Raw genomic sequence first — 115,343 nt, forward strand, 5'->3', positions numbered from 1 at the left:
AAACTCATAGACCGCATGGCGCTGCAAAGCTTCCATGCGGTCATACACAGGCTGCAAAATCACCTTTGCGTTGGTTATTTCTTCAAAGCATCCCGAATCTCGGTTAGAAGGTCCACTTCACTTGGGCCTACCGGCGCTTTTTCAACAGCCACTTCCTTTTTGGCAGAGGCCTCTTTCACTTTATTCACATAGCGAACCAACATGAACACCACAAAAGCAATAATCAAAAAGTTAATGACTGCCATGATGAATGCGCCATACGCAAAGACAGCAGCACCTGCTTCTCGGGCTGCCTCCAATGAGGCGCCTACAGCGACATCCCCGGCCAGTACGGCATACATATTGGTAAAGTCCACACCGCCCATGAAGAGTCCAATAAACGGGTTGATCAGATCACCAACCATGGATTTTACAATGGCCGTGAAGGCCGCGCCAATAATGATTCCAACGGCCATGTCCATGACATTGCCCTTGGCTATAAAATCTTTAAATTCTTTAAACATGTTGTCCCTTTCAACTTTGTTTACCTACAGGTCTTCCTGTTTTTTCACCCTACTAAAAGTGTCGTAGTAATCACAGCCTAAAGCCATGATTGGGAAAAGTGTTTCAGTAAACCATCGGGACCTTATCTAAAGAAGTGAAATTGTCTGCGTAGTCACATACTTAAGTCAGAATGTCGGTCTGAAATCTGCTAAGAATCTGTGTAGTTCAATACCCAAGCAATGCTTTTTCATGATAATTTTCTAGGTATTTCATCCATCGGTAGGCTGCATTACTCTACCGATTTTTGGAGCGGGTAGCGGGAATCGAACCCGCACCTTAAGCTTGGAAGGCTCTTATGATACCATTTCACCATACCCGCTCACTGAAGTCGGGTGATAAAACAACCCCCATGGAGCGTCAAGCCAGAAGATCGCTCTTCATACGGAAATCGCACCAATCAATTTGGGCCCACTAGCGCGGTTAGAATTAACCGCAGTATCCACACGGTGAAAGCAAAGCGCGTCATCTGGCAAAGGTTGCATTAAACGGGCGGCCCCTTTGCCGGCCTCACCCAGCCACAGCGGCCAGTCCTTTTGCGGCAAAATCAACGGCAGACGATGATGCAGCGCTTGCATCTGCCGATTGGCCTTGGTTGTCACAATCGCGCAAGTTTTCTGCGCTAGCTCGCCCTGCCCCCAGCTTTGCCAAACCCCTGCAAACGCCAGCGGCTCTGCGTCTTGGCGCGCAATATACCAAGGCAACCTTGTGCCGTCTTGGGTTTTTGTCCACTCGAAAAACCCTGTGGCCGGGATCAGGCATCGCCGCATACGGCAGGCTTGTGCAAAGGCGGGCAGTTGGGCCAGAGTTTCGCTTCGGGCATTGATCAACAAGGGACCACCATTTGGTTTTTTATACCACTTGGGAATAAAACCCCAGCGCATCTGCACCAACCGCCTTTGCACATCACTGTGCTCAATCACATGTATATGATTGGTGGGGCAGACGTTATAATTGGGCACATCTGGCAGTTCATTGGACGCGGCAGCGTCAAACAGCCGCGCCATAGCATCCACTGGCAAAGTTATCGCAAAACGTCCACACATATAGGTGGGCTTATCAAGGCTAATTTCATTTGGAAAGTCTGGTCACACAGCAACAGCTGCGCTATGCACTGCCCCATGTTGAATTTTCTGGATTATCCCACCAAGGCAAGTCCGCCCCTGCCTCCGCTTTTGATCGTTCATGGGCTCTATGGGTCGGCACGCAATTGGGGGGTCGTCAGCAAACGACTTGCTAGTGACCGGCGGGTGATTGCGGTTGATCTGCGAAATCATGGTGATAGCCCGTGGTTTGACAGTCATAGCTATTTTGACATGGCGCAAGATCTGGCCGAGGTGATTACCCATTTTGATCAGCCTATGGCGGTGATTGGGCATTCTATGGGCGGAAAGGCCGCGATGATCCTTGCGCTTGAACGTCCTGAATTGGTCGACCGCTTATGCGTTGCAGATATTGCACCAGTGGGCTACAGCCACGACCAAAGCCAATATATCAGCGCGATGCGTTCTGTGGATTTGGCGAAAATAGAAAAGCGATCCGAGGCGATATCAGCGCTTGCAGACGAGATCGAAGACCCGGCTTTACACAGCTTTTTCACCCAATCCCTAGACCTAAAAAACCGCCGCTGGAAGCTTAATCTGGATGTGCTTGAGCAAGAAATGCCAAAAATCATCGGCTTTCCCAAAATCGACAAGCAGTTTGAAAAAGCAACTTTGTTTTTATCTGGCGCGGATAGCACTTATGTCACCCGTGAAATGCGGCCCCAGATCAAAGCGCTTTTTCCAATGGCACGCTTTGCCAAAATTCCAAATGCAGGCCATTGGCTGCACGCCGATCAACCCCGCGCTTTTGAAGCCACGCTGCGGGTGTTTTTGGACAGCAGCAGCGGTTAACCTGCCCACGCGGCGTTGTACCACAGCACTCAAGGCGCTCGATCTGGACAATCCTTTTAATCGCACCTTGACCCAAGGCTAAAATCAACTCATATCACAGCGCATGACAGAGCTGAGCAAAATACGTAATTTTTCTATCGTTGCCCATATTGATCACGGTAAGTCGACGCTGGCTGACCGTTTGATACAGTCAACAGGCACCGTGAAGGATCGCGATATGAAAGAGCAGCTGCTCGACGCGATGGATATCGAGCGAGAGCGCGGCATTACGATCAAAGCCAATACGGTGCGCATTGATTATCAAGCCGATGATGGTGAAAGCTATGTGCTCAACCTTATCGATACGCCTGGCCATGTGGATTTCGCCTATGAGGTCAGCCGCTCGATGCGCGCGGTTGAGGGCTCGCTTTTGGTGGTCGACAGCACCCAAGGCGTCGAAGCGCAAACTCTGGCCAATGTTTATCAGGCCATCGATGCGGATCATGAAATTGTACCTGTGCTGAATAAAATTGATCTGCCGGCCAGCGACTGCGACCGGGTTGCGGAACAGATCGAAGATGTGATCGGAATAGATGCATCCGAAGCTATTCAAGTCAGTGCAAAAACTGGCGTTGGGATCAAAGAAACCCTTGAAGCCATTGTCAAACATCTGCCTGCTCCCGGCGGGGACCGAGACGCCCCATTAAAAGCCATGTTGGTGGACAGCTGGTATGACAGCTACCTTGGCGTTGTGGTTTTGGTGCGGATCATGGATGGGGTCCTTAAAAAAGGCGAACGGGTAAAGATGATGTCAAATGGGTCCACCCACCATATTGACCGGATCGGGGTGTTTCGCCCTGAAATGCAGGATATAGAAGCCCTCGGCCCCGGCGAGATCGGCTTTATCACCGCATCCATCAAACAAGTGCGTGATACCAGTGTTGGCGATACGATCACGCATGAGAAAAAGGGCACCGATGTGCCACTTGAAGGCTTTAAACCCAGCCAGCCGGTTGTATTTTGCGGCCTCTTCCCCGTTGATAGCTCTGAATTTGAAGATCTGCGCGACGCGATTGAAAAGCTCGCGCTCAATGATGCGTCCTTTAGCTCTGAAATGGAAACCTCGGCTGCGCTTGGATTTGGCTTTCGCTGCGGCTTTCTTGGCCTGCTGCATCTTGAGGTGATACGCGACCGGATCGAGCGGGAATATAATATCGAACTGATCACCACAGCGCCTTCGGTGATTTATCATATTTATATGCGCGACGGAGAACAGATCGAACTGCATAACCCCGCAGATATGCCCGATCTGAGCAAAGTTGACCACCTAGAGGAACCACGCATCAAGGCCACGATCCTTGTACCTGATGAATTTCTCGGCGATGTGCTTAAACTCTGTCAGGACCGGCGCGGTATTCAACTTGATCTGACCTATGCCGGTAGCCGCGCGATGGTGGTGTATGATCTGCCGCTCAATGAGGTGGTGTTTGATTTTTATGACCGCCTAAAATCCGTCACCAAAGGCTATGCCAGTTTTGATTACCAGCTCACCGGATACCGTCAGGACAATCTGGTGAAGATGTCTATTTTGGTCAATGATGAACCTGTTGATGCGCTGTCGATCATGGTACACCGTGATCGCTCGGAAACTCGCGGCCGGGCGATGTGTGAAAAACTCAAAGACTTAATCCCGCGCCATATGTTCAAAATCCCGATCCAAGCGGCGATCGGCGGCAAGGTCATTGCCCGTGAAACGCTGGCCGCCCTGCGCAAAGACGTGACCGCAAAATGCTATGGCGGCGATGCCACCCGTAAGCGCAAGCTGCTGGACAAGCAAAAGGCCGGCAAAAAGAAAATGCGCCAGTTTGGCAAGGTGGATATTCCGCAAGAAGCGTTCATTTCAGCGCTTAAAATGGACGGCTAGCGACACTTTCCCAGCGCGCGTATAGATCAGACATTGCCGGATGCAGGTATTTTATGCGTGCAGGTCTTGGATGGTACCGCCTCCCCGGCTTGAACGGGGGACCTCTGGATCCACAATCCAGCGCTCTAACCTACTGAGCTAAGGCGGCACTGGCACGCGATGTAGCTTTGCACGGGCGCAATTGCAAGTGTTATTGAGGTTAAGAATGCCAGCAAAGCCCATTTTTTGCAAACCTTGACGATCTTGCAAAACCAGCCAAGGCCAAGTAAGCCCTATAACCGAACAGGGAGCCGCACATATGGGTATCAACACACCATCCGATATTGAAACCAATCTGCAAATTGGACCAACCGACACCGGCATGGTTAGGATATTTGTCACCGGTGGCAGTATCGAGCTTCCGATGGATTTCGATCCTGATGAGGCAGATGAGATTGCACAGGAAATCATGGCCGCTGCAAAAGGTGCGCGCAGTTTGGGGAAATCCTGACCTTACAGGCGGAACTCAGGGTCACGCCAGCGCTGCAGCCGCCGCGCTGCGTGAAACGCAAACTTTTGTAAAAGTGCCTTGCGCCGCGCGGCAGCTAAAGGCGCCAACGGGCCGTTTCGGATCATTTCGCCATCATAGGCATCCGCTATAATCAAACCGTGCTCATCCGGCAAAATTTCGGTTGGAAACTCGGCGTCTACCGCCCAAAAGTAACGGTCACACCATGACAGATAATTTTGCCATTTATCATCACTGGTGAAATCTTCACGCGATGATTTGCATTCAACAATCCAAAGCTCGCCTTTCGGCCCAAGCGCCATTAGATCCACCCGCAGCCCCCTGCTGGGCACAAACTCTTCAATACTGGCGTATCCCAAACTGGTTAAATGACGCGCCGCCCCACGCGCCAGTTTTTGTCCGGGTGTCAATTGCTTTTGAGAAAACATCTCCATCACCAGAAGATAAAATTTACGCCGGATTTTGCAAGTGAGTATTCGAGGTAGCCTTGCTTTTTAGCTCGCTTAAGCCTAGCTGTCAGATTGGCGGTTCTGTTCTTCTCGTGTCCGGTTACATTCCGTTGGCCTTAAGCACTTCCGAGGGAGCTGGCTCTGTTTGGATCCTGGTCCATTTACCTGGCGCCCACCTGTTCACACAGGTCCTCGGGAATAAAACACCCTACGGTTGCTACGGTCCCGCCACTTTATTCACTGCCCAGCGCGGCAGCGGCAGATGATTGCAATATGTGTAAAGGAGTTCCACAGCGATGCCACCAAAAATTATTGGCCTTTGCGGATCCTTAAGAAAAGAGTCTTACAACCGTCAATTGCTTAACCAAGCTGTTGCAGAATTCGGCCCATGCTCTTACGAGGAAATTCTCTTGAACCTGCCGCTTTATGACGGCGATCTTGAGGACCGTGAGGGCATTCCGGATGGGGTGCAACAGCTTGTGGATGCAATAAAAGGTGCCGATGGCGTTATCGTTGTTGGCCCGGAATACAATAAAGGCATTTCAGGGGTGCTGAAAAATGCACTGGATTGGATAAGCCGCGTGCCTGGCGGTGCTTGGAAGAACAAGCCCGTGGCCGTGATGAGTGCCGCAGATGGGCGCACCGGCGGCGAAACTGCCCAATATATGCTGCGCCACTGTCTAACGCCCTTTGGCCCCCGCTTGATCACATCTCCAATAATTGCTGTGGCCAATGCCTCAAAGGAATTTGACGAAAATGGACAGCTCAAAAACGAACGCTATCTCACAGCAATCAAGGGGCTGATGGTCGAACTACGCCGTTTAAGTGAAATACCTCACTAAACTTTATATTTTTACTGGGCTCAATCAGGTTCGGATTGGGGCGCACGCATGAGCGAATGCTCGGCGGAATGAAATTCAAATCCGCTCTTTAGATAAAGCCGATGCGCAGTGCTGTCCTGATCGGCAATAATCACAAACTGATCAACTTTATGCTGCTCTGCTATCGAGTGTGCTGCAAACGCGAGTAAGGCACCCGCGATGCCGCGCCCGCGATATTCTTTATGGGTGCCAACCGCCTGATACCGAGCGATCCCTTTTTCCACATACAGCCCAAGTGAGCCAATCAATTTAGAGCCTTCAAAAGCCCCGAACCAACCGCCATTACCAGCTTCGGCCCAGCGCCGCAAAACCACCATCCTGCGGCGTTCAAAATCACTGTAGCCTTCATATTCCATATCCTCTAAACCAACCGAAATCTGAAGATTAGACGCGGCTTGCCAGTCTGCATCAGAGGTCACTTGGCGCAGTGCAATCCCTGCCTCTAAAGGTCGGTGCGCTTTAGGATGCGCACTGTCCATTACTGCTGTTGCGTCAAGTTCAAAGCCAGCTTTGGTAAAAGGCAAAATATCCGTTGGGTCAAAACGGTGGCTTGGCCATAGAAATGTCTGGTGCCGAATGCCTGCCATATCTGCAAAAAGGGTTTCAAACCGCGATGTCCAACGCGGGAAATCATCCACCACTGGGGGCTTTGGAAAAACCAGACAATTGCCGAAAAAGTAATCCGGCATTGCCGGCGATACAAATTGCAAACAATCGAAGTGCGACGTTAGCCCGCCAAAGGGCTTCAGCATCATGAGCTCGGTGCGCAAACCAAGCGATAGCTTATCCAGCATTGATCTGCTGCCAGTGATGACAGGCGACCAAATGATCTCCATTTGCTGTATCTGGGATCGGTTTTTGCTCTGCGCAAATATCTGTCGCATGACGGCATCGGGTGCGGAATACGCAGCCCGAGGGCGGATTAATCGGCGATGGCAAATCCCCTGCAATCAACGCATCCTGTGGCCGTTTGGGCACTGTTGGATCCGGTACGGGCACAGAGGCAATCAATGCTTGTGCATAGGGATGCAGCGGACGGGCATAAAAATCGTCGCTGCCTGCAAATTCAACCATATTGCCCAAGTATAGCACCATCACCCGATCAGAAATATGTTTTACCACGCTTAGATCATGCGCAATAAACACCAGCGAGAGCCCCAGTTCGTTTTGTAGCTCCATCAACAGATTGATCACCTGTGCCTGAATAGATACATCAAGCGCTGAGACCGGTTCATCGCAAATGATCAGTTTTGGGTTGATGATCAACGCTCTTGCGATCCCGATCCGCTGGCATTGACCACCAGAAAATTCATGTGGATAGCGGTTAATCAAATTGGGCAAAATCCCAACCTTTTCCAATACCTGCCGAACCTTTGCTGACCGTTCAGTTTTTTGCATTTTTGGGAAATGGGTTTTAAGCGGCTCTGCAACAATTTCGCCAATTGTCATCCGTGGATCCAGCGAGGCCAGCGGGTCTTGGAAAATCATCTGTAGATCGCGGCGTTTTTCTTTCATCGCGGCATCGCTTGTGGTTAGCAAATCCTGCCCCAGCCAAAGCACTTGACCGGTCTCAGCTGGCAGCATGCGGATTATAGCGCGGGCCAAAGTGGACTTACCGCAACCACTTTCCCCGACCACTCCAAGGGTTTGACCCGGATACAGATCAAAACTGATATTATCAACCGCTCTGAGTTTATCCTTTGGCGTCCAAGGCATCGCGCCACGGCGGGCAACGTGGAACACTACGGATAGATCGCGTACAGATAGAATTGGCTCACGCGTCGTCATACCAACTCCTCCTTGGGCTTATGGCAGGCGCGCAAACCACTACCGCTGGGCACAACCATCGCGCGCTCGGTTCTGCAATGGTCCACTACATGCTCACAACGGGGCGAAAACGGGCAGCCTTTGGGCATATTCATCATATTTGGTGGATTTCCGGGAATGGCATTCAATGCTTCATTTCCTTGGTCCAAACGAGGGATCGCTGACAATAACGCCTGAGTATAGGGGTGGCTCGGACTGGCAAACAATGGCTTGATGTCATCATATTCCATCATTTGCCCCCCATAAAGTACCAAAACCTTTTCACAGCTTTGGGCCACCACGCCCAAATCATGAGTGATCAGCACTAGCGACATTTGAAACTCTTTTTGCAACTCGCCGAGCAAGGACATAATTTGATCTTGAACGGTCACATCCAAAGCTGTTGTCGGCTCATCAGCGATGAGCAACTCCGGCTCGCACAGAAGAGCCATTGCGATCATCACCCGCTGCCGCATCCCGCCAGAAAATTCATGCGGATACATATGCACACGGTTTTTGGCATCAGGTATGCGCACCGCATCCAGCATAGCGATGGCCCGCGACCTAGCCGCGCGCTTGCTCATCCCCCGATGATGCAGCAAAACCTCGACCATCTGTTCTGACACCCGCAAATACGGGTTGAGCGAGGTCATGGGATCCTGAAAAATCATAGCCATTTTTTCGGCGCGATATGTGTTGAGTTCAGAGGTTGGCAGGTTAAGGATGTCTTTTCCTTCGATCAAAACCCGGCCACTGCTGCGCCCATTTTCGGCCAGCAACCCCATGATTGAAAAAGCGGTTTGCGATTTTCCCGACCCGCTTTCCCCGACAATGGCCAAAGACCCGCCCTTTTCCAGCTCGAAACTTAGATCCTTCACTGCCTGCACCGCGCCATCATTGGTTTGAAATTCCACCGACAGATTTTCTACTTTTAATAAAGTCATGCTGATCCCCTACCGATCTTTGGGATCAAACGCATCGCGCAGACCATCGCCAATAAAGTAAAAACAAAACATCGTGACGGTGAAGAAAAACAGCGGAAAGGCAAGCTGCCAAATTGTGCCATAAGTCATGGTGCTTGCCCCCTCAAAAATCAGCGAGCCCCAGCTTGTATTGGGCTCTTGCACACCAAGACCAAGAAAGGAAATAAAACTTTCCGTCATAATGAATCCCGGGATCATCAATGAGCCGTAGACGATCACAATTCCAAGTAAGTTCGGCACAATATGGCGGATAACAATTGTAAATTGCGACACTCCAATGGCCCGCGCGGCCTCAATAAACTCTTTGTTTTTAAGCGTCATAGTCTGTCCGCGCGCCACACGCGCCATGCCAAGCCAACTAAACAGTGCAATGCCCACAAAAATCATCAAGATGGAGCGCCCAAATACCACTAAGAAAAGGATCAGCACAAACATGAAAGGAATTGAGATCAAAATATCGACAATCCGCATCATAAAGCCGTCAACGCGGCCTCCTATATACCCTGATATCGCGCCATAAATTGTTCCAACAAAGGTGCTAATAAAGGCGCCGATAAATCCAACGGCGAGCGAAATTCGGCTGCCTTGCACCACACGCGCATAAAGGTCACGGCCCATTTCATCCGTGCCGAAATAATGCCCTGTTTCTAAACTGGGGTAGCCTTTTTCGTAGGTCATCCCCAACACAGCCCAGTCAATTTCTTCAATGCTGTAAGCAGCAAAGTAATTGCCGAAGATTGAAAAGATACCAACCAGGATTAGGGTAAATAGACAGATCGTTGCCATTTTATTTCTGGCATAGCGGATGCGGGCATCAACCCAAAGCGAACGGCCTTTCATTTCATCGCCAATGGCTCGTTCAAAATCATCAAAATTTATATTTTTCTTGGCTTTCAAATTTATCATCAGCTTAATACCTTATTTGAGGATCGAGCCAGCCATAGGCCAAATCAACAATAAGGTTGAACAGAACCACCAATCCACCCGCAAGCAAGGTGATACCAAGCATCACTGAGTAATCCCGGTTTAAGGCCGAGTTGACAAAGAAATACCCCATGCCACCGGTCGAGAAAATAGAATCGATGATGAAAGAGCCCGTGATCAGACCAACAAACATTGGTCCCAGATAAGTGATGACCGGCAGCATTGCCGGCTTGAGCGCATGACGCAAAATCACCGTCCGCTCTGGCAGTCCTTTGGCCCGCGCCGTCCGGATATAATTTGACCGCAACACTTCAAGTAATGAAGCCCTCGTTAGCCGGGTAAGCTCGGCTGTGTAGGATGTAGATAGCGCGATCACCGGCAGGATCAGGTTTTCCCAACTGCCATCGTTCCAACCACCGCCCGGCAAAAGTCCAAGCCATAAAGTAAATACCAATATCAATAGCGGCGCCATGACAAAATTTGGCAACACGCTAGCAGTGATTGAAAAGCCCACCGCGAAATAATCGGTTCTGGTATTTTGCCGCAGTGCCGCGATCAAGCCAAGCGGAATACCAAAAGACACTGCCACGATAAAAGACCAAATGCCATAGGTCATGGTCACCGGAAATCCCTGCGCGATAATCTCATTTACAGTGCGATCTTTATATTTAAACGAGGGACCGAAATCGAATTCCGTCAGTATCCCGACGGTATAATTAATCATTTGTTTGTAAATCGGCTGGTCAAGACCGTATTTTGCTTCAATGTTGGCCAAAACTTGCGGTGGCAGCGGCTTTTCCGAAGTAAAAGGCCCTCCGGGCGCTGCATGCATTAGTAAAAATGAAATCACCAAAATGATCAGCAAAGTCGGAATAGCAATCGCCACACGGCGAACAATCAGGTTGAGCATAGGTACGTTCCAAATAAGTCAGAAATTGCCTTGCGGATAAAGAACGGGCACCGAAAAATATCGGTGCCCGCGAGCATTAATTAATTATTTTGCAACCTTATAAAGGTTCCTAGAATACCAATTGCCTTCAACGTTCTCAAATGGCCATCCTTTGATAGATGGTTTTAGGAACATTGCATTCGTATAGTGGTAGATTGAGATTAAAGGAACTTCATCAGCAACAATTTCCTCAATCCTCGTATAGTTTGGCTGTGGATTATCTGACGTTTTTGAATCCAACAGTAATTGATCAACCTCAGCATTTGCGAATTTGGAATCGTTATAGCCAGAAGCTGAACCGACCAGATCTAGGAAAGTTGAGGCCTCGTTATAGTCACCGCACCAACCCGCGCGACCAACCTGATAGTTGCCTTCACTTTTCGTGGTCAGGAAGGTTTTCCATTCCTGGTTTTGCATGGTTGCTTCCACACCCAGCTTTTGCTTCCACATCTGGCTGATGGCAATCGCGATCTTTTTGTGACCCTCAGAGGTATTATAGAGGATTTCGACCGACAGTGGATTGTCCGTGCCGTACCCCGCCGCAGAAAGCAATTCTGCCGCTTTGGCATCACGCTCGGCTTGGGTCATTGTGGAAGCTTCGACTTCTGGTACTGTAAACCCGGCTGTTGCAGCCGGCGTAAAGGTATAGGCGGGGAACTGACCTGCCTGTAGTATATTATTAACAATGATATCACGGTCAATGGCATAGGACAGCGCCTGTCTTACCCGCTTGTCTTTCAATGCCTCTGGACCATTTTCGCCCATATTCATGCTATAATAATAGGTGCAAAGTGCGGGGTTTGAATGCACTTCGTCTGGATACTGCTCTTGCATTTTCAAGAACTGGCCCGTTGGCACGCCTGTCTGATCAAATTCGCCGGCGAGGTAGCGTGTCAGTGCCACGTTTTCGTCATTGACGATCTTGATCACGACTTTTTCCATGATGGTTTCCGCGTCGTTCCAATACATCGGGTTGCGCTCACGCTCCAATGTTTCATTTGGCACGTGCTTGGTCAGCACATAGGCGCCGTTTGAGACAATATTTTCAGGCTTCACCCAGTCGGTACCGTGCGCTTCTATGGCCCATTGCGGGGTCGGAAATGTGGAGCTATGCGTTGTGGTAAGTGGGAAATAGGACATACTGCCGGCGAGCGTAACTTCGAGCGTAGTATCGTTTAGCGCTTTAACGCCCAATTCCGAAACCGGCATTTCGCCAGACATCACATCAACCGCATTTTTAAGGTTCATCACCCCCATAAACCATTGATATTCTGAGGCGGTTTCCGGATCCGCAAGACGTTTCCACGCATATTCAAAATCACCCGCAGTGACGGTTTTGCCGTCTGACCACTTTGCATTGTTGCGCAGGGTAAATGTGTAAACGGTTTTATCGGCATTTGTGGTATGATTTAGCGCTACGCCGGGCACCATATTGCCATCCGCATCTTGGTTATAGAGACCTTCAAAAAGGTCGCGAACAATTGCAGCGCCGCCCACATCTTCTACGAGTTGCGGATCAACCGAGGTATGCTCGTCAATGGTTTGATAGGTAAATGTTTGGTCATCCGCCAAGGCCTCGCCAGTTGTCGGATGGGTTCCAGCGGCCAAAAGCGGGCCACTTGCCCAGCTGACAGCCGATGCCAATAATATAGCTTTAATACAATGTTTCATTCATCTCTCCCTTTTGGTGAATAACTTATTGAGTTTCCTTTTTTGATACAAACAAGTGAATCGCTTAATACCAAAGTGTGTGAAAGTTAAACACGCTCGCGATGAGTTGCCTAGACTGCATTTCGCAATCTAAAGTGGGTTTCCTTCACATTGTGGTGAATTTTTTTGAATTTTCTTTTCGAATAGGAAGTAAACCTGTCCAAATGAAACCGCCGCCCGTGATCTTTGCTGTATTATTGAGCAATGCACCCCGGTTGTACTTTCCAAATCTATCCGCTTAGGCGGCTCCTAGCGGTGAAAACTGCAGGCTGCAGTGTTCTCGGGCGAATAGATGTCAGTCTTTAAACAAGACAGCTTGCAATTGTCGCGCCGCTTCAAGCAAAACGGGCTTAGAGGCCACCAACTTTTCACGGTCGAGCCGTATCGATGGCCCATGAAATGCAATTGCTGCAACAAATCGACCGCTGGCTTGGCGCACCGGCACAGCAATCGCTAGCATGTCATCCAGAAACTCTTCGTTATCTAAGGCATATCCTTGTTTAGAAATACTGTCTAACTCCTGCAAAAGCGCCGATGGCGAGGTAAATGTATTGGATGTATGAGCTTCTAGGTTTAGCGTTGGAATTAATTTAGCGCGATCATTTGCAGAAAGCGAGGCGAGATAGGTTTTGCCACTGGCAGTGCAATGAAACGGCACATTTGTCCCGATTGGTAATTGAACTCGAAAGGCCCAGTCGGTTTCAACCCGGTCAAGATAGCTCATTCCCGATACTTCCGGCACCGCAAAATTTACAGTTTCACCAACCTGACGGGCTACACTCTCTAAAATTCGTCTGCGGATCACATGCAAATGCGATGAATACATCAATCCCGCCCCAATGGTGCGACTGCGCCGTGCCGCACGCAGTCTTTTGCCACTGTCCTCATAAATTAAAAATCCTTGATCCACCAAGGTCGCACAGACCCGGTGCACGGTTTGTTTCGGCAATCCAATCGCGCGGCCGATCTCTGTCGGGGTCATCGGCGATGAAGATTCGCCCAAGGCCTCTAAGATCAGCAAAGGCCTAATGTTGGTGGGCATTCGCTGTGAAGACGACATCTTTCCAACTCCTAAAAAACCACATTTTTCAAAATATCTCTTGAAAAGAATCAAAAAACAATGCTTTATTAATAAATTGGGACGAAAAGTCTCATTTTTTGTATCTAAGGGCGGTTTTTTTGGAATTTGACTACGTGATTGTAGGTGCAGGCTCTTCTGGGTGTGTTCTTGCCAACCGGCTCAGCGCAGATCCATCTGTACGAGTGGCTGTCATCGAAGCTGGCGGCCGTGATGTTTCGCCGTGGATACACATACCTGTTGGATATTTTCGCACCATCAAAAACCCAGCTTTGAACTGGATGTACCGTACCGAGCAAGACCCCGGCCTCAACGGACGCGCCATTAACTGGCCGCGGGGTAAAACTTTGGGCGGATCAAGCTCCATCAACGGTTTGCTTTATGTGCGCGGCCAAACGCAAGATTATGATGGATGGGCACAAAGAGGAAACTCCGGCTGGTCTTGGGATGATGTTCTTCCATACTTTAAAAAATCAGAAAATTGGAATGGGGCCGATGACGGTGAACGTGGACAAAACGGACCTTTAGAAGTCAACCAATCACATAGTTCTTGGCCGATTGTTGACGCATGGATAGAAGCCGCTCAGGCTGCTGGATTCTCTTACAATAGTGATTACAACTCTGGTGACCAAGAAGGTGTAAGCTTTTTTCAACAAACGGCTCAAAACGGCCTGCGCTGTAGTGCTGCAAAAGCTTACCTTAAACCCGTCCGCCGCCGAGATAATCTGCATATTCTGACCCGAGCACTGGTCGAAAATATAACTTTCGAAGGCCGCACTGCAACTGGCATCGTAATCACGCAAGGCCATAAAAGGCAGCATATAAAAGCGCGCAAGGAAGTCATTTTAAGCGCAGGCGCAATCGGCTCTCCACAATTGCTTATGCTGTCGGGCATTGGTGTGCCGGATGAGCTGAAAGACCACGGGATTGAGGTTTTGCACGCTTTGGGCGGGGTCGGGAAAAATCTACAAGATCATTTGCAGGCGCGGCCCGTTTACAAGGTAAATCTGCCCACTATTAATACCAAAACCCGCGGGCTGCTGAACCACCTTTCTATCGGGATGCAATATACATTCAAACGCTCCGGCCCAATGACCCTCGCGGCCAGCCTCGGCACTGCTTTTTTAAAAACACGCCCCGAGCTAGAGAGCCCAGACATTCAATTTCATATCCAGCCACTAAGCGCAGATGATCCAACCATCGAAATGCATAATTTTGATGCCTTTACTGCTTCGGTTTTACAATTGCGTCCGCAAAGCACCGGTGAAATCCTGCTTAAATCAGCAAATATCAAAGACCATCCGGCCATTCATCCTAACTATCTCTCTGAACAGGTCGATCAAAATACAATAGTTGATGGCATCAGAGTGGCCAGACGCATTTGTCGCCACCAACCCGTGTCTGATATGATCGAAACAGAATATAAGCCCGGCCCAGATGTGCCCGATGAGGACTATGACGGCTTACTTGACTGGGCAAGGCAGACCTCGACAACGATTTATCATCCAACTGGCACCTGCAAAATGGGCCAAGACCCGATGGCAGTCGTGGATGAAACTTTACGGGTGCATGGGCTAGACCGTCTGCGCGTTGTTGATTGCTCAATCATGCCGCAGATCGTGTCAGGAAACACCAATGGACCAGCCATAATGATTGGGGAAAAAGCAGCTGATATGATTATACAAGACCAAAAAACAACCACCACCGGAGGCCACTACTCATGATTGCTGAAGCCGGTGATATTTTCTCAATCATTGTCGCAGACATAGTTTTGTCCGGCGACAACGCCCTGATTATTGGCATGGCAGCCGCCTCTTTACCGCCAGAAATGCGTAAAAAGGCGATATTTTATGGCATGGTGGTCGCGGCCTTGCTGCGCATTGTCTTTGCCGTTATCGCGACCAAGCTTCTTGGCATACCGGGCTTGCTCTTCGTCGGAGCCTTACTCCTGTTCTGGGTCTGTTGGCGGCTTTTTGGCGAAATTCGCGAAGCCAACCGACAATCCGATGGCGAAAGCAGTGCAGTCGAAGCAGGAGAAACCGCCGAACTGGATTCTACGGGATCGCCGCGCAAAACCATGCGGCGCGCGATGATCTATATCATGGTGGCTGATGTTTCAATGTCGATTGACAACGTGCTTGCAGTGGCCGCTATTGCTGATGGTAATACCAATATGCTGATCTTTGGCCTTGCCTTGGCCATTGCTCTTATGGCCTTTGCTGCCACTTTAATCATGAAGCTACTGGCAAGGTTCCCGATCATTTCTTGGCTCGGGCTTGCTGTTTTAGTATATGTTGCGGCGGAAATGTTCCACCGCGGCCTCACCGATCCTGAAATTGGAGTTCTCGCGTTTATACAAGCCGTAGCGCCAGGATAACCAATATCGAGATTCAAGCTTCCGCAATGCCTTCGGCAGAAGCATGAAAAGAACAAAGAAGGCATAACTTATGGGAGGAAACTATAATGTTTGACCTAAAAAAACTGAAAACCAGCGCAACTGCGCTAGGTGTCGCCGCCGCGATGATGGCGTCTACCGCAACGGCTGAAACCGTAATTCGTATTCAGTCAGTTCTGAGCAATTCATCAGATGAAGTTAAAATGCTGGGGAGCTTTGCGGACGATGTTGCGGCCTTGACAGGCGGCTCTTTGAAAATTGAAATTCTGCCCGCAGGTGCTGTTGTTGGCCCACGCGATATCATGGACGCGGTTGACGCCGGCCTTGTAGAAGGCGGTTTCGCTTGGACACACTATTGGGGTGGTAAGCACCCAGCTGCCAACCTCTTTGGCGCACCGATTGCGGGCGCTGGCGTTGGTATGGATGCTCTCGCATTCCTATCATGGTTCCAATACGGCGGTGGTAAAGAGCTTTACGACCAGCTTTGGGACGAAATGGGCGTTAATGTAAAAGGCTTTATGCTGCAGCCCGTTGGACCAGAAGCATTGGGTTGGTTCCCAGAGCCAATTAACTCTATGGATGACTTCCGGAAACTGCGCTTCCGCGCCCCTCCAGGCATGGTTGGTGCAGCGTATAACGAAATCGGTGTTGCGGCTGTTGCCATGGGCGGCGGGGATATCCTTCCTGCGCTTGAAAAAGGCACAATCGACGCGGCTGAGTGGTGCTGCCCGAAGCCAGACTCAGTTTTTGGCTTCCAAAAAGTTCTTAAGCACTACTACCTGCAAGGTTTGCACCAGGTTGTTGTAAACGCTGACCTTTACATCAACGGTGATGTATACGACGGCCTGTCAGCGATGGAACAGAAAGCCATAGAAGTTGCTGCAAACGCGTCTTTGTCTAAATCAATGTCTTACCGTATCCTGGAAAACGGTAAATCACTGAAGGATTTGACAGAAAACCACGGCGTTATTCTAGAAGATACTCCTGCAGACTACTTCACAGAATACATGGCTGCTGCGAAAAAGCTTCTTGAAGCTGCCGCCGCAGACAATGAATTCTTCGCAGAAGTATGGCAGTCACAAAAAGATTTTGCTGACATCGCCGTTCCATTCTGGGCAGGTGCACAAGCGTCTAACGCTGGTTTGGGTAAAGCCCACGCGGACACTTTGAAGTAAACTACTTTGATGATAATAGGTGGGGCCCTTCGGGGCCCTACACACCGTCTTTTTTTGGCAAGAGCATCTGGCTTTTTCCAAAAAAAGAACGCTCCCTTTAGCTAGAGAGAGCACAGAAAGGGAGAGGGTTCATGGCTGACGAGGTTATACCCGACGATTTAGAAATCGCGGATGAGTTGATCGCAGAGCGGCGGAAAGAAAAGCCAGGGGAAACTCCCGAAGATATGACGCCATGGCAACGCCCCATCACGGGATGGATTGATCTGATCAACGACTGGGCCGGAAAAATCTTGTGTCTGTTGATGGTTCCCTTAATCGGTGTTGTTGTCATCGAAGTGTTTTCTCGCAACGCCTTTGGCATTATGGCAAGCAATGGCTGGGACGACACCGCCCGCGCTCTAGGTCTTGGGCCAACCCAGTTTGCCTATGACATCAGCCGAATGATTTCGGGTGTTCTGTTCATGGGCGCTGCAGGGTATGGCCTAATGCGCGGCGTGCACATACGCGCAGATTTCTTGTATCGCAATTGGTCTAACAAAACGCAGGCAACTGTTGATGCCATGCTTTACATGGCGTTTTTCATACCCTCCATGCTCTTTTTCACCATCATCGCCGCCCAGTATTGGGAGGTTGCCTACAGAACTGGCGAGACCGCATTTGACAGCCCTTGGGAGCCACTCCTATGGCCCGCACGCCTTGCTATGCCAGTCGGTGGTTTGTTACTTTTTTTGCAAGGTTTCCCAGAACTTTTCCGGGCCCTGCATAAAATGGGCAAAGAGCGTGAACGCTATTTCGTCAGGGCAATGCCGGCGTATTTTATCGCCTTAATTTGGCTGGTCATGGCAGTGTTCTATCCAGATGCGACGCCAGGGGGTGAATGGTTTACGGATATAATGTCGGCACGCCCGGGTCTTTCCAAACCCACCATAGGGTTCATCATGTTGGCAGCGATGATCTTTGTGATCTTTGTTGGCTTTCCAATTTCGTTCACATTGATCTTCTTGGCCTTTTTCTTCGGCATCTGGGCATCGAACTTCAAACTGACAACACTTTTGATGACCTTGAATACAAACTCAACAATGCTGAACGACCAACTTATGGCGGTTCCTCTTTTCATCTTGATGGGTATTGTCATGGAGGCTGCTGGTCTAATGGAGCGATTATTTGCATCGATCCAGATGATAATGGCCCGCGTGCGCGGCTCACTTTATATCGCCGTATTGATCGTCTCGACAATCTTTGCGGCTGCGACCGGGATTGTGGGGGCATCGGTAACGCTATTGGGTATTATGGCCGGGGCGACCATGAGCCGCTCAGGGTATAATGTTAAACTCGCGGCAGGTACTATTACAGCAGGCGGCACCTTAGGTATTTTGATCCCACCCTCCATTATGTTGATTGTTATGGGTCCCGTTCTAGAGGTGTCCACACTGGATCTGTTCCGTGGGGCGTTCATCCCTGGCGCGCTGCTTGCGACATTGTACCTTGTCTACACTTTGGGACGGTGTTGGTTGAACCCAGACCTTGGACCAATCCTTTCCGAAGAAGATCAGCCGAAAACCTCTGATTTCTATGGTGCGGAAGTTGCCCTTATAGCTTTAGGGGTTCTGACCATTTGCCGTGTCTTTGGCCTTGGTCTTGGTGGGACCTTTGCCGGGGTTATTCCGTTTAGCGGCTTACTTGTTTTGGGCGCTGTTTTGTTAGTTGCATATCGCGCCTATCGCCATCTGATGGTGCTGCGCATTGCGCTTCCTTTGGCAATATTGTTCCATGGTTATATGGTCTTAGCGAATTGGACCGGGGGCTTCCCAACCGTATCAGTCCTACTGTTTGCCTTTATGCTCCTACTCGGGGCCTTATCCTTGCCTATTTATCGAAGCGATGCAGATGGCCGCTTTGAATTCTCGGATATTTGGGATGAGTTTTTTGCCGGTCTCATGCCGCCAACGATTTTGATCTCGTTTGCTCTGGGCTCGATCTTATTGGGCTTTGCAACGCCAGCAGAAGCCGCCGCAATGGGCGCCTTTGGATCTATTCTTTTATCCATCGGGTACCGTAAATTTACCTTTGCCGGTTTCTTTGACAACTTGATTAAAGCTTTGGAAATTACAGTTTTGATCATGTTCCTTGTGGCTGCTTCAAACTTCTTTGGGGCTGAGTTTTCAAACCTTGGAACGCCCAAGATGATGACACAGATGCTTTTGGGGCTGGATATGTCACCCTACCTTATTCTGTTGCTGGTAATGGCGCTGATCTTTGTGCTTGGCTGGCCGCTGGAATGGGTGCCGATCGTGTTGATCGTTTTGCCGATCCTTCTGCCCACAGTCGAGGCTTTGGATATTCACGGCTTGGATCGCTACGACCTTATGGTTTGGTTCGGCATTCTTGTTGCGGTGAACCTGCAAACGGCGTGGCTATCCCCCCCGGTGGCTTTGTCGGCCTACTTCCTCAAAGGCGTTGTGCCAGACTGGGATCTTAAAGATATCTACTTGGGTATGATGCAGTTTATGCTGATCCAACTTATTGGATTGTCATTAATCTTTATCTTCCCACAGATTGTACTTTGGCTGCCAAACCATGTCTTTGGTCCATAGGAAGGTAATATCAGCAAGTCAGCTTTCAGGCGTTGGCTTGCGGTTCCAAAATTATGTGCGCGGAGGAATAGGTTGATTTGCGGTCCAATCAAAGCTGCCCTCGTCGCGCTCTTGGACCGCTTGCTTCCACCCGACTTGATCGACCCGGGCCAAAAAATTCATTCCTTCCGGGGAATGTCGGGTGATGCCATCAAAAACCGTGGCCAAACGTTGGGTTTGGTTTAGCGTTGCTTCCATGGTTTGGTTGATCACCATTTTTTGCATCGCCAGTTGATTGACCGGCACCGTTGCCATCCTTTTGGCCAAAGCTTCGACGGTTTGATCCAGCTCTGCCTCTGGGACAGATTGCAGCACCAACCCCATATCGGCCGCCTCGCGCCCCGTGATCTTATCGCCCGTAAACATCATCCGCTTGGCTTTTTCTGGACCCAGCCGATAAACCCACATCGCAGTGGTCGGACAGCCCCAAACCCGGGTCGGCATATAGCCAATCTTCGCAGTATCGGACATGATGATTAAATCTGCACAGAGCGCGATGTCCGATCCCCCCGCCACGGCAAATCCATGGACTTTACAAATCACCGGCTTCAGCGCGCGAAACATTGACATCCAGTGCTGGGTGTTGGCCCACATGAACTGATAGTCCTGCATTGGATCCCAAGGCATGTCCTGAACCACTTTATTCTGGCTTGCCCCTTCGGCATAATAAGTCAAATCATAGCCGGCACAAAAAGCTTTACCTGCCCCCGATAAGATCATTACATGCACTTCTGGGTCTTGGTCAGCGCGGCTTACCGCCTGCGACAATAGCTGCGGCAGATCATCATCAATGGCGTTCATGACCTCTGGCCGATTCAAAGTAATCCGGGCAATCCGGCCATCTTTTTCATAAAGAACCTTGCTCATAGCGCCCCTCTGCTTTGGGTTAACTTATCATAAGGCTAATCAATCCGCACCCCTTGTCGCTGCAGCTCTGCCTGCAGCGCACCAATATTAATATCGCGCAATGCGCAGCCACTTCGCACCGACAGCGCCGCCGCAATGCCAGCGCCTTGGCCAGCAACAGCGCAACAGGCCATATTTCTGGTCGCAGCGTGTGCCACCCGATCCCCACCGATCGCGCGGCCCGCAACCAATAGATTTTCAACATCCTGGGGGATCATCGCTCGATAGGGAATTTGCATATACCGGCCTGTGGTGGGCAAAATCAAAATGCCGTAACCATCAATAAACTCGGGGTAAATTCCAACGCTATCGTCAAACCGGCCTTGCTGGCGCACGTCTTGTTCCGTCATATTATACAGCGCATCAATTTTGCGACTGTCACGGATGCCGATACTCATGCCGAAATTACGCAGCCGTACGCCTTCGCATCCGGCTGTATAGTGGCGCAGTGCTTCAATCGCCAGCATCGCCTGCCGCCGGCCTTCGATTTCAAACTGGGTCAGGCTGTCGGCATCAGTACCGTCGCATCCAGCCAAATGAATAAGGTTCATATAGGTCATCTCGCCGCTGTCGTGCACCGCGCCCCAGGTGCCGCCAATAGTATTGAGATCAGCGGGGATCAACCCGTCGCGAATGGCCTGCTCAAAAGGTTTGCCCAGAAACGGCGAAAACATATCATCTTCTTTACCGTCAGTTTCAACCTGCCATTCGCCGCTGGACCAGTCTTTGTAGGTCTGCGGGTCGGCGGCAACGCCCTGCATGAATTTCTCTTTGTCTACACCTGCAAGGTGGAACATCACACTGGCGGCCTGAGTTTCCTCGATAGGAGTTTTGATGGTTGGCGCACCCGCGCGGTGGGCAATGTCAGCGTCCCCGGTGGCATCAATCACCCGTTTTGCCAGAATTGCCTCGCGGCCAGATTTGGATTCGACAATAATACCGCGCACCTCAGTGCCTTCCATAATCGGGGCAACAAACTGGCGGTGCAGCATCGGCACCACGCCTGCTTCGCCAACCAGTTTATCTGCAACCAGCTTAAATCCTTCACTGTCCAGCTCATAGCTTAGGGACTGACTTTCCGGCACTGCGGCCCCCATGGCCTTGGCCCGCTCTTCAAATTCGCGGCCGATGCCGTTGGCTTCAACGGTTTGTTCGTGCCGGTACCAAGCAAAGCCTTCTACCCCCACAACCGTAATATTACCGCCGAAACAGCCAAAACGCTCAACTAAGACCACTTTTGCACCGCAGCGCGCCGCGGCCAAAGCCGCAGCCAACCCACCTGGACCCGACCCCACGACGACAACATCGGTTTCCAGAGCCACTGGCGTTTTTCGGGCGGGTTCTAAAATCTCAGCAACCATTGCCTAAATCCTGTTCGATTGTTGTTTTTCTAAGCTGGCCAATGGCTTCATAGCGGCCCCACTCTGGCACAGTTGGCAAAAAAACTGCATACTCTCATCCTGCATCTTTTTTCCCATTGGCCCGCTGGGTCGATTATGTAGCACCGTCACAAAGGTAGAAAAGAAAGTGCTGCCTGCAACCTTTTTCATTAATTGACCCATTGTCAACGTTTTACCGCTCAACGCCTAACCGCGGCATAGCCGGTTTTAAAAACGTGGCGTTACCCACGCTAACCCAAGAGGATCGAGACTGGGCAGAGCATGATTTTTATGGCATAGCCTGAAGCCATAAAGATTTTCCAGAAACTATTTTTAAACGCACAGCACGAGGCTAGGATGCACCCAACCATTAAAACCATGCTTGATGTTGTTGCCAAGGGCGACGAAGACGCAATCAAAGACTTGCTGGCCGAAGATGTGAAATTTAAGCCCCCGACCTATTACAAAACATGGACTGGGCGTGATCCTGTCGCAGCAGTTTTGGGCCATGTGGGACATGTATTTTCAGATTTCAAATATCGCCGGATTATGGGCGAAGGGGTCAATTGGGCCTGTGAATTTCAATGTAAAATTGGCACGCTTGATGCGGTCGGCGTGGATTTGATCACCTTGGACAATACTGGATTGATCGCGTGTTTTGAGGTGGTCATGCGGCCCTATAAGTCGGTTGGTGCCCTGCGGGAGGCAATGAATCAGCGCGTAATGCGCGACGCACGCTTTTTGAGCTACAAAGACGCACTATCCTAACTTTTAGCCCTATGTAGGACCCTCGCCGCAGCCTTAGGCAATGCGACCACAGCCGAACAATCCAGTTCTGGGAATCCATTCGACTTTTCAAGACCAACAGGACTTGTTATAGATTACATAATTATAAATAGGTTATTTATGTCCAAAAAGAACTTCAATATTGTCCTCGTGGCGCAGGCCGGCCGTCTGCAATATGAAGCTGTGCTTTTCGTAGCCTCGCTAAGGGCCAATAGCCCAAAGTTTAAAGGAAAGGTATTTGTGGCCGAGCCGCAACCGGGCCCATGCTGGGAGCGTAACCCAAAGATCAACTCAGACGACTGCCGCAAAGCGTTATTGGATATGGGCGCCGAAATTTACCCCTTTGAAAACAGTCATTTTGGCCAAAGCTACCCCTATGGAAACAAAATTGAATGCCTTGCTGCGCTTCCCGAGGATGACCCTTTTGTTTTTTTTGACAGTGATACTTTAATCACTGGCGAAATCACAGATGTGCCGTTTGACTTTAGCCAACCTTCTGCCTCTTCGCACTGTGAAGGGACTTGGCCAGAAATTGAGCTTTATGGCCCCGGCTATACTGCTATTTGGAAATCGCTCTACGACATGTTTGATTTAGATTTTGAAAGCTCGCTTGATCAATCGCAACCCGATGAATACTGGCGCCGGTACTTGTATTTTAACGCTGGGTATTTCTACTACAAAAGCCCGCATCAATTTGGGAAACGGTTTACCGATTATGCAGTAAAAATTCGCGATGACGGGCCTGATAATATTCAATGCCAAAGCCTGGATCCATGGCTGGATCAAGTCGCTTTGCCGCTCGTGGTACATAGTTTTGGGGGAAAGAGGAATGCGCTACCGAAAGGCAGCCTTGACGGGGCAGTCAGCTGCCATTACCGGACCCTGCCTTTGCTCTACGCGCGCGAAAGCGATGCCGTGGTCACTGCGCTAGAGCAGGTAGCCGCGCCAAATAAAATTAAAAAAGTGCTTAAACAGTATGAGCCCTTTAAGCGGCTTATCTATCATAACCGCGGAGATCGTGTGCGTGCCTTGTTCGATCAAGATAACCTGCCGCGCAAAGAGCGTGCAATTCGCAATAAGATAAAATCTGCAGGCTATTGGATGCGATAATTAAGCCACCGCAGGTTTGAGTATTTTTTCAAAGAAAAAAAGGACCAGTAACAATTAACACTGCAGAACATAGTTCTGCATTTCGCCTTGATTGGCGGATAATTATTCTTAATGATATGGGATTTACATCCTAAACAGGATAATTGTGTTGTTCTCACCTTGGCAGAGCTTTATCGTATTCGAAATTTTAGAACAGGAGCAACTTGAATGTCTCAAGGACCAACATACGGCTTTGACACGCTGCAAATTCATGCCGGCGCGCGTCCAGATCCCGCAACCGGCGCCCGTCAAACACCGATTTATCAATCTACGGCTTTTGTATTTCGCGATGCAGATCACGCAGCGGCGCTGTTTAATCTGCAAGAAGTTGGCTATATTTATTCACGCTTGACCAACCCAACTGTGGCTGTTCTGCAAGAGCGTATCGCCACATTAGAAGGCGGCGCTGGCGCGGTCTGTTGCTCTTCGGGGCATGCTGCGCAGATCATGGCGCTTTTCCCACTTATGGAACCTGGACGTAACTTGGTTGTTTCAACCCGGCTTTACGGCGGAACAGTCACCCAGTTTAGCCAGACAATTCGACGCTTTGGTTGGTCAGCGCGTTTTGTGGATTTTGATGATGTTGAAGCCGTTGCTGCCGCCATTGACGATGATACGCGAGCGGTTTTTTGTGAATCTATCGCCAATCCGGGCGGATATATCACCGATCTTGACGCTATTGCAGCAGTGTCCGACAAAGCCGGTTTGCCGTTGATCGTCGATAATACATCAGCCACGCCCTATCTGTGTCGGCCGATTGAGCACGGGGCAACTTTGGTGGTGCATTCGACCACCAAATACCTGACAGGCAACGGCACTGTGACCGGGGGCTGCATTGTTGACAGTGGTAAATTCGACTGGTCAGCCAGCGATAAATTCCCATCGCTCTCGGCCCCAGAGCCGGCCTATCATGGACTTAAATTCCATGAAACCTTTGGGCCTTTGGCCTTTACCTTCCATGGGATTGCCGTGGGTCTGCGCGATTTGGGGATGACGATGAACCCGCAGGCGGCACATTATACATTGATGGGCATTGAAACCCTTTCGCTCCGCATGGACCGGCATGTGGAAAACGCCAAAAAGATCGCCGCTTGGCTAGAGGGCCATGACGCGGTTGACGCGGTGACCTATGCCGGTTTGCCAAGCTCGCCCTATTTTGATCGCGGCGCAAAAATTTGCCCCAAAGGCGCGGGCGGTTTGTTCACCGTTGGGCTAAAAGGCGGCTATAAGGCCTGTGTTAAATTTGTCGACAGCCTTGAGATTTTCAGCCATGTGGCGAATTTAGGCGATGCCCGTTCTTTGGTCATTCACTCTGCTTCAACCACGCACCGCCAATTGAGCACCGAGCAACAAGAGGCCGCCGGCGCGGGGCCGAATGTTGTGCGGATATCAATAGGTATCGAAGACGCTGATGATCTGATCAGCGATCTTGATCAGGCGCTGAAGCAGGCGGCTACTAAGTAGAAATGTTTGGCTATGCCGATCCGTAGATACAAAATTCGGATCGGCATAATAGCTTACTCAGCCCTAAAATGGGCTGATGTATTTCGGTTCGGTCGAGCCTCTTAGAAGCAAAAATCCGCTAGCTGTGGGGTTTTACTTTGAAAGCGGACCATCCTGCTGTAAACTCTGCCGCAAAGGCGTAAAACCAACGCTGAGAGTGATATAGCCAACCTGACCGGATGAAACCAAATTTTGCCCTTTCCCTGTCTTTTGACAGTATATCGCTGCTGCAGCGGGCCGAAACAGGCTGGTCTGTACTCGGCAATGTCAACTTTCAAAAAGATGACCTTACCCCCAAAATGGGCAGGTTGCGAAAGCAGGCGCTCGGCTTGGATCCAAGCGCGGCGCAAGTGAAGCTCGTAATCCCAAACGAGCAAATAAAATATATGACTTTGGCTCGCCCAAAAAATGCTTTGATCGATGATATAGAAGCTTTGATCAATGCCCATTTGAAAAATGCGACACCCTATCAATTATCCGAGTTACGGTTTGACTGGGCCACCACGCAGGACAGTATTTTTGTAGCAGCCGTGGCGATTGAAACCCTTCAGGAGGCTGAAGCCTTTGCTCAGAGCTGTGAATTTAAGCCATTGGGTAATGTTGCCATCCCCCCCAAGGACAGTTTTATAGGCGAAGCCTTTTTTGGCAGTGCTGAAGGCGACCGCCGCCGCATGGAGTGCGATGAGCAAGCCATTGTCATCCTACCTAATCCAGAGTTAATTGCCGCCCCTTTACCTCGGCAACCGGTGCAAAGCTCTGTCGCACAAAGCTCAGTGGAGATACAAACTGACAAAACAACCGATGCACCTCAGCCCCCAGAGGAATTGGTTTTTCGAAGTCAACGCGATAGCGCGCTTGACGAGCAAACGCCCATCTCTGCAACAGAAAAACAAAAACACACCTTGATAGCCCCGCAGGTCACTCTTGATCCTAGATATGCTGCAAGCTTGATAGTTTCCGCGCCGCTTGATATTGGCAGAACCGCTGTAGAGTGGGCGTCCCATGGGATTAAATCGACGCTACAGCAATCCGGTAGCGGCCTACACGCATTGCGAAAGGCGTTTATCAATTCTGTCCAATCGATTGATTTTAGCGGTCTTCAAAGAGCAAGACAGCAATTTAAACAAGAGCTGGTAAGAAATGCCAACGGCGCAAAAAAATATCGCGCCGAGTTACATAAACAGCAAAGACAATTGCGCCGGCAAGCGCAGAGCTTTGTTACCAAAAGCCATGCAGATATCAAAGCATGGTGGCTTGAGGCACAAAATAACCTTAAGCTTTCAGAAGACTTAAAACGAACCATTAAGCCGTTTTGGCCAGTTCTCCTTTTGGCCCCTGTGATTTTAGTGGCAGTCGCGATCGCGGCCTATTCCCTTTATAAACCCCAATTCTCTTACGGCACGGAAGACTGGGCTGACTTAGACGCCGCACCAGACATCCTGGTAAAAATTGAGGCTTCGACATTAGGTGCACGGCAACTTTCACTGGGACAATCCGCTTTTCCCGGTCAGGTCACACCAAATACTGCCCCCAAAATCGCAAATCTTAGCCCAGTTTTCCTTCCAGGTTCGGCCAAAGTGATGAACCGGCCTTCCAAACCAAAAACTGTGATTACCGATGACAGTTTCAATCTTGATCTAAAAGCTCTAGATGAGCTTCCGCGTATCGATTACGCTCTCGGGGTTGAACGGCTGGATCAACCGATATCAGGCGCCGCTCAAACGGCCCCAACGCTTTCTTGGCAAACTCTGGCCTTATTTGATAGCAATCGAGAATTGGTCCCGCTTGAAAGACCAGACAGAAAACCAAACGAACCAACTCGGCCTGACACTCTGCGCGGCCTCTACAAACCAATGCCAGAATGGCCAACTGCCCCAATGCCGCCAACGGGGACAAACTGGGATTTCATCGGAGCTATTTACAGCGCGGCGCGAGATCCTGCGGTAACTGTAAAAGATATCACAGCTTTACCCGATAGCGCCAACCTGCGCCCCGACAGTAACTTTTTGCTCCCCTTCTTGGGGCTGTCATCTCATAATCCCAAAATGGGCCATGATACAGCAAGCATCCTTCGCAGCATACCAGTGGCGCCAGTCCCGCCCGCAGATATGGGCTGGGACTATTTGGGCGATCTTTACATTGCCTCGATTGATCCACCCGTTGAGGTCTATGATGCAATCGCATTGCCTGATAGCGCCGGACTACTGCCTGACCCCAACTTTATCCGTCCACTGGCATTGTCATTTGCAACAGCAGCGCTTGGTGCAGATGATCTGCAGGTAGTTGAGGAACTTCCAAACAAGACCATTGCAGAGAATATAACGGATAATTTGCGCCCAACAGCAAATACTGAAAGTGATGCCGCCGTTCTTCCACAAGAGATTGCCGCGTTGGACACCTCTAAACTTAAACCAGAAACTCAAACGCCCTTTGACAGGTCGCTCCGCACCCCTCTGTCAACAGAAGTTGATCTATTAGAGGACGGATCAAGCCCTCCGGATGCACAAGCCAATACAACATCAGATGACGGACAGGTTTCTCTTCTTGAGCCAAAACCCCAAAACTCTCCTCTCATACCTGATCGGCCCAATATGGTGCCAGAGCCAAGCGCAGAGAATGTGCCATTGTTGACAGTGACGGGCATCCCGCTGGTCACGGTTCGCCCCCCACAGCGGCCCAGTAGCCTGAAGACTCCAGATCAAAAAGCACAAGAGGCGTTGGCTGCCTTGGCCCTCTTGCGACCCAAAGTTAGACCCGCAGAGGCCGTTGCGGCCATCAAGCCGCTGCCATTCGAACAGCCACTCTCGGCTTCACTACGCCCCAAAAGTCGGCCACTTGATTTGGAAACCACGCAAGGCATCAATTTTTTATCCCGCCTCTTGAGCACCATAAGCGAGGGCGACGAAGCCGAGGTTGGCTCAGGCGCAGGCACAGAGCCTAGCAATGCTTTGGTGCGCAAACAGGCCACTCTGAAAAGGGTGCTTGATCTTCGTCAGGTAAACCTGATCGGGGTTTTTGGCACCAAAAGCACACGGCGGGCTTTGATCCGGTTGAAAAGTGGCCGCCGCGTGATGGTTGAAGTGGGCGATCGGTTGGATGGTGGACGCGTGGCCGCAATCGCAAAAAATGAGCTGCGTTATATCAAAAGCGGCGAGAACATAACCCTTTCACTACCGCGCGGTTGATCAACGCGCCACCAGTTCTCAATTGGTAGTCTGTTCGCTTTCAATCGCCTCAGAAAAACCTTAAAATTACCTTCGCCAAACTCATCCTTGCCTTTGTATTTCTTACGGCAGGTCACAATCTGACCTGTCTCGGCCCAATCTTCATGAAGCGGAATTCAAATATAGACATAGGGCGAGGTATGGATACGGCTGACCTGATTGATATATTTGCCCTCAATATAAAAAAAAATTCATAAAGTTGAGACGTTTTTTACAAAGGGATAATGGGTCAATTGATTGACATGGCACAAGCTTGCATCGGTTCGGTTTAGAGTGGCAATCCGCCGAGGGTCTTCGCGAAAGAGAGAGTTATGGCGACACTAATCCACAAAGTAGACAAGTGATCCAAACAATGCCATGAATGGCTACCAAACGGTCTTTTACCATTGTTATCAAAGGGTTTTGCACCGCATTTTCAGTACAAGCAAAGCTACGCTTGGCATTGGCCACGCATTAGAAAAAATTACCCGTCGGCAACCCCAGCTTCTGCAAAAGTGGCCATGCCTGAGTGACAAGCCACAGCAGCTTGCAACATACTGATTGCCAGCGCCGCGCCAGAGCCTTCGCCCAGCCGCATATCCATAGACAGAAGTGGTTTTTTATCAATCTGATCGAGGATCGCTTTATGCGCCGCCTCTGCACTAACATGGCCTGCCACTGCGTGATCCAAAGCTCCGGGCACCGCATGGGCCAATGAAGCGGCAGCCGCAGTGCAAATGAACCCGTCAAGTATGACTGGAATCCGAAGCATCCGCGCGTGGGCAATTGCCCCAACCATGGCCGCCAGTTCACGCCCACCAAGGCACCGCAACGCTTCAAGCCCATTGCCAGCGGCCTGAGGATTAGCGTTAAGACCTGCCTCAATGACCTTTGCTTTGCGTGATAGGCCGGCGTCATCAACGCCAGTTCCGCGGCCTGCCCAGTCTGCGCCAGAGCCGCCGTAAAGTGCCAGCGCAATCGCCGCTGCCGATGTGGTGTTGCCAATACCCATCTCGCCTGTGACCAGTAAATCGCTTGTCTTATCAACAGCGGCCCAGCCGGTTTTTAGCGCCTCAACGCATTCATCTTCGCTCATCGCCGGGCCTTGGGTGAAATCAGCGGTTGGCCTGTCCAATTGCAGCGCATGCACATCAAGTCGCGCCCCGAAGCAAGAGGATAACTGATTGATCGCCGCGCCACCTGATTGAAAATTCAGCACCATTTGTTCGGTGACTTCGGCCGGAAAGGCAGAAATGCCCTGCGCTGTCACCCCGTGGTTGCCAGCAAAAATTACCACTTGCGGCGCAGTGAGTTGCGGCTTGGGGGTTCCGCGCCAGCCAGCATACCAAATCGCCAGATCTTCCAGACGGCCCAATGCGCCGGGGGGTTTGGTCAACTGTCCATTGCGGTCACGGGCTGCTTCTAGAGCTTGGCTATCAATTTCAGGGGCTTGCTGAAGAACTGAGAAAAATTCTGCGAGGGACGAAAATGATGCAGTCATTGCTTTTGCCTTGTTGTTGGCTTCAATCTAACGCTATGTACAACACTCAGAAACCTTAACAAGTGAAATCAAGGCATCTTTAGGACTGAAGGCGACATGGCCCAACTTTGGCGTAAAACTTGGTGGCTTGATCTCATGGTGGTGCTCAGCCTGCTGACCCGCATACCGATCAAAGTGCCAGAAAACGCCTATGATCGCCAAGCCGAAGCCGTGTGGGCCTATGGGCTCATCGGGATGCTATGGGCCGCTATTGTTTGGCTTGGATGCATGGTGGGATTTTTGCTTGGACTGCCACCCATGGTGGCGGCGCTCATTGGTCTGGCTTTAGGGGTCATTTTAACTGGCGCCATGCATGAAGATGGGCTCGCAGATAGCGCCGACGGGCTTTGGGGTGGACACGATCCAGCCCGCCGCCTTGAGATTATGAAAGACAGCGCAATTGGCAGCTACGGTGTTCTAGCACTGGTAATAAGTTTTGCCTTGCGCTGGGGGCTTTTGGTGGGCCTGTTAGAGGCGGAATTTGCCATGGGCGGGTTGATGATCGCAGCGGTTATTGGCCGCGCCCTGATGGCAGTGGTGATGGCCAACCTACCCCATGCACGCCATGATGGGCTGTCACACAGCGTCGGGCGGCCCGATTTTCAGCCCGCCTATGCGGGCCTTGCCTTAGCGGTAGTCATTGGTTTGGTTTTCGGCGGGTTTTCCGGATTGCTGGCCTGCGCAGTTGCCGCACTAACGGCTTGGGCCTGCGCACGTATCGCGCTTGCAAAAATAGGTGGTCAAACCGGCGATATTCTGGGCGCGACTGGCCAGTTGACAGAGCTTGTTGCCCTGATGGTTTTACTGGCCTGCGCTTAATCTTTTACAGTGGTCGCTTGGGCCAAACTTAGGCTGCGCGCGATACCAGCACATCATCAACTTTTTTAACCGCTGCAGCTTCGTCCCCGTCTTCGACAGCCGCGACCTCGCGGGTCAAACGTTCAAGCGCCGCCTCATAAAGCTGGCGCTCAGAGTAGCTTTGCTCACGCTGATCATCGTTGCGGTGCAGGTCGCGCACCACTTCGGCGATGGCAATCAAGTCGCCAGAGTTAATCTTTTGCTCATATTCCTGGGCCCGGCGCGACCACATGGCACGCTTTACCTTGGCCTTGCCTTTCAGGGTCGTCATGGCTTTGAGGATCACATCAGGCGAGCTGAGAGGGCGCATGCCAATTTCAGTTGCCTTATGGGTTGGCACCCGCAATGTCATTTTGTCCTTTTCAAAAGAAATCACAAAAAGTTCGAGCGAAATTCCAGCAATTTCTTGTTCTTCAATGGAAATAATTTTTCCCACCCCATGCGCTGGGTACACCACGTACTCGTCTGGAGAGAACTCGGATTTCTTAGACTTCGACATTTACTTTCCCCTTTTACGTCGCTTTAACACGACGAAACACCGACAGAGGCTTTGCTTTCCTCTGCTGGATGTTAAAACAGCTGACCAAAAAGTTATGCGGCGTAAATTTTGACTGCCCGCCAAATTGGTTATTTTCATTTGTGACAATAATATAACATAAAATTTAACTGATTCCTAGCGGACACAAACCAACGATAATCCCCAGGCTAACCGCCTTCGCCTGCGGCCTCTGAAAAATATTTTTCAAGCTTGCCAGTTTCACCGTCGCGCTCTTCCGCCTCAGGCAGCGGATCTTTTTTGGTAATAATCACTGGCCACATTTCCGAGTACTTGCGATTAAATTCCACCCATTTTTCCATATCCGGTTCCGTATCCGGGCGAATGGCATCGGCCGGGCATTCAGGTTCGCAAACACCGCAATCAATGCATTCATCTGGATGGATCACCAACATGTTTTCACCTTCATAAAAACAATCGACCGGACAGACTTCTACGCAGTCGGTATATTTGCAGGCAATACAACTATCATTCACGATATAGGTCATTGGGGGTTATCCAGATTTCAGGCAATTCTGAACTTAGCTAATCTACAGACCCGCGTCATTCAAGCATCTGATCGCGCATAAGTCCGATCCTGCGACGATTCTGCTTGGTTGGGCGACCTTTTCCCTCGAATCGGGGCGCTTGAGGATCGATTTTTTGCACAGGCGTGTGATCATGGTACAATGTTTGCGCCTCAACCGCGGGTCCGCGGCGCTCACCAAGACCAAGCACCTCAACCTCTCGCTCGATCCGACCTTGGGCAAAGCGCAAGCGATCCCCGATACGAACAGTTGTTGCTGATTTGGATGTTTTTTTGCCGTTTACCCGCACGTGGCCAGCAGAAACAACTTTGCTCGCCAAGCTGCGGGTTTTGAAAAACCGTGCATGCCAGAGCCACTTGTCGACCCGCAATTTCTGCTCAGGGGCCAGCAAGCTTACTCCTTGGTCTTAAGCCCCATGAGGGCGGCGGCAAATGGATTGTCCGGATCAATGGCTTGTTTCTTTTCTGGCCGGGCCTGAAACTTTTTGGGCCCAGTGGAATCAGGGCGTTGTTTTGGTTTGGGCTTACGCTTTTTGGGCTTTTTACCCGCGGTGGCTTTAGAATTATCCGTTTCACGATGCGCAGTGCGCCCCGCCGGCCGACGGCCCCATTTGAAGGTGAAAAACACTTCTTTTTCAGGTGCGGCTGCGTCATCTTCGGCTGCCCCAGCTTGATCTGTTTCTGCGATCACCTCAATGGCGGCGTTTTGCAATGACGCTTGCTCTGCGTCCACGTCCACGGCCGGCACTGGGTCTAAAAGCTCTTGTGAAGCTGCAGTAGGCGGCTCATCGGCTTCTGTTTGAGTTGCCTCAACCTCTTCAGTTTTGTTTTCAGGTAGACCGCCAAGTTCCGGGCTTTCATCCGGTTTTGCCTCTTGGCCTTGCTGTTCATCTTGCTCAGATTGCGTTACCTGATCGTTGTCCACAACAGCTTTAATTTTCTCACGCTCGCCTCGATCAGCAGAATAGCCCAACCCTTGCATCAAATCAGCAAATTGTTCGAGAGTCATTCCGGTAATGGACAACATATCCGCCTTGGCTTCAAACCCGTTGCGGCTGTCTTCGACCCGCAGCAAATCGGCCAAACGTTCCAACATATCAATCCGAATGGCCCGAGCACCAGCGATACGGTAGCCCGACATGGTGTCATAGCCTTTGGGCGCTTTCTCATCCGTTGGAACCGTCACCAAACCAGGGGGCGGCGATTCTGGGAACACATCAAGCTTTTGGTCAAGCGACCACAACAGCAAACGCAAACGCGTCGGAGCAGGTTTCAGCAAGAGCGGCATAAAGATGGTGAATTGACCAAAGCGAATGCCATGTTTGCGCAGGCTTGCGCGCGCGTCCTGATCCAGAGCCTTGACGTCATCCGCAACCAAAGCTCTCGGCAGAAGACCAAAGCCTTCCACCAGACGAAAGGCAAAACCGCGCGCCAAACCGTTCAAAGTCTCATCCCGTTGAAGGTTCAATAGCGGATCAAACAGGCCGGCAATCTTGCGGTCAATAAAATGCTGCAAGCGGCGCTCAACTTTTTCCAAAACCTCCGGACCAGCAGCTTCATCGACAAAAGCGCTGATTTTTGGCTTTAAGGGATCATCACCAGCCATAAGTTTACCAACGGCCTGTTCACCCCACATCAGGCCACCTTGATCGGTAAAATCCATCTCGGTGTCGGGCGCATTGTAAAAGCGATCTGTTTTAAGATGAAAATGTGGCACTAGAGCCTGCAGCGAAGCGGTTTGAATTGCTTTTGCCTCTTGTCCGCTGGCATCTTTGTCGCGCCGGAACCTAAATCCTTCGAGCCGACCGACGAATTCCCCTTCGACGGTCACCTCACCATTATCATTCACTTCGGCCAAAAGGGCCTCCTTTTGCTTGAGCCGGCGCAACAAAACCGATGTCCGCCGATCCACAAATCTTTGCGTCAAACGCTCATGCAGAGCATCTGATAATCTGTCTTCTACAGCGCGCGTCGCTCCACGCCAATGATTTTCGTCATTCACCCAACCGGAACGCTGCGCAACATAGGTCCATGTACGAATAAATGCCAACCTATTTGATAATGTGTCAATATCGCCGTCGGTCTTATCTATCCGGTTGATTTGCCGTGCAAACCAATCATCTGGGACAGTTCCTTTTTCTTGCAGGTAAGTAAATATACTGGCCAGAAGGCTGGTATGATCTGCATGGCCAAGGCCGCGAAAATCCGGCACCCTGCACACATCCCATAGCAACTGCACCGAGTTTGCATCCCGAATAGCATCGCGCAGATCAGGCATCTGGGTCAGTGTTTTCAATGCCATCAGGTCATCTGCTTCTCTGGCTTTGAACAAATGCGGGCTATCTGCGGGCTGTTCAAGTGAAGAAATTAAACGCTCTGGGCTGCCAAATTGCAGCGCTGAATTGCGCCATTGAAGCCGCTTTAAAGGGGCAAACCGATGCTCCATAATGGCGTCTGCCACCATCTCGTCCAATGCGGGCGCCTCACCGGTTACCCCAAAGCTGCCATCTGCCATGCCGCGTCCCGCCCGACCTGCGATCTGGGCCAATTCATTGGGGGCCAAAGCGCGCATTCGGCGGCCGTCAAATTTACTCAGGGCAGAAAAGGCAACATGATGCACATCTAGGTTTAGTCCCATGCCAATTGCATCGGTCGCCACCAGATAATCCACTTCTCCGTTTTGATAAAGTTCCACCTGCGCATTGCGGGTGCGTGGGCTCAGCGCCCCCATGACAACCGCTGCCCCGCCCTTTTGCCGGCGAATCAGTTCCGCAATGGCATAGACGCCCTCAACGGAAAACCCCACAATGGCGCTGCGCGGCGGCATTCGGCTTATTTTTTTCGATCCCGAATAGCTAAGAGTGCTTAGGCGCTTACGGTGCAAAAATTCTGCCTCGGGAACCAACGCTGAAATCGGACCCCGCATCGTATCTGACCCTAAAAACAGCGTTTCTTTTGCCCCGCGCATATGCAGCAGGCGGTCGGTAAACACATGACCACGCTCCGGATCGGCGCAAAGCTGAATTTCATCAATCGCGACAAAATCTGCCCCCATTCCCTGCGGCATGGCCTCGACCGTGCAGACCCAATATTGCGCTCGCGCCGGCACCAACCGTTCTTCGCCCGTCACCAAGGCAACCACTGACGGGCCGCGCAGAGCAACAATCTTATCATATACTTCACGCGCTAAAAGCCTGAGCGGAAGCCCGATGACGCCGCTGCGATAGCCCAGCATTCTTTCTATTGCGTAATGGGTCTTGCCCGTATTCGTTGGCCCCAAGACCGCCACTATCCGCGCCTGTTGCGCCATGTTTGACCCCAACCTACAAGGTGCTTTGCCTGCGCCAGCTTTGGCGCTCCACTGCGAAATAATCTCTATGCCGTGACGACAGAGATGTATAGTCAAAGCTTGCTTGCGAGCATCCCAGAAAACATCAATCTGGCCTATTTCCTTGTTTGTCCGCGTAGGATTACCTTGCGGCACGAGTAATTGACGCCTCTAGAAAAAGGGATAAAATAACTCAAACCGGATAGAGAAGTTTGAAATTGAGTTTTTGATCACCAATTCTTATGGATAAGCACAAACCCAAGGGGATTTTACCCCAAACATAATCAGGAGACTAAAACCATGAGTAATGTGATTGCGGAAGCTGTTGCCGCTTTGAATACAAAGCTTGACGGCACAACATTTGATGGATCAGCCAAATTTTCCATCACTGGAGAAGGCTCAATTATTATCGACACCAACGGGATACGCGCAGGAGATGATGAAACCGACGTGACGCTTAGTGCGGATGCAGAAACCTTTCGTGATATTCTATCTGGCGATTTGGATTCAACATCAGCCTTTATGAGCGGGCGCCTGTTGGTTGATGGCGATATGGGAACGGCCATGCGCCTTGGAACTATACTCGGTTAATGACAGCAACTGCTGCGCCATTGTTCAATGACGTTGCTGATGGACCACCTGAGGCATACGGATATTGGCTGACCACAGAAGACAATCTGCGCATCAGGGTGGGGCACTGGCCCGCGAAGGCAGGGCGCGGAACCATTTTTTTGTGCCCTGGCCGCACGGAATATATTGAAAAATATGGCAAGGCAGCCCGCAAATTGGTACAAAATGGCTATGGCGTTCTTGCCATTGACTGGCGTGGCCAAGGCCTGTCTGAGAGGTTGCACAAAGACACGCTGCTTGGTCATGTGAGCGAATTTGCTGAATATCAAGTTGACCTTGAAACAGTGATGCGCTGGGCCGCACAGGGCAATGCTCCAAAACCTTGGTATATTCTTGGTCATTCCATGGGGGCTGCATTGGTCTGCGGGCCCTGTACAAAAACAATCGCTTTCTTGCAGCGGCCTTTACCGGTCCAATGTGGGGCATTAATGTTGTTACTCTCAACCAAACTGCGGCGCGGTTGATGGCTAAAACTGGTACTTTAATGGGTCTTGGAACAGCCTATACTCCAAGTACAAAAGCGGAAAGCTATTGCGCAACAGCAGATTTCAAAGGCAACACCCTTACCAACGACCGAGATATGTGGGAGTATATGCGCCTGCATATGAGCAAGCACCCTGAATTGCAGCTCGGCGGGCCCAGCCTGCGGTGGTTCCACCGCGCGTTGCACGAAACCTGGCAGCTTTCGCATATTCCCAGCCCCCCACAGCCCTGCCTTTGCTTTCTTGGCAGCGACGAACAGGTTGTAGATGTGCAGCGGATCAAGGACCGCATGGCAGCTTGGACCAATGGTTCATTGATTATAATAACTCCGGGCGAGCATGAAGTTTTGATGGAAGCGCCACAGGTGCACAATGCCATTTTGGATCAAATCAGTGCACATTTTGATGCCCACAGAAATCAGAATAGCACATCCTAGCATGATGGGTAATGCGCTTCTAAAACCAACTAATCTCCCTTTCGCAGCTTCGCCAATCCATGGGTACGTCCGCTCTACAATCTCGGATAGCCAACTCCTTTTTCTTTGCAAAAATACTCAAATATGATCAGTCAAAGCACTCTTTTCGTGACTTGTAAAACTGTCTGCCGCGCCATATCTGAAAGCCAAGCAACTGAAGGTTAGAATATGTTCCAACTCAATTTTTCCGCCGCCGACACCATAACCGACCCATCCAACACGGATTTGGGCGTTTTGCCTGAGTGGGATCTCAGCGATCTTTACACAGGCCCCGACGCCCCAGCGCTGAAAAGCGATCTGGCCTGGCTGGAAAAGGAATGCCAAAGTTTTGCCGCAGAGTACGAAGGCAAGCTTGCCGCGCTCAGCGCCAATGCACTGCTGACCTGCGTGCAGCGGCAGGAAAAAATTAACGCGGTTAGCGGCCGTATCATGTCCTATGCGGGCCTGCGCTACTATCAGCTCACCACGGACGGCGAGCGCACCAAATTCATGAGTGATCTTCAGGAAAAAATCACCGATTTCAGCACCCCTTTGGTTTTCTTCACCCTTGAGCTGAACCGGCTTGAAGATAAACACTTGGACAGCTTACTTGAACAAAACACGGATTTGGCACGGTATCGCCGTGTGTTTGATCGGATCCGCGCTATGAAACCCTATCAGCTCAGCGATGAGCTGGAAAAGTTTTTACATGATCTTGGCGCTGTGGGCGATGCATGGGAAAAGCTTTTTGATGAAACCACTGCCGGGCTAGAGTTCACCATAGATGGCACAAGCTACAATATAGAAGGCGCGCTGAATTTTCTCACCGACCATGAGCGCTCAAAACGCGAAGCTGCAGCACGTGAATTGGCGTCGGTGTTTCAAGCCAATTTGAAAGTCTACAGCCGATTGCATAATACGTTGGCCAAAGAAAAAGACATTATTGACCGTTGGCGTGCTATGCCAAGTCCGCAAACCGGGCGGCACCTGTCCAATGATGTGGAACCCGAAGTGGTCGAGGCGCTGCGCAATGCGGTTGTGGCAGCCTATCCAAAACTCAGCCACCGCTATTATGAGCTCAAGCGCAAATGGCTGGGGCTGGATAAGTTACAGGTTTGGGATCGCAACGCGCCGCTGCCGATGGAAAGCAACCGTATTGTCGGCTGGGAAGAAGCCCGCACCACGGTGATGGACGCCTACACCGGCTTTGATCCGCGTATGGCCGATCTGGCCGAGCCGTTTTTCACCCAAGGCTGGATTGATGCGCCGGTAAAACCCGGCAAAGCGCCGGGCGCCTTTGCCCATCCCACCGTCACTGATGTGCATCCCTATGTGATGCTGAATTATCTTGGCAAACCGCGTGATGTCATGACGCTCGCCCATGAGCTTGGTCATGGGGTGCACCAAAGACTGGCGGCAGGCCAGGGCGAAATGCTGTCCTCAACCCCGCTCACCTTGGCCGAAACCGCCAGTGTGTTTGGCGAAATGCTGACCTTTCGCAAGCTTTTGGACAATGCCAAAGACCAAAACGAACGCAAAGTTCTGCTCGCTGGAAAAGTTGAAGATATGATCAACACCGTAGTGCGCCAGATTGCGTTTTACGATTTTGAATGCAAATTGCACGACGCGCGCAAATTGGGCGAGCTAACCCCGGAGGATATCAATGCCCTATGGATGAGCGTGCAGGGGGAAAGCCTTGGGCCGGTATTTGAATTCATGCCCGGCTATGAAACTTTTTGGGCCTATATTCCGCATTTCGTGCATTCACCGTTTTATGTCTACGCCTATGCCTTTGGCGATGGCTTGGTCAATGCGCTCTATGCGGTCTATCAAGACAGCCCGGAAGGGTTTCAGGACAAGTATTTTGAAATGCTCAAAGCCGGCGGCTCGCAGCATCACAAAGACCTGCTTGCTCCCTTCGGGCTAGATGCCGGTGATCCAAAATTCTGGGATAAGGGGCTTTCGATGATCTCAGCGATGATTGATGAGTTGGAAGCAATGGAAGACAGCGGCAGCTAAGTAGATTTAGTCACTGCCTATATCTGTTTTTCTGGCATCTGCACCACAAGCCCATCGAGGGCGTCGGTGACTTTAATCTGGCAGGTCAGGCGTGAGCGCGCCAGATCTGGCTCATAGGCGAAATCCAGCATGTCCTCTTCCATATCATCCATTGACGGCAATTTCTCAGCCCAGTCTGGGTGTACATAGACATGGCAGGTTGAGCAGGCGCAGGCGCCGCCACAGTCGGCCTCAATCCCGGGGATATTGTTATCGCGCGCACCTTCCATAACCGTCAATCCATTTGACACGTCGACCTGATGTTCGGTGCCATTGTGCTCAATATAGGTAATTTTTGCCATTGCTGTGAATCTCGTTCAAAACTGTTTTTAACTTTATTATCTTCTGTATTTAGGATACGCCAGCTTTTTCGCGACCCACAAAATATCTCCTTGCGACAAAATTATTTTGTTCTATTTTTGTTCTTATGCGTAAGATTTCTTATTCCCATTGGCCAAAACCACCGTCAGCCTGCTGCGCCAACCAACTGTGCCAGATACCAGCCCATGAACAGGTGTGTGTTGCTGGGTTGGTTATTCTGCGCCAACGGCCGGGTACCGCCAAAGGGGTCATTTTTATCACGCTCGAGGATGAAACTGAAACCGTTAACATTGTGGTTTGGCGTAAGATTTTTGAACGCTATCGGCGGGCCGTGATATCTGCTCGGCTGATGCGCGTGACCGGCCGATTACAGCGGGCGGATGGTGTCACACATGTGATTGCAGAAAAGATCGAAGATATATCACCCCTGCTTGATCACTTGGTGACACCAGTTGAAAAAACGATAGGCAAAAGCGCAACTTAAACATAACCTTGGTATATTGATTTAAGGATTATAAAATGCACCGCCTTGTTGCCCCACTTTTATTAACGCTTAGCCCTATCTTATTTTCAGCTTGCGCGCTAAGCACCCAAACCCTTGGGATAAATGTCAATGAGCCAGAGCCGGAGCAAGAAGCCTGTCGGGCCAAAATTTCCCAACCTGCAATCTATGAAACAGTGACGGAAAAAAAGCTCATTGCGCCCGCAAAATTTAGCCCATCAGGCCGTCAGATCGCGCCGCCCACCTATCAACACCAAACCATTCACCGTATTATACGCGAGCGATCTATCGAGTGGTTTGATACGCCCTGCGAAGATGAAATGAACGCAGACCTGATCGTCAGTTTGCAACGGGCCTTGAAGGCTCGTGGTTATTTTAACGGAAAACTGACAGCAATAATGGATCACGACACCAAAGGCGCGCTGCGCCGTTATCAGGCAGAAAATGGATTGGACAGTGCTATTTTATCCCGCCAAACTGCATATGAGCTTGGCCTTTTTCCAGTGCCCAGAGACATGCTCGAGAAGAGCTGAAAGCCCACCAAAATAGCGGGCTTTCATAAAGTATTATTGAATTTACTCGAGGTTTAGTACCACAAAGCGCGGTTGCCCTTCGCGCCGCGCCAGCACCAAAATTGACTGGCGTCCTGCCTCTTTGGTACTGGCCAATTGTTCGGCAAACTCTTCAACGCTTGTCACACTTTTTTGCCCTGCATCAGTGATAATATCCCCAACCCTCAGACCTTTTTGATAGGCGTCAGAGGATTCATCAATACTGTTCACAAAAAGCCCCACAGCGCTTTCATCAAGACTCTTTTCTTCGCGCAGTTTCGGATCGATATTCACCAGCCCAATGCCGAGGAATGTGCTTATCACCTCAGGCTCTTCTGGGGGCTGATTTCCAAGACCACCACTGCGCGCCAACTCATCCAGAGAGGGGCGCTGACCAATGGTCACTTGAAGAGTTTTACGTTTACCATCGCGCAGCACCACAACATTTACGGCTTTGCCCACCGGCGCTTCGCCAACCTCGCGGACCAGTTCGCCCGAATCTGCGACCTTGACACCATCAAACATCACAATCACATCTGTGGCCTGCAACCCGCCCTCATCCGCCGGTCCATCCTTGGCCACTTCTTGCACGATTGCGCCGCTTGGATCGTCAAGTCCCAAGGCCTCAGCGATGTCTTCAGTCACATTTCCAATGGTAACACCTAACCAACCGCGCCGCACTTCGCCAAACTCGCGCAACTGCTCCACCACTGGGGCAACCACATTTGAAGACATAGAAAATCCGATCCCGATAGAGCCACCGTTGGGGGATAAAATCGCTGTATTCACTCCAATAACTTCGCCGTCCATATTGAAAAGCGGGCCGCCCGAGTTGCCACGATTTATCGCCGCATCGGTTTGTATGTAGTCATCGTAATAGCCGGAAAGTTCACGGTTGCGGGCTGAGATAATCCCTGCAGAAACAGAAAAACCCTGCCCTAACGGATTGCCGATTGCCATGACCCAATCACCCACACGGGCAAAATCACTATCGCCAAAGCTTACATAGCCTAGCGCCACATCGGTGTCGACTTTGAGCAGCGCGATGTCGATATTCTTATCTACTCCGATAATTTTTGCAGCCCGCTCGATGCCGTCGGAAAACTCAACCATAATTTCATCAGCGCCTTCGATCACATGATGATTGGTGACCATAAAGCCATCTTCAGAGATGATGAAACCAGAGCCCAGTGCAGAAGCTCTGCGGGGCGGGGCGCCTTTGGGATTGCGCTCTTGAAAATCGCGAAACAAATCTTCAAACGGGCTGCCTTCGGGCACAATGCCGCGCGGTGTAATGTTTGTCTCAATCTTAGTGGTGGTGGTAATATTTACCACAGCCGGGCTTGTAACTTCAACCAAATCAGCAAAGCTTTCCGGAGCGCCACGGGCAAACCCGGGCAATTGTTGCACAAGTAAAAATAGTAATATCAAGGCCCCGAAAGACACGCTTCGGATCAAAATTAAAGCCCTTAAATTACTATCTTGGGCGTGCACTCTCGATGTCTGAGGCGTCATAAACATGTTCACAGCTCCTGTCATTGCAAATGGCACAAATGGCCAGACGGTTGTTTCATTCATATAGGTTCACGATCTATATCCGGCAATAGCTATAAACGACCCCCAAGAATTTGTGATCGCGCGTGAGATTAAAGTGCGATTAGAAGAGCGCCCTTACAGCCCATAATAGCATTGCACCTGCCAAAGCTGTGCTTAAACCGAATATCCGGCGCGCCTGATAAGGCATTGATTTCAGTTGTTCTAACAACTGATCGATGACATGAGGGGCCAGTCCGTAAACCAGCCCCTCGATAAGTAGAACAAGGCCTAAACCCCAAAGCAGAGCTTCGATCATTTACCGCCCATATCGGACTTCAGATAGTTGAAAAACTCTGAATCCGGCGACATGACCATACTTGTGTTTTGACCGCGCAGGGAAGTGCGATAAGCTGATAGCGAGCGGTAGAATTCAAAGAACTCAGGATCAGCCCCATAGGCTTCGGCAAAGATATTGTTGCGTTCGGCATCGGCCTGACCACGCGTAATTTCTGCTTCGCGCTTGGCTTCAGAAACAATCTCAACCTGTGTTCTGTCCGCTGTTGCCCGTACCCTCTGCGCCGCCTCATTACCACGCGCAATCTCATCCGCCGCTTCGCGTTCACGTTCAGCGCGCATCCGCGCAAACGTTGCATCTAAGTTTGCGTTTGGGAGGTCTGTCCGCTTCAAGCGCACATCGACAACCTCAAGCCCGACCGCACGGGCTTTTTCGATCGCCCCATTGCGGATACGCAGCATCAAAGCCGCCCGATCCGAACTTAGAATATCGTTTGAGCTCACCTTACCAAGCACTGCGCGAAGTTCATCTTTCAAAATACCATCTAAAAGGAGTTCGCCCACTTGAATACCACCTGTACCCACAGCTTCGCGAAATTTAACAATATCGGAAATCCGATAGCGGGCAAAGGCATCGACCACCAAACGTCTTTCATCCGAAGGAGTAACCTCAAGCGGGTCAACATCACGGCTAAGGATTCGATCATCGTAAAAAACAACTTCCTGAATAAACGGAATTTTAAATGCCAACCCGGGGTCTTCTTTGGTCCAAACCACTCGGCCAAATTGAAGCACAAGCGCTTTGTTACGTTCGTCTACAATAAATATTGCTGACATGAGACCGATGATCAAGATCACCAGAGCGGGAATGAGAAAACCTATTCTACGCATCACTTATTCTCCTGCCTAAGTTGGTTCAGTGGCAGATAAGGCACCACGCCCTGACCGCTTGCTTGTTGATCGATGATGACTTTGTCTACGCTTCCTAAAACCGCTTCCATGGTTTCAATATAAAGCCGCTTACGAGTCACTTCCGGAGCTTTTATATATTCTGCCAGAACAGCCGAGAAGCGGCTGGCTTCACCTGTTGCACCATTGATCACACTCGCTCGGTAACCTTCAGCCTCTTCCAATAACTGAGCAGATTCGCCGCGCGCCTGCGCAAGCACCCGGTTGGCATAGGCGTCGGCCTGTTTTTCAAGCCGGTCACGTTCTTGTTCGGCGGCTTGCACAGCACGCACGGAATCGATGACCTGTTCTGGCGGATCTACCCGATCCAAGTTGACCCGCTCCAAATTGACACCACTATTATAGCTGTCGAGCGTTTGTTGGATCAAGATTTCGAGGTCGTCTGCTACAGTTTCACGATCAGTGTTTAAAATCGGTGCCAAATCCGACTGAGCAATAATCTGGCGCATCGACGATTCAGCTACTGCGCGCACGGTCATTTGTGGATCGCGAAGGTTAAACAGATATTTCGCCGGGTCATTGATATTCCAGACCACTTCAAAATCAATATCAACGATGTTTTCGTCGCGGGTTAGCATAAGACCTGCTTCACTGCGGCGTCCACCAACCCCGATGGCCTCGGTTTGTTGTCGGGTAACCGGGACCACCACGTAGCTATAAAGCGGCCAAGGCGCAAAATTTAGACCAGAGTCATTCGTTGACGTATATTTGCCGAAGAAAAACTCCACTGATTGTTCGCCTTGCTGGACGCGGTATAAACTGCTCCAAGTCCAAAATAACGCGAACAGCGCCACGAATGCGATTATGACGGTACGGCCCATATTGGGGCCATCGCCCTGATCACCATCGCCGCCGCGGCCGCCGCCACCTTTGCCGCCCATCAGAACCCGAAGCTGATCTTGGCCTTTTTTCAGCATATCATCGATTTCAGGTGGCATTTGCAGGCCGTCGTTTGCTGGCCGCCGTCCTCCGCCTTCATTTTTTTTAGGGCCGCGATCATCGCCACCCTGTCCACCGCCGCCCCACGGGCCGCCTGAGTTTCCAGCCATAAAATTTGTCCCTTTTTATCCGTCTCTTCGGTCTACTTTGTGCTCCCCTTTTAACTGGGCAGCAAAATTCATTTTTCAAGCGCTGGCGCGCATTACTCGCATTGTTACCAATTCTTCGGCCATTGTCGGGTGCACGGCCATCGTACGGTCAAAGTCGGCTTTGCTCGCCCCCATCTTGACCGCGATCCCCACAAGTTGGATCATCTCGCCCGCTGCAGGCCCGACGATATGGCACCCTAGCACACGCTCACCCTGTTGCGATACAACCAGTTTCATTAACATTTTTTCGCTCTTACCGGCGAATCCAGAATGCATTGGCTTAAAGCTACTGGCATAGACATCAATTGGCTCTTGGGCCCGCGCCGCTTCTTCGGAAAGCCCGACAGTGCCCATTTCAGGCTGGGTAAATATTGCCGTGGGAATGAGGTCATGGTCTGGTGCAGTGGGGTTTTCCTTAAACACAGTCTCGACAAAGGCCATGGCTTCGCGGATTGCAACCGGGGTTAGGTTGGCGCGATTTGTCACATCTCCGATTGCATAGACTGACGGCACCGAGGTTTGGGAAAACTTATCGACGAGTATTTCGCCCGCAGCACCTGTTTTGACGCCAATATCGGTTAGACCGAGCCCCGCGGTGTTCGGCGCGCGGCCGGTTGCATACATCACTTGATCAAAGCTGGCCAAATTGCCCTGTCTATCAGTGACAACCAAACCCGAGCCACTCTTTTCAATTTTTGCCACATCAGCACCGCAGCGCAGATCAATGCCACGCTCGATCATTGATGACGCGATTAAATCGCGTGCTTCGCGGTCAAATCCGCGCAAAATTTGCTCACCACGATAGTATTGCGTGGTGGCGACCCCCATCCCATTCATAATGCCGGCAAATTCGCATGCGATATAACCTCCGCCGACAATCAGGATCGACTTAGGTAATTGTTCAAGTCCGAACATTTCATTGGACGTGATACTGTGCTCGATGCCAGGCACATCGGGCCGCACTGGCCAACCGCCGGTTGCCACCAAAATATGGCGGGCGGTTTTGGTTTCGCCGGTGCTTAATTCAACCGTGTTTGGACCCGACAGCCGCGCTTTGGCATCAAAGCTGGTGACCCCTGAATTTGCCAGAAGCCCGCGATAAACATTTTCAAGCCGATCAAGTTCCCCGTTCAAGCGGCCCCTGAAGGCAGGCCAGTTAAACGCCGCGGCCTCTACATCCCAGCCATAGCTATGCGCTTCGTTAAACACGCCGGAATACTCACTGGCATACACCATTAACTTTTTTGGCACACAGCCGCGAATAACGCAGGTTCCGCCATAACGATCTTCTTCCGCCAATCCGACGGAAATGCCGGGCTCTGCGGCCGCAACCCGTGCAGCACGGACACCGCCAGAGCCGCCTCCAATGACAAAGAGATCAAAATCAAACGTCATATCAATCCTCAATGTCAGAAAACAGATTTTGCCCTTCGGCGGACATATCTGCGTTTTCTGTTACACCGTTCAAAAGGTCGCGTGTTTCAACGCTTCCATTGGAATGGCCGATGATTACCGAAGAACAGATATCAATGAAAAGCCCATTTTCAACCACCCCAGGCAATTGATTTAGCCCTACTGCAAGGGCTTTGGCATCATTGATTGCGTTCATGTGCAAATCAAGGATGTGATTGCCTTCGTCTGTCACAAACAACCGATCACCTTCCATGCGGGTGCTAATTTTAGCGTTCAGATAGCCAAGCACTTCAAGCGTGCGTTCAATCGAAATGCGTGTGGAGTTCATGCCAAATGGAATGACCTCTACGGGCAATGGGAATGCCCCGAGTTGGCTAACCTCTTTGTCAGAATCTGCAATGACAATCATGCGATCACTTGCCATCGCAACAATTTTTTCTTGCAGCAGCGCACCACCGCCACCTTTAATGAGTGAAAAATCAGCATCAAATTCATCAGCCCCATCAATCGTCAAATCGAGCCAACCGGCTTCATCAAGAGTGATAATTTCGATACCCACTTTTTGAGCCAGATCAGCTGTCCGGCTTGAGGTTGGAACTGCTTGAATGCGTAGCCCTTCATCGCTTATTTTCTGCCCCAGGTGTTTGACCAGCCATGCGGCAGTGCTTCCGGTTCCAAGACCAACCTTCATCCCACTTTGCACCAGACCGGCGGCCCTTTTTGCGGCAGAAAATTTAGCTTTGTCATCAGCACTTAATGAGTCAAACATATCAGGCCTCCATTGAGATTACTGCGCTTATAGGCAACATTCAAACGATGTGCGAGTGTGATTTATACAAAACCGAAGCGGCGCGGCAATCTGGACGATTTAAGATGACCTGTTTGCCATAACAACTGTCGCTTTTTGAGTGTTTCAAATGAATTTCGTGATCTATGTAATGCACGAGTTCTGTATCAAATTATGGAAAGTTAGGTAGATGGATACTAAAGTATGCATGATTGTTGGTGGCGGCCGGGGCATGGGCGCGGCAGCAGCACGGGAAATGCGGACAAGAGGCTATAGTCTGTCAATGATGTCACCATCAGAAAGCTGTGAAAATCTGGCACAAGAGCTTGACGGTGTTGCATTGCGCGGAAGCGCGGAAAACCCACAGGAGGTGAGCGCGCTAATAGATTTAACCATGGACACTTATGGCCGCATCGATGCCCTGCTCATTCATGTGGGTGGGCCGCCCAAGGGCGATTTGCTTGAAATTTCTGACGATGATTGGGACAAAGCCCATTCAATGGTGCTTAAACCCGTCATTCAGGTGGCAAAGATCGTCACGCCGATCATGCAGCAACAGGGCGGCGGATCAATTGTAAACATAACAACGTTTTCCGCATTTGAGCCCAGCCTGACATTTCCCACCTCTAGTGTTTACCGAGTTGCTGTGTCCTCGTTTACCAAGCTCTTCTCAGATCGCTACGGCCCGGAAAACATCCGTATGAACTGCCTATTACCCGGGTTTACCGATAGTCTTGACCTGCCAGAAAAATTTGCACAAATGTCGTCCCTTAAGCGACTTGCCACAGCAGAGGAACAAGCCAAAACGGCGGCTTTCCTTCTGAGTGAAGACAGCAGTTACATCACCGGCCAAAGTATCCGTTCTGATGGCGGCGTAACGCGGCATATGTAGCGCTTGTGGTGAAGCCAATGAATGAAACGGATTTGCTCGCAAGCGCGATGTTTTGCTTTATGATGCAGACACGCCGAACAAATGCCACAGTTAAAAAAGGATCGCTTTAGATGTTTTTGTCTGTCTTTGATATGTTCAAAGTTGGCATAGGCCCCTCATCTTCGCATACGATGGGGCCAATGGTGGCGGCTGCGCGTTTTTTGGATATACTGCGTGGCTCACCTTTTGCGGCTACCGGATTGCAAGCTAGCCTACACGGCTCGCTTGCCTTTACCGGCATTGGCCATGCGACCGATCGGGCGACAATCTTGGGTCTGGCGGGATTTGAACCGGACAGCTACGATCATGACAAAGCAGAAGCGGCTCTAGCCGCTATTCGTAGCACACATTCTGTTGCGCCGCCCGGCCTGCCGCAGCTTGCCTTCGACCCCAAAAATGATCTTCAATTCGATTTTGGGCCCAATTTACCCGGTCATCCAAACGGCATGATTATCAAAGCCACGGATGCTCAGGGTGATGTGATCCTGCAAGAGACCTATTATTCGGTCGGCGGCGGCTTTGTGATGACCGAAACCGAACTGACCGAAGACGGTTCTGAAAACACAGGGGCCGAGGTGCCCTATCCCTTTACAACTGCGGCCGATATGCTTCGGATGGCCGAAACCTCGGGGAAAACCATTGCCGAGTTAAAGCGCGCGAATGAAATGTCATGCGCAGGCCATGATGCTTTAAGCAGCGGTGTTGCCCGCCTGTGGCAGGTGATGTCCGACTGTATTGACCGCGGCCTGACGCGCGACGGTATTCTGCCCGGTGGTTTGCAGGTCAAGCGCAGGGCGAAAGGTATACATGATGCCTTGATGGCTGAACGCGGCATGAACCTTGCGCCGCCGCATACAATCAACGACTGGATGAGTGTTTATGCCATGGCGGTGAACGAAGAAAATGCAGCCGGCGGGCAAGTGGTTACTGCGCCGACCAATGGCGCGGCAGGCGTGGTGCCTGCTGTCATCCGGTATTATCTTGATCATGTTCCCGGCGCACAGAGATCTCGCGTCGAAGACTTTTTACTCACGGCTGCTGCAATTGGCGGCTTGGTGAAATTCAATGCCTCGATCAGCGGCGCTGAGGCCGGCTGCCAGGCCGAGGTTGGCAGCGCCAGTGCGATGGCTGCAGCGGGGCTATGCGCAGTTTTAGGAGGCAGTCCAGAACAGGTTGAAAATGCAGCAGAAATTGCGCTTGAGCATCATTTGGGTATGACCTGTGATCCAGTTAAGGGCTTGGTTCAGGTGCCCTGTATTGAACGCAACGGGCTGGGTGCGATAAAGGCGGTTTCTGCCGCAAGCCTCGCGCTACGCGGCGATGGTACGCATCTGGTTCCACTTGATGCGTGCATAGAAACCATGCGCCAAACCGGTCTGGATATGAGCGAGCGTTATAAAGAAACATCGCTGGGTGGATTGGCTGTCAACATTCCCAATTGTTAGCCCAAATGTTAGCCCAATTGTTAGACTGTGGTTTTGACCGCCTGAAGTGTCGGTTTCAAAACAGACTATTGTATAAAACAAAGATCAACTGCGGCCCATGAGCAGCCCTTTAAACGCTACTGCTGAAACCAACACCGACCGAGTAGTCTTGGGCGTTGGGCTTATGATCGCGTTTTGCGTTGTTGCGCCCCTTTTGGACGTCGCCTCAAAGCTGGCTGCTGATGAAATCCCAGTTACCCAAATCACAACCAGCCGGTTTGTTCTACAAGCTGTTTTGATGGCGCCAGTGATCGGGTTACTTGGCCACGGGTTTACCATGCCTCAGCGCTTGATTTGGCCTATGACGCTGCGCGCTATCTTATTAATTGTCTCAACCTATTGTTTTGTAGCCGCCATTTCGGTGATGCCAATTGCTGATGCTTTGGCAATTGTCTTTGTTGAACCATTTATTTTGCTGGTGCTGGGAAAATGGCTTTTAAAGGAACAAATCGGACCGCGTCGGCTGGGCGCCGCATTGGTCGGCTTTGTAGGAGTGGTACTGGTAATTCAACCAAGCTTTGCCGCGTTTGGGGCTTATGCTCTGTTTCCGCTGGCGACCGCCGTTAGTTTTGCCGGATATATGCTGAGCACACGCAGCATTTCACGCCATATTCATCCCGTCCCGATGCAATTTCACACCGCACTTATAGGCTCTCTGCTCTGTTTGCCGGTGATGATTTGGGGCCAGTGGGGGGCGATCCAAGGCTTGGACCCGGTATGGCCACAGGGGATTTATTGGCTCTGGCTTTTCGGGGTAGGATTTTTCGCCACCATTTCACATCTGCTTATGACCTATGCACTGCGCTCTGCACCATCCACGGCGCTGGCGCCGCTGCATTACCTAGAAATTGTATGTGCCGTATTTTTTGGCTATCTCGTCTTCGCTGATTTTCCGAACAAATTGAGCCTGTGCGGAATATTTATCATCACTGGCTGTGGGCTATACATATTTCTGCGAGAGCAAAAAATGGCACAAAAAGTAACGCAATAAAATTAAGACAACTTTAGATTGCTTTATTAGTGATAATTTATTACCTATGGTGGATGGTTCTTGATCGTCCACTATTCGGCATTTTGTTGATGTTACTGTTTTGTCTGTTGGCACCGCTTGGCGATGCTTTGGCAAAGCTGCTTGGCCAAAGCGTGCCCTTGGCCCAATTGATATTTGTGAGGTTTGCTGTTCAAGCGATCCTTTTAATTCCTTTGGTTTACGGCACCGGGCGCAATTGGCGTATGTCGGGATGGGTTCTAGCTTTTGCATGGTTGCGGATTGGTCTTTTGATTGCCGGTATAACCTGCATGGTGATTGCACTCAGATATCTTCCGCTGGTCGATACAATCGCAATTGTTTTTGTGATGCCATTCATTTTGTTACTATTGGGCAAGATTTTTCTTAAAGAAGTTGTAGGACGGCAGCGGTTGCTTGCTTGTCTGGTCGGGTTTGCCGGTACGCTTTTGGTCATTCAACCATCTTTTCAGGACGTAGGTACGCCCGCATTATTACCGCTTTTAGCTGCTTGGTTGATTGCATTTTTTATGATGGTTACTCGCCAAATTGCCAAAGTGACAGATCCTATCGCACTTCAGGCTGTCAATGGTGTGATGGCGCTGATGATAATCACGCCAGCGCTCTGGTTTTTTCAGGGCAGCGACTTCGCAGAAATGCAAATGATTGTTCTGAGTAAAAATCAAATTTGGCTTCTGCTGCTGTTTGGTCTTACGGGCACCGCTGCGCATTTGGTCATGACTTGGTCATTGCGCTATGCCCCCTCAAGCACCACCGCACCCTTACAATATCTTGAAATACCGATAGCCACTGTGATTGGTTGGCTGGTTTTTTTCGACCTCCCCAATCCAACGGCCGCAATTGGGATCGTTGTGATCATTGCTGCGGGACTTTATGTCCTCATAAGGGAGCGGGCCATTTCGGTGCGCACTGCAATGCCGATGCTACCGGCCCGGCAAATTTCCGCGGCAGAATAAGCAACATTGAGCAATTTTTCGGTGCTAGCACCAGCTTTCCATTGCATCGGTTGGATGTTCCTATTTGGCCACTTGGAGAAAACTCAAGCCCATCTGTCGGCCAGTCCAGCCCCTGCGACGCCACCTTTGTCGGCGCCATAGGAAAAAGCGAAACTCGGGTACCAACCGGCAGATCAAGTGCAAATTGTGGCGGCACAACGCAGATGATATCCTGCGTCCCAATCAGCAAGCAGCGCTGATGCGCATAACGTACCAACACACTCTGTACCGCCATTTGATGATCAGCGCGCCCCCCAAGAAAGCCCACACCAACAATCAGAGGTGCTTCGATCCGGGACAGGCATTTTTCAAAATCCGTACTGTCCTGTTCGGCAATGCGGTGGAGCCGTTCAGCTGGCACCTGCGCTTGCAGATCGGGCGCGAGCGAGTCTAGATCACCGATCACAGCCAAAGGGCAGTGGCCATGGTCAAAAAGGGCTTTTGCCCCCCCATCTGCGGCCACGGCCTTAGGGGCCAGACGCAAGCCCTCGGCCAATAGGCTGGCGTCTATCGGCGCGCCCCCAAGCAAAGTGATTGGTTCATTTTCGGATACAATAAGCCTGTTCACGACAAAATTCCCTCTAAAATGTCAGATTGCCTTAATATGGCCATGAAATCATACATGCTTAACCCTAGATTCGTTTGTTTTTTGTCGATTTTGTCATGTTACCTAAATTACAGACAAACTCGAAGGTAAGCTGCCCTATGGGAATTGAAAACAAAGTACTCACAGTGTCCTATGGCACCTTTTCCTGCACTTTGGAGGGGTTTACCGATTCGTTTGGCGCTATGAAAGCCATTGCTGAATATTTTCGCGATTTGGCTTCTGATGATCGTTATTTTGCCGCCAATCCCCCCGACCTAGATCCCGGCATTATTAGCGAGCTTGCCTCGCGCAATTCCTCACAAAAACTGACAGCACGAACTCAGGGTACCAATGTTGTGCTTTCACCAGCAGAGCCCAAGGCCACGGAGCCAAGTAATTCTAGCCCTAAAGCACCCGTTCAAGAAACAACTCTAACTGAGCGTGTGAAGCGGATCAAAGCCCTCGCCAACCGTGGGACATTCAGCGACGATGAAAATGAACAAACCAAGATCTGGCCTACCAATGAGGTTTTACAGGGCGATCCAGTTGAGAACTTTTTTGCAGACCACGAGGTGATCCCACCGCCAAGAAAAGAAAAATCTGCATCATATCCAGCGCCTCCGCCTCTCACGATCTCGGCAGAACAAGAAACACAAGCAACACCTGACGTGAGCACAAAGATCCCTGCACGAACCAGCGAAGTGCAAGCGGAAAGTCAAAATCCAATGGATTTACAACCCACCGGCACAGCGCAAAAGCCGCTAGAAATTATTTTTGATGATTTGAGCTCGGAACTGACCAAAGGCAGAGCACAAAATGATCCCGCTAAAACGGATGCACCCAACAAAGCCTTGGACGAACCCCGCCCAGAGCCAGCAGAGGTGCCAACCGATTTGCCTAAAAACGGCATCTCCGGGGGCTCATCTGAGGTAGCACAAAGCGCTGCGCCCACTTCACAACCGGCGGCAGTGTCTCTGGCAAACTCTTTGCAAAAATCAGTCGATTTACCGCCTGCTCCCGCTATCACTAAGCCAGTGGTCAAAGTAATACGCAAGTCGGTCGTGGCTAAGCAAGAGCAACCCTTTGAAGGCCCTAAACCTGTCCCTGATGACACATCCTTGCAAGCAAGTGAGACAGAAAATCAAACCCAACCTGCAGAAAGTACCGCGCGGGCAACCAAGGTATCCCCCCCTTTGACGGATGTGGAAACGCCAACCCGTCAGGATACTCAGAAAAGCTCCTTTGAGGATAATTTAAGCGAAATGCTGTCCTTGAATTCAACCAAACTTGAAGACGTAAAGCAAAATAATCCGAAAGAAACGCAACCGGCGCGCCTAAGGCAACAGGTTTTGCGTCAAGAGCATCAAGATGTCTCTCGATTGCTGAAACAAACAGATCAAAAAATGGCACATCCTGGGCAAAGCCGGCGGCGCAATGCCCTAGCGCATTTGCGCGCGGCTGTTGCTGCAAATAGGGGCGAGCATCCAACTGACCTTGCGACCAACGATATTTTAAAGATGTCAACATCAACCAATTTGGCCGCGCAAACCTCTCTTTCACAAGAAGTCTCACCTGTAGAAAACAACGACAGATCAATGCCTAAACCGCTTAGATTGGTGGAAGATCAACGCGTTGATGGCCCCAAAGTTGCCGCGGCAGAGATAGCCGAAAAAAATCTAATTGAAACCCCGATTGATTTTGCAACTTATGCTGAACGGGTTAAAGCGACAACGCTCGAGGCCCAGATGGAAGCGGCCGCAAGCTATTTATCGTTGGTTTTAAAGCGCGAAACGTTTGCTCGGCGAAATGTTTTTGGACGTACGCGTGAAGTATCCAAAAGTCCTTTCATGCGGCGGACTTATATGGGCATTTTCAACGCCTTGATTAAACAGGGAAAAGTAAAGGCTCTAGAGAATGGAACATATGAAATCTGCAAGGATAAAATTGGCTATCAATTGCCCGACCAGATTTTGCACTAAAGTGATGCGCAAGCGCGGCGCTGCTTTTGCCTGCTACTGGTCAGGGTCAGCCTGTCCTATGCCCCGAAAGATAAATTTAAACGGCAGCGCCCAAAGCACGCCCAAAGACACGTAAATGAGCAACTCAAGCCAGATCGGTGGGCGGTCAAACAATCCGATGACCCCGACAGCCACCACCACATAAAGCGGCAGGCCGATCAATAAAATCACCAGTGACCAGCGGCGGCGGGCTTTGTAGCTTAGGGCCATGTCTTCTCGCAGTTCGGTTAGTCTTGAAACGGGTCGGTTACCAAAATCGTGTCCTCACGTTCTGGTGAAGTTGAAACTAGCGCAACCGGGCATTCAATCAACTCTTCCACGCGGCGCACATATTTAATCGCATTGGCTGGCAGATCTGCCCAGCTTCTGGCGCCCTCTGTGCTATCGGACCAACCATCCATTTCCTCATAGATCGGCACGCAGCGCGCCTGCTGATCTGCCGCAAAGGGAAGATAGTCAAGCGTCTTGCCGTCTAGCTCATATCCTACGCAGATTTTTAGCGTCTCAAAGCCGTCCAGAACATCCAGCTTGGTAAAGGCAATGCCTTTCACTCCCGATGTAGCGCAGGTCTGGCGCACCAAAGCCGCATCAAACCAACCACAGCGGCGTTTGCGTCCTGTCACCACGCCAAATTCATGACCGCGTTCGCCTAATCGCTGACCATCGGCATCGTCAAGTTCGGTTGGAAACGGGCCTTCGCCCACCCGGGTGGTGTAGGCTTTGACAATCCCTAGCACAAAATCAATCGCCCCTGGACCCATACCTGATCCGGTGGCAGCCTGCCCTGCGATCACATTGGAAGATGTCACAAAGGGATAGGTGCCAAAGTCCACATCGAGAAGGCTGCCCTGCGCGCCCTCGAATAATATCCGTTTACCGGCTTTGCGCTCTTCGGCCAGCACCTTCCAGACCGGCGCGGCAAATTGCAAAACCAGCGGTGCAATGTCATTGAGCTGCGCAAGCAGCGCGTCGGTATCCACTTCGGCCATGCCCATACCGCGACGCAGGGTATCATGGTGCACCGCCAAGCGCTCGATGCGTGCTTTAAGCGTATCAAGATCGGCCAGATCGGACACACGGATCGCGCGGCGGCCAACTTTATCTTCATAAGCCGGGCCGATGCCGCGCCCCGTAGTGCCAATTTTGGCGACTTTATTCTGTCTTTCGCGGGCCTGATCTAGTTCGGAGTGTACCGGTAATATCAGCGGCGTGTTTTCCGCAATCATCAGGTTTTCGGGCGAAATTTGCACACCTTGGCCCTGCAGCTTGGCAATCTCTTCTTTTAAATGCCATGGGTCTAGAACCACACCATTGCCTATGACCGACAACTTACCGCTTCGCACAATCCCTGAAGGCAGCAGCGAAAGTTTATAAACCTCGCCATCGATCACCAGAGTATGACCAGCATTGTGACCGCCTTGAAACCGCACGATGACATCGGCGCGCTCGCTGAGCCAATCGACTAGTTTTCCTTTGCCTTCGTCGCCCCATTGGGCGCCAACCACGACCACATTCGCCATTTTTGACCTTTCTGATCTGCGTCAAACCCGCGTCGGTATAGCGGCCCTCGCCGCGCTAGAAAACCTCGAAAAGCACCAAACCGGTTTATTTTTTAATTTTAATGGCAACCGGGCTGCCGTGCGGTGTGCTCAAATAGGCCTCTGCCCATGCCGCGTGCAAGTCAGATAACTGGCGCTTGTCCTTTGGATCGCGCTCGACCAGCAGCGCTTCGAGCGTTTCCAGCCAGGCTGTGAAATAATCATCACCGCCATTAAGCTCATGGTCGGCCCCATTATGTTTGAGCCTTGCGCCAAAGCGTTTGGTCCAATCCGGCCAGCTAAAAAGTCCTTGCGCGTGCAGTGCCACGCTTAGGGCAAAAAGCTGAGCATGCCATGGCTGTTCAAAAACAGGCTGCGGCGCAGTTTGCATTACATCGGGTCCAGATAACTTTGCCATAGATCAAGCATCACTTCGTCGTTGGGATTTTCAGCATGCGCCCATAGCACATCGGCCCGAAAGGCAACGCAGTAGAGAGGCTCGGGCGCTTCGCCCTGCCCATGCGCATTGGCATCCGGAAAAACATGTGCGCCGTAGCACTGCACAATACGGCCTTTTTTTCCGGCTGCATAGGACGGCAACCGGCTGTGGCCTCCGTTGACATTCCGGTTCTGGCCACAACCTGCGCGCACCGCGTCGCCAATGGAAAAACGTACTTTTTCACTGCTCTCGCGTTCGGTTGGACCACCGCTTGACAGAACTTTGGCCACTTTATCAGGCGCCAACCGACGCGCCTGAAGCGGCGATGGTTCGCTATCGACCATTGCGCTTTCCAGTTCAGCGCGGCTTATAACGTCATGCTCAACCAGCATATTGCACAGCGCTGATATCCATTTTTCATAATAGGAAAACACCGCATAATCAGCCGGCAGCAGCCGCTCACGCGAATGGCGCGATGCATCCAGTGTCCACAGGCCAAGGCTTCCAGCCGCCAGCGTTACCGCCAATGCGCGCGCGTGCCACTCTTCGGCAAAAACCGGCGCATCTGCGGGCTCGGCATCAACCCGCCCATCTCCAAAGCGGCCGCCCATATCATGCAGCCGGCTCATGACGGGGCCGCGATCAGACCAGTGCCGATCATGGCATCACGGGTGATTAGCTTTGCAAGCGCGTCGGTGCTCCAACCTTCCGTTCCTGTAGGCCGTTGCGGCACTACAAGATAGCGGATTTCCGCGGTGCTATCCCAAACCTTCACAGAGACACTTTCGGGCAGTGTTACGCCAAATTCAGCCAGCACTTTACGCGGCTCGCGCACTGCCCGTGCACGGTAGGCATCCGATTTATACCAGCCCGGAGGAATGCCAAGAAGCGGCCATGGATAACAACTGCACAAGGTGCAAACAACAAGGTTGTGCACGCTATCTGTATTTTGAACCGCCACAATATGCTCGCCCTGACGGCCATAAAACCCCATCTGCGAGACAGCCGATGTGGCATCTTTGAACAGCAGATCACGAAACGCATCATCGCTCCAGGCCCGCGCCACCACCTCTGCGCCATTCTGAGGACCGATTTTAGTTTGATAGGTATCAATAATTTCATCAAGGGTGGCCGGATCAACCAACCCTTTGTCCACCAAAAGCGTCTCAAGCGCTTTGACCCTTAGCGCTGGATCAGAGGGCAAAAGGCTATGAGGTTGATCATGGTCTTGGGCATCATGTGGCATAGGGACACTCTGCGCAGAGGATTTGCCCGGGTCAAGATGGTATTGCCCCTTGCTTCGGGGGGAAAACTTTCCTATCTACCGCCTAACAGCGATACGCGAGGCTCTATGGAAAACGTCGTTCTTACTATCCACCTGCTGCTGGCACTGGCTTTGGTCGGTGTTGTGCTGCTGCAACGCTCAGAGGGCGGCGGTCTTGGACTTGGCGGCGGTGGCGGCGGTGGCGGTGTGATGTCGGGCCGCAGCGCAGCCTCGGCTTTAACGAAAGTCACTTGGATTTTGGCGGTTGCGTTTATCATCACTTCGCTCAGCTTGACAGTGATTGCAGCGCGCAAGTCAGCAGGCAATTCTGTGATCGACCGATTGGGAATTCAAAGCACCGAAGGCGCGGCAACAGCCCCGGCTTTATCGGATGCCGACGCCTTGTTGCCACCTGATCCAGAAGATACAGCGCCACTGGTTCCAAGCGCGGACTAAAACACTAGCTATTGATGCTATCCGAAAGACCGCAACATTATCTTGCGGTCTTATTGCATTAAGGTTGCGAATCCTATAAGAGTTTACTCCCGTGAACCTGCGCCAATTCGGGCATGTATGGGCACTTATTTTGCGCGGTCAGCGCAATGAATATCACGGGGGTGAGCCTTGGCTCGATTTATTTTCATTACCGGCGGCGTAGTTTCTTCACTAGGCAAAGGTCTAGCATCGGCGGCCGTTGGTTCTTTACTGCAAGCCCGTAATTATACTGTGCGACTGCGTAAACTTGACCCCTATTTGAACGTTGATCCCGGCACCATGAGCCCGTTTGAGCATGGCGAGGTATTTGTCACTGATGATGGGGCCGAAACCGATCTAGACCTTGGGCATTATGAACGTTTTACTGGGGTTGCAGCCCGAAAAACCGATTCTATTTCCTCTGGCCGGATATATTCCACCGTTTTGGAAAAAGAGCGCCGCGGTGATTACCTTGGAAAAACCATTCAGGTGATCCCCCATGTGACCAATGAAATCAAAGAATTCATCTCAATCGGTGAAGACGAAGTGGATTTCATGCTGTGTGAAATTGGCGGCACAGTAGGCGATATCGAAGGCCTACCGTTTTTTGAGGCCATCCGGCAGTTTTCCCAAGACAAGCCACGCGGGCAATGTATTTTCATGCATCTTACCCTGCTTCCCTTTATCAAAGCCAGTGGCGAGCTGAAAACCAAACCCACCCAGCACAGCGTTAAAGAGCTACGCTCTATCGGCTTGGCACCAGATATTTTGGTGTGCCGATCCGAAGGCGAGATACCCGAAAAAGAGCGTGAAAAGCTGGCCTTGTTCTGCAATGTTCGCTCCGAAAGCGTGATTGCGGCGCAAGATCTCAAATCAATTTACGAAGCGCCCTTGGCCTATCACCGCGAAGGTCTGGATCAGGCGGTGCTTGACGCCTTTGGCATCGCGCCTGCCCCACAGCTTGATCTGACCCGGTGGGATGATGTGGCAGACCGGATTTACAATCCCGAAGGTCAGGTCAATGTGGCCATTGTTGGAAAATATACCCAGCTTGAAGATGCCTATAAATCCATCGCTGAAGCTTTGACCCATGGCGGTATGGCCAATCGGGTAAGGGTGAAGGTTGAATGGGTTGATGCGGAAATTTTTGAAACCCAAGATGCCGCGCCGCTGTTGCAAGGGTTTCACGCGATCTTGGTGCCCGGCGGGTTTGGCGAACGCGGCACCGAAGGCAAAATCAAAGCTGCGCAGTTTGCCCGCGAACATAAAGTGCCATACTTGGGCATTTGCCTTGGGATGCAGATGGCGGTGATTGAAGCGGCCCGTAATGTGATCGGTGTCAACGATGCCGGATCAGAAGAATTTGACCACGAGGCCGGCGGAAAACGCTTTGAGCCAGTGGTCTATCATCTCAAAGAATGGGTGCAGGGCAATCATAAAGTTGCGCGCAAGGTGGATGACGACAAAGGCGGTACCATGCGGCTAGGTGCCTATGATGCGAGCCTGGCCGAAGGGTCGCAAGTGGCAGAAATTTATGGCAGCACCAAAATTGATGAACGTCACCGCCACCGCTATGAGGTTGACATCAAATATCGCGAGCAGCTTGAAGCTGCCGGCCTGCGGTTTTCGGGCATGTCCCCTGATGGGCGGTTGCCCGAAATTGTCGAGTGGACGGATCATCCGTGGTTTATTGGCGTCCAGTTCCATCCCGAGTTGAAATCGAAACCTTTTGAGCCGCACCCGCTGTTTAAAGACTTTATTCGAGCGGCAAAAGAAATCTCAAGGCTCGTTTGACCGCAGCAAAACTTAAGGTGTATCTTTGCGAGGCTATAGAGTTTGGCGTTAAATGCGCCCTACTGGGGTGAATTTAGCGAACTGAACCCTATCTAGAGAGCATAGAGAAAGCACCTGTCAGGAGGTCATATGGCGAAGGGGTATTGGATTGCGCAGGTCACGGTCAAAGACCCAGAGACCTATGAGAAATATAAGGCTGCAAATGCTATTGCCTTTGCCAAGTATGGTGGCCGGTTTATCGTGCGCGGCGGCGCACAGGCGGTTAAAGAAGGGACCACGCATCCCCGATCGGTGGTAATCGAATTTCCAGATTACGCGGCCGCACTTGCGTGTTATGAAAGCCCAGAATACAAGTCCGCTCTGGCCATCCGCCAAGGCATTTCCGACGGAAATCTGGTTATTGTTGAAGGATACGACAGCTAATATGTTTGCAAATTTACTGAAATCTCTGCTTGATCCCGAACCCAAAGAGCTTGCTCCAAGCGATGCGCGGCTGGCTATTGCTGCGCTTTTGGTGCGGGTGGCACGATCTGATAATCATTATGCAGAAAGTGAAATTCAGCGCATTAATAGAGTGCTGCAAACCCGCTATGGCCTTGATGCTGCAGGTGCCGCCGCGTTGCGTCAGGATGGTGAAACACTTGAGCAAGAAGCGCCTGATACAGTGCGCTTTACCCGCGCGATCAAAGACGCTGTTCCCTATGTCGATCGCACGGCTGTGATCGAATCCCTTTGGCAGATCGCGCTGGCTGATGGCGCGCGTGATGATGAAGAAGATGCGCTGCTGCGCCTTGTGGCAAAATTGCTTGGGGTAAACGACGTCGACAACGCAGCCGCACGCCGACGCGCCGCGCAGGCGTGATCGCCACCCTGCCCATGTATGATCGGCGCGAGATGCGCGCAGCGACAGACGGTTTGTGGCAGGCCATTCGAACAACACTGGGCTACGGCCCAGCGCAGCTCACCCGCCGCGACGACCCGTGGCCGCTGTGGCAAGACCCAAATTTGCTTTTAGGGCAAACCTGCGGCCTGCCTTACCGGACCCAATTGGCCAAGTATGTGAAGTATGTAGGCACGCCTGATTATGGCCTCGAAGGCTGCCCACCAGGGTATTACGCTTCGGTTTTTATCGCCCGCCAGGATGCGATCTTATCCAATTTTCAAAATAAAACCTTTGCCTATAATGAACCGCTGTCTCAATCTGGTTGGGCCGGCCCCATAGACCATCTATGCCGCCGCACTATCCGCCCAAGACGGTGCTTGCGCAGCGGCTCGCACCAAAATTCGGCGCGTTATGTGGCCGAAGGACGGGCCGATTTTGCGGCCATTGACAGTCAAAGCTGGCGATTGATCAAGGCCTATGATCCTTGGGCCAAGAACCTGTTTGAAATTGGCCAAAGCGATCCGACACCCGGACTGCCCATGGTTTGTGCACAGAATTTTCACGCAGATGAATTGGCCCAAGCCTGCACGCAGGCGATTTCATCGCTTCCCGAGAGCACGCGCGAAACCCTTGGGCTCAAGGGGTTTGTTGATTTATCGGCGGCTGCCTATTTTGCACTGCCCGACCCGGTTGATATCGCGGATTTTTGCTAGCCAGATCGCGCCTTCCTTATCCTTTAAATGCCGGTGGACATCTTACCCTAGGTTTGAGACAGTTCAAAACGTAAAGCAAATAGCAAAGAGGCGATAGCGTGACAATCATTCAACCGGATTGGATCAATGGACTGTTGGGCGGTCTAATGATTGGCTTAGCAGGCGCCATATTTTTGCTTGGTAATGGCCGGGTCATGGGGGCAAGTGGTATATTAGGGAGAGTTCTAGATCGCTCTGAAACCCAACCACTGGCAGAAAACATTATGTTTTTATTAGCCTTGGTTTTGGCACCAATTGCCTTTTCACAATGGCTTGATACAGGCCCTACGCATCTGAGCGGTAATTGGCTGGTGATTATTTCCGCCGGTCTTTTGGTCGGGATTGGAACTCGCCTTGCGAATGGCTGCACATCCGGCCACGGTGTGTGCGGCATCTCGCGGCTCTCGCCCCGTGGCATTGTTTCGACCTTCCTATATATCGGCGGCGGTGTGCTTACCGTTGTGCTGCTGCGTCATTTGTGGGGGCTTATCTAATGCGGATTTTATTTGCATTAATCAGCGGCGCTCTGTTTGGCATTGGGCTGTGCGTGTCAGGCATGACAAATACGCTTAAGGTTCAAGGATGGCTGGATATTTTTGGCGTATGGGACGCCACTTTGGCTTTTGTGATGGGTGGCGCAATCGTTCCTATGGCAGTGGCTTGGCGGTTGGTCAAAGCCAAAAGCCAGCAGCCCGCAGTTGCACAAAGTTCTGGCACTGGCCCGCTGTTCGACCGGCAGTTTGTCCTTGGTTCAGTGCTTTTTGGCGCAGGTTGGGGTGTGGCAGGTCTTTGCCCGGGTCCAGCCTTGGCATCGCTTAGTTTTGGCGGCTTGGGCGGTGTGGTTTTTTTATTAGCCATGGCCGCCGGAATGATTGCCGCACCGAGGATACGTACAAGGCTTGCTGCACCCGCTCCAATCTGAGCTAACCTAAACGCCTTGCTCAGTGTGCCCGATCAAAGGGCTTGACGATTTTTATGCGCGGTGCGACGGTTCGCGCGGTTTTGTAGTAAAAGGATATCGTCCATGAGCGATGCGTTTTTTCAACCCGTTTCTGGCATGGAAATGCCGCGCTTCGCCGGCGTTCCCACCTTTATGCGCCTGCCGTTGGTCGAACCTGATCATCCGCGCTTTAAAGAGGTTGATATCGGTGTGGTCGGCGTGCCGTGGGACAGTGGTACCACCAATCGCCCCGGGCCGCGGCATGGGCCACGGCAATTGCGCGATGCGTCCACCATGATCCGCGCCCAGCATTCGGTCAGCGGTGTACGCCCGTTTGAAGCCGCCGCCTGTGCAGATGTGGGCGATGTGTGCTGTAATCCGGCCGACATTGGAGACACTTTACAGCGCATTACTCAGTTTTATGATACTCTTCTGGATCATTCGATTGTTCCCCTAACCGCTGGCGGCGATCACCTAACTTCTTTGCCAGTACTACGCGCGCTGGCCAAAAAGGCACCGCTCGGGATGATCCATTTTGACAGCCATACAGATTTATTCCACAGCTATTTCAATGGCCAGATGTATACCCATGGCACCCCGTTTCGGCGCGCCATGGAAGAAGGCCTTTTGGACCCCAAGCGGGTAATACAAATTGGCATTCGCGGCACGCAATATGATCAAGAAGATTTAGATTTTGCCAAAGCCGAGGGCATTCGGGTGGTGAAAATAGAAGAGTTTTTCGACCGTGGTGTTGAGGATGTAATGGCCGAAGCCCGCGCGATTGTTGGCGCTAAGGATACCTATGTGTCCTATGATATCGACTTTGTTGATCCGACCTTTGCCCCGGGCACCGGCACACCAGAGGTCGGCGGCCCAAACAGTTTTCAGGCGCTGCAGGTCGTGCGCGGCCTTGGCGGGGTCAATATTGTTGGCGCGGATATGGTCGAAGTATCGCCGCCCTTTGACGCTGACGGCGGCACCGCCTATCTTGGGGTGTCGATCATGTTCGAGCTTTTGTGCCAAATGGTCAGAAACCGCAGCCCGGAAATTTGAACCTGCGTGATACTGCCGCAATACCGACGCGATACAGATATGGGGTTTGGGCCTTTAGCAGCGGCCAAAATTTTCTCAATATGATTAATATTTCCCTGCGATCGATCAGCTTCGCACATATGCAAACAGACCGAAAGCGAAGCCAATAAAGCAAAATAGATAACCCATTGGAACTAGAAAAAATGGCTCTTTAAGGATGCCATCCTGTGCGACAGACTCACCTATAAGAGCAAATAAAATTTGCATCCCAATTCCGCAGGCAAAAAATCCAAGAGCGAGGTACAACACTGTATTATTCATTTGTTTATCCAATTCAAAGAGCGTAAAAATTAAAGAGTAAGAAACGTGGTTTAACGCAGAAAAATTCTAACTTTAAAAAGCAAATCTATATTTTAATCATATTCTATCAAACTCTTTTGCTTTACCACACGCCTTGGATAGAGTCAGCACCGGCACTGATTTGTTTGCCCGAAAAGCTTTGGAAATTTGTGTCAGGACACCGCTGCGTCGGCTGATACACCAAGACCATTAGCGGCTATCCGCAGGATCATTTGATCATAACTCATATTAAGATTGAGCAAACAAGATCGGAAAAAATAGCCCTGACCAAGACCCGGCATGAGGTTGGCTTCAATAAAATGAAGCACATTATGCCCATCCATTTTTATGTCAATACGGCCAAAGGATTTGCCCCCCAAAGCCTTGAACGCCGCCTCTGCCATAGTTGAAAGTTGTTTTCGAAGCACCGCGCTAGCAACCGCGACGACCTGTTCCGTGTCATTCTTTTTGATATGAAAATCTAATATCCGGTGACCATTTTTATTTTTTGACGCAATAATCTCGACCGGCATTGTCGTACAGTTATGGGTTTTGCAATCTTGGAAAACCCCAACGGTAAATTCTCGGCCAGTTAAATAAGCTTCTGCCAGCGTGGTATTGTTTTGTTTGCTATATATTTTTGAAACCTTGGCTTTGAAGCTTGCAAAGTCGTGAACGTATGAAAAAGCATCAACGCCGCGACTATCGCCGCCTATTACCGGCTTAAGAAATAAAGGAAAGGCGATCGGAATTGATGTTTCTGTTAGATGTTGGCCGGGGACTGATTTGAAATATCGCGCTGTCTGAACCCCCGCTTTTTGCACAATGTCCTTTGCATGGCTTTTGTTAGCCTCACGTTCAAGTGCTTTTCTATTTGATGCCATATACGCAATCCCGCATTGATCCAAAAAATCATTCAACCAAGTTTTGCCATCGCCAAAATCAAAATATTTGACGCCTGAAAAGACAAGATCCGGCCGTCTGTCCACAACACGCCTAAGATCCGATTTAGTAGCGATTTCTGAAATCTGAACATACTGATATTTTTCAGACAAAAGATTGAAAATTAAGTGTTCATCTAAAGTAATGCCCACGTTTTTCTGATGGCTGTGTGGGCTGTCTGCTTTCGGAACCGTGAGTATTACAATAGATTTATTTTCTTTTACCGGCAAATGTATCTGGAGAGGAACATTACGGTTTCTGTATGCGGGTAATGCGGAGCCGACTCTAATAGATTTCATTGGTTTGCCAATGATCGGTGTTGTTTTTGTATTTTCTGATTTCAAAATAAATCCTAACAATGCTCGCGCAAAATTTTGGCGAAACGCGATGGGTTTCAATGGCTTAGCTGTATCGGAAACAGTAAAATTAGAGATAAAGTCCAGATAAATATATCTGCATTTTATGAAAGCTATGACATTAAGCGAAAAACACGCGCCACTCATATCTATAGAGACTTGAGGGCGATGGTAACCAATGAAGTAAACTCAGGGTATTTGCAACAAAATAACTGCCCATCGACAATTATATCTGAACTACTTCATCCAGCTTTTGACTTGTTTGATTTTTCCGGCATCTGCAGCGCCCGAAACTTTTCCAAGTATCTCGCCGTCTTCGCGCAGTACAATGACCTGCATCTGTTTCGTACCTGATATTCCAAAGGGCTTATTCAAGACGGCAGCTTTTTGATAAATCGTATAGGTGCGATGCTGCCATTCTTGGGTTGCGAATGCTTTTTTGAGGCCACCATCAATCATGCCTTTCACAAATCGTGCGCCGCGGCCCATCAATAGAACTTGGATAAAATTATCTGAAGGCGAAAAGCCCATTTGTGCAACCCAATCTTCCACCGCGCTTTGCTGACCGCGTTTATAAGCAAGCAAAATGACCGTTTTTTTGCCCGGAAGCTCTTTAGGCCATTCGACTTCTTGACCGCTTAAATTGGTAAAGAGCATCGTATTTGGCAGGCTTTCGGCCTGTGCGGTGAAACCTACCATGGTTGCCAGTACAACGGTGACTGCCAAAAGCCATTTTTGCATCTCTATACACTCCCAAGTGGCGATAAATCTCTGATGCGAAATGGTAACTTATGCGGTTATCTTTTCAAGCCTAAGGTATAAGATAAATACGCTTCACAACGTAACGCCCCGATCTTATTCAGGCGACAAACATTTCTTGACCCTTTGGAATTGGGTTGTTACCTGCGGCGCGCCCAGCGATCACGGGTGCCGATCATAGCGCTGCAGCCTATGGGCGCTAACCAAACCGCAACAGGCAAAAACCGCGACCCCGATCATCATTGCCGTGGGCGTTCCATTAAAAAACTGCCCTGCAATCCCCGCCAAAATCACCGAACCAAGCGTTGCCACTGCGCTGACGACGCTGGCAGCGGTGCCGGCAATATGGGCAAAAGGTTCCATTGCCAGCGCTGTTAAATTCCCCATAGTCATTCCAGCCTGAAAGAAAATACCAAACACCCAAAACACAAATAGGCCAAACCCTAGCGGTCCTGAAATCACACCGGCATTTAGCAGTAAAAGCATCAAAAAACTCCACACCACTTGAACTTGAAAAGCGGCACTGACCAACCGCCGCATTCCCAATTGCATCACCAACATGGCATTTACAAAACTCGCAGAGGCCGCGCAAACCGCAATCAATGCAAACCAAACCGGAAAACTAGCGGCGCGATCAAAGAAGTGATCAAAAACAGGTTGGATTAACAACAAACCGGTAAACAGCACCGCATAGGAAAATACCAAGGTTAGAATTGCGGTGCGAACAATCGCTAAAGATAAAATTTCTATCACGGCTAAATTAAAACTTCTAAGCCGAAAAGGGACCCGGTTTTGGGCTGTGATCGGCTCTGTAATCCGCAGCCCCATCCAGGAGGTGCTAACGACAACAAACACGATGAACACAGCAAAAATTGCCTGCCATTCAAAAGCTATCATGACGCCGGCCCCTATTAACGGAGCCATCGCGGGCACCAGAGCAAAAACAATCATTATGAAAGAAGAAATACGCGCCATTTCGCGACCTGAATACAAATCACGCACCAAAGCGTGCGAAATAACCCGCGGACCCGCCGCCCCAATACCTTGCAATAAGCGTGCAATAAGCATGGTCTCTAAGCTGGTTGCTATCATGCAAACCGCTGCAGATAAAACGTACAGCCCTGCCCCAAAATATATAATCCTTTTGCGCCCAAAACTATCTGACAAGGGGCCCATAAAAAAGGTTCCAAGCGCCATCCCAACAACAAAAGATGATAAAATCAACTGTGCTTGATTAGGGCTTTCGGGGGATAATTGCGCAGCGATATGAGGCAACGCTGGCAACATGCCATCGATTGAGAGCGCAACCGTTGCCACCAACATTGCCATAAGCGCAATAAACTCAGGAGTAGAAATGCGCACCGATAAACCTATCCACAGCAATTTGACGAGTGTAAGCACTGTCTAATATGCGCAAAATCAATCTATTAAAAGACTATAAAATATGTTTTTTCACTCTATGTTGGGGCGTGCATTAAACTGAAATGAACCGGCCTATCCTGGCCTGGCCCATTAGATTCCCACACTTTTTGAGACACATTCACAATTATTTGTTTGTTGCAAAAAAGAAGGGGTATTTATCATTTCTGGAAGTGCCATACGGACAAAAATAACATCGTATGAAAAATAAACGGAAAATATCCTCTTGTAGAGAGGCTACCTGAAGTCTTTGAAACTCTCAATGCGAAATGGGCAGAGTAGTTAAAAGCAGTTACCCTTTATGACACACAAAATCAGGACTCAAAAAAGGTAAAATATCTCTTGCTCCTAAGAGTTTTAAGATTGAGCCATGGGGTTTTAAATACGCAGAAACACCATAACCTTCTTTAAAAAAGTCTGATCTAAACAACCTAATTGCTTTAGTCAGGCGCATACCGGTGTCAAAAATCAGAGCCGCCAACCAATGCAGATCATTATTGATAGCCCTACATTGAGATTGTACCGCTTGAACTGTCTCAACGGAAATATGATGATAGGGCCCTGTTTCCTATAACTCCAATTACAATATTACAGGCTCATCCTTCTGAAAATGACTGATGGGATGACTCTTCGAGTAACCAGTTTCGCAAGGTTGCAAGAACCGGATCTGCTTCCCAATTTCGTTTCATGCGGAGCGTGTAAATAGTTTTTTGCGGCACCGCTTGCTCAAACAATCTGACAAGTTTTCCGTTTCGCAGCTCATTGTCGATCAGAGAAAGGTGGCCTAAAACAACACCGGCGCCACTTTCTGCCGCTAACGTGGCACTGTATGCATCATCAAACCACATGGCCTTTGTTGATCCAGATATTTCTGGCGCGGCTGTGGACAACCAGAACTTCCATTCATCGCGCTGATACTCGTGCAAAAGGACATGATCGGACAGGTCCGACGGATATTGGATGGGCCCATTATCGCGCAAATACTTCGCGCTGCAGACAGGCGCTCTTTCCGTCGTCATGAAAGTTTCATATTCTCCATCGGATGGGCAGCCATATCCGCAAGTAATTTCAATGTCGGATCGTTGATCAGTCAAGTTCGTGGTCAACGAAAGACTCACATCTCTAAGGGCGCGCCTCAGCCGCATGAGACGAGGCGAAATCCAACGCGATGCAAACCCTGGCGAACATTGCAGTGTCACCATTCGACTTTTAACTGTTTTTCTGACGCTGTCTGTCGCATGAGAAAGTTTATCGAGCACCGGGCCGATATTGGATAAATATTCCTGACCTGTGCTTGTTAGCCGAACCCCCGTGGGGCCACGATCAAAGAGCTTTTGGCCAACAAAGTCCTCAAGCTGTCGAACTTGGTGGCTAATGGCTGAAGAGCTAAGATGAAGCTCTTCAGCAGCAAGGCGAAAGCTGTTCAAACGCCCAGCGGCTTCAAAACCGCATAACGCGGCCAGCGGAGGAAGTCGGCATTCTCTAGACATGAAATTCTCTCACCACCAAAGTGAATAATCTTCTTTTGTCTCAAAATAATAATGTCCCTACACTAACAGAGTAATTTGCAAAAAAGGAAAAATTTTATGGACATTTCACATATAAACTTGAAAACCCCGGTAAAGGGCCTTCATGTTATCTCCTTTACACTAGTGTTGGGCCTATGCGCCAAGACTGCTTTTGCAGAGCCGCCCAGCGTCCCCAAAGATCACAAGGGCGTCACCGTCGGCCTTCTTGAGGAACTCCCAAAAGAAACCCTTGAGCGGACGGTCGGACTAAAAGGTTATACATTGCGTATGCGCTGGGTTACCGTCGAAGCGGGTGGTCGTATCGCCGAACACAGTCATGCTGACCGTCCTGGTATTGTCTCAATGGTCGCCGGCAAATGGTGGGAAGGACAGTATGGCAGCGAAAATATGTACTCTGCCGAAGGCTATGAAAGTTTCCCAGAGACCGAGAAAACGGTCCACTGGGTATATAACCGCTTGGATAAACCTTCGACGGCGTTGGTTTGTGACATTGTTAAATCTAAATAGCTCTGACGATACCGGATTGTTTACAAGCCATGCATTCACTGGGGTCGAGCCATCCATACCCTCACCGAAAGGGTCTTTGGCCAGAGATGCGCTGGTATACTAACCACAGGCAGATGGTTGATTGAACAAAGACAGGCCAACAGCATCAGATTTTGCCAAACGTATCTAGCTTCAGCAGGCATCTAGTTCAGCAGCTGCAATATTAGCCTGCACTTTAGCCTTTTGAGCAGAGGTTGTTCGAAGGCCTTGAACCACTCTTGGATACTTATAATGGTGCTACAAATCAGCAGGGACAGAGCGATAGAAATAGAAATACCCACCACGAACAATGGTGTAAGGGATTCCGTTGGTCAGTAATTTGGTCTGTATTTCGGTCAGCACTCAGGAGCGCCAATACTTAAGCCAGGTTTAAATAACTGATTATTATCTTATGCTTATTGGGAAATTATCCGTGATATTAGGATAATTTATGGCGGTGCTGGTAGTCCCGCGAGCTTAGGCATCAGCAGTTTCTCAATAAATAGGTGTTAGGGTTTTAAGGTTGGTTTTGAAGTAGCGGAATTAAACTGGGTTAAGAATAGCCGCACAGCTAATTGTAGAGACTAATAAGAGCAAGGAGGGTTATTCTGACAGGGCAGCGCTGAAATAAACTAGGCGAGTGGCCCGGTATTCGCCTCTCTGATTTGAATTTTACTTGAACCGCTTCGCTGCGTCTGCCGCCGAAGCCCGCATGTTTTTAGCAAAAAGCGTAACATCGATTTCGGTTGCGATAAAAGTCGCTCCCAAATCACGACATTGGGCTTGTAGTTCCTGATCAAGAGTTAAGATGCCTGCCGCCTTTCCCCCCTCAACGATCCGCTTCGTAGCCTCTAACACGGCGGTCTTAACCTCGATTTGCCCTGGTTTGCCAATGAAGCCCATGTCAGCTGCCAGATCAGACGGACCGATGAATACACCGTCCAAACCGTCGACTGCCAGAATATCATCCAGTGCCGCCATGCCCTTTTGGTTCTCAACTTGTGCCAACAAGCAGATTTCTTCCCGTGCGGTCGTCAAGTAGTCGCCAATTGCAGCAAAATCTGAGGCGCGGGCCAGTGCAGATCCGACACCGCGCACCCCATGCGGCGGATATGTCACTGCATCGACCAATTCTTGGGCCTGCGCGCCGCTTTCGACCATCGGGATCAGAAGTGATTGAGCACCAGCATCTAGCAACTGTTTGATGATCCAAGTTTCGCCTATCGGAGGCCGCACCATGGCATGGCTGCCACGCGCGCCGATGACCTGAAGCTGAGCCGTAATAGATCGCAGATCGTTAGGCGCGTGTTCGCCGTCGATCAACAGCCAATCAAATCCGGCACCGGCACTGATCTCAGCGATGTAAGGATCAGCCAACCCTAACCAACATCCCAGTTGCAGTTGCCCCTTTGTGATCGCAGCCTTGAATGGATTATGTGGCACTGGCATAGGAGACCCTCTTAGGCAAAGCTGATATCAACGGACCCGAAGGAGCCAAAATCAGCAGAAATCTTTGACCCCGACGGGCATTCAACCGGTCGAATAAAACTACCGGACAAAATGATTTGACCGGGTTCAATGCTTTGCCCGTATTGGGCCATACGGCGGGCCAACCAGACGACGCTTTCAACAGGATCGTTTAGAACACCGGCCCCTAGGCCCGTTTCTTCTACCTCTTCATTGCGGAAAGTGATCGCACCTACCCATCGAAGATCAAAGGCATCGATCGAATGGCGCTCAGATCCCAGCACGACACCTGCATTCGCGGCATTGTCGCTGATCGTGTCAAAGACCGTGCGTATTGCCTTTGTTTCCGGATCAACACGCAGGATACGAGTGTCGAGGATCTCGATAGATGGCGCCACATAATCTATTGCTGCGACAACATCTTCCCTTGTCACTCCCACTCCGCCAACCTGTGATTTCATCACAAAAGCAATTTCAGCTTCAATTCTGGGCTGAATGAAGCGGCCCTTTGGCACAGTGGCACCGTGATCAAACACCATATCATCGAACAGGATACCACTATCGGGGGTATCGATATTCAATGCATATTGCATGGCCTTCGATGTGAGCCCAATCTTCCAACCTACTACAGATCGGCCCTTTTCCAGTTTAGCGCGGTAGATCGCGTTCTGGATGGCGTAAGCATCGTCCATTCCCATATTGGGATGGCGTATCGATAGAAGGCCGATCTGCTTTCCGGTTTCCTCGGCTTGTAACAAATCCGCAGCGGCTTTTGCTTGATCCTTGGGCGTCATGACTGCTCATCCTCAATCGTATTGCGCAGAGTGCCGATCGTATTCACCTCAACCTCAACGACATCCCCGGGTTTTAGAAATTGCGGAGGGTCTAACCGCGCTCCAGAACCCGTCGGCGTACCAGTAACGATGATATCCCCAGGCTCCAGTGTCATGAAGGTCGAGATATATTCAATCTCACGTCGGATTGGATGCATCATTCGGGACAGTACATCATCCTGACGGACCTCGCCATTCACGCGGGTTATGATGCGGGCGTCGTCCAATTGGGCAGGATCAGTGAAAGGAACCAACCATGGCCCAATAGCACCAGATTTGTCCCAGTTCTTGCCTTGGGTGACATTGAATTTTGCGTGACGGACCCAATCGCGGATTGTTCCTTCGTTGCAGATCGTCAATGCGGCAATGTGATCATAGGCGTCGGCTTGCGTTATACGACGTCCACCCTTGCCAATCACAATCGTAACTTCGCCTTCGTAGTCGAGCTGTGGGCTTTCTGGCGGTCGGATCAATGGGCGATCATGTCCAGTAAATCCGCTCGCAAAGCGCGGAAAGAGCGACATGAATTTCGGCTGTTCAGACCCGTCTTTATATTCGGCATTCCGATCTGGGAAGTTTACGCCCACACACAGGATCCGGTGTGCATTGGGCATGACCATTTCATACTGGAAGTCGGTGTGAGAAACGGTTCTTCCCTCTACCGCTTTGCTAAGGGCAGCAAGGCCACCGGCTTGCACAGCGTCAAACAAAGTTGGCCAATGAGGGCATGCATCGTTCAAGGCAATCATTCCCGCGTCAGTGACCGCGCCGTAGTAGGTTTTGCCGCCGCTTATATAGGTCGCAAATTTCATTGATTTCTCCCCCAGCCACATTGAATAGCCTTCGCCCAGAACAGCTTTTGAAGGCTTGCACTCATGGCGCGACAATCGGAGTTGCATTCAATTCCGAATTTTTAAGGTCGACGCCTACAAACTGGGTACCATGTTTGAACCAACTTTCCGGGGCCGCCGCACCCCACAAAGTTTGCCGCTGTGGATCTTTAAGGTCCCATTTGATTGGCTCAAGATCCGGATCGACTGTTTGATAATCCGAACAATAAATCTCAATCCGGTGCCCATCGGGGTCAAGAATATAAAGGAAGAACGCGTTAGAAATCCCATGACGACCTGGGCCGCGTTCGATGTTACCAACGTAACCCGTGGTTGCCATCAGATCGAGCAAATCAATGATATTCAGGGGTGTTGGCACCCAAAAAGCTACATGGTGCATCCGAGGCCCTGTGCCATTGGTGAAAGCCATATCATGGACGCCGCCTTTGCGGTGCATCCACGCGGCCCAGAGCTTTTTGCTGTCTTCGTCTTCGGTGTATTCCGTCACACGGAAGCCGAAATCGGAATAGAAAGCGACAGAGGCATCCACGTCGTGGCTAAAGCAATTGAAATGATCAATCCGCAGCGGTTTGACCCCCCGATAAAGCGCGTATTTCTGATGGATAGGCTCTAGTTGATCCATCTTGTGGTAGAACTCCAATGGGATGCCCATATTGTCTGACGTTAGCAACGTCTTGCCTTGATAGGGGCGCGCGACCCATTCGGTTGGACGGTCTTTACTTTTGAAATAAGCCTCGGCTTTTTCGAGGTCCAATTCGTCAAAGGTTTTGAAACCCATCACCTCTACAGTACCTGGTTGATCAGATTTTTGCAGGATCACACAATGATGCCCGCGCTCTTCCATGGCGCGCAGATAGATATGGCTTTCGCTTTCATCCGTGACTTGAAGGCCCAAAATCTCGGTGTAGAATTTTTTGGATGCAGCGAGGTCCCTCACGTTTAGGCAGACATGGCTAAGCCGAATTGTATTGAAATCAGGGTATAAATTTGGTGCAGGTACGGGCATATCATAGCGCTCCCAGTTTGGTGATTTTATGGTGACCGGTCGCGAAACCGATATGCTTTTGCTCCATGTAGAATTCAAAGGACCAGTCGCCGCCATCTCGGCCAATGCCAGAAGCTTTGACTCCGCCAAATGGTGTTGGCAAATGGCGGACATTCTCCGAATTCACCCAAATCATGCCAGCTTCGAGTTTGTCGGTAAACCTCAGGGCGCGGGTAAGGTCATTGGTCCAAACGTAACCCGTCAGGCCATAGGCGACATCATTGGCGATTTCGAGGGCTTCTTCTTCGCTGCGAAATGGGATTGATGTCAAAACAGGACCAAAGATTTCTTCTTGGGCAATACGCATTTTGTTGTTGGCCTGCGTGAACAATGTGGGCCGAACAAAATAGCCTTCATCGCCGACGACTTCGCCGCCTGCAGCAATTGTCGCACCGTCATCTTTGGCAATGTCAAAATAGCTGGTGACTTTGTTGAAGTGCTCTTCGGTCACAAGCGGACCGACTTCGGTCTCAGGGTCAAGCGGGTGGCCAACTTTGATCTTGTTGACCCGTTCGATCAGCTTGGCTTCGAATTCCTCTCGGATTGTATCTTGCACTAATAGACGGGACGACGACGTACAACGCTCTCCGTTAATTGAATAGATCATGAAGATGGCTGCATCCAGTGCACGCTCGAGATCTGCGTCATCAAAAACAATGACAGGGTTTTTGCCTCCGAGCTCAAGGTGGTTGCGCTTGAGTGTATCGGCCCCCTGTTTTGTAATCAGACTGCCTGTCCGGCTTTCTCCAACAAAAGCGATGGCCTTGATCTTGGGGTGCTCGCACAGTGCCTTACCAGCATCTTCGCCAAAACCGTTAACTGTGTTTAGGACGCCAGGCGGCAAACCCGCTTCCTCGGCAATTTCAACCAGCAAACGCGCCGTCAGTGGCGAGGCTTCGGCTGGTTTGTGTACGACTGTGCAGCCTGCAGCCAAAGCAGGCGCGATTTTCCATGTCGACAGCATAAATGGGGTGTTCCAAGGTGTAATTACCCCAACAGGTCCAATAGGTACGCGCGTCGTAATGTTCATCAAGGTCGATGACTTTAAGTGCTGACCATCACGAGCTTGAACCACTTGATCAGCGAAATAGCGGAAATTTTCAGCCCCGCGCAGAGCCGCCTTAGACATGAATTTGAAAGCCTGACCAGTGTCCCAACATTCGCATAGTGCAATTTCTTCGGCGCGCGCCTCGATTCCTTCGGCGATCCGAATGATGACCTTTTTCCGCTCAGTCGCAGGTAAGTCGCGCCATTCTGCAAAAGCGTCATGTGCTGCATCGGCTGCCTTGTCGATATCCGCCGCCGTACCATGCGCCACATTGCAAATCTTCGATTTGTCTACTGGCGATGTTGTTTGAAACACCCCCTTTGAGCCCGCTGCATCCTGCCCAGCGATACGGTTCTGTATCCCTGTATCGAGAAAACGGGCGAGATAACCCTCAAGTTTAGAAATGTTATCTTCAAGAACGCTCATGCGTTGTCCTCCATATGGTCACGGACGTTTCCAAATTTGGGTGAAAGAGCGGCATCAATGTCACGCATTTCAGCTGAAAGCGCGATGGAATTTGTTTTCATCGCTGGGGCTATAAAATCTTTCAGGACGGCGAAGATGCGGGCAACAGCCTCCTTCTTGACCTGTTCCGGCCTTCCTTCCCTTAGCCGTATACTAAGGTCAATAAATCCATGCTTCGCGTCGCCATCCGCCATCGAGACATGATCAACTCGGGTGGCGCGAACACGGATACCAGGGGTTGGGAAAGTTTCTATCTCTGCCGCCGCCGCACGAATGGCTTCGCAGAGCGCACTTATGTCTACGACACCTTCGAGATTACCAGAATAGTCTATATGGAAGTGCGGCACATTATTTCCTTAACATGTTAATTGTTGTGAAGTTAATTTGTAGACATAATGGTTGTCAACAGTTCCCCGCAGAGGCTTTTGAGGTTTTATGGCTAAATCACTTCCTTCCACAAATCGATCCCTCCCCATCGCACTTATTCGGGCCCGCGAAGGCGTCATGTCTCCGATCCGTGAGATGCTTTCTGTTACAGGAATTACCGAACAACAATGGCGGGTGTTGAGGGTCCTCGAAGAGTTTGGACGAATGGATACCAAAACACTTGCAGATCGATCAAGTCTTCTATTTCCCAGCTTAACCCGCATCGTCGCCACCATGCGCAAAAAAGGGCTGGTGACACAGACCAGAGATGACAAAGACCGCCGCCGCCAATTTATCGAAATTACCCATACCGGGCAGGCGATCATAGATGATCATTCGTTACAAGCCGCCGACATTGTTGCTTGTTTCAAGAAGAAACTGGGACAAGATGATTACGAAACGCTCCTTGATCTCTTAACACGATTGGACCCGGGCGCTCAGCGTTAAGCGGCAACGGTGCCGTCAGCGCGCCATTGGTCGAAGATCTCAAGCGCTTTATCCGCAAAACTGGGGTCGTTAATGTGACACGCGATCCGATGGGTTGTGACGTTAGCGGGAATATTCGCTTCGACCTCCGCCAGAAACGCGGCCAAGCCGTCTGGGTTGTGCAGGTCCGCGCCTTCGCGATCCCATTCGCCAAGACCATCTTCAGGCAGAATCAAGGCGGTGGGCCCTTTGGCTTTAGCCATTTGTTCGCAATGTGCTCGGGCCACTAGCTTGGTTTCCTCGGCTTCCAAAACAATCGAAGTCAACAGGCGATTATGCGCATGTTTCATATGCGCATCCCACTTGCTGTCGATGGGCTGCCATCCCACAACATCGACCAGATCATAACAACCTGGCGCTACAATCTGTGGCGTGCCATTTGCGCCGGCATTGGTCAGCCTGTCCCCACCAGCTGAAATGTTTGAGCCGTTCACATGGTTCCCCAGCTCTTGAGTGCAAAAGTCGAAGACACAGGCAAAGGCGCCTTGCCGTGCGAGGCTTTCGAGGGCGCGACCACCCATACCTGTCGCATGAAAAACAGCTACTTCGAAGCCGCGTTCTTCTAGTGCTGGTTTGAGGGGAATGACGTATTTAAGCGCCGAAGTTCCTAATGACATCATACCGATGAGCGGCTTTTCTGGATCTGGCTTTTGTACAGCACTCGCCGCCCCCAATACTGCTCCCGCCGCTTGAGATAGAGACGCCTTGCATACCGAATTCAATCCATAGAGCCCGCCAGCCCAAAGGATCATTTGAGTGTCTGCCGCCAGTCTCTCGGCAGGGATCAAAGGCGAAAAAGATACGGTTGAGACAATATATTTCGGCACGCCAAGAGGCAGCGCCGAAGCCACATCTAGCGCTAAATCGGTACCCATCGTCCCACCAAGCACGATCATCCCATCGAATTTTCCCTCATTATACAAACGGGTGGCCAGCAAACTTGCTCCTTTAGCCATGATCTGCATCGCAAGGTTTTCATCACTACTGTCGATAGCATCTTGGATGGAACTTCCACCTTCTTCGGCAACATCATGTTTTGAATAATCTGTTGGTTGCGATGGATTCCCCAAGACCGAAACATCCATCGTCACAATCCTACCACCCTGGTCACGGATCACACCTGACAGAAAACCCAACTCGTCATCTTTCGTGTCGTAGGTCCCAATGACCAAGATCGTTTTTTCACTCATAGTTTAATCCACGCAGTTTTAAGGTTCACATATTTTTCGATGGCGTGCAGCGACTTGTCCGACCCGTTTCCAGATTGCCCTACACCGCCCAAAGGTACCGTTCCATCTGCACCTCCATAGGTATTGATGTGCATGACGCCGGTTCGTACCGAGCGAACCATTCGGTGCGCGCGCCCAAGATTAGCGGTCCACGCAGCCCCTGCCAGTCCATAAACTGTGGAGTTCGCCAGTGCGATTGCCTCATCTTCGGTTTCGAATGGAGTGACGCCCAACACCGGCCCAAATACCTCTTTCTGGCTCAGCGTGGCATCGCGGGTCACGCCCGTTACAATTGTTGGAGCCATATAATATCCGCCGGTTTCCTCCAAAATACGTCCACCGCCGGTGACGATCTGACCACCCTCCGTTTTAGCAGTTTCAACGAAGCTTAGATTTGCCTTTAACTGCGCTTCGGAATTGACTGCCCCTATATGCGTGTCCAATTTTAACGGATCGCCGACCCGCATCGCCTCCGACGCTTTTACGACTGCAGCAACAAATTCATCATGAATAGAAGCCTCAACTAACAGCCGCGACCCTGCCACACAGACTTGACCTGAGTTTCGGAAGATGCCTCCAGCAGCCACCTTTGCAGCTTCATCTAGGTTCGGGGCATCAGTAAAAACTATGTTTGGGGACTTGCCACCCAACTCCAAATAAACGCGCTTCATGTTCGAACGCGCGGCGTATTCCATCAATCGTCTGCCAGTGGCCCCAGACCCCGTGAAAACCAAAACATCCACATCCATTGACAAGCCTAAGGCTTCTCCCACTACACGACCTTCGCCGGTTACCGCGTTCAGCACGCCAGGCGGTAAGCCAGCCTCCAGAGCCAGTTCCGCCATGCGCATCAGCGACAAAGATGCGGTTTCGGAAGGTTTTAAAACAACAGAATTGCCCATGGCCAAGGCAGGTCCCAGTTTCCATGCGCCGATCATCATCGGGAAATTCCAAGGGATAATAGCCCCCACAACACCCACTGGTTCTTTGTGGATCATTCCAAGTATATCGTTCGGGGTAGCGGCGATCTCGCCATAGATCTTATCCAGAGCTTCCGCGTAATATCGAATGGTTGTAGCGGCTGAACCTGGCTCGGCCTTCAGTGCCATTCCAATCTCTGTCCCGTTGTCGCGCACTCCAAGAACAGCCAGTTCCAACGCGTTGGCCTCGATCAAATCAGCCCACTTCATCAGGACTTTCTTACGGGCAGCGGGAGGTTGATTGGCCCAACGGCCATCCTCAAACGAGGCGCGTGCTGAAGCTATGGCGGTTTCCATATCTGGGACAGTGCCAGCGGCCGTCGTGGTCAAGATCACGCCATCTATGGGAGAGACAACATTCATTCGCCCGCCATCAGAAGCTGGCACCTTTTTGCCATCGATTAGGTGATCAAAGGCGGCAACTGGCAGAGCGCGGAGCGCATCAATTTTGGATTGGTCCATTGGTTATCTCATCTGGCTATCGTGCAAATCATGGTCGCCTTCCGGCGGGTGGCGTAATTCCCTCATAAGCGTACGGACGTGAAGAACCAAAACCAAAAGGATCAGCCCAAACAGAATGGCTGCGATGGGTCGGTCGATCATATCCATCGGGGTATTGAGGCGCGGCAGTGCCGAACGCAATTTAACTTCCATAATACCGCCCAAAACCATGCCAAGAATGATTGGCACAATCGGCAAATTCAATCTTTTTAAGACAAAGCCCAAAAAACCAAAGCCGGCTGCGAGCATACAGTCAGTCAATGAGTTGCGAAGGGAATAAACGCCCACGAACGACAATAGCAGAATCATCACCCCAAGAAACCGCGTAGGTATGCGGATTATTTTGGTCAGTAGGTTTGTCGAGAACAATAAGAACACCAACACTATGACGTTTAAAGCGATCAACGCGAAGTACAGGCCGTAAACCAGATCAATGTTGTTTTGGAAAAGTTGCGGGCCTGGGATCACATTGTGAACGTAGAACACCGATAGCATCATCGCAGTCAGCGCCTCGCCGGGAATGCCGAGTGCCAAGAGCGGGATCATCGCAGCGGCGGGCACGGCGTTGTTGGCGGCCTCGGACGCGATCAAACCCTCAGGGGAACCTTTCCCGAATGTTTCAGGTTGTTTAGACGTCTTCTGAGCATAGGTGTAAGACATGAATTGAGCGGTGAACTCGCCTGTCCCAGGGATCATCCCCAAAATCACACCAAAGCCGGAGGCAACGGTGGCAATCCGCTTGTGACCAAGCAGTTCTTTGATACCCGCACCTATTCGACCTGTTACGGGTTTGGTGTTTGGAATATTGTCTGGCGCGGTCAACAAGAAGAAAGCCTGGGACAAAGCGAACAGTCCAAGCACCACAACAATCAGATTAATGCCGGAGGATAAGAACGAAAAACCAAATGTATAGCGCTGTGTGTATGTCACTGCGTCAAGGCCAACTGTTTGCAGAAAAACCCCGAACATCGCCAGCAGACCTGCCGCCATGATTTGTCCTCGGTGTGCTAGAATGACGAGAATAATACCGAGCAAGGCAGCAAGAAAAATCTCGCGAGAGCCAAACATCGGCGCGATCAACGCCAAGACCGGTGATAGCAATATCAGACACAGAATGCCGAAAATGCCACCCCAAAAAGACGCAGAATAAGCCAATGACACAGCACGATAAGCCTCTCCTCGCTCAGTCATTGGGTAGCCATCATAGGAAGTTAAAGCATTCACGGCCGTCCCTGGCGTGTTGATCAGCACCGCAGGGATCGCCCCACCATACATCGAAGATCCATATATACCGAGCAGAACCGTTAGCCCCACAATCGGATCAAGTGAGAATGTTGCGGGCAACAATATCGCAATTGCGACAGCGGGGCCTACACCTGGGATGGCTCCAATTATGACACCTCCGATTGCACCGACCAAAAGTGCAACGACAACATCCCATCGGGCCAACATTTCAAGTCCGGCAATTAGATTTTCCATGCGAGTGCCCCTTAAAAATAGGTCAACATAATCTGGCGAAGCCCGTCGGGCAGACTTTCGTAGATCAGGCCAGATGGCAATTTGACCTTGAGAAATATCTTGAACAGCAAGACAATAATGAATGCAGAAAGCGCAGCGATGCTAAGTGTTGACAGCTTTCGATAGCCAACCCTTAGTGTCAACGCTATAGCAACCAATATTGTCGACGGCAAATAACCCGCATATGGCACTAAGAAGGCATAACCGATAAACCAGCCAGCATATTCAAGCGATGTGATCCACAGCCAAACTTCTTGCCAACGCCCTTCAATGCGTTCGGACAGGGCTGATCCTATCAAATGGAATGCTCCAAAGAGGGCCATACTACCTAGCGAAACGGCGGGCCAAAATCGCGGCTGTGCAAACAGCTTACCACCGTTGCGCCACGCTGTTTGATCCATCAGTTGCGACAAAAGAAAAACAGATACCACCAAAACTGCCCAAGCAAACACAATATCCCCCGGTCTGCGGTAGCGTTTGAATAAGGTTTGGAGTTTTTTCACGCGCGACAAAGGCAATGTCCGTTCATCAGAATAAAAAAGGCCGGGCAGCGCCAAGACTGCCCGACCAAATGTTCAGTGATTACTCGGCCAACATCGTTTCGATACCAGCGAGGGTTTCGATGTCCTTAGCGATCTGCGCTTCTACCTCCTCGGCAGACTGCCAGTAGACCGAAGCGCCAGTTTCAGCAGCCAGAGCCTGCGCGCGTTCAGACATAACTGTCTCTTTAGCAACAGCAATGATTTTTTCTTGTACATCCTTAGGCGTATCCGCATGGACGAACAGACCGTTCCACAATGCGACGTTGAGCGAAGGAACAAGTTCAGCAACAGTTGGCGCGTCAGGTGTCAGCGAAATTCGCTCGGATCCGATGGAGGCCAACACGTTAAGGTCGTCAAGGCATGGCAGGATCAGCTGCAGAGTAGTGTTGATCACGTCTACGTCGCCAGAAGCCAATGTGTTGCAATCGAGCATATCAAATGCTGCGTCAGAGGCATAGGAGAAACCCATTTCCTTGGCCAAACCCATGGTGACCTGCGTTGGTACTAGCGGTGCCCCGAAGTGACCCAAGACGACATCGTTATCCTTCGCATGAGCCGCCAGCTCTTTCATTGTGGAATACTCGGCATTCCCACCAGCGGCGATCACAAACGGGTATGTGAGGAAGTTACCAAGCGGTACGAATGGGTCGGGGTTTAGCTCAGGAATACCGATCTGCGGACCGACGACGGGGATAGCGATGATGAACGACCCGACCGTGTAACCGTCAGCCGGCGCGTTCGCAACCTCGATCGCACCAGGGAACGGACCCCCGCCACCGCCGGGCTTGTTAACAACAGCTGCTGGGACGCCGTAAGCTTCCGAGAAATCTTCCGCAATCATTCGCGTCAGCACGTCTTCGAGGTCACCAGGAGGCCATGGCACGATGAACTCAACAGGTTTTTCCGGGTATTCCGCTTTCGCAGCGCTCGAGAAGGAAGCCACGGCAAGCGCAATTGCCGTAACAGATTTGGTTAGCTTAAACATTTTTTTCTCCCTGAAGTGTGGTTCAAATAATAAACCGTTGTATTACAAAAAAGGTTGCCTTGTTAATTATCTTATGTCAAACTTTTTTTATTCCTGCCAACGAGAAAGGATCTGAATGTCTTCTGCCGTCAAAGCATTGATGCTTCTTTCACATTTCTCTGCCACTAGGCCAGAGATTGGGCTGTCGCAGTTGTGTCGCATCGCTGGGCGGGACAAGTCGACGACTTACAGATACCTCCAGGCCCTTGAAACTGCTGGATTTGTTGAACAGAATTCAACGACGAAGCAATATCGGCTTGGCCCTGCTTTATTGCAACTAGCGCAGGTCCGTGAAGAAACAGTTCCGCGAAAAGATGGAGCAAAATCCGCCTTGTCAATTCTCGCGGGCGCCACCGGCGAAACAGCACATGTGACGGTCTTGTCAGGCAAAACGTTGTACGGATTGTGTCACTGTGAATCACCCAAAAATGGCATCCGAGCGGTCATTGACTTAAATATATTTCCACTACATGCGACGGCATCAGGTTTGTGCGCATTGGCTTTTGGGCCCACCGAATTGTTCGAGGTGGCTGCTGCATCCTTAGAAAAATTCACCGAACATACACCAATCGACGAGGATAGTCTTACATCCAATGTGAATACTGTCCGCGCCAACGGTTTTGGCTACGCCAATCAAAGCTATGAAGCTGAAATCCAGGGCGTGTCCGCTCCTTTGTTTGACCACCACGGTCTTGCCGGCACCGTTGCGGTAGCCTGCGTAGCGTCACGGTTTTCACGTGACATTGAAGAGAAAATAAAATCAGAATTGGTCATCGCCGCACGCGACATAACCCGCAATTGGGGTGGAAAAATTCCCTCCCAAATTGAGGATTCATGGGCCCGTACACTCTCATTTTCGAGCGAATTGGAACAAACATTATGAAAGACTCAAACTTTCTGAAAGAAAACAATGGCCGCTTGATGTGGCATCCGATGACATCTCCCCAAGATAGCACCGACAACCCACCCAAGATTATCACTTGCAGCGACGGCGTTTCCATCACTGACATTGACGGGCACCGTGTAGTCGATGGCGTCGGTGGTCTTTGGAACGTGAACCTTGGCTATTCCTGCCAACCAGTAAAGGATGCAATCTCAAAGCAGCTGGACATGCTGCCTTATTATTCGACTTTCCGCGGCACAACCAATGATGTTTCCATCGAACTGTCTTTTGAGCTCAGCGAATTCTTCGCGCCTGATGGCCTCAGCCGCGCGTTCTTTACCTCTGGCGGGTCAGACAGCGTCGAGACATCCCTTCGCCTCGCAAGACAATATCACAAATTGCGCGGTGAAGCGGGGCGCACCAAATTTTTGAGCCTTAAAAAAGGGTATCATGGCACCCACATCGGAAGCGCATCCGTCAACGGAAACGCGAACTTTCGCAATGCCTACGAACCCCTGCTGCCCGGCTGCTTCCATATTCCCGCACCTTATACTTACCGCAATCCTTTTAACGAAACGGATCCAGAAAAATTGGCGCAGCTTTGCCTGCAGGCGCTTGAAGACGAGATCGCATTTCAAGGTGCTAACACGATCGCAGCGATGATCATGGAGCCTATTCTTGGCGCAGGAGGTGTAATTCCGCCCCACCATAGCTTTGCTCCAGCTGTGCAGGAAATCTGTAACCGCAATGGCATTCTACTTATTACCGATGAAGTCATCACCGCCTATGGTCGCACTGGCGCATGGTCTGGTGCGCGTCTTTGGGGAATTCAACCTGACATGATGGCGACCGCCAAAGCCATTACTAACGGCTACTTCCCTTTTGGTGCAGTCATGCTAGGGGAACGGATGATCGATGTGTTCGAAGGTAACCCTGACGCCAAAATCGGCCACGGCTACACCTATTCTGGGCACCCGGTAGGTGCTGCGGCTGCACTCGCTTGTCTGGCAGAAACCAAAAGGCTGAACGTGATCGAAAACGCCGCCGCACGTGGCACCCAGATTTATGACGGATGCATGGAACTGATGAAGAAATACAACGTGATCGGTGATGTACGTGGCGGACACGGCCTGATGACTGCGATGGAAATGGTCAGCGACCGCACGACCAAGAAACCGATTGATGGGGGCACTGCACAGACAGTGCAGGAGGTCGCCTATCAGAATGGCGCAATGGTCCGCGTCTCAGGCCCGAACCTAATTCTTTCGCCGCCTTTGGTGCTATCCGAAGCTGACGCCATCACCATACTAACTGCGCTCGATGCTGGTTTTGCTGCTATTTGAAAGGCCCCACTATGACCAATGATTATGTAACCCTGTTGGGCACCAAAGGCGGCCCTGCTGTCCGCACCGGCTCTTCTTTGCCCACTTCGAACCTTATTGTTCTAAATGGACAACTCATGGTTTTTGATTGCGCGCTTGGGGTAACAAAAGGATTGATTGATCAGGGAATTCAGTTGCGTAATCTCTCCTTGATCTTCATCTCGCATCTGCATTCAGACCATTACCTCGAACTCGGGCCTTTGCTTCACACCGCATGGACTGCAGGCCTAAAGACCAAAGTAGACATCTATGGCCCTGCTGGCATTGACGACTATTGGGTTGGGTTCCTTGCTTCGATGAAGGCTGACATTGATCTTCGTATAGAAGACGAAGGTCGCCCAGATTTGCGAGACCTCGTAGAAATCCACGTGATCGACGCCGGCCACGTAATGGAGCGAGAAGGTGTCTCAGTTTCGGCTATTCGAACCGAACATCCACCTCTGATCGATACTTTTGCCCTATCATTTAAGACAAACCAGACGCATGTTGTCTTCTCCGGTGACACAGCTCGGCTAGAAGCTCTTGAAGATTTTGCGCGCGGTGCGGATCTCTTGATACACGAAGCAATGCTGGAGTCCGCATTACCCGCTTTGATGGCGCGCATCGGGAACGGGTCAGAAAAACTGATGGAACACTGGCTGCGTTCGCATACATTTGCCCACGACGCGGCCATTACAGCGGCCAATGCAGGTGCAAAGCGGTTGGCGTTGTCCCATCTCATCCCGTCTGACGATCCAGGCTATGGGCCAAAAGACTGGGAAGAAGCCTGCGCTGGCCACTATGAGGGTGAGCTGATCATTGGCCAAGACGGCATAAAGATCGATCTATGACTCGACCGGTCAAAGAATTGCTCGCTGATCGAATTCGACTTTTAGGGCCGAACATCTCGACTTTTTATGACGATCCGGTCCATTTTGTAAAAGCCGAGGGCGTTTGGCTTTGGGACGCGGACGGGCACAAGTATCTGGACTGCTATAACAACGTCCCCCATGTCGGACATTGCAATCCGCGGGTAGTGGATGCGATCTGCCATCAAGCCAGAACGCTAAACACACACACGCGCTATCTGCACGAAGGCATCCTATCCTATATTGAACGCCTCACTAAAACGATGGACGCGAACCTTGATACAGTAATCCTGACTTGCACGGGATCTGAGGCAAACGACATCGCCCTGCGGATGGCCGAGACGATGACAGGCAAGCGCGGCATCATCGCGACGGACGCCACCTACCATGGCAACACGTCACTTGTCAGCCAACTCAGCAAATCTAATGTCCCTACCGTGGGTTTTGGCCTTGGTCAGTATTTCCGTTTTGTGGAGGCGCCAGACAGCTACCGTCACCCAGATCCCGATGGAACAATCTTTGCTGCAAAAGTGGCCGACCAGATTACCGGGCTAGAGGAGGACGGCACCGGCTTTGCCTGCCTAGTTGTTTGTCCTTACTTTCTAAACGAAGGGTTTCCTGACCATCCAGATGGTTGGCTCAAATCAGTGGCCGAGGTAGTGCGCAAAGCAGGCGGCCTGTTAATTTGTGACGAAGTCCAATCGGGGTTTGGTCGCACCGGCACCCATATGTGGGCCCATGAAAAGATGGGCGTAGTGCCCGATGTAGTGGTGCTTGGCAAACCTATGGCTAACGGTCATCCCGTAGGTGGCGTCGTCGCGAATGGCGATGTTGTGACCGCCTTTCGCAAAGGCTACCGATATTTCAACACTTTCGGTGGCAACCCCGTATCTTGTGCGGCTGCAATGGCTGTATTGCATGAAATCGACGACAAAGGTCTTGTCGCCAATGCCTGTTCTGTCGGTGAGTACGCCCGTGAGCGAATGGATGACCTCGCTGCGCGCCATGAAGTAATCGGTGATGTACGCGGTTCTGGCCTGATATTCGGTGCCGAGATGGTTAAAGATCGCGCTACCAAAGTGCCCGCATCCGAGTTCACCGACCGTGTCATCAACGCCCTGCGGCACCGCGGGATTATCTTGTCCAAACTGGGCCGTTACAAGAATACCCTGAAAATTCGCCCTCCAATGCCATTTTCGAAAGAGAACGCGGAATTGCTCTTCGATACGCTCGAAACTGTTCTGTCTGAAACCCGGTTAAACCCATGAACACGGCCGAGAAAGCTCTTACGTTTTGGGGGCTTGATGGAGCAACTGTCATCCTAGTAGCGGCACGTGAGAACACGGTATTCTGCGTCAATAATGACCAGCACTGTTATGCATTGCGATTGCACAGGAAAGGCTATCGAACCAACAGAGAATTGCTAGCTGAACTAGATTGGATGGCCATGCTGGATCGCGCGGGACTGTCGGTGCCCGCCCCAATCGCGAGCCTTGACGGGTCACACCTCCAGATAGTTGATGAAGTGCAGGTCGATGTGCTGACATGGCTACACGGCGAGACCCTGGATGCGGCCTTGCCAAACATGGACCAAACGACCCGCAAGACTTTGTTCCGACAGATTGGTTATGACATGGCCCGCATGCATAATGCGATTGATGCTTGGCCTCAATCCGTCCATTGCGACCGCCCAGCTTGGAATTCTGAAGGGTTGTTGGGAGATGCGCCGCTTTGGGATCGGTTCTGGGAGAATGCCGCCCTTTCTACTGAGCAAAAAACACAGTTTGTGGCATTTCGCGAATACGCGGTATCCAAACTCACCACCATCGCGCCAAAGCTCGACTACGGTTTGATCCACGCTGACCTGGTGCCCGCGAATATTATGGTCTCAACCGATACACTGCACTTTATCGATTTTGACGATGGGGGATTTGGATTTCGGTTATTCGAGGTTGCTACCGCGCTCCTCAAGCACAACGCAGCATCCGACTATAATGCGCTAAGCGAAGCCTTGATTGATGGCTATACATCGTTGCGCCCACTGGACGTGACACATTTACCACTTTTTCTTGCATTAAGAGCGGCGACTTATGTCGGCTGGAACATTTCCCGCTCCGCAGAAGACCCGACCGGCAAGCGGAATACCCGTTTTGTCGTCCAAACTGAAGACTTGATCAGAGATTATATGGCAACGCTCTGATGGCTGGTTAACACACCAAGGCAACTTGAGACATCTTGTGCCCAGCTTAGCTGAGTGCGTGAATGGAACCTTTGGAAGAAGTCTTTGAAGGAAACTAACGGGCTTCCGCTTTTGATAAGCGTTAGGTCAGGCTATCGACTAGTCAAACAGCAGTTAAGGGCCAAAAGCAGCAATTTAAATAAAGTCAAAGCCCTCAGCCGCTTCTGCCACAGCCTTTACATTCGGTAGGTAGCGCCATTGCCATTTTCATACAAGTGCGCCATCAAATCCACTCAGCCTCCCCTTAGAACCCGGCATGAACCCCGCGCACTACAGTTCCTGCCTCTAGCGCCACAAGCCATCCATGCTTTTCAAGAATCCCCAGCGCAACACGTTTGGCCCAAACTGCAACAAGTCGCACACGAGCACTTATGGTTCGGCCCAATGTCTTAGATAGCATCGGTTGATCACTGTTAGATTCTGTTTGTACTCAGTTAAAGCATTCCAAGTAGGCGTCTCTGATGGAGGCTTTTTTCATGCCATTCCAATTCCTCCTTAAGAAATTTTTACCAAATTCGTGGTGCTAATTTAGGGGGAAAGGTCAGTGACCATCGTTGTGTCTACTAAGCTAAGCGATCTGACATCGGACTTTCATCCATTTGTGCAATTAAGTGGTGGGTCAACCGTTCGGACATGTGAGCGCGAATTTTCTTATGGGCCTCATCATCCCATAAGTTGTGGGTTTCATAGGGGTCGTTCTTCAGATCATATAATTCCCCCCAAGGCTGATCGCGGTAAACGGAATACCGCCAGCGATCGGTCACCAATGATCGCACCCTTGCAGGGGCCTCAAATCCAAGGCGATTTCCACCATCATTATATTCAATCAGCGCTTCTTTACGTGGTCCGTCTTCACCTTTTGTAGCAGGCAGAAAACTCAAGCCCTGATTACCGTTAAAGGGCTCAATACCCGCGCGTTCAAGGATCGTACTGGCCAAATCCACTGTTGAGCACAGCGCGTCGCTTGCAGATGGTGTACGACGGTCAGGATCGGACCATATAAACGGCACACGGGTTATGCTCCGAAACTGCAACGCGCCTTTCAGTAGCATATTGTAGTCTCCCAGATAATCACCATGGTCTGAATTATAGCAGATGACCGTATCGTTCATCATGCCGCTTTGTTCAAGCGCTGTCACGATGTCTCCGACAGCGTCGTCCACAAATGCCATCATGCCTGCGGTCAGGGCCATGGCTTCTTTCAATTGTTGGTCGGTCAGAATCATCGCTGTTTGTGCGGTCACTTGCGCGACACCCGACTTCCAGTTTTCATAAAGCCAACGCATGGGCTTGGTTGGGTTCTGGTGTGCATCGAAGGGAAGCGAAACGTCAAAGTCCTCAGGGCTGTACATATCCCAGTACTTTCCAGGCGGATTAAACGGATGATGGGGATCGGGAAAGCTGATAAAGGCAAAAAACGGAGCATCTTCGTCTTCTTGAGATTGGATATAATCAATTGTTCGATCCCGAACATACGCCGTTGGGTATAGATCCTCAGGAATGGGTGTTCTGTAAGCTTGTGGGCAAGAATAGTTATGCGGCAGCTCATTAATAGGATCGTGGAGCGCTTGCCAATTAGGCGCGTTTTTCCGAAACCACTGTTGATAGTGCCCGCCGCAGCGATCGCCGTGACTGGTCACCATATCTACATGTTTATACCCGTAGTAGGGCGTTCTTATTTCGTAGGCGTCTTCGCCTTGATAGTTGCTAGGTGCTTCTTGGTACTGCGTTGGCAGCTCTTTTTTCCAAGCTTCAGTCGTCGAGGTGGAGGTTCCAATGTTTCGAGCCATTGGTTGCAAATCTGTAAAAGGTTGCAGATGGCTCTTGCCAATTGTAGCGGTGTTGTATCCGTTGTCTGCAAGCAAGTCGACGAATGTTGTCGCATTTTCAGGCAGGGTGCAGCCATTGTAACGGAGCCCATGTAAGCTGGGATAGCGACCAGTCAAAAGTGACGCCCTGTTGGGCATGCACACCGGAGACGCAGTATGGAAATTATCAAACCGTGTGCCTTGTGACGCGATTTTATCGATATTCGGGGTTTTTAAAATGGGGTGACCATAGCAACCCAGCCAATCGGCACGTTGTTGGTCGGTAATAATGAAAAGGAAATTCGGTTGTTTAGCCATCGTATATTACCACTTGGTTTGTGACTGGTTAGGCTCCATGCTGCCAGAAAGCTCAACATTCTTTAATCCGTCACTATTCTGGTCGCATCCATCGCACGCTTAGATGGTGCAGTGCAAGGATCACAATGGCGAAAGCAATGCCAGCGAAGTGGACCATTTCTGGTTTCACCAAAATGGCAGCAGCCGTAGCAAGACGTATTACGATCCAAATGAAGGGCAACGGCTTTGCATCATGCCCCGCTAAAGCGCTTGCAACGAGGTAAAGTGCCAAAATAAGTCGAGCAAGGAGCCACATCAAGGTGCCAATTTGAATACCGTTTTCATATCCTGGTAGCCGCGCCCCTGACGAACTCGATGGATCGATAAGCGCCTGATCAACCAGCAGAAGTTCTGGATAGAACGCGAATACAAACGGGATTGCAAACATGACGATACCGGATCGCACAGCACTGAAACCGGTCGCCATCGGCTCAGCTTTGGTGATGGTTGACGCCGCAAAGGCAGCAAGAGCAACCGGCGGTGTAATCGCTGACGCAATCGCGAAATAGAAGATGAACATATGAGCGGTGAAATTCGCGATACCAAGGCCGATCAACATCGGTCCCATAAGTAGGGCGACGTTGATGTAGGCGGGAACCGCAGGCATGCCCATACCCAAAAGCACAGCCAGCAACATGGTGATCATTAGCGCGACAAGTTGGAAAATCGCTGAACCACCGCCATCGAAATCAAGGGCTTGCAAAAACTGCAAAACATCGATTGCGACAAACTTTGCAACCCCGGTGAAATTCAAACAAACGTCGATCACTGTGACCGCTAGCAACATGAGATAGAGCGTTGAAACGACGATGCCCGCCTCGGCCAAAGCATCCGCAAGCTTACTCGGGCTTTTGCGAAATTCCTTGTCCAAAAACAAAAGAACCGCGACAAAGAGTGCCGCCCACCAACCCGTGGCACCGGCATCCCCCGCAGCATTCTGAAAAACCTGTAAAACCCACGGTAGCGATACAACCTTACAGCCACTGTCTGTTGCCAGTACTTCTGCGCCAAAAATCCAGCCCAATGCACCGCAACCGACCAGATCTTTGGGCGTTAATAGAAAGATTAAGATAAGCAGGATCGGCAGGAATATTTGACACAGGTGAAGGATATCTTTGCCGGAAATATGCATGTCGTCTGTTAGATCACCAAACGCTTCAATCCCTTGCTTGCGTGCCTGAAAGCTAGCACTGAGGAACAGACATAAGAAGTAAGCGATTGCAGGCAATGTGGCGGCGATAATGACGTCGCGGTAAGGTACGCCGGTCATCGCCGCCAGGACAAATGCAGCGACCCCCATGACGGGTGGCATGATCGATCCACCCGAGGACGCAGCGGCTTCCATACCTCCTGCAAAAACTTTTGAAAAGCCGCGTTTGACCATCATCGGAATTGTTAGCACACCAGTTGATAAAACGTTAACTACCGGGCCACCTGAAATGGTTCCAAACATCGCTGAGCTGACGATTGCTGCATGTGCAGGACCGCCGCGAAGTTTGCGGGTCCATCTGAAAGCTAGCTTGATGAGTGTTTTGCCACCCGCCGATTTGCCAAAGAGCGCGCCAAGGATGATGTAAGGAAAAACCATATTCATGATAACGTTCATGAAGCGGCCTAAAATTCCCGACGCGGTGTTCACCAGCGCATCATGCACGTTGGGTACACCGTCGATAAACTGACGCGGCTCACCGCCCATTTTGGTCATAAAATATTTATTAATGTCGTCTGGGCCATGGAAGTACCAAACAAAAACTGTGCCAATAGTATAAGCGGCAACGCCGATCGCGACTAATACCAACGGCAGACCCCAGACTTTGATGTTGTAGCCAAGAAAAACAACGATCGATAGGCCCATTATCAGCACCAGCCACACACCTGTTGTTGAAACACATTTGGGATCTTCGACAGTGTCGGGCGCTGGCAGGCCCATCGTTTCGGCTAATGCAATTTCAGCCTTTAGCGTTTCGGCCATAATACGGGCACGCTCACCGTTCAGACTGTCAATCAGACAAACGCTGTCGATCTCAATCAAATAGGTCAGAGAAATCACGGCTGCTGATATAATGAGTGCCGAGTCCATAAAAGCGCCCAACCAAGCGTAGGAGCGTCCTTGCCATGCCCGCCAAATCGAATGATTCAGCGCGACTAAGAGCATCATGATAAAAAAGATAAGCGGGTAGAACCATTCGGTTGCAAACGCGCGCGTTTTGAGTTTCTCAATTCCTGTTATTTTTTGCCACATCGCATCCCAACCAGGGATAACGGGCGTGCTGTTGACGATGCCTATAACAATAAAAACCAACGCAAGGATGTAAACCATCCTGTTTGGAAAAATCGATGTTGCTGCTTGTTTTTCGCCTTCGTCAGCCAATACTCACCTCTCGGATATCTGGGACCAGGCACCAGCGATTTCGCCGGAACCCAGATTAATTAAAGAAAGTGCGTTCGATTATTCGGCGACAGCGCAGTCATCGATCTCATATCCAGCATCGCGCCATGCGCGCGCGGCGGCTGGGTGATACTGAACTGGGTTTGCACCACACATGCCAAGCATTGGGTTGTCAAAGTTCACTGTATTTCCGTACGGAGCTTTGGCTTTCAAATCGTTGAGCGTAGCGACATAGGCAGAAACCAGTTTGTAAACCAGATCATTGTCCATGTCTTTGTGCACAACGTTTCCACCGATTGTAGCAAAAGCTCGGAAAGTTTCGTCTTCTGACACGACGGTCCACCCGTCACCCAACGCATCTTCAATGTCGGCGGCTACGGCTGTGAATGGCGCACTACCTGGTGCAGCCATATACTTTTGCATCGCATCGCTTTCATATGCTTCCTTGGGCATGGACCAAGCCGTCATGTTCCCAGCCGCTGTGACTGCAGTCATCCGGCTGCTAGGAAATAGCTCGGGCAACACAACCGCATCAGGCTCACCGCTTGTGACCAAAGCTGTGCCTTGCCCCCAATTGGTTTGCAAGCCTTCATAGCCTTCGCCGTCTTTCAAGCCTGCTACGATTTGGATCATGCTACGAGCGTTTGTGAGCGCACCACCACGCGGCGGGCCGTTGTAGATTTTTCGGTCCTCCAGATCGTCCCATCCACCGACGCCTTTTGCATCGTAGGCGTAAAGCAGGAAGACACCCAAAGTGAACGGGTTGATTGCGCGCAGATTGCTTGCAAGTTCTGCGCCTTTTTCTGCTCCAAGAGAGCCATATGGTCCAGCGCCACGGCTCATAAGGAAAGGTAAAATATGCGGCGTTCCGGCGATGTCAGTTTTGCCTTCGGCCACATTCTGAATCGAGTTTGTGAGCGTCTGACCTTCAGCAAGCTGAATGTTTGCGATACCCTGTGTACCGGCAATCTCGGTTAAGTGTGCAGGTGACAAGTGTGTTGCACCACCCGGACTTGCCGTTTCCGCAGTAAGGTTTACTTCCGCAATCACTCCCGTTGCAAAGATTGATGCGACAGCTGCAACTGTCATAGGTTTTGTTAGTTTCATCATTTTCTCCCTGAGTTTACAAACTATTAACGTTAGAAATTTGAATTCTCATATGCTGATTCCGCGTTATGATGACGACTTCACTTTGCTCCAACTGAGACTTTTTCGTCCTCCGATAGTTTAGATTGTCGATGGCTTGAAGTTTTGGCCAGTGGTTGTTCTGTCGCTTTATTGAGCAGATCCATAAGGCGCTTAAGTTCAGCGAAATCAACGGGATCCAGTTGGTCGGTAATATTCTTAACTGCCATTCTTGCACTCGGCCAAATGCGCTCAAAAACCTCAACACCTTTTGGTGTTAATGAGATAAGTTTTCGCCGTCTGTTTTCGGGATCTTCGCGTCTCGAGACTAAACCTTTGGCTTCGAGCGTCGATGCGGCCCGGCTTCCATGAGCCGGATCGATCGAGGTCGAACGCGTGATGAACGCAAGATGACAACTGCCAAACCTTGCAACTGAAAACAACAATTGCCATTCGAGAATTTGAAGATCTTCATTTTGCAAAACGTCGATGGTCACCATCCGGCGAACCCTACTTGTAAACACGCGGGCGCGAAGGATCAAAAAGTCATCTATTTGACTTTGTGGGATTAACGCGTCGTGCAAAAGCAATTCCTCCGGTTTTTTAGAAACTTACTGTAGGACAGAAAAAAATACTTGGCAAGCGCAATATATGGCATATGCTATATAAATATGAAATCGCTGCCATCAGATAACTTATAGCCAACGGGAAAGCTGTCGGCATTTGAAGAACGAAGGATCTATCCAAATCGAAAAGGTGTTGGAATTTGACTATGTGATCGTGGGTGGCGGAGCCGCCTGTAGTGTGTTTGCGGCACGTCGCGCAAAGGATAGCGACCGCTCCGTTGCCCTGTTGGAGCGGGGCCGCGCCGACGATTTTATGTTGGAAGATAATTAGACAATGACAGACTTAATTGAGAAAAGTTAATATAAAAGGCCTGCCCATCACATGATCGTTGCAATTGTATTTGCCATTCTTTCTTCCATATTGTTTGCACTCGCTTCAATGATTACAAAATACGCACTTGCACATTTGGATGAATTAACCGGTGCGTTCATTTCTGTTTTGACGATGGCCGTATTTTTCTGGTGCGTGGCAATTTGGAATTTGGAATGGGATTTCTGGTATTCCAAAGCGACTTTATACTTTGTGATTTCTGGGTTCTTTCTACCGGCTTTGGGACAGCGATTTCAGATTTTGGCCGTTAAACATGTTGGCCCCGCGCTAACCTCTGCGATCGGTGCATTTCTCCCCTTATTCGCGATCTTGCCTGCCATATTATATTTGGGTGAAACTGTAACGCTGTTTCAATTTGCGGGGATTACGCTGCTTGTTGGTGGGTTGATTTTGGCGGCAGTTGGTCGCGGGATTAGCTGGCGAAAGAGAGCATTCTATCTTTTACTCCTTCCATTATGCGCGGCCATTGTCAGGGCAATCACCCAACCAATTTCGAAAATAGGCTACAACATTCTCGCCGAGCCAATGTTTGCGATGATGGTAATGACAACAGTGTCGTCCCTTACCGTTGGCGTGATGCTTCTTGTTCAAGGGTCACCAAGACGGGCTCTTTCTTTCACCCGAGGGCACTGGTTGTTTGCGTTGGTTGGAGCGGTGACAGGCAGCGGCATCTTGGCGATACAGGTGTCTTTGGTTGCAGGCTCAGTGACGTTAGCGGCGTCTTTATCATCTGTGGCTCCAGTTTTTTCGATCTTGCTTGGCGCGTATATTTTTAAGAACGAGCGGATCTTTTGGTGGCACGGCGTTGTTGCCGTTATGGTTTGTTTGGGGGCAGTTTTTATTGTGGCAGGTAAGTCAGCTATATGAATGTTGGAAGACGTGGCGAGTTGCGATGTGCAGAAATCTGAAGAGGTGAACCGATGACACGGCCAAATATCCTTTTATTTATGTCAGACAATCAGCCAGCTAATTTGCTCGGTTGCTATGGGAATGACGAGGTTATGACCCCGCATCTAGACAATTTATCAAAACGTGGAATGCGATTTGATAATGCTTATTGCGTGAACGCGATGTGCTCACCTTGCCGAGCTTCGGTCCTGACGGGCTTGATGCCCAGTCAACATGGCATTCACAACTGGCTGGATGACCGCCAGATGAGCAAATGGCCAGATAATTGGTCCTCTATTGGCGAATTTACGAACCTGCCTACGATCATCAAACTGGCTGGTTACAACACCGCTATGATCGGAAAATACCACCTTGGCGTACCCTTCCAACCGCAACTGGCTTTTGATCACTGGGTGACGTTTCCGCATGGCCATACAACAAGTTTTTACAACAATGACGTGATTGACTGCGAAAAGACATACAATTTCACCGGCCACACCGTTGATTTCTTTACCGACAAAACGATCGAGTATCTGGAGCAACAAGCGGGCGAAGAAGATCCGTTCTTCGCTTTCGTTCCATTTAATGGGCCTTACGGCCATTGGCCGGCAATAAAGGGTCGACCTGATTTCGAATTTGCTGATCTCTATGACACGGCTGACATGCACTCAATTCCAAGGGAGGGGTTGTCAAGTGAGGTGCTAGACCGCTTTGGCTTGCGTGTTGCTGAGGGAGGGCTGCGGGAGCAATTTAAAGGGCCATTGTTATTGCCGAACAATGTGGTGTCTTTGCGAAATTACTTTGCACAAGTTAGTCTGATCGATAGCGGGGTCGGAAAAATCCTATCCACCCTCGAGCGGTTGAACATGGATGAAAATACGATCGTCATTTATACGTCGGATCACGGATTTTCCTTGGGCCATAATGGGATTTGGGGGCATGGGGCGGCTGCATTTCCATCTAGCGCGCACAAACCCTCATACAATATTCCTCTCATCGTCGCTGGCGAGGGCGTGGCAGAAAATGCCGTAAATGACGGCTTTGTTAGTCAAATCGATCTGTTCCCAACTTTGGCATCACTCGTTGGGGCAAAGGAAGTCCAGCCAAGTCTGCCTAGCAGCGCGTTGGACTTAGGTCCGGCACTAAGGCAAGAAGGCGGTTGTCTTCGCGATGCTGTTTTTTATGAGCAGGAAGAAACCCGTGCAATTCGTACCCAAGATTGGGTCTACGCGATGCGGTTTCAAGGTGCGCCAAACCACCCAATCAAAAATGCACTTTATCATTTAAAAGATGATCCTAATGAAAAGACAAACCTTAGCGGGCTTGGCGAGTTCGCCAACGTTGAAGCTGGGCTTGCAGCCCAGATATCGACTTATTTTAGCGCATACTCAAACTCAAAATACGACTTGTGGAATGGTGGTACTGCTAAATCAAATGTGACGTTTCAAGCGCTGTGGCAAGACGCTTGGGGTAACGATTGGCGGCCAGAGCACTCGACGTAACACTTAAATAGCTCCCCCTTCAATCAGCACTAATTCTGGCTAGGCAACAAAGTGAGAGAGGATTTTAAATTGGGCCACGCGGACAAAATATACAAAGGTGGCAACATCCTTACGATGGATGCGAACATGCTCCATGCCGAAGCGATTGCTATTAAAGATGGTCGTATCCTTGCCATTGGCTCGGATCAAGAGGTTTTGAACCTTGTTGGCCCTGGGACCAAAACGACGAATTTATATGGTCGATTTGTGATGCCGGGCCTAGTTGAAAGCCACACGCACGCTCTTTGGGGGGCATGCCGCGATCTTTTCGATGTCTATGTCGGTTACAATGCTACGTTTGAAATGCTGACCGACGCGGTGCGGACCCGAGTAAAGCAGCTTGCACCGGGCGACTTTATCTACGGCGGACCATGGCGGTTGGATATGCGCGACGCTATGGGCAATGACCCAAAGGCAGTATTGGATAATATTTCCACAACTCACCCAATAATTTTGGCTGACACCAGTCAGCATATAATTTGGTGCAATTCAAAAGCGCTTGATGCGGCAGGCTTGGTGCCCGGCGTAGCGGACATCCCCGGTGGGGTGATTGAGCGTACCAGCAATGGGGCACCAAATGGTATCCTTGCTGAATCTGCAGGGGCGCCTGTACGTGCCTTGATGACGCGTAGTGAAAGACAATTGGCTGAAGCTGCACGTGAATTTACCCGTTACTTCAACAGTTTGGGCATTACCGCGTTCAAGGAACCCATGGCATACGAGCAGGACCTCCAAGCTTATCTTGCGGCGGACCAAAGAGGAGAACTGAGCTTGCATATGGCGGCTCACATTGTGCGCCAAAGCCTGATGGCGGTAGAACCGACACCGTATGAGGTAATGGACCGACTTCGCCGGGAATACGCAAGCACAAACATTAGAACAAATTTCGCCAAGCTCTTTCTTGACGGTGTTGCACCCGGGCATACGGCGTCCTTCTCTGAGCCATATCTTGCCTCCAGCGGGTATGATGTGGACGCCCACGATCCAGATGCAACGCTGTTGATGGCTCCCGAACTGCTGAACGAAACGGTGATTGAGCTAGATCGTCGCGGCTATGTCACCAAAATGCACGCTGTCGGTGACAATGCCATTCGCAAGGGCCTAGATGCGATCGAGGCCGCTCGAGACGCCAATGGCACCAGCGGTCTACGTCATGAAATTGCGCACTCGGCTTTTGTCTCTGATCAGGATCTTGGACGTTTCAAGCAACTGGGCGCCATTGCAGAAATGTCACCGAAGATGTGGTTCCCAAACGCGGCCACGCCCGCCCAAATAGCCGTTTTAGGAGAAGATCGACTGCAAAAAGCCCATCGCATCGGGGACTTGCTGGCCGCTGGAGCTGAGATGACATATGCCTCTGATTGGCCCGCTTCTGCGCCCGACGCCAATCCATGGGTTGGCCTTTCGGGCATGATAACTCGCAGTAATAGCAATCCGGATTTTTCCGGTGTTCTAGCGGAAAATCAAGCAATAAGTTTGGATGACGCCTTGCCATTGTTCACAATAAATGGTGCGCGGTCGCTTGGAATGGAAAACGAAACAGGCAGCTTATCGGCCGGTAAGTGGGCCGACTTAATCATGCTGGATAAACCCCTTACCGGAATGGATCCGATGGAAATCGGAAAAACCCAAGTCAAAAAAACGGTGTGGAAAGGGGATGTCGTTCACTCGCTTTAGGCGTAACGTTTTAGTGAACGTTGTCTGACGTCAGCGCCTAGCGGAAAGATTTAGGGGTTTAAACGAAGGGTTCTCTCAGACTAACTAGCCCAAACATCCAGTCATCCCTGCTCTTTCCACTGGACTTCCTTTGCTCCGCAAGCCTGTGTGTAGATGTGCCCGAATACTGTCGGGCTCTGCTCAGTACGAGATGATGTACGGAGTAGAGTATGAGACTTGATTTAGATGGTTTGGCGGGTGCCTTGCGAGAGGCGCTGATGTCTGAATGGCGAGAGGTGATCGGCCGGCCGCCTCCAAAGCATTTGAGCCGCCCCCTGATGGTGCAGATCCTCAGCCATACCTATCAGCTGGACACAGTGGGCGGATATAACAAGCGACTGGATGGTAGGCTCAAGAGCGCAGCGCGGCGCGATGTGGTTCGGCCTGCCTTTAAACCCGGAAGCCGCTTTGTGCGGGAGTATCATGGGATCACCCATGTGGTTGAGGTCAGTGATGACGGGCGCTTTGTGTGGAAGGATCAGAGCTTTAAGTCCCTCTCTCATTGGACCTGTCGCGGAATTGTGTCGCTCCTTTAACCGCATATTATGCACTAAAGGAGAATACACATGGGAAACAAACCAACAGCAGAATTTAGACAGGAAGTTGTGCGCGTAGCATTAACAAGTGGGCTTAGCCGTAAGCAGGTCGCATCGGACTTTGGGATTGGTTTTTCGACACTGAGCCGCTGGATCAAAGAAGAACGCGATACAGTTTCTACGCCTGAGCCACAAATTGATTTGATTCACGAAAACGAACGGCTGCGAAAAGAAGTCCGCATGCTTCGTGAGGAGAGGGAAATATTAAAAAAGGCAACACAGTTCTTCGCGAAGCAAAAACCGTGAGGTTTAAGTTTATCGAAGAACACCGTGGCACGCTTCCAATCAATCGTCTGTGTCATATTATGAATGTCAGTGCACGTGGTTACCGCGCCTATCGCACACGACCAATCAACCAAAGTCAGAGAACGGATATGGTTTTATTGGCTCATATTCGGGATCAATTCGCCCTAAGTCACAATAGTTATGGGCGCGTCAGAATGACCGAAGAGCTGAAAGAGTTAGGTCTGCAGGTCGGCCACCGCCGTGTAGGAAGATTGATGCGCCAGAACGCCATATCCGTTATCAGAACCCGTAAACATAAGGTCACAACGGATAGTAATCACAAGTTTAATATTGCGCCAAATCTGCTGGATCGTGATTTTACTACCGATAAGCCTAATCAAAAATGGGTGGTTGATATTAGCTATATATGGACACGTGAAGGATGGCTATACTTGGCTGCTGTACTTGATTTACATTCAAGGCGCATCATCGGTTGGTCGGTCAGTAATCGGATGAAGAAGGATCTGGCAATACGTGCGTTAGACATGGCGGTTGCTTTGCGGCGTCCTCCTAAGGATTGCATCCATCACAGTGATCGTGGAAGCCAATATTGCTCACATGAATACCAGGCTCGGCTTCGCAAACACGGATTTAAAATATCAATGTCAGGAAAGGGTAATTGCTATGACAATGCAGCAATGGAAACATTCTTCAAAACTATCAAGGCTGAACTGATATGGCGAAATACTTGGCACACACGCCGTGCTGCTGAACTGGCTATCTTCAAATATATCAATGGCGTTTATAACCCACGCCGCAGACATTCTGCATTAGGCTGGAAAAGCCCCTTGGCTTTCGAACGGATAGCCGCTTAAGTGAGAACTCGGAGCGGCACTAAAGCGGGACAGGTCCACTAAGCGTAAGGCACGAAAGAAGCAGCGTTAGAGAGACCCAGCCAACCATCCCCCACATCCCCAATAGGAAAGCACCAAATGAAAACCAATCTCTACAAAGCCGCCGTAAGGCTTATTAATAACCGCGAGGCTTTAGAAGCCTCTGTCTCAATCACTATTGGCTTAGCTCTCTTGCTTGTGCTGGCATTGACATGAGTGACACAGCCATATCCAAAACCCACATGGGTTGGTTTCGTCTTAAGTGCCCCCATCAAGAGGGTAGCGCAGAATACAAAAGGGCTTACGACAAACTACATAACGCGAATAATCGTGACTTAGAGCGATTAAGGGCTGAGTTTGAAGAACATGATGATGGCTCAATCCCTGTGGTCCACTGTAGACTCCACGGTTGTAGGGTCCAATTAGGCCGCGAACCATTTCAGCCCAATATATGCGGTATTGATAAGCATGGTTCAAAGTATCGCGTTAGGAAAACTGTAAATGGTAAAAGCCATACTTGGGCATATAGCAACCGATCAGATGCGATTGCTAACCGCGATTCCCTTGTCAGGCTAGCGGCGTAACCTCATCAATATTGGTCTCAATCGAAATTATGGAAACCATGCCCTGCTCTTAATTGAGTGGGGCTATTTAAATATCAGGTTAGGTATTGGTAAAAAGTAGTGGAAAAGGTAGTGGTAACCGGCCCCTAGAAACCGCCTTAAGATACTGTTTTTATTGCCATTTGTGGTAATGGCGGAGACGAAGGGATTCGAACCCTCGAGACGATTCCTCGCCTACTCCCTTAGCAGGGGAGCGCCTTCGACCACTCGGCCACGTCTCCGCCGACGGGTTTACAGAGCAATACACCGAGGGACAAGAGGGGAAACTTAAATTATTTTTGGGTTTGGCACTTTAATGACAGTACTGCCGGTCAGGCATTGAATAAGAAATGGAGAACATCGCCATCTTTCACTTGATAGGCTTTGCCTTCGACACGCATTTTTCCGGCCTCTTTGGCGGCCTGTTCGCCATTAAGCGTCACAAAATCATCATAAGCAATAGTTTCGGCGCGAATAAATCCACGCTCAAAATCACCATGAATAACACCGGCCGCCTGCGGGGCCAAAGTGCCTTGTGGGATGGTCCAAGCGCGTGCTTCTTTGGGGCCAACGGTAAAATAAGTCTCAAGTTCCAAAAGCTGATAACCGGCTCGGATAAGACGATCTAATCCCGCTTCGTCCAATCCCATTTCAGAGAGGAACATTTGGGCTTCGTCTTCTTCCAGCTTGCTAATTTCTTCTTCGATCTGGGCACTAATAGTCACTGTACCAGCGCCCTGCGAGGCGGCCATCTCTTCGACTTTTTGCGAATAGGCATTGCCGTTAGAAGCGTTCTCTTCATCCACATTGCACACGAACAAGATCGGTTTTGTGGTCAGAAGTTGCAAGCTTTTCCACGCTTTTGCATCTTCGGCATCAATGGCAACGCTGCGCGCGGGTGCGCCCTCTTCCAGCACACTTAGTGCCGATTTCAACAAGCGCTCTTGTTGCACCGCTTCTTTATCACCGCCGCGCACTTTACGCGACAGACCCTGAAGCCGCTTTTCAATGCTTTCGATATCCGCCAGCATCAGCTCGGTTTCAATGGTTTCTGCATCAGCAACCGGATCAACCCGGCCATCAACATGGGTCACATCGCCGTCTTCAAAACACCTTAGAACATGGGCGATCGCATCCACTTCTCGGATATTCGCCAAAAACTGATTGCCAAGCCCTTCACCTTTTGATGCGCCTTTGACCAAGCCGGCAATGTCAACAAAAGTCATCCGAGTCGGGATGATTTGCTTTGATGCGGCGATTGCTGCCAGTTTATCTAATCGGCTGTCAGGCACAGCAACTTCGCCGACATTGGGCTCAATTGTACAAAACGGAAAATTAGCAGCTTGGGCAGCAGCTGTTTTTGTCAGTGCATTGAACAACGTAGATTTACCAACATTTGGCAAACCGACAATTCCCATTTTAAATCCCATGTGACCGGCTCCTAAATTGCGCGCTTTGCGCTTCTATTAGGTGAGCTAAAGAGAGGCAAGACCAAAGCGGCAGCGCAGCGCCGGCCTTGAATTACCAATTTATGCGCCCTGCCCATTGATTTCCGTTCACTTTTTGGGCAAGTCAGGGGGGTTTTAGAAGGGGCGTAAAAAATGACTCGCATCGACCGTAAATTCAAGGAACTTGCAGACCAAGGGAAAAAGGCTTTTGTGGCGTATGTCATGGCCGGGGATCCTGATTTCGATACCTCGCTTGAGTTGGTTCTTGGACTGCCCGGCGCAGGTGTGGACATTCTTGAATTAGGCTTGCCTTTTACCGATCCGATGGCGGATGGCCCAACAATTCAATTGGCTGGTCAGCGCGCGCTCGACAGCGGTATGACACTTTTAAAAACACTTGATATGGCGCGCCAGTTTAGACAAACAGATCAGAATACACCCATCGTCTTGATGGGGTATTATAACCCGATTTATAGCCATGGGGTTGATGCATTCCTGAAGGATGCAAAAGAGGCCGGAGTAGATGGGCTTATTATTGTTGATCTGCCACCAGAAGAAGATAGCGAGCTTTGCATTCCTGCCCAAAAAGCAGGGTTGAACTTTATCCGCCTTGCGACACCGACGACTGACGACAAGCGGCTACCAAAAGTTCTGCAAAATACATCGGGCTTTGTGTATTATGTGTCGATCACGGGTATTACCGGCGCTGCAGAAGCAGAAGCCGGCGACGTCGAACCAGCAGTGACAAGGATTAAGGCACACACCGATTTGCCAGTGGCTGTTGGCTTTGGGATTAAAACCCCTGAGGCCGCACAAAGCATTGCATCCGTTGCAGATGGCGCTGTGGTTGGGTCAGCTATTATAAGCGAGCTTGCGGCTGGCAAGTCTGTTAGAGAGGTTTTGGATTTTGTTGCATCGCTGGCCAATGGTGCGCATTCAACAAGTTCTAATTAGGTCTAACCCGCAGCATATGTGTGATTAGGTAGGTTGCGACCTTTTGCTCTTTTTGGTTCAGAACTTCATATTGAACCGTTACAAATCCCCGATCAGGTTTTGATTTTGATAGTTTTGCGCTTTCAACTCTGGCTTTGTTACAAAGAGTGTCGCCAGGTTTAACAGGAAGCAGCCAGCGCAGCTCTTGCATGCCGGGTGAGCCAATGGAACAGTCTTTAAACTTGCCGGTTTCAAGCATTAGCCGAAAAGAAATCAACAAGGTATGCCAACCACTGGCAATCAACCCACCATATGGGTAATCCTCTGCAGCGACTTCATCAATATGGAACGGCTGCGGATCCCATTGCTGCGCAAAGTCAATGATTTCATGCTTCGGGATAAGATAAGGATCTGTTGTAAAACTATACCCAACTTGGAAATCTTCAAAATACATATCACCCTCGCGCATTCAACTTTGATCTTGTGAACCAATACTTGCATTGGTAAGAATATCTCACCAATACACTCGGGTAAATAGCAATGCCAGTTATCACCAATATCGAAGACTTAAAGCGTATTTACCGCCGCCGCGTGCCGCAAATGTTTTTCGATTACGCAGAGTCGGGCAGCTGGACCGAGCAAACCTTTCGGGATAATGTGACGGATTTTGAACAACTTCGTCTGCGCCAAAGGGTGGCAGTGGACATGACCGGTCGCAGCACAGCTTCGAAAATGGTCAGCCAAGAAGTCGCGATGCCTGTTGCACTTGCGCCTGTCGGTCTGACTGGCATGCAATCCGCAGATGGAGAAATTAAAGCCGCAAGAGCCGCGGAAAATTTTGGCGTGCCCTTTACACTTTCCACAATGTCTATCTGCTCGATAGAAGATGTTGCCGCCCATACCACAAAACCATTTTGGTTTCAGCTATACGTGATGAAAGATACCGATTTTGTTGACCGTCTAATTCAGCGCGCAAAAGCGGTTAAGTGTTCTGCACTGATGATTACGCTTGATCTACAGATTTTGGGGCAACGCCATAAGGATTTAAAAAATGGTCTTTCTGCCCCCCCAAAGCTCACGCCTAAAACTATGGCTAATCTTGCGACCAAATGGGGCTGGGGTCTGGAAATGCTGGGCACCAAACGTAGGCAATTTGGCAATATCGTGGGTCATGCCAAAGGTGTGAAAGATACCAGCAGCCTGTCATCTTGGACCGCCGAACAGTTTGATCCCGCCCTAGATTGGGATAAGATTACCAAACTCAAAGAAGCCTGGGGCGGCAAAGTTATTTTGAAGGGTATTTTGGATGCAGAGGATGCTAAAATGGCCCTGCGTGTCGGCGCAGATGCAATTATAGTATCCAATCATGGCGGGCGACAGCTTGATGGTGCGCTGAGTTCAATTAGGGCTCTGCCAAGTATTCTTGAAGCAGTCGGCGATAAAATCGAGGTGCATTTTGATGGCGGCATTCGATCCGGGCAAGATGTGCTAAAAGCGCTGTCGCTGGGAGCAAAAGGCACATATATCGGCCGCGCCTTTACATATGGGCTCGGGGCTATGGGCGAATCCGGTGTGACCCAGGCCCTAACCGTTATTCAAAAAGAATTAGAAACCACAATGGCCTTATGTGGCCACACACAGATTGATGATTTATCACGCGAAAATTTACTAATCCCAAAGGGTTTTGAGGGCGATTGGGCGTAATCAATCCTTTTGAAAGGATCGTGCCAACATAGGAATAAGCGCCAAGCTAATAAATGCAAGCAGTAGCGATAAAGCACCAAACGATACAGAAAGACTGGCCAATTCAGCCAAGCCCCCCATCAGAGGTGGCCCAATAAAAAACCCAGTATAGCCAATCAAAGCAACATTCGAAATTGCTTTGACCCGCTGATCTGCGGGACTAACCCGCCCCACCAAAGCCAAACCCAAAGGCGCTATGACAGAGATACCAAGACCAAGGGCGGCAAAGCCTATATACGTCAACGGCAGATTTATAGCAGTTGCGGCAAGCGTAGAGCCACAGGCCGCAAAGAGCGCCGCAATCTGAATAACCCGCGCTTCAGAAAAAATCTGCGTCATGGCCTGACCGGCAAGTCGCCCCACGCCCATTGTAAGCCCCAAAATTGCAGGCCCAATCGCACCGAGCGCCGCACCGACATTAAGGGAGCGTTCCAAATGTAGGGCAGACCATCCCTCAGCGGCCTGCTCTGCCATAAATGCGATTGCGATGACAATACCGATCAACACCACAAACCGATTGGCACCAGAGATTGGTGCATCATCGGCATCATTTGGCTGATCTACCTGCTTTGGCAAAACCATTGAGGGCAGCATCAGTAAGCCAAAAACACCAATGATCGCAAAGCTAATGACAGCGCCGCCGCCAAATTCGCGAATGAGACCGGTGGAAAATGCAGCTATTGCATAGGCGAATGAAAACATTGCGTGGTGAAAACTCATCAACGGACGGCCTTCATGGGCTTCAATCTGAGACAAATGCGCATTCATGACCACATCCAAACTACCGGTGGATGCAGCACAAAGGAACATTGCGATTGTCAAACCGGTCCAAGTGTTCATCAAACCGGGCAGTTGAAAAGCCAAAAGCGCTGCCGCACATAACGTCACCACACCATAGCGGCCTAACCGGCTATCAAGCCAAGGCGCAAAGCGCATGGCCGTGATTGCGCCAATCGCAGCGATCAACATTACTCCCGCCAATTCGCCATCACCTGCGCCTATTGCAGCTTGCAAATCTGGAACTAAGGCCGCGAACGCACCCCAACAGCATCCTAAGACAACAAAAGCGCAAAGCGGCGCCCAAGATGCAATTATCAAGTGTTTGTTAATCATAAATTTGCCTGTGACATGCTTGCAAAGCTCGCGCAAGCCCCAGTTTTAATTTGGGCTTTTAAATCCTGTGCAACTGGTCTATACGCGCGGCTTCATGAAGGGCTACAGCCTTGGAGGAGCCCTCTTTAACCAATGGAGATTTAAATGGCTGGAAAGATACCAGATCTTGAAGCGATCGAACGGACGGGGACAGGCAAGGGCGCCGCTCGTCAAGCACGCCGTGATGGCATGGTGCCGGGTGTAGCTTATGGAGGCGGCATTGACCCGCTCCCGATACAAATACCCCGCAATGAACTGCTAAAGCGCCTAAAAGCCGGGCGGTTTATGTCAACTTTATTTAATCTAAAAGTCGAGGGCCATGAAGATGTCCGCGTGATCTGCCGCGATGTGCAGCGTCATGTGGTCAAAGATCTTCCAACTCACCTCGACCTGATGCGCCTGCGTCGGTCATCGCAGATTAATCTGTTCATCCCGATTGAGTTCGTCAACGAAGACACAGCTCCGGGTATCAAACAGGGCGGCGTTTTAACCATCGTCCGGCCCGAGATTGAACTGATTGTGACAGCTGGAGATATTCCGGAAAAAATCGAAATCGACCTGTCTGCTCTAAACATTGGCGACGTGGTTACGATTTCTTCGGTCAATCTCCCAGAAGGCGCAAAGCCGACCATTGACCGGGATTTTGTGATTGCAAATATTTCCGCACCGAGTGGACTTGCCGCTTCTTCTGATGACGATGAAGGCGAAGCCGAAGAAGAGGCCAGCACTGAGGAAGTGCAAGAAGAAGAATAAATACTCTTCGCAAAGTAGATTATTCAAAGCGGGGCTTTTGCCCCGCTTTTTTCTTGGGTAAGCTAATGCCAAAGATAAATTACCAATTGGTCGGAGCCGCGAAATAGCCATGCAGATTTTTGTCGGACTTGGAAACCCTGGTGCAAATTATGTACATAACCGGCATAATATTGGCTTTATGGCACTTGACCAGATTGCAACAGAAAATAGCTTTGGGCCTTGGAAAAGTAAGTTCCAGGGACGCATTAGTGAAGGCCGTCTAGGGCACGAAAAAGTCATTTTGCTCAAACCAGAAACCTTTATGAACCTTTCTGGTCAATCTGTTGGCGAGGCCATGCGGTTTTTCAAGCTTGAGCCTACGGATATAACTGTATTTCATGACGAGCTGGATCTTGCACCCGGAAAGTGCCGTGTCAAAAGCGGTGGCGGTCATGCAGGCCATAATGGTCTGCGCTCTTTGCACCAGCATATTGGCGCAGACTATCAACGCGTAAGGCTGGGGATTGGTCACCCAGGGCACAAAGATGCGGTCGCCGGTTATGTCTTGCATGATTTTGCAAAAACCGATCAGGACTGGCTGCCCGATTTGCTGTCAGGGATCGCAGATGGCGCCGGAAAACTGGCACAGGCCGATACTGGCGGCTTTATGAATGCGGTGGCTATCAGCGTTCAAAAAGCCACAGCGGCAGCAGCGGCAAAATCCCCCAAACCTACACAAAATAGTGACTCTACAAATGCAGCCAAAACCGATATGGAAACACCAGACACGAAAACCACTTTGCAAAAATTAATTGACAAATTTAAGTGATCTAAAAGAAGATTTTCGGCTTCAGGCCCGTTCCTGCGCGGCGCTTGGGTCGCCATTTATGGATCAGTTGATGCAGCTGATGGCTGATCGTTTGACACCGGGTGATCCTGTTTCAGATGCTCTTTTCAATTGGCGCGGGGATCGCTCGGCCAGCGGTGCGTCGGTACCACTTCGATTGGCAGGCGGATTACATATGCTGGTACTTTGTAACCAAGACCCCAACTTGAGGTCCGTCTATCCCCCCAATACGCCAAGCGATGAAGCGCTTTGGACAGAGGTTAGCAACGCATTGAAAAGGCATGATAAGTTCCTGTTAGAGTTCATAAAATTGCCACCTCAAACCAATGAAATTCGGCGCAGCAGCGTGATGATCGCCGCCAGCCATCTTTTAGCGGATCGCTTTGGATTACCGATGGTACTGTCTGAATTGGGGGCCAGCGGCGGGCTCAATCTGTTGTTTGATCGCTACCAATTGATTGTGGGCAAAGCGCGGTTTGGCGCGGCCGATCCAATTACGACCCTTGCGCCGGATTGGAGTGGACCTTTGCCGCCAGATACTCGATTTGAAGTAATAAACAAAGCTGGCGTTGATCTTAGTCCACTGGATCCCACCAAAGATAAAGACCACCTGCGTTTGCTTGCCTATAGTTGGCCTGATCAGCCCGACAGGATTGAGCGTTTAAAGAGCGCGGCGCCGCATCAAACAACCAAAGTGGACAAAGAAGACGTCGCAGACTGGCTGCCTCGGCGGCTCAGCTATCACCCTAAAGGCCACCTTCATTTGGTCTATAATACAATAGCTTGGCAATATTTTCCGCCTCCGGTTCAACACTCATGCACCAAAGCACTAGAGCAAGCAGGCGCCAGAGCAACAATTACCAGCCCGCTGGCCCATTTGGCGATGGAAGCCGACGAAAAGTCAGAAGGCGCAGGCATCACCTTGCAAATTTGGCCCAATGGCGAAAAATATAACCTTGGCCGGGTTGATTTTCATGGGCGCTGGATCAATTGGTCTAAAGACGCCATACTGACCTAAGTCCTGAGATTCAGAAGAAAGACCAAAATTGAAAAAAGATCCCTCTGTGAATGTCATTGGCAGCGCGCTAACGCCTTGCTCTTATTCACCTATTAGCGGGTTTTTCCGCGATGGGTTTTGCAATACATGCGCCGAAGATCAGGGCAGCCACACTGTATGTGCTGTAATGACCGACGAATTTCTGGCCTATTCCAAATATGTTGGTAATGATCTTAGCACAGCACGGGCAGAGTTTAATTTTGTAGGCCTAAAAGCGGGCGACAGTTGGTGCCTGTGTGCCGCGCGGTTTCTACAGGCTCACGATGAGGGCTGCGCCCCAAATATCAATCTTGAAGCCACCCATTTACGTGCCACAGAAATTGTCCCTCTGGAAATTCTTGAGCGATATAAAGTCTAGCACACGCCCCTGCCTGCCATTTGGATAAAAAATAACCGTGGTCTTGGATGTGAAATTTAGCTACCCTTTGCAAAGAGTTCACCGCAACGGCAGCGCGAAATGGACAATTTATTCTTTATCGCCTCCAAAACATTTTGGTTTTTTGCGCGACCGGAAAATGTACCGCTTATAGTTTTTATCCTTGGATTTCTTGCCCTTATCCGTGGGCACAAGCGTGGGGCGCTTTGGTTTAACGGGTTGGGATTGCTGCTTTATGGGGGTATTGCGCTTTTGCCTTTGGGGGATATTTTTCTGCGCCCCCTCGAAACCCGCTTTGCGGCCAACCCGAAAATTACCGATCCTGCGGGGATCATTATCCTTGGCGGCGGCGAAGATGAAACCCAATCGGATTTTTCCCGCATGGCCAATGTCAACGATGCCGGCGAGCGGTTTTTGCTTGGCATGGCTTTGGCCCGCCAATATCCGCAATCAAAAGTGATTTTTACTGGTGATACGCTCAGCCTAACCCAGCATAGCATCTCAAGCGCAGATGTGGCGAGGATGCTGTTCACCCAATCGGGTATTGCGCCTAACCGTATGATTTTTGAACGTAAATCGCGCAATACAGTCGAAAATGCCGCGTTGACCGCCAAACTGGTCGAGGGCTATGAAACCGGGCCTTGGGTTCTTGTGACCTCGGCCTTTCACATGCCCCGCAGCGTGGCGGTATTTTGCCATGCAGGGTGGCGAAATATTGTGCCCTATCCCGTTGATTTTCGCTCTGGCCACTCGCTGGACCGGGTTAAATGGGACTTTGCGGGCCATATGGACGAGCTGAATGCCGGGGTGCGCGAATGGATCGGGCTGGTTGCCTATCGGCTTTCCGGTCGCATGGGGCAGCTGTTTTTACCGGGGTGTTAAACGCATAAGAATCCGCCAAAAACCGTATCTGTATCACGTCGGCATCACGGCAGTATCGCGGAGGTTCAAATATTCGGCCAAAATTACGCCGCTCCGCAATGAAAAAAACTATGCTGCGCGCGACCGGCCTTTTTGGAAGCGTAAAGCGCCTGATCCGATTGCTCTAACATCGCCTCGGGGCTGGCCTCGGATCTGCGATCAAAAAGCGCAATGCCGATGCTGCCCGATATGCGGCAGATGTTGTTTTGAAACGGCACCGGCTGCTCGAGCCGGTTGATAATGCGCTGGGACAGCTTGGCCAGACGCGTCGCATTGATCACATTATAAAATACCAAGGCAAACTCATCACCGCCAAGGCGCACCACGGTATCCTCGGCACGGGTTTCTTCGACCAAAATCCGCGCCGCAACCTGCAGAACATGATCCCCGGCCGCATGGCCATAGGTGTCATTGACCGCCTTGAAATAATCAAGGTCAAGCTGCATCACGGTAAAGGGCACTTTTGCCTCACTCAGCCGCCCCAGAACCAAATTCAGGGCGCGGCGGTTTTTCAGACCCGTGAGCGTATCGGTAAAGGCCTGCTCTTCGGCGGCGATTTTTGCGCCTTGCAACCGCTGGTTCAAGGTGCGCGATGCCTCCATCGCAGCGTTTTTAGCCTCCATTAGATAGAGCATTTCAATGGCCAAATCGGTACTCGCGAAATCGCTATGGGTCAGGCTGTGGCGCTGAACGGCATTTTGAATGGCGATGCCAAAAGAAAAATTTACCACCGCGCCCTGCCCGTCCGGTAAAAGCGCCAGAACCGCCTTTAGTTCTGTCTGCGGTGCGCTGCGCAGCCGGAAGGTTAACTTTTGTCCAGCCAAGGCAAAAAGCACCCGCATAGAGGCGGCAGAGTGAGGGCGGCGCAGCTCGAACATTTCTAAAAACCGGACCGGTAGAGCCGGCACATCCCCAAGCACTTTGGCAAGGGTGGGGCCAAGGTGCAAAATATGCCCAGTTGGCGAAAGTTTCGCATGACAGGGGCATAGAATATCAAAGACCGACATCATCACCCCCTGCCGCATCCGCTGCCGCCAATACAAATTGCCGCCCAGCGCTGAAACTGGCATCAAGCATTTTAATTTCGATCCGGCACATCCTGCGGAGAGGTTCGATGGGTTCAATCCACACCAGGGCGCCATAGTCATCGGCCAGTGCACGTAAAATGCCAATCATTACGGCTTCAAATCCCGGCCATTCGGGGGCTACGACCAAATGATAGAGCGCCCCGCTATGACGCTCGATGCGCAGCGCCGGCAGAGCAAGGCCAGAAAGAGCTATTTCAGATCGCTCGTTCAACTCATCCAATGAGATCAGAAAAGCTTCATAGCTTTCACCGCCAAAGCGCAGCAAGCGGCGCAAGGTTTGGCCGTTTTTATGCGAGACAAGGTATGTCCCGAGGTCTTCTAAAACATCCACCTTTGGCCTCTTCAGCGCCGCAGCCAGAGCGGCGCACAGATCAAATGTGAGGCGGTCGGGATATTTGAGCATAAGCTCAAAACAGAGCTCGAACTCTGGGTTTTGCTGCACCACATCTTGCCAAAACTGATCGCCGTAGCTGTCTATAGTGAAATTTTCAATTGCCTTATTGACCAAACCAAGCATGTGCACCCTCCGCCGTTACGCCAGCCTGCCCGATCTGTGGTTAGTAAATTATGAAGCTTAAAATTGATCGAAAATTTAACTCAAAACGCGCCTTAGAAATCAGTCGGAACACCGCCTTCGGCTTTGCGCCGATCCACGAAATCGGCGAGTTCCTCGCGAATAGCCACATCTAACGGCGGCGCTTCAAAATCTTCCAGAATTTTTTGGTAAATCTGATGCGCCCGCTCTGGGGTCCACACGCCGCCCGCGGCTTCCCAGGCTTCATAGTTGCGCCAATCCGACGCAAAGGGCTGGTAAAATGCAGTGGTATAGCGATCCTGCGTGTGTTGAATTCCAAAAAAGTGGCCATCATTGCCAACTGATTTTATGGCATCAAGCGCAATGTCGTCTTCGGTGGTGGCATAGGTCTGTGGTTCAAAATAGCGTTGGATTTGCTGCAAAACCTCGCAATCCATGATGAATTTTTCGGGGCTTGCGATTAACCCACCTTCTAGCCAACCGGCAGCATGATAGACAATATTGGTGCCTGATTGCACAGCTGCCCAAAGACTGTTTGAAGTTTCCCACATGGATTGCCCATCCGGCACATTAGCCGCGCAGACACCGGATGAGCGCATTGGCAGACCGTAAAACCGCGCCAGCTGTCCGGTCATCTGGGTGGCGCGCATATATTCGGGGGTGCCAAACGCGGGTGCGCCAGATTTCATATCAACGTTTGAGGTAAAGGTACCAATCGCGCAGGCGGCGCCGGGACGGATGTATTGCGCCAAGGCCACGGCGCAAAGCGCCTCGGCGATGGATTGTGCCACGGCACCCGCCATGGTAACCGGTGCCATAGCACCGGCGAGCGTGAAAGGGGTCACGATCAGGCCTTGATTGCGCCGCGCTAGCCGCATCCAGCCATCCAGCATCGGAAAATCGTGTTTAAGCGGCGAGGTCGAATTGATATTGGTATACATCTTTGGACTGGCATCGAATTCAGCATCGCTCCAACCGCCGGAAATCCGCACCATTTCAATCACATCTTCGACACGCTCTTTGCCCAGCGAATAGGCGTGCGCAACTTTATCGCTTAAGGTCAGCTTGTCATAAAGCACATCCAAGTGCCGCGTACTGGCATGCAGATCCACGGGTTCAACGGGATAGCCACCGACGAAATGGATACAGTTGAAGTACTGGCTGAGCTTTATAAGGTTTGCACAGGTTTCCCGCGTTCCGGGGACTTTTGTGCCGGTTTTCATATCCCAATAGCTGGGCGGCGATGACACCGCACCAAACAGCATATAGGGCCCACCAACGATCAATTCGCGGTCAGAATTGCGCGGCGTTAGCGTCCACTGGCTAGGGGCTTTGGCAACCATTTCCATGACGAAATCACGGCCCATACGCACGTTTTCCCCTGTCACGGTGCAGCCGGCCTGCCGTAAAATAGCGCAGGCTTCGGGATTGAGAAACTCAATGCCGATGTCCTCAAGGATGCGCATCGCGCCATCGTGGATTGCTGCAACGCCCTCTGCGTTAAGCGGTTCGGTAGGCCGGTCGGGGTTGACCGGCAAACACCACGGCATTTGTTCAATGGCTGCGCTGCCACGGCGAAGCGCGCCGCCAGCGCGGCCCCCGCTTCTGCGGCGTTTGGGCGTTGGTTCAGCCATCTTCGACCTCCTTGTATTATGCTGTCCCTAGCAAACCACGCTGTGAATAGAAATCCTGCCGGTTACCGACACAAACCGTCGCTTTCTTCAAGCTGTTGGCACAATCGCCTTTAGGACAAACCCAAATAGGCCGGAATGTGACTTATGTCGGGCAATATGGTATCGGCATAGGGCGCCAGCTCGCTTCGCGGGGCCAATCCGGTCAACACCCCAATGGTATGCATTCCGGCTGCACGTCCAGCGATCAGGTCATGGGTGCTGTCACCCACCATCACCACCTGATCCTGCGAAAGCCCCATTGCTTTGGCAAAGGCAAGCAGGGGACCCGGCGCCGGTTTGGCGCCAAACCCGCTGTCAAAACCCGCGACAAAATCCAGCAGATCAAGAGCTCCAACCGTATCCAAATGCGCCCGTGCGCCGGCTTCGGTGTCATTTGTCATGACCCCAATTTTCAAATCATTGCCTTTAAGACGCTGAAAAAACGGAACAAGCGGGGTGGCTTCGCTCACCGTGGCCGTCAGGCTGGATTGCATTAGGAAATCTTCTACCTCATCCACATTTTGATCGGGCAGCACAGCGGAAACGCATTCGGCCACCTGCCGGTTGGTGCCGGCGATTACGATGCTATCAAGATCAAACGCTTGGCGGGCAAGATCAAAGCCAACGGCATCGGCTATGGCGTTTCGGCGCCCCGCATCCCCTGCCGAAAAATGCTCGATCATTTGCGCCGACCAGGCGTTCCAGGTTTTTTGAAAATCAAACAAAGTGCCGTCTTTGTCGAACAATACCCCTTTGATTTTCATACTCTATCCTCGATTAGCTCCGCGTATTAGTTTTCGCAGCTACTGCATAAAATGCAAGTGGATATCAGGTCCAGTTGACCATGCCGCCCCCAGGTAGTGACTGCCGCGCGATTTGCATTGCTTCAGGCTCAAGCGCGCAGGCCTGACAGCAGGCCAAAACCCAGGCATCATCCATCATCACAAAGTCGAGAACAGCGATCAAAAAATCCGCATCCTGCGCCCGCTCTTTGATATCAGCGGCACTGCTGCCGCTCGAACCCATAAAAATCGGTAAAATTTCCTCTTCGCCGACCAACCAGCCAAGCACCTTTAAAGCATATGTTTCAGCAACTTCTGGGGTCACATCAAATTCCTTTGCGACGGGAAAGGTTTTATTAACTCAAATCAATAAAATTAAACATAACTTTGAACAAGTGCGCGGAAGTATAAAATCATGTCTGGAAAGGTACTGCTGATCGATCCAATAGCGACCAACAGGATTTCGCTGGGCTCGATTTTAAGGGCAGCACACTATCAAATACATGCCGTTTCGGGCCTTAGTGAGGTATCATCTTTGCTCGATGACGCCCTTTTTGACGCCGTCATTATTTCTTTGAATTCACCTCTTGATCTGGTCAAATTAAAAGCCATGCCCGCCCTAAGCAATGTGCCGGTCATTGCCAGCCAGCACGCCGCCGATGATGTAGCGCGGCTTGCTCTTTTGCACGCAGGGGCCAGCGATATTTTAACCGCGCCTGTGGCACGCAAAGTGCTTTTGACAGGGCTGCGCAGTTTGCTAAGAGCCCGCAATGCATCGGCCGAATTGCAACTGCGTGAAGATACAAACCGTGCTTTGGGCTTTCATGAAGCCGCACCCCCGTTTCAATCCAAAAGTGCAGCTATCGTTGTTTGCAATGACCCCAAATCCTGCCCCGGTTTGCTGGCAAAACTGCAATCTATCCGAAACCTTTCATTTTCGCTACGATCGGACAAGCAATTATTTGATCCACCACAAAAGCAGCAGAGCAATTCCTGTTTCATCCTGTGTTTAACAGAAAAGACAGCACGGCAGGCGCTCAATATATTAGTTGAAATGCGCGCACATTCGGCCACCCGTCACGCAGCAGTGATTGTGGCGGCGCCGCACAGCTGCGCGGATGCTGCGATGGATGCGTTGGACCTAGGGGCTAATGATGTGCTGTTTGACAGTTATGGCACAGAAGAAATTTCATTTCGCATTTCCGCACAAATTCAACATAAAAAAACCAATGACCGGCTGCGGGCCACCCTCCAAGCAGGTTTAAATGCCGCCGTTACTGATTCTCTTACCGGGCTGTACAATCGGCGCTATGCTTTAACGCATCTTTCGCATTTGTTTGACAAATCGCTGCGATCAGGTACCGAATTATCTTTGATTATGGTGGACCTTGATCATTTCAAACGAGTAAATGACCAATACGGTCATGCGGCAGGCGATGCCGTGCTTTGCGCGGTGGCAAATACACTAAAGGGTGCAATCCGTGCCTCGGATCTTCTGGCGCGTCTGGGCGGCGAAGAATTTGTGGTAATATTGCCCGACACCCCTGCAGACAAAGCGCAAGGGCTTGCCCAGAGGCTGTGCGGATTGATTCGAAATTTGCGTATAAAAGCGGCGCCAAGGCAAATCACTGCCAGTATTGGGCTAAGCGCGATCGGACCAGATCGGCTGCGCACTGGATCAAATCCTCACTTTGAACATTTGCTGCACGAAGCCGATAAAGCGCTTTATGCCGCCAAATCCAAAGGCCGCGATCAGGTATCCTATTTCACCCCGCAAGCTGCCTAACTTTCCAAAATAAAATCTTTCCAAATCATGCAAATCCGATATTTGCTTGATGCCCCGTTCGATTGGCGATTAAAAACGTATCGCAGGGGATTGCATATCACGCATCTGATCAGGAGATAGCCAGATGACCTATCGCGAGCTTTATCAAAGTTGGGAAACCGACCCCGAAGCATTTTGGATGAAAGCCGCCGATCACATTGATTGGGACCGCGCACCCAGTTTTGCATTGGATGCGCGTAAGGCTCCGCTTTATGAATGGTATCCGGATGCGATGGTCAACACCTGCTATAATGCAGTAGACCGCCATGTGATTGCAGGCAAAGGCGCGCAGGCCGCGATTATCTACGACAGTCCCATCACCGGACAAAAAGACACCATCAGCTATGCCGATTTGCGCGATAAAACTGCCCGCCTCGCCGGTGCGCTGCGCGCCAAGGGCGTCACCAAAGGTGATCGGGTGATTATTTATATGTCGATGGTGCCCGAAGCGATTGTTGCGATGCTGGCTTGCACGCGCATTGGCGCCATTCATTCGGTGGTCTTTGGCGGTTTTGCCGCCCATGAGTTGGCCGTACGGATTGATGACGCAAAGCCAAAAGCCATTTTAGCCACATCCTGCGGGATCGAGCCGGGACGCGTGATTGCCTATAAACCGCTTATTGATGCGGCAATCGAGCAATCCGAACATAGCCCAGAAACCGTGGTTATCTTGCAGCGTGAACAGCAAACCG

113 protein-coding genes and 3 tRNA genes (1 of these 116 running past the window's edge) are annotated in these 115,343 nt (G+C 50.7%); 54 read left to right on the forward strand and 62 right to left on the reverse strand.

Annotated features, from left to right (window positions below):
* Window positions 1–74: 74 nt before the first annotated feature.
* The 3 genes from mscL to GN278_12895 all read right to left on the reverse strand — a co-directional run bounded on the left by mscL (window position 75) and on the right by GN278_12895 (window position 1,586).
* Entirely contained in the window at window positions 75–503 is a 429-nt protein-coding gene (gene mscL / locus GN278_12885; GenBank protein ID XAT61570.1) for a large conductance mechanosensitive channel protein MscL, read from the reverse strand.
* A 285-nt stretch (window positions 504–788) separates the two neighbouring features.
* A tRNA-Gly gene (locus GN278_12890) sits at window positions 789–862 on the reverse strand.
* A gap of 58 nt (window positions 863–920) precedes the next feature.
* Window positions 921–1,586 (reverse strand): SOS response-associated peptidase, encoded by a 666-nt coding sequence (locus GN278_12895; GenBank protein ID XAT61571.1) that lies wholly within the window; start codon window positions 1,584–1,586, stop codon window positions 921–923.
* A gap of 75 nt (window positions 1,587–1,661) precedes the next feature.
* On the opposite strand from GN278_12895, the gene GN278_12900 reads away from it, so the two are divergent.
* Window positions 1,662–2,435 (forward strand): alpha/beta fold hydrolase, encoded by a 774-nt coding sequence (locus GN278_12900; GenBank protein ID XAT61572.1) that lies wholly within the window; start codon window positions 1,662–1,664, stop codon window positions 2,433–2,435.
* A gap of 103 nt (window positions 2,436–2,538) precedes the next feature.
* Complete coding sequence (gene lepA / locus GN278_12905) at window positions 2,539–4,338, forward strand: elongation factor 4 (protein ID XAT61573.1); 1,800 nt, start codon at window positions 2,539–2,541, stop codon at window positions 4,336–4,338.
* Window positions 4,339–4,409: 71 nt separating this feature from the next.
* Here lepA and GN278_12910 read toward each other — a convergent pair.
* Window positions 4,410–4,486, reverse strand: a tRNA-His gene (locus tag GN278_12910).
* A 150-nt stretch (window positions 4,487–4,636) separates the two neighbouring features.
* Here GN278_12910 and GN278_12915 point away from each other — a divergent pair.
* A complete protein-coding gene (locus GN278_12915; GenBank protein XAT61574.1) occupies window positions 4,637–4,828 on the forward strand; it encodes a hypothetical protein in 192 nt (63 codons plus the stop codon).
* A gap of 2 nt (window positions 4,829–4,830) precedes the next feature.
* Here the strand turns inward: GN278_12915 and GN278_12920 are convergent, their stop codons facing one another.
* Entirely contained in the window at window positions 4,831–5,274 is a 444-nt protein-coding gene (locus GN278_12920) for an MmcB family DNA repair protein (protein XAT61575.1), read from the reverse strand.
* 317 nt (window positions 5,275–5,591) lie between these two features.
* On the opposite strand from GN278_12920, the gene GN278_12925 reads away from it, so the two are divergent.
* Window positions 5,592–6,137 carry an NADPH-dependent FMN reductase gene (locus tag GN278_12925; protein XAT61576.1) on the forward strand — a complete coding sequence of 182 codons (546 nt, stop codon included), beginning with the start codon at window positions 5,592–5,594 and terminating at the stop codon, window positions 6,135–6,137.
* 20 nt (window positions 6,138–6,157) lie between these two features.
* Here the strand turns inward: GN278_12925 and GN278_12930 are convergent, their stop codons facing one another.
* The 7 genes from GN278_12930 to GN278_12960 all read right to left on the reverse strand — a co-directional run bounded on the left by GN278_12930 (window position 6,158) and on the right by GN278_12960 (window position 13,608).
* Window positions 6,158–7,060: a GNAT family N-acetyltransferase gene (locus GN278_12930; protein ID XAT61577.1), complete on the reverse strand. Its 903-nt coding sequence runs from the start codon at window positions 7,058–7,060 to the stop codon at window positions 6,158–6,160.
* Window positions 6,960–7,964 carry an ATP-binding cassette domain-containing protein gene (locus GN278_12935; GenBank protein ID XAT61578.1) on the reverse strand — a complete coding sequence of 335 codons (1,005 nt, stop codon included), beginning with the start codon at window positions 7,962–7,964 and terminating at the stop codon, window positions 6,960–6,962. Before GN278_12935 ends, GN278_12930 begins: the two co-directional genes overlap by 101 nt.
* The gene (locus GN278_12940) at window positions 7,961–8,926 is read right to left on the reverse strand and encodes an ATP-binding cassette domain-containing protein (protein ID XAT61579.1); all 966 of its coding nucleotides are present in this window, start codon (window positions 8,924–8,926) and stop codon (window positions 7,961–7,963) included. Before GN278_12940 ends, GN278_12935 begins: the two co-directional genes overlap by 4 nt.
* A gap of 9 nt (window positions 8,927–8,935) precedes the next feature.
* Window positions 8,936–9,871, reverse strand: coding sequence for an ABC transporter permease subunit (locus GN278_12945; GenBank protein XAT61580.1), 936 nt, complete (start codon window positions 9,869–9,871; stop codon window positions 8,936–8,938).
* 4 nt (window positions 9,872–9,875) lie between these two features.
* On the reverse strand, window positions 9,876–10,799 hold the full coding sequence (oppB, locus tag GN278_12950) for an oligopeptide ABC transporter permease OppB (GenBank protein ID XAT61581.1): 924 nt from the start codon (window positions 10,797–10,799) through the stop codon (window positions 9,876–9,878).
* 84 nt (window positions 10,800–10,883) lie between these two features.
* The gene (locus tag GN278_12955) at window positions 10,884–12,509 is read right to left on the reverse strand and encodes an oligopeptide ABC transporter substrate-binding protein OppA (protein XAT61582.1); all 1,626 of its coding nucleotides are present in this window, start codon (window positions 12,507–12,509) and stop codon (window positions 10,884–10,886) included.
* 334 nt (window positions 12,510–12,843) lie between these two features.
* Entirely contained in the window at window positions 12,844–13,608 is a 765-nt protein-coding gene (locus GN278_12960) for a helix-turn-helix domain-containing protein (protein ID XAT61583.1), read from the reverse strand.
* A 119-nt stretch (window positions 13,609–13,727) separates the two neighbouring features.
* Here GN278_12960 and GN278_12965 point away from each other — a divergent pair, with 119 nt between their 5' ends.
* From GN278_12965 to GN278_12980, 4 genes are all read left to right on the forward strand, one after another.
* Window positions 13,728–15,350 (forward strand): choline dehydrogenase, encoded by a 1,623-nt coding sequence (locus GN278_12965; protein ID XAT61584.1) that lies wholly within the window; start codon window positions 13,728–13,730, stop codon window positions 15,348–15,350.
* The gene (locus GN278_12970) at window positions 15,347–16,003 is read left to right on the forward strand and encodes a YjbE family putative metal transport protein (GenBank protein XAT61585.1); all 657 of its coding nucleotides are present in this window, start codon (window positions 15,347–15,349) and stop codon (window positions 16,001–16,003) included. The genes GN278_12965 and GN278_12970 overlap by 4 nt, the downstream gene beginning before the upstream one ends.
* Before the next feature lie 86 nt (window positions 16,004–16,089).
* Window positions 16,090–17,196: a C4-dicarboxylate ABC transporter substrate-binding protein gene (locus tag GN278_12975; protein ID XAT61586.1), complete on the forward strand. Its 1,107-nt coding sequence runs from the start codon at window positions 16,090–16,092 to the stop codon at window positions 17,194–17,196.
* Window positions 17,197–17,327: 131 nt separating this feature from the next.
* Window positions 17,328–19,790, forward strand: coding sequence for a TRAP transporter large permease subunit (locus tag GN278_12980; GenBank protein ID XAT61587.1), 2,463 nt, complete (start codon window positions 17,328–17,330; stop codon window positions 19,788–19,790).
* A 51-nt stretch (window positions 19,791–19,841) separates the two neighbouring features.
* Here the strand turns inward: GN278_12980 and GN278_12985 are convergent, their stop codons facing one another.
* Window positions 19,842–20,696, reverse strand: coding sequence for a crotonase/enoyl-CoA hydratase family protein (locus tag GN278_12985; protein ID XAT61588.1), 855 nt, complete (start codon window positions 20,694–20,696; stop codon window positions 19,842–19,844).
* 35 nt (window positions 20,697–20,731) lie between these two features.
* On the reverse strand, window positions 20,732–22,096 hold the full coding sequence (locus GN278_12990) for an FAD-dependent oxidoreductase (protein XAT61589.1): 1,365 nt from the start codon (window positions 22,094–22,096) through the stop codon (window positions 20,732–20,734).
* 375 nt (window positions 22,097–22,471) lie between these two features.
* Between GN278_12990 and GN278_12995 the strand changes: the two genes are divergently transcribed.
* From GN278_12995 to GN278_13010, 4 genes are all read left to right on the forward strand, one after another.
* A complete protein-coding gene (locus GN278_12995; protein ID XAT61590.1) occupies window positions 22,472–22,882 on the forward strand; it encodes a nuclear transport factor 2 family protein in 411 nt (136 codons plus the stop codon).
* A gap of 138 nt (window positions 22,883–23,020) precedes the next feature.
* Window positions 23,021–24,010, forward strand: a complete 990-nt coding sequence (locus tag GN278_13000; GenBank protein XAT61591.1) for a hypothetical protein — start codon at window positions 23,021–23,023, stop codon at window positions 24,008–24,010.
* A 207-nt stretch (window positions 24,011–24,217) separates the two neighbouring features.
* Complete coding sequence (locus tag GN278_13005; GenBank protein ID XAT61592.1) at window positions 24,218–25,513, forward strand: aminotransferase class I/II-fold pyridoxal phosphate-dependent enzyme; 1,296 nt, start codon at window positions 24,218–24,220, stop codon at window positions 25,511–25,513.
* 218 nt (window positions 25,514–25,731) lie between these two features.
* On the forward strand, window positions 25,732–28,737 hold the full coding sequence (locus tag GN278_13010; GenBank protein XAT61593.1) for a hypothetical protein: 3,006 nt from the start codon (window positions 25,732–25,734) through the stop codon (window positions 28,735–28,737).
* Window positions 28,738–29,239: 502 nt separating this feature from the next.
* Here the strand turns inward: GN278_13010 and cobT are convergent.
* A complete protein-coding gene (gene cobT, locus GN278_13015) occupies window positions 29,240–30,256 on the reverse strand; it encodes a nicotinate-nucleotide--dimethylbenzimidazole phosphoribosyltransferase (GenBank protein XAT61594.1) in 1,017 nt (338 codons plus the stop codon).
* Window positions 30,257–30,352: 96 nt separating this feature from the next.
* On the opposite strand from cobT, the gene cobS reads away from it, so the two are divergent.
* The gene (gene cobS, locus GN278_13020; protein XAT61595.1) at window positions 30,353–31,114 is read left to right on the forward strand and encodes an adenosylcobinamide-GDP ribazoletransferase; all 762 of its coding nucleotides are present in this window, start codon (window positions 30,353–30,355) and stop codon (window positions 31,112–31,114) included.
* A 28-nt stretch (window positions 31,115–31,142) separates the two neighbouring features.
* Here cobS and GN278_13025 read toward each other — a convergent pair whose 3' ends face one another.
* The 4 genes from GN278_13025 to GN278_13040 form a co-directional block, all read right to left on the reverse strand.
* Complete coding sequence (locus tag GN278_13025) at window positions 31,143–31,652, reverse strand: CarD family transcriptional regulator (GenBank protein XAT61596.1); 510 nt, start codon at window positions 31,650–31,652, stop codon at window positions 31,143–31,145.
* Between the two features lie 206 nt (window positions 31,653–31,858).
* A complete protein-coding gene (locus GN278_13030; GenBank protein ID XAT61597.1) occupies window positions 31,859–32,197 on the reverse strand; it encodes a DUF3470 domain-containing protein in 339 nt (112 codons plus the stop codon).
* A 55-nt stretch (window positions 32,198–32,252) separates the two neighbouring features.
* On the reverse strand, window positions 32,253–32,624 hold the full coding sequence (locus GN278_13035; GenBank protein ID XAT62662.1) for an RNA-binding S4 domain-containing protein: 372 nt from the start codon (window positions 32,622–32,624) through the stop codon (window positions 32,253–32,255).
* A 5-nt stretch (window positions 32,625–32,629) separates the two neighbouring features.
* Window positions 32,630–35,545 (reverse strand): disulfide oxidoreductase, encoded by a 2,916-nt coding sequence (locus GN278_13040; GenBank protein XAT61598.1) that lies wholly within the window; start codon window positions 35,543–35,545, stop codon window positions 32,630–32,632.
* 318 nt (window positions 35,546–35,863) lie between these two features.
* Here GN278_13040 and GN278_13045 point away from each other — a divergent pair, with 318 nt between their 5' ends.
* The 4 genes from GN278_13045 (at window position 35,864) to GN278_13060 (ending at window position 39,149) form a co-directional block, all read left to right on the forward strand.
* Window positions 35,864–36,154, forward strand: a complete 291-nt coding sequence (locus tag GN278_13045) for a sterol carrier family protein (GenBank protein ID XAT61599.1) — start codon at window positions 35,864–35,866, stop codon at window positions 36,152–36,154.
* Window positions 36,154–36,657 (forward strand): alpha/beta fold hydrolase, encoded by a 504-nt coding sequence (locus tag GN278_13050; protein ID XAT61600.1) that lies wholly within the window; start codon window positions 36,154–36,156, stop codon window positions 36,655–36,657. Before GN278_13045 ends, GN278_13050 begins: the two co-directional genes overlap by 1 nt.
* Window positions 36,657–37,112: a hypothetical protein gene (locus tag GN278_13055; protein ID XAT61601.1), complete on the forward strand. Its 456-nt coding sequence runs from the start codon at window positions 36,657–36,659 to the stop codon at window positions 37,110–37,112. The genes GN278_13050 and GN278_13055 overlap by 1 nt, the downstream gene beginning before the upstream one ends.
* Before the next feature lie 207 nt (window positions 37,113–37,319).
* On the forward strand, window positions 37,320–39,149 hold the full coding sequence (locus GN278_13060; protein ID XAT61602.1) for a M3 family oligoendopeptidase: 1,830 nt from the start codon (window positions 37,320–37,322) through the stop codon (window positions 39,147–39,149).
* A 17-nt stretch (window positions 39,150–39,166) separates the two neighbouring features.
* Here GN278_13060 and GN278_13065 read toward each other — a convergent pair whose 3' ends face one another.
* A complete protein-coding gene (locus GN278_13065) occupies window positions 39,167–39,490 on the reverse strand; it encodes a 2Fe-2S iron-sulfur cluster binding domain-containing protein (protein ID XAT61603.1) in 324 nt (107 codons plus the stop codon).
* A 125-nt stretch (window positions 39,491–39,615) separates the two neighbouring features.
* On the opposite strand from GN278_13065, the gene GN278_13070 reads away from it, so the two are divergent.
* Both GN278_13070 and GN278_13075 read left to right on the forward strand, forming a co-directional pair.
* On the forward strand, window positions 39,616–39,993 hold the full coding sequence (locus tag GN278_13070) for a hypothetical protein (GenBank protein ID XAT61604.1): 378 nt from the start codon (window positions 39,616–39,618) through the stop codon (window positions 39,991–39,993).
* 35 nt (window positions 39,994–40,028) lie between these two features.
* A complete protein-coding gene (locus GN278_13075; GenBank protein XAT61605.1) occupies window positions 40,029–40,544 on the forward strand; it encodes a peptidoglycan-binding protein in 516 nt (171 codons plus the stop codon).
* A gap of 42 nt (window positions 40,545–40,586) precedes the next feature.
* On the opposite strand, the gene GN278_13080 is transcribed toward GN278_13075, so the two are convergent.
* The 6 genes from GN278_13080 to rpiA all read right to left on the reverse strand — a co-directional run bounded on the left by GN278_13080 (window position 40,587) and on the right by rpiA (window position 46,631).
* On the reverse strand, window positions 40,587–42,077 hold the full coding sequence (locus tag GN278_13080) for a Do family serine endopeptidase (protein XAT62663.1): 1,491 nt from the start codon (window positions 42,075–42,077) through the stop codon (window positions 40,587–40,589).
* Between the two features lie 142 nt (window positions 42,078–42,219).
* Window positions 42,220–42,414 (reverse strand): DUF2065 family protein, encoded by a 195-nt coding sequence (locus GN278_13085; protein ID XAT61606.1) that lies wholly within the window; start codon window positions 42,412–42,414, stop codon window positions 42,220–42,222.
* Window positions 42,411–43,283: a protease modulator HflC gene (locus GN278_13090; GenBank protein XAT61607.1), complete on the reverse strand. Its 873-nt coding sequence runs from the start codon at window positions 43,281–43,283 to the stop codon at window positions 42,411–42,413. The genes GN278_13085 and GN278_13090 overlap by 4 nt, the downstream gene beginning before the upstream one ends.
* Window positions 43,283–44,410, reverse strand: a complete 1,128-nt coding sequence (hflK, locus tag GN278_13095; GenBank protein ID XAT61608.1) for an FtsH protease activity modulator HflK — start codon at window positions 44,408–44,410, stop codon at window positions 43,283–43,285. Before hflK ends, GN278_13090 begins: the two co-directional genes overlap by 1 nt.
* 75 nt (window positions 44,411–44,485) lie before the next feature.
* Window positions 44,486–45,844, reverse strand: coding sequence for a glutathione-disulfide reductase (gor, locus tag GN278_13100; protein XAT61609.1), 1,359 nt, complete (start codon window positions 45,842–45,844; stop codon window positions 44,486–44,488).
* A gap of 1 nt (window position 45,845) precedes the next feature.
* The gene (gene rpiA / locus GN278_13105) at window positions 45,846–46,631 is read right to left on the reverse strand and encodes a ribose-5-phosphate isomerase RpiA (GenBank protein ID XAT61610.1); all 786 of its coding nucleotides are present in this window, start codon (window positions 46,629–46,631) and stop codon (window positions 45,846–45,848) included.
* 208 nt (window positions 46,632–46,839) lie between these two features.
* On the opposite strand from rpiA, the gene GN278_13110 reads away from it, so the two are divergent.
* The 4 genes from GN278_13110 (at window position 46,840) to GN278_13125 (ending at window position 51,047) form a co-directional block, all read left to right on the forward strand.
* The gene (locus GN278_13110) at window positions 46,840–47,541 is read left to right on the forward strand and encodes an SDR family oxidoreductase (GenBank protein ID XAT61611.1); all 702 of its coding nucleotides are present in this window, start codon (window positions 46,840–46,842) and stop codon (window positions 47,539–47,541) included.
* Between the two features lie 110 nt (window positions 47,542–47,651).
* Window positions 47,652–49,025, forward strand: coding sequence for an L-serine ammonia-lyase (locus tag GN278_13115; protein XAT61612.1), 1,374 nt, complete (start codon window positions 47,652–47,654; stop codon window positions 49,023–49,025).
* Between the two features lie 163 nt (window positions 49,026–49,188).
* Window positions 49,189–50,055 (forward strand): EamA family transporter, encoded by an 867-nt coding sequence (locus tag GN278_13120; GenBank protein XAT62664.1) that lies wholly within the window; start codon window positions 49,189–49,191, stop codon window positions 50,053–50,055.
* Window positions 50,056–50,108: 53 nt separating this feature from the next.
* A complete protein-coding gene (locus tag GN278_13125) occupies window positions 50,109–51,047 on the forward strand; it encodes an EamA family transporter (protein XAT61613.1) in 939 nt (312 codons plus the stop codon).
* On the opposite strand, the gene GN278_13130 is transcribed toward GN278_13125, so the two are convergent.
* Window positions 50,971–51,654 (reverse strand): thiamine diphosphokinase, encoded by a 684-nt coding sequence (locus tag GN278_13130; GenBank protein ID XAT61614.1) that lies wholly within the window; start codon window positions 51,652–51,654, stop codon window positions 50,971–50,973. The genes GN278_13125 and GN278_13130 overlap by 77 nt on opposite strands.
* Before the next feature lie 137 nt (window positions 51,655–51,791).
* Between GN278_13130 and GN278_13135 the strand changes: the two genes are divergently transcribed.
* Entirely contained in the window at window positions 51,792–53,651 is a 1,860-nt protein-coding gene (locus GN278_13135; protein XAT61615.1) for a hypothetical protein, read from the forward strand.
* A 33-nt stretch (window positions 53,652–53,684) separates the two neighbouring features.
* On the opposite strand, the gene GN278_13140 is transcribed toward GN278_13135, so the two are convergent.
* The 5 genes from GN278_13140 to nthA form a co-directional block, all read right to left on the reverse strand.
* Window positions 53,685–53,900 carry a DUF2842 domain-containing protein gene (locus tag GN278_13140; GenBank protein ID XAT61616.1) on the reverse strand — a complete coding sequence of 72 codons (216 nt, stop codon included), beginning with the start codon at window positions 53,898–53,900 and terminating at the stop codon, window positions 53,685–53,687.
* A gap of 17 nt (window positions 53,901–53,917) precedes the next feature.
* Complete coding sequence (locus tag GN278_13145; GenBank protein XAT61617.1) at window positions 53,918–55,210, reverse strand: adenylosuccinate synthase; 1,293 nt, start codon at window positions 55,208–55,210, stop codon at window positions 53,918–53,920.
* An 85-nt stretch (window positions 55,211–55,295) separates the two neighbouring features.
* A complete protein-coding gene (locus GN278_13150) occupies window positions 55,296–55,619 on the reverse strand; it encodes a nitrile hydratase accessory protein (GenBank protein ID XAT62665.1) in 324 nt (107 codons plus the stop codon).
* On the reverse strand, window positions 55,619–56,296 hold the full coding sequence (nthB, locus tag GN278_13155; protein ID XAT61618.1) for a nitrile hydratase subunit beta: 678 nt from the start codon (window positions 56,294–56,296) through the stop codon (window positions 55,619–55,621). The genes GN278_13150 and nthB overlap by 1 nt, the downstream gene beginning before the upstream one ends.
* Window positions 56,293–56,913, reverse strand: coding sequence for a nitrile hydratase subunit alpha (gene nthA / locus GN278_13160; protein ID XAT61619.1), 621 nt, complete (start codon window positions 56,911–56,913; stop codon window positions 56,293–56,295). The genes nthB and nthA overlap by 4 nt, the downstream gene beginning before the upstream one ends.
* A 105-nt stretch (window positions 56,914–57,018) precedes the next feature.
* Here nthA and secG point away from each other — a divergent pair, with 105 nt between their 5' ends.
* The 8 genes from secG to speB all read left to right on the forward strand — a co-directional run bounded on the left by secG (window position 57,019) and on the right by speB (window position 62,827).
* Window positions 57,019–57,387, forward strand: coding sequence for a preprotein translocase subunit SecG (secG, locus tag GN278_13165; protein ID XAT62666.1), 369 nt, complete (start codon window positions 57,019–57,021; stop codon window positions 57,385–57,387).
* A gap of 168 nt (window positions 57,388–57,555) precedes the next feature.
* Complete coding sequence (locus GN278_13170; protein ID XAT61620.1) at window positions 57,556–59,199, forward strand: CTP synthase; 1,644 nt, start codon at window positions 57,556–57,558, stop codon at window positions 59,197–59,199.
* A 129-nt stretch (window positions 59,200–59,328) separates the two neighbouring features.
* Window positions 59,329–59,622 carry a DUF1330 domain-containing protein gene (locus GN278_13175; GenBank protein ID XAT61621.1) on the forward strand — a complete coding sequence of 98 codons (294 nt, stop codon included), beginning with the start codon at window positions 59,329–59,331 and terminating at the stop codon, window positions 59,620–59,622.
* Between the two features lies 1 nt (window position 59,623).
* Window positions 59,624–60,061: a TerB family tellurite resistance protein gene (locus GN278_13180; protein XAT61622.1), complete on the forward strand. Its 438-nt coding sequence runs from the start codon at window positions 59,624–59,626 to the stop codon at window positions 60,059–60,061.
* On the forward strand, window positions 60,058–60,795 hold the full coding sequence (locus GN278_13185) for a PhnD/SsuA/transferrin family substrate-binding protein (GenBank protein XAT61623.1): 738 nt from the start codon (window positions 60,058–60,060) through the stop codon (window positions 60,793–60,795). Before GN278_13180 ends, GN278_13185 begins: the two co-directional genes overlap by 4 nt.
* Before the next feature lie 107 nt (window positions 60,796–60,902).
* Window positions 60,903–61,328, forward strand: coding sequence for a YeeE/YedE family protein (locus GN278_13190; protein ID XAT62667.1), 426 nt, complete (start codon window positions 60,903–60,905; stop codon window positions 61,326–61,328).
* Window positions 61,328–61,756: a hypothetical protein gene (locus GN278_13195; protein XAT61624.1), complete on the forward strand. Its 429-nt coding sequence runs from the start codon at window positions 61,328–61,330 to the stop codon at window positions 61,754–61,756. Before GN278_13190 ends, GN278_13195 begins: the two co-directional genes overlap by 1 nt.
* A 102-nt stretch (window positions 61,757–61,858) precedes the next feature.
* Window positions 61,859–62,827, forward strand: a complete 969-nt coding sequence (speB, locus tag GN278_13200) for an agmatinase (protein ID XAT61625.1) — start codon at window positions 61,859–61,861, stop codon at window positions 62,825–62,827.
* Window positions 62,828–62,932: 105 nt separating this feature from the next.
* Here the strand turns inward: speB and GN278_13205 are convergent, their stop codons facing one another.
* The 5 genes from GN278_13205 to GN278_13225 form a co-directional block, all read right to left on the reverse strand.
* Entirely contained in the window at window positions 62,933–63,127 is a 195-nt protein-coding gene (locus tag GN278_13205) for a DUF3955 domain-containing protein (GenBank protein XAT61626.1), read from the reverse strand.
* 191 nt (window positions 63,128–63,318) lie between these two features.
* The gene (locus GN278_13210; protein ID XAT61627.1) at window positions 63,319–64,590 is read right to left on the reverse strand and encodes a D-alanine--D-alanine ligase; all 1,272 of its coding nucleotides are present in this window, start codon (window positions 64,588–64,590) and stop codon (window positions 63,319–63,321) included.
* Window positions 64,591–64,680: 90 nt separating this feature from the next.
* A complete protein-coding gene (locus tag GN278_13215) occupies window positions 64,681–65,184 on the reverse strand; it encodes a hypothetical protein (protein XAT61628.1) in 504 nt (167 codons plus the stop codon).
* A gap of 180 nt (window positions 65,185–65,364) precedes the next feature.
* Window positions 65,365–66,558 carry an MFS transporter gene (locus GN278_13220; protein XAT62668.1) on the reverse strand — a complete coding sequence of 398 codons (1,194 nt, stop codon included), beginning with the start codon at window positions 66,556–66,558 and terminating at the stop codon, window positions 65,365–65,367.
* A gap of 659 nt (window positions 66,559–67,217) precedes the next feature.
* On the reverse strand, window positions 67,218–68,111 hold the full coding sequence (locus tag GN278_13225; GenBank protein ID XAT61629.1) for a LysR family transcriptional regulator: 894 nt from the start codon (window positions 68,109–68,111) through the stop codon (window positions 67,218–67,220).
* A 162-nt stretch (window positions 68,112–68,273) separates the two neighbouring features.
* Here GN278_13225 and GN278_13230 point away from each other — a divergent pair, with 162 nt between their 5' ends.
* Window positions 68,274–68,657, forward strand: coding sequence for a cupin domain-containing protein (locus tag GN278_13230; GenBank protein ID XAT62669.1), 384 nt, complete (start codon window positions 68,274–68,276; stop codon window positions 68,655–68,657).
* 690 nt (window positions 68,658–69,347) lie between these two features.
* Here the strand turns inward: GN278_13230 and GN278_13235 are convergent.
* The 6 genes from GN278_13235 to GN278_13260 all read right to left on the reverse strand — a co-directional run bounded on the left by GN278_13235 (window position 69,348) and on the right by GN278_13260 (window position 74,731).
* The gene (locus GN278_13235; GenBank protein ID XAT61630.1) at window positions 69,348–70,124 is read right to left on the reverse strand and encodes a 2-keto-3-deoxy-L-rhamnonate aldolase; all 777 of its coding nucleotides are present in this window, start codon (window positions 70,122–70,124) and stop codon (window positions 69,348–69,350) included.
* Between the two features lie 11 nt (window positions 70,125–70,135).
* Entirely contained in the window at window positions 70,136–70,936 is an 801-nt protein-coding gene (gene hpaH, locus GN278_13240) for a 2-oxo-hepta-3-ene-1,7-dioic acid hydratase (protein XAT61631.1), read from the reverse strand.
* Window positions 70,933–71,787: a 2-hydroxyhepta-2,4-diene-1,7-dioate isomerase gene (locus GN278_13245; GenBank protein XAT61632.1), complete on the reverse strand. Its 855-nt coding sequence runs from the start codon at window positions 71,785–71,787 to the stop codon at window positions 70,933–70,935. The genes hpaH and GN278_13245 overlap by 4 nt, the downstream gene beginning before the upstream one ends.
* Before the next feature lie 61 nt (window positions 71,788–71,848).
* Complete coding sequence (gene hpaD, locus GN278_13250) at window positions 71,849–72,832, reverse strand: 3,4-dihydroxyphenylacetate 2,3-dioxygenase (GenBank protein ID XAT61633.1); 984 nt, start codon at window positions 72,830–72,832, stop codon at window positions 71,849–71,851.
* A 1-nt stretch (window position 72,833) separates the two neighbouring features.
* Entirely contained in the window at window positions 72,834–74,345 is a 1,512-nt protein-coding gene (gene hpaE / locus GN278_13255) for a 5-carboxymethyl-2-hydroxymuconate semialdehyde dehydrogenase (protein XAT61634.1), read from the reverse strand.
* The gene (locus GN278_13260) at window positions 74,342–74,731 is read right to left on the reverse strand and encodes a 5-carboxymethyl-2-hydroxymuconate isomerase (protein ID XAT61635.1); all 390 of its coding nucleotides are present in this window, start codon (window positions 74,729–74,731) and stop codon (window positions 74,342–74,344) included. The genes hpaE and GN278_13260 overlap by 4 nt, the downstream gene beginning before the upstream one ends.
* Window positions 74,732–74,819: 88 nt before the next feature.
* Here GN278_13260 and hpaR point away from each other — a divergent pair, with 88 nt between their 5' ends.
* A complete protein-coding gene (hpaR, locus tag GN278_13265) occupies window positions 74,820–75,257 on the forward strand; it encodes a homoprotocatechuate degradation operon regulator HpaR (protein XAT61636.1) in 438 nt (145 codons plus the stop codon).
* Here the strand turns inward: hpaR and GN278_13270 are convergent.
* The 5 genes from GN278_13270 to GN278_13290 form a co-directional block, all read right to left on the reverse strand.
* Entirely contained in the window at window positions 75,254–76,486 is a 1,233-nt protein-coding gene (locus GN278_13270; GenBank protein ID XAT61637.1) for a UPF0261 family protein, read from the reverse strand. The two genes, hpaR and GN278_13270, sit on opposite strands and share 4 nt — an antisense overlap.
* A complete protein-coding gene (locus GN278_13275; protein XAT61638.1) occupies window positions 76,483–77,967 on the reverse strand; it encodes an aldehyde dehydrogenase family protein in 1,485 nt (494 codons plus the stop codon). The genes GN278_13270 and GN278_13275 overlap by 4 nt, the downstream gene beginning before the upstream one ends.
* 3 nt (window positions 77,968–77,970) lie before the next feature.
* Window positions 77,971–79,485: a hypothetical protein gene (locus GN278_13280; protein ID XAT61639.1), complete on the reverse strand. Its 1,515-nt coding sequence runs from the start codon at window positions 79,483–79,485 to the stop codon at window positions 77,971–77,973.
* 11 nt (window positions 79,486–79,496) lie between these two features.
* Window positions 79,497–80,036, reverse strand: a complete 540-nt coding sequence (locus tag GN278_13285) for a tripartite tricarboxylate transporter TctB family protein (GenBank protein XAT61640.1) — start codon at window positions 80,034–80,036, stop codon at window positions 79,497–79,499.
* Between the two features lie 70 nt (window positions 80,037–80,106).
* Window positions 80,107–81,051: a tripartite tricarboxylate transporter substrate binding protein gene (locus tag GN278_13290; protein XAT61641.1), complete on the reverse strand. Its 945-nt coding sequence runs from the start codon at window positions 81,049–81,051 to the stop codon at window positions 80,107–80,109.
* 115 nt (window positions 81,052–81,166) lie between these two features.
* On the opposite strand from GN278_13290, the gene GN278_13295 reads away from it, so the two are divergent.
* From GN278_13295 to GN278_13315, 5 genes are read left to right on the forward strand one after another with little or no spacing between them, the layout of a single operon-like run.
* The gene (locus GN278_13295; protein ID XAT61642.1) at window positions 81,167–81,973 is read left to right on the forward strand and encodes a helix-turn-helix domain-containing protein; all 807 of its coding nucleotides are present in this window, start codon (window positions 81,167–81,169) and stop codon (window positions 81,971–81,973) included.
* The gene (locus GN278_13300) at window positions 81,970–83,316 is read left to right on the forward strand and encodes an aminotransferase class III-fold pyridoxal phosphate-dependent enzyme (GenBank protein XAT61643.1); all 1,347 of its coding nucleotides are present in this window, start codon (window positions 81,970–81,972) and stop codon (window positions 83,314–83,316) included. The genes GN278_13295 and GN278_13300 overlap by 4 nt, the downstream gene beginning before the upstream one ends.
* A gap of 11 nt (window positions 83,317–83,327) precedes the next feature.
* Complete coding sequence (locus GN278_13305; protein ID XAT61644.1) at window positions 83,328–84,185, forward strand: MBL fold metallo-hydrolase; 858 nt, start codon at window positions 83,328–83,330, stop codon at window positions 84,183–84,185.
* The gene (locus GN278_13310; GenBank protein ID XAT61645.1) at window positions 84,182–85,471 is read left to right on the forward strand and encodes an aminotransferase class III-fold pyridoxal phosphate-dependent enzyme; all 1,290 of its coding nucleotides are present in this window, start codon (window positions 84,182–84,184) and stop codon (window positions 85,469–85,471) included. Before GN278_13305 ends, GN278_13310 begins: the two co-directional genes overlap by 4 nt.
* Window positions 85,468–86,403 (forward strand): phosphotransferase, encoded by a 936-nt coding sequence (locus tag GN278_13315; protein XAT61646.1) that lies wholly within the window; start codon window positions 85,468–85,470, stop codon window positions 86,401–86,403. Before GN278_13310 ends, GN278_13315 begins: the two co-directional genes overlap by 4 nt.
* 283 nt (window positions 86,404–86,686) lie before the next feature.
* On the opposite strand, the gene GN278_13320 is transcribed toward GN278_13315, so the two are convergent.
* The 5 genes from GN278_13320 to GN278_13340 all read right to left on the reverse strand — a co-directional run bounded on the left by GN278_13320 (window position 86,687) and on the right by GN278_13340 (window position 92,621).
* Window positions 86,687–86,842, reverse strand: coding sequence for a hypothetical protein (locus tag GN278_13320; GenBank protein XAT61647.1), 156 nt, complete (start codon window positions 86,840–86,842; stop codon window positions 86,687–86,689).
* 163 nt (window positions 86,843–87,005) lie between these two features.
* Complete coding sequence (locus tag GN278_13325) at window positions 87,006–88,568, reverse strand: sulfatase-like hydrolase/transferase (GenBank protein XAT61648.1); 1,563 nt, start codon at window positions 88,566–88,568, stop codon at window positions 87,006–87,008.
* 73 nt (window positions 88,569–88,641) lie between these two features.
* The gene (locus GN278_13330; GenBank protein XAT62670.1) at window positions 88,642–90,927 is read right to left on the reverse strand and encodes a TRAP transporter fused permease subunit; all 2,286 of its coding nucleotides are present in this window, start codon (window positions 90,925–90,927) and stop codon (window positions 88,642–88,644) included.
* Window positions 90,928–91,056: 129 nt separating this feature from the next.
* A complete protein-coding gene (locus GN278_13335) occupies window positions 91,057–92,085 on the reverse strand; it encodes a C4-dicarboxylate ABC transporter substrate-binding protein (GenBank protein XAT62671.1) in 1,029 nt (342 codons plus the stop codon).
* Between the two features lie 98 nt (window positions 92,086–92,183).
* Entirely contained in the window at window positions 92,184–92,621 is a 438-nt protein-coding gene (locus GN278_13340) for a winged helix DNA-binding protein (GenBank protein ID XAT61649.1), read from the reverse strand.
* Window positions 92,622–92,877: 256 nt separating this feature from the next.
* On the opposite strand from GN278_13340, the gene GN278_13345 reads away from it, so the two are divergent.
* From GN278_13345 to GN278_13370, 6 genes are all read left to right on the forward strand, one after another.
* Window positions 92,878–93,018 carry a hypothetical protein gene (locus GN278_13345; GenBank protein ID XAT62672.1) on the forward strand — a complete coding sequence of 47 codons (141 nt, stop codon included), beginning with the start codon at window positions 92,878–92,880 and terminating at the stop codon, window positions 93,016–93,018.
* A gap of 51 nt (window positions 93,019–93,069) precedes the next feature.
* Entirely contained in the window at window positions 93,070–93,945 is an 876-nt protein-coding gene (locus tag GN278_13350; GenBank protein XAT61650.1) for an EamA family transporter, read from the forward strand.
* Between the two features lie 53 nt (window positions 93,946–93,998).
* Complete coding sequence (locus GN278_13355) at window positions 93,999–95,468, forward strand: sulfatase-like hydrolase/transferase (GenBank protein XAT61651.1); 1,470 nt, start codon at window positions 93,999–94,001, stop codon at window positions 95,466–95,468.
* Window positions 95,469–95,519: 51 nt separating this feature from the next.
* The gene (locus GN278_13360; GenBank protein XAT61652.1) at window positions 95,520–97,184 is read left to right on the forward strand and encodes an amidohydrolase family protein; all 1,665 of its coding nucleotides are present in this window, start codon (window positions 95,520–95,522) and stop codon (window positions 97,182–97,184) included.
* 209 nt (window positions 97,185–97,393) lie between these two features.
* On the forward strand, window positions 97,394–97,759 hold the full coding sequence (locus GN278_13365) for a DUF2924 domain-containing protein (GenBank protein XAT61653.1): 366 nt from the start codon (window positions 97,394–97,396) through the stop codon (window positions 97,757–97,759).
* A gap of 30 nt (window positions 97,760–97,789) precedes the next feature.
* A protein-coding gene (locus tag GN278_13370) for an IS3 family transposase (protein ID XAT61654.1) occupies window positions 97,790–98,919 on the forward strand; the annotation gives its coding sequence in 2 pieces (ribosomal slippage) (window positions 97,790–98,024 and window positions 98,024–98,919; 1,131 coding nt in all).
* Window positions 98,920–99,691: 772 nt separating this feature from the next.
* Here the strand turns inward: GN278_13370 and GN278_13375 are convergent.
* Both GN278_13375 and ychF read right to left on the reverse strand, forming a co-directional pair.
* A tRNA-Ser gene (locus GN278_13375) sits at window positions 99,692–99,781 on the reverse strand.
* A 90-nt stretch (window positions 99,782–99,871) separates the two neighbouring features.
* Complete coding sequence (gene ychF / locus GN278_13380; protein XAT61655.1) at window positions 99,872–100,969, reverse strand: redox-regulated ATPase YchF; 1,098 nt, start codon at window positions 100,967–100,969, stop codon at window positions 99,872–99,874.
* Window positions 100,970–101,140: 171 nt separating this feature from the next.
* On the opposite strand from ychF, the gene GN278_13385 reads away from it, so the two are divergent.
* Window positions 101,141–101,941 carry a tryptophan synthase subunit alpha gene (locus GN278_13385; protein ID XAT61656.1) on the forward strand — a complete coding sequence of 267 codons (801 nt, stop codon included), beginning with the start codon at window positions 101,141–101,143 and terminating at the stop codon, window positions 101,939–101,941.
* Here the strand turns inward: GN278_13385 and GN278_13390 are convergent.
* On the reverse strand, window positions 101,934–102,374 hold the full coding sequence (locus GN278_13390) for an acyl dehydratase (protein ID XAT62673.1): 441 nt from the start codon (window positions 102,372–102,374) through the stop codon (window positions 101,934–101,936). The two genes, GN278_13385 and GN278_13390, sit on opposite strands and share 8 nt — an antisense overlap.
* An 86-nt stretch (window positions 102,375–102,460) precedes the next feature.
* Between GN278_13390 and GN278_13395 the strand changes: the two genes are divergently transcribed.
* Complete coding sequence (locus GN278_13395) at window positions 102,461–103,624, forward strand: L-lactate dehydrogenase (GenBank protein ID XAT61657.1); 1,164 nt, start codon at window positions 102,461–102,463, stop codon at window positions 103,622–103,624.
* Here the strand turns inward: GN278_13395 and GN278_13400 are convergent, their stop codons facing one another.
* Complete coding sequence (locus GN278_13400; GenBank protein ID XAT61658.1) at window positions 103,625–104,776, reverse strand: MFS transporter; 1,152 nt, start codon at window positions 104,774–104,776, stop codon at window positions 103,625–103,627.
* 144 nt (window positions 104,777–104,920) lie between these two features.
* Here GN278_13400 and GN278_13405 point away from each other — a divergent pair, with 144 nt between their 5' ends.
* The 5 genes from GN278_13405 to GN278_13425 all read left to right on the forward strand — a co-directional run bounded on the left by GN278_13405 (window position 104,921) and on the right by GN278_13425 (window position 108,709).
* On the forward strand, window positions 104,921–105,568 hold the full coding sequence (locus GN278_13405) for a 50S ribosomal protein L25/general stress protein Ctc (GenBank protein ID XAT61659.1): 648 nt from the start codon (window positions 104,921–104,923) through the stop codon (window positions 105,566–105,568).
* Between the two features lie 109 nt (window positions 105,569–105,677).
* A complete protein-coding gene (locus GN278_13410; GenBank protein ID XAT61660.1) occupies window positions 105,678–106,376 on the forward strand; it encodes an aminoacyl-tRNA hydrolase in 699 nt (232 codons plus the stop codon).
* A complete protein-coding gene (locus GN278_13415; GenBank protein ID XAT61661.1) occupies window positions 106,360–107,412 on the forward strand; it encodes a DUF2332 family protein in 1,053 nt (350 codons plus the stop codon). Before GN278_13410 ends, GN278_13415 begins: the two co-directional genes overlap by 17 nt.
* A 28-nt stretch (window positions 107,413–107,440) precedes the next feature.
* Window positions 107,441–107,809, forward strand: coding sequence for a DUF2237 family protein (locus GN278_13420; protein XAT61662.1), 369 nt, complete (start codon window positions 107,441–107,443; stop codon window positions 107,807–107,809).
* Window positions 107,810–107,908: 99 nt separating this feature from the next.
* Window positions 107,909–108,709, forward strand: coding sequence for a YdcF family protein (locus GN278_13425; GenBank protein XAT61663.1), 801 nt, complete (start codon window positions 107,909–107,911; stop codon window positions 108,707–108,709).
* Between the two features lie 83 nt (window positions 108,710–108,792).
* On the opposite strand, the gene GN278_13430 is transcribed toward GN278_13425, so the two are convergent.
* From GN278_13430 to GN278_13450, 5 genes are all read right to left on the reverse strand, one after another.
* Entirely contained in the window at window positions 108,793–109,758 is a 966-nt protein-coding gene (locus GN278_13430; protein XAT62674.1) for a diguanylate cyclase, read from the reverse strand.
* Window positions 109,742–110,353, reverse strand: coding sequence for a heme NO-binding protein (locus GN278_13435; protein XAT61664.1), 612 nt, complete (start codon window positions 110,351–110,353; stop codon window positions 109,742–109,744). The genes GN278_13430 and GN278_13435 overlap by 17 nt, the downstream gene beginning before the upstream one ends.
* A gap of 92 nt (window positions 110,354–110,445) precedes the next feature.
* Complete coding sequence (locus GN278_13440) at window positions 110,446–112,005, reverse strand: methyltransferase (GenBank protein XAT61665.1); 1,560 nt, start codon at window positions 112,003–112,005, stop codon at window positions 110,446–110,448.
* Window positions 112,006–112,115: 110 nt separating this feature from the next.
* Window positions 112,116–112,808 (reverse strand): HAD-IA family hydrolase, encoded by a 693-nt coding sequence (locus GN278_13445; GenBank protein ID XAT61666.1) that lies wholly within the window; start codon window positions 112,806–112,808, stop codon window positions 112,116–112,118.
* 64 nt (window positions 112,809–112,872) lie between these two features.
* Complete coding sequence (locus GN278_13450) at window positions 112,873–113,151, reverse strand: DUF3572 family protein (GenBank protein XAT61667.1); 279 nt, start codon at window positions 113,149–113,151, stop codon at window positions 112,873–112,875.
* A 90-nt stretch (window positions 113,152–113,241) separates the two neighbouring features.
* On the opposite strand from GN278_13450, the gene GN278_13455 reads away from it, so the two are divergent.
* Complete coding sequence (locus GN278_13455; GenBank protein ID XAT61668.1) at window positions 113,242–114,612, forward strand: diguanylate cyclase; 1,371 nt, start codon at window positions 113,242–113,244, stop codon at window positions 114,610–114,612.
* Window positions 114,613–114,736: 124 nt separating this feature from the next.
* On the forward strand, window positions 114,737–115,343 hold the 5' portion of the coding sequence (locus tag GN278_13460; GenBank protein XAT61669.1) for an AMP-binding protein. Its footprint extends 1,283 nt past the window's final position; the window shows 607 of its 1,890 coding nt (coding positions 1–607); it begins with the start codon at window positions 114,737–114,739; the stop codon falls past the right edge of the window.

This window comes from Rhodobacteraceae bacterium Araon29, from assembly GCA_039640505.1.
Lineage (GTDB): Bacteria > Pseudomonadota > Alphaproteobacteria > Rhodobacterales > Rhodobacteraceae > CABZJG01.

Coding starts and splice junctions, on each gene's coding strand:
- GN278_13000 (XAT61591.1), top strand. CDS start 23,021: ATGTCCAAAAAGAACTTCAATATTGTCCTCGTGGCGCAGGCCGGCCGT.
- mscL (XAT61570.1), bottom strand. CDS start 503: ATGTTTAAAGAATTTAAAGATTTTATAGCCAAGGGCAATGTCATGGAC.
- GN278_13025 (XAT61596.1), bottom strand. CDS start 31,652: ATGTCGAAGTCTAAGAAATCCGAGTTCTCTCCAGACGAGTACGTGGTG.
- GN278_13395 (XAT61657.1), top strand. CDS start 102,461: ATGCCAGTTATCACCAATATCGAAGACTTAAAGCGTATTTACCGCCGC.
- GN278_13340 (XAT61649.1), bottom strand. CDS start 92,621: ATGGTGACCATCGACGTTTTGCAAAATGAAGATCTTCAAATTCTCGAA.
- GN278_13320 (XAT61647.1), bottom strand. CDS start 86,842: ATGCTATCTAAGACATTGGGCCGAACCATAAGTGCTCGTGTGCGACTT.
- GN278_12960 (XAT61583.1), bottom strand. CDS start 13,608: ATGTCGTCTTCACAGCGAATGCCCACCAACATTAGGCCTTTGCTGATC.
- GN278_13050 (XAT61600.1), top strand. CDS start 36,154: ATGACAGCAACTGCTGCGCCATTGTTCAATGACGTTGCTGATGGACCA.
- GN278_12940 (XAT61579.1), bottom strand. CDS start 8,926: ATGACTTTATTAAAAGTAGAAAATCTGTCGGTGGAATTTCAAACCAAT.
- GN278_13365 (XAT61653.1), top strand. CDS start 97,394: ATGAGACTTGATTTAGATGGTTTGGCGGGTGCCTTGCGAGAGGCGCTG.
- GN278_13005 (XAT61592.1), top strand. CDS start 24,218: ATGTCTCAAGGACCAACATACGGCTTTGACACGCTGCAAATTCATGCC.
- GN278_13275 (XAT61638.1), bottom strand. CDS start 77,967: ATGGACCAATCCAAAATTGATGCGCTCCGCGCTCTGCCAGTTGCCGCC.
- GN278_13215 (XAT61628.1), bottom strand. CDS start 65,184: ATGCAAAAATGGCTTTTGGCAGTCACCGTTGTACTGGCAACCATGGTA.
- GN278_13175 (XAT61621.1), top strand. CDS start 59,329: ATGGCGAAGGGGTATTGGATTGCGCAGGTCACGGTCAAAGACCCAGAG.
- hpaH (XAT61631.1), bottom strand. CDS start 70,936: ATGACGCCCAAGGATCAAGCAAAAGCCGCTGCGGATTTGTTACAAGCC.
- speB (XAT61625.1), top strand. CDS start 61,859: ATGAGCGATGCGTTTTTTCAACCCGTTTCTGGCATGGAAATGCCGCGC.
- GN278_12920 (XAT61575.1), bottom strand. CDS start 5,274: ATGTTTTCTCAAAAGCAATTGACACCCGGACAAAAACTGGCGCGTGGG.
- ychF (XAT61655.1), bottom strand. CDS start 100,969: ATGGGATTTAAAATGGGAATTGTCGGTTTGCCAAATGTTGGTAAATCT.
- GN278_13030 (XAT61597.1), bottom strand. CDS start 32,197: ATGACCTATATCGTGAATGATAGTTGTATTGCCTGCAAATATACCGAC.
- GN278_12915 (XAT61574.1), top strand. CDS start 4,637: ATGGGTATCAACACACCATCCGATATTGAAACCAATCTGCAAATTGGA.
- GN278_13195 (XAT61624.1), top strand. CDS start 61,328: ATGCGGATTTTATTTGCATTAATCAGCGGCGCTCTGTTTGGCATTGGG.
- oppB (XAT61581.1), bottom strand. CDS start 10,799: ATGCTCAACCTGATTGTTCGCCGTGTGGCGATTGCTATTCCGACTTTG.
- GN278_12990 (XAT61589.1), bottom strand. CDS start 22,096: ATGGTTGCTGAGATTTTAGAACCCGCCCGAAAAACGCCAGTGGCTCTG.
- cobS (XAT61595.1), top strand. CDS start 30,353: ATGGCCCAACTTTGGCGTAAAACTTGGTGGCTTGATCTCATGGTGGTG.
- GN278_13125 (XAT61613.1), top strand. CDS start 50,109: ATGGTTCTTGATCGTCCACTATTCGGCATTTTGTTGATGTTACTGTTT.
- lepA (XAT61573.1), top strand. CDS start 2,539: ATGACAGAGCTGAGCAAAATACGTAATTTTTCTATCGTTGCCCATATT.
- gor (XAT61609.1), bottom strand. CDS start 45,844: ATGACGTTTGATTTTGATCTCTTTGTCATTGGAGGCGGCTCTGGCGGT.
- GN278_12980 (XAT61587.1), top strand. CDS start 17,328: ATGGCTGACGAGGTTATACCCGACGATTTAGAAATCGCGGATGAGTTG.
- GN278_13300 (XAT61643.1), top strand. CDS start 81,970: ATGAAAGACTCAAACTTTCTGAAAGAAAACAATGGCCGCTTGATGTGG.
- GN278_13080 (XAT62663.1), bottom strand. CDS start 42,077: ATGACGCCTCAGACATCGAGAGTGCACGCCCAAGATAGTAATTTAAGG.
- GN278_13385 (XAT61656.1), top strand. CDS start 101,141: ATGACTCGCATCGACCGTAAATTCAAGGAACTTGCAGACCAAGGGAAA.
- GN278_13270 (XAT61637.1), bottom strand. CDS start 76,486: ATGAGTGAAAAAACGATCTTGGTCATTGGGACCTACGACACGAAAGAT.
- GN278_13135 (XAT61615.1), top strand. CDS start 51,792: ATGGGAATTGAAAACAAAGTACTCACAGTGTCCTATGGCACCTTTTCC.
- nthB (XAT61618.1), bottom strand. CDS start 56,296: ATGAGCCGGCTGCATGATATGGGCGGCCGCTTTGGAGATGGGCGGGTT.
- GN278_13055 (XAT61601.1), top strand. CDS start 36,657: ATGGCTAAAACTGGTACTTTAATGGGTCTTGGAACAGCCTATACTCCA.
- GN278_13075 (XAT61605.1), top strand. CDS start 40,029: ATGCACCGCCTTGTTGCCCCACTTTTATTAACGCTTAGCCCTATCTTA.
- GN278_13040 (XAT61598.1), bottom strand. CDS start 35,545: ATGGCGCAACAGGCGCGGATAGTGGCGGTCTTGGGGCCAACGAATACG.
- GN278_13440 (XAT61665.1), bottom strand. CDS start 112,005: ATGGCTGAACCAACGCCCAAACGCCGCAGAAGCGGGGGCCGCGCTGGC.
- GN278_13145 (XAT61617.1), bottom strand. CDS start 55,210: ATGGCGAATGTGGTCGTGGTTGGCGCCCAATGGGGCGACGAAGGCAAA.
- GN278_12930 (XAT61577.1), bottom strand. CDS start 7,060: ATGCGACAGATATTTGCGCAGAGCAAAAACCGATCCCAGATACAGCAA.
- GN278_13235 (XAT61630.1), bottom strand. CDS start 70,124: ATGCCAGTGCCACATAATCCATTCAAGGCTGCGATCACAAAGGGGCAA.
- GN278_13400 (XAT61658.1), bottom strand. CDS start 104,776: ATGATTAACAAACACTTGATAATTGCATCTTGGGCGCCGCTTTGCGCT.
- GN278_12900 (XAT61572.1), top strand. CDS start 1,662: ATGTTGAATTTTCTGGATTATCCCACCAAGGCAAGTCCGCCCCTGCCT.
- GN278_12925 (XAT61576.1), top strand. CDS start 5,592: ATGCCACCAAAAATTATTGGCCTTTGCGGATCCTTAAGAAAAGAGTCT.
- GN278_13435 (XAT61664.1), bottom strand. CDS start 110,353: ATGCTTGGTTTGGTCAATAAGGCAATTGAAAATTTCACTATAGACAGC.
- GN278_13180 (XAT61622.1), top strand. CDS start 59,624: ATGTTTGCAAATTTACTGAAATCTCTGCTTGATCCCGAACCCAAAGAG.
- GN278_13430 (XAT62674.1), bottom strand. CDS start 109,758: ATGATGTCGGTCTTTGATATTCTATGCCCCTGTCATGCGAAACTTTCG.
- GN278_13315 (XAT61646.1), top strand. CDS start 85,468: ATGAACACGGCCGAGAAAGCTCTTACGTTTTGGGGGCTTGATGGAGCA.
- GN278_13455 (XAT61668.1), top strand. CDS start 113,242: ATGTCTGGAAAGGTACTGCTGATCGATCCAATAGCGACCAACAGGATT.
- GN278_13210 (XAT61627.1), bottom strand. CDS start 64,590: ATGAGTGGCGCGTGTTTTTCGCTTAATGTCATAGCTTTCATAAAATGC.
- GN278_13410 (XAT61660.1), top strand. CDS start 105,678: ATGCAGATTTTTGTCGGACTTGGAAACCCTGGTGCAAATTATGTACAT.
- GN278_13110 (XAT61611.1), top strand. CDS start 46,840: ATGGATACTAAAGTATGCATGATTGTTGGTGGCGGCCGGGGCATGGGC.
- GN278_13295 (XAT61642.1), top strand. CDS start 81,167: ATGTCTTCTGCCGTCAAAGCATTGATGCTTCTTTCACATTTCTCTGCC.
- GN278_13140 (XAT61616.1), bottom strand. CDS start 53,900: ATGGCCCTAAGCTACAAAGCCCGCCGCCGCTGGTCACTGGTGATTTTA.
- hpaE (XAT61634.1), bottom strand. CDS start 74,345: ATGAGCGTTCTTGAAGATAACATTTCTAAACTTGAGGGTTATCTCGCC.
- GN278_13330 (XAT62670.1), bottom strand. CDS start 90,927: ATGGTTTACATCCTTGCGTTGGTTTTTATTGTTATAGGCATCGTCAAC.
- GN278_12970 (XAT61585.1), top strand. CDS start 15,347: ATGATTGCTGAAGCCGGTGATATTTTCTCAATCATTGTCGCAGACATA.
- GN278_13335 (XAT62671.1), bottom strand. CDS start 92,085: ATGACAGTTGCAGCTGTCGCATCAATCTTTGCAACGGGAGTGATTGCG.
- GN278_13290 (XAT61641.1), bottom strand. CDS start 81,051: ATGTTTAAGCTAACCAAATCTGTTACGGCAATTGCGCTTGCCGTGGCT.
- GN278_13445 (XAT61666.1), bottom strand. CDS start 112,808: ATGAAAATCAAAGGGGTATTGTTCGACAAAGACGGCACTTTGTTTGAT.
- GN278_13390 (XAT62673.1), bottom strand. CDS start 102,374: ATGTATTTTGAAGATTTCCAAGTTGGGTATAGTTTTACAACAGATCCT.
- GN278_13405 (XAT61659.1), top strand. CDS start 104,921: ATGGCTGGAAAGATACCAGATCTTGAAGCGATCGAACGGACGGGGACA.
- secG (XAT62666.1), top strand. CDS start 57,019: ATGGAAAACGTCGTTCTTACTATCCACCTGCTGCTGGCACTGGCTTTG.
- GN278_13225 (XAT61629.1), bottom strand. CDS start 68,111: ATGTCTAGAGAATGCCGACTTCCTCCGCTGGCCGCGTTATGCGGTTTT.
- GN278_12895 (XAT61571.1), bottom strand. CDS start 1,586: ATGTGTGGACGTTTTGCGATAACTTTGCCAGTGGATGCTATGGCGCGG.
- GN278_13245 (XAT61632.1), bottom strand. CDS start 71,787: ATGAAATTTGCGACCTATATAAGCGGCGGCAAAACCTACTACGGCGCG.
- GN278_13120 (XAT62664.1), top strand. CDS start 49,189: ATGATCGCGTTTTGCGTTGTTGCGCCCCTTTTGGACGTCGCCTCAAAG.
- GN278_13045 (XAT61599.1), top strand. CDS start 35,864: ATGAGTAATGTGATTGCGGAAGCTGTTGCCGCTTTGAATACAAAGCTT.
- GN278_13060 (XAT61602.1), top strand. CDS start 37,320: ATGTTCCAACTCAATTTTTCCGCCGCCGACACCATAACCGACCCATCC.
- GN278_13280 (XAT61639.1), bottom strand. CDS start 79,485: ATGGAAAATCTAATTGCCGGACTTGAAATGTTGGCCCGATGGGATGTT.
- GN278_13070 (XAT61604.1), top strand. CDS start 39,616: ATGCGTAAGATTTCTTATTCCCATTGGCCAAAACCACCGTCAGCCTGC.
- GN278_12995 (XAT61590.1), top strand. CDS start 22,472: ATGCACCCAACCATTAAAACCATGCTTGATGTTGTTGCCAAGGGCGAC.
- GN278_12935 (XAT61578.1), bottom strand. CDS start 7,964: ATGACGACGCGTGAGCCAATTCTATCTGTACGCGATCTATCCGTAGTG.
- GN278_13090 (XAT61607.1), bottom strand. CDS start 43,283: ATGCGTAGAATAGGTTTTCTCATTCCCGCTCTGGTGATCTTGATCATC.
- rpiA (XAT61610.1), bottom strand. CDS start 46,631: ATGTTTGACTCATTAAGTGCTGATGACAAAGCTAAATTTTCTGCCGCA.
- GN278_12955 (XAT61582.1), bottom strand. CDS start 12,509: ATGAAACATTGTATTAAAGCTATATTATTGGCATCGGCTGTCAGCTGG.
- GN278_13085 (XAT61606.1), bottom strand. CDS start 42,414: ATGATCGAAGCTCTGCTTTGGGGTTTAGGCCTTGTTCTACTTATCGAG.
- GN278_13310 (XAT61645.1), top strand. CDS start 84,182: ATGACTCGACCGGTCAAAGAATTGCTCGCTGATCGAATTCGACTTTTA.
- GN278_13350 (XAT61650.1), top strand. CDS start 93,070: ATGATCGTTGCAATTGTATTTGCCATTCTTTCTTCCATATTGTTTGCA.
- GN278_13205 (XAT61626.1), bottom strand. CDS start 63,127: ATGAATAATACAGTGTTGTACCTCGCTCTTGGATTTTTTGCCTGCGGA.
- GN278_13305 (XAT61644.1), top strand. CDS start 83,328: ATGACCAATGATTATGTAACCCTGTTGGGCACCAAAGGCGGCCCTGCT.
- GN278_12945 (XAT61580.1), bottom strand. CDS start 9,871: ATGATAAATTTGAAAGCCAAGAAAAATATAAATTTTGATGATTTTGAA.
- GN278_12985 (XAT61588.1), bottom strand. CDS start 20,696: ATGAGCAAGGTTCTTTATGAAAAAGATGGCCGGATTGCCCGGATTACT.
- GN278_13010 (XAT61593.1), top strand. CDS start 25,732: ATGAAACCAAATTTTGCCCTTTCCCTGTCTTTTGACAGTATATCGCTG.
- GN278_13115 (XAT61612.1), top strand. CDS start 47,652: ATGTTTTTGTCTGTCTTTGATATGTTCAAAGTTGGCATAGGCCCCTCA.
- GN278_13065 (XAT61603.1), bottom strand. CDS start 39,490: ATGGCAAAAATTACCTATATTGAGCACAATGGCACCGAACATCAGGTC.
- nthA (XAT61619.1), bottom strand. CDS start 56,913: ATGCCACATGATGCCCAAGACCATGATCAACCTCATAGCCTTTTGCCC.
- GN278_13355 (XAT61651.1), top strand. CDS start 93,999: ATGACACGGCCAAATATCCTTTTATTTATGTCAGACAATCAGCCAGCT.
- GN278_13325 (XAT61648.1), bottom strand. CDS start 88,568: ATGGCTAAACAACCGAATTTCCTTTTCATTATTACCGACCAACAACGT.
- cobT (XAT61594.1), bottom strand. CDS start 30,256: ATGACTGCATCATTTTCGTCCCTCGCAGAATTTTTCTCAGTTCTTCAG.
- GN278_13425 (XAT61663.1), top strand. CDS start 107,909: ATGGACAATTTATTCTTTATCGCCTCCAAAACATTTTGGTTTTTTGCG.
- hflK (XAT61608.1), bottom strand. CDS start 44,410: ATGGCTGGAAACTCAGGCGGCCCGTGGGGCGGCGGTGGACAGGGTGGC.
- hpaD (XAT61633.1), bottom strand. CDS start 72,832: ATGCCCGTACCTGCACCAAATTTATACCCTGATTTCAATACAATTCGG.
- GN278_12975 (XAT61586.1), top strand. CDS start 16,090: ATGTTTGACCTAAAAAAACTGAAAACCAGCGCAACTGCGCTAGGTGTC.
- hpaR (XAT61636.1), top strand. CDS start 74,820: ATGGCTAAATCACTTCCTTCCACAAATCGATCCCTCCCCATCGCACTT.
- GN278_13150 (XAT62665.1), bottom strand. CDS start 55,619: ATGCAAACTGCGCCGCAGCCTGTTTTTGAACAGCCATGGCATGCTCAG.